The organism is Microbacterium ureisolvens, from assembly GCF_015278315.1.
Lineage (GTDB): Bacteria > Actinomycetota > Actinomycetes > Actinomycetales > Microbacteriaceae > Microbacterium > Microbacterium ureisolvens.
Window position 1 is genome coordinate 1 of sequence record NZ_JADIJE010000002.1, and the last position, 111625, is coordinate 111625.

A 111625-nucleotide genomic window follows, 5' to 3' on the forward strand; every position below is an offset into this window, starting at 1 on the left:
TGGTACAACCACGACCGCATCTCAGAACGACTCGAGGGCCTGAGCCCGGTGCAATACCGGACCCAGACCCTCGCGGCCTAGGCTTCGACTAAACCAGTCCAACAAACGGGGACCAGTTCAGCATCCGTCCGCCCCTCTTGCGTGCCCAGCGCGTTTCGACAGGCTCTACGGCCGGCGCCGCGGCGGGCCGGTCCCAGATCTTGTCGAAGGGCGTGCAGCAGGTGGGCGCTCCGAGAGACAGGCTCAGGCGGCAGGGTCCGCGCAACAGGCTCAGCGGCCCGGTCGGGGCCGCTTCTCGCCGCGCGATGCTCCGGGCCGCGTTCCTGCCGCGCGTTCCGGATTCAGGAGATGAGACGTACGCAGGTCGTTCCGGCGCGGATCGTCCTGTTTTCGCCGATTCACCTGATCCGGAGACGGATGCCGCGGCCCGGGCGCACCGAGAGCCGCGGCCCGCTCGCCGGTTCGCGCCGCGCCGCGTTCCCGCCGTGCGTCACGGATTCAGGCGATGAGACGTACGCAGGTCGTTTCTGGTGCGGATCGTCCTGTTTTCGCCGATTCACCTGATCCGGAGACGGATGCCGCGGCTCGCGCCGCGCGCCTACTCCATGCCGTGGAGGACCTCGACGATGCCCGAGAGATGGGCGCGGGTCGCGGCCTCGGCGGCGTCGGGATCCTTCGCGAGGATCGCGTCGATGATCGCGATGTGCTCGGGGGCGGAGGTGGCGGCGCGGCCGGGGTGGAATGCGAGCCGGAACTGGTGCCGAGCCGACTGGGCCCGCAGGCGCTCGAGCAGCTGCGTGGCGGTGCCGTGGCGACTGAGGTCGCGGATGCGGCGGTCGAGCTCCTGGTTGAGGCGCGAGTAGGCCATGAGGTCGCCCGACCCGATGGCCGCCTCGATGTCGGCGCGCAGCGCCCGCAGCTCGTCGGCGTCGGCGGGGGAGAGGTTCTCGGCAGCCTTGCGCGCGCACAGCGTCTCGAGGCCGATGCGCACCTCGACGATCTCGATCGCCTCGTCCACGGTGATCGCGCGCACGCGCGCGCCCCGGTTGGGCAGGCGCTCGACGAGTCCCTCGCCCGCGAGGTTCAGCAGGGCCGTGCGCACGGACGCGCGCGAGGCTCCGTAGCGCTCGCTGAGGTCCGCCTCGATGAGCCGCTGGTGAGGTGCGAACTGCGCGTCGAGGATCGCCTCGCGGATCAGCTGCGTGAGGTCGGGACGGTCGAGCGCTTCGTCCTCGCCCAGCACCGCGGCATCCGTCATCTCGGTCTTCCCCTTCGGCCTCATCGTCCGTGCACTGACACTATCTCGCGACCGCAGGGACGGTGCGAAGCATTTCATACGAAATCTTCGCGAAAATCGTCGACAATCTTGATTCCCGCACCGGGGGAGGGGCACGCTGGATGAGGTGCCGATCCGCACCGACCCGAGGCGGATCGACGGTGAGCAACGGAGAGGTGGACGTTTCATGGGCGAGACGGCGATGGGGACTGCGGTCCGGACCGGCCTGTACATCGGGGGTGAGGAGCGGTTCACCGACGACGTGCTGACCATCGCGGATCCCGGCAAGGCGGGCGCGGTCGTCGGCGAGGCGGCTGCGGCGTCCGCGTCGGACGTGACGGATGCCGTCGCCGCGGCGAAGGCGGCCTTCCCGGGGTGGGCGGCGCTCACGCCGCAGGAGCGCGCCGCGAAGATGGCCGAGGCCATCGCCGGGATCGCGGACGACCGCGACGAGGACGCCGCGATCCTGTCGCAGGAGAACGGCAAGGTCCGCATGGAGGCGTGGATCGACGCACTCGTGTTCGAGATCCGCTGGAATCTGGCGCTCATGCTCGCCGACGAGGTCGACGCGACCAAGACGCTGCCGCCGGTGCCGGGCGCGATCCCGGTGTCGACCGAGGTGGCCTACCAGCCGCTCGGCGTCGTGACGGTGATCGTGCCGTTCAACTGGCCGATCGCGATCCTCGGCGCGGCACTCCCGCACGCGCTGCTGGCCGGCAACACCGCGATCGTGAAGCCGCCGCCCTCGGCGCCGCTGGCCACGACGCGCGTGGTCCAGCGCGTGGCCGAGAAGCTCCCGCCGGGCGTGCTGAACGTGGTCACCGGGCGCGACCAGGACATGGCGGGGCTCATCCAGAACCCCGACATCGCGAAGGTGTGCTTCACCGGCAGCGTCAACGGCGGCAAGCGGATCATGGAGATGGCGTCGAAGACCCTCACCCGCGTGACGCTCGAGCTCGGCGGCAACGACGCCGCGGTCTTCCTCGACGACGCGATCCTCGACGACGCCCACCTCGACCGGCTGTACGCGGCGGTCTACGACACGACCGGCCAGATCTGCATGAACGCCAAGCGGGTCTTCGTGCACCGCTCGCGCCTGGACGAGCTGGTGGCGGGGCTCACCGCACGGCTGGAGGCCGCTCGACTCGGCTACGGCCTCGACGAGGGCACGACGATGGGGCCGCTGCATCAGCCCGCGCAGAAGGCGTTCGTCGACGAGATCATCCAGGAGGCGAAGGATGCCGGAGCCGACGTCCGCGAGTTCGGCGCGCTGCCCGAGGGCGACCTGGCCGGCGGCAACTTCGTGCGCCCGGCGATCGTCGTCGACCCGGCGCTCGACCTGCGCGTGGTCACGCAGGAGCAGTTCGGGCCGGTGATCCCGCTGATCCCGTTCGACGACGAGGCAGAGGCGGTGCGCCTCGCGAACGACACGTGGGGCGGGCTCTGCGGCTCGGTGTGGACCGCCTCGCCCGAGGCGGCGCAGCGCGTCGGCTCGCAGCTGGAGTGCGGCTACGTCTGGGTCAACGACCACGGCGCCACCCGCCTCGACCTGCGCGCGCCGTTCGGCGGCATGAAGCAGTCCGGGTTCGGCCGGGAGCAGGGCATCGAGGGCGTGCGCGCCTTCCAGGACACCCGTTCGATCGCGACCCTCGACCCGGAGGTGCTCGCCTCGATGGCGCACTGACCGGCATCTCGACGAAGGGTGGGTCTCCGCGCCTGGCGTGCGGAGGCCCACCCTTTTTCGCGCCGCCGCGGGCCGCAGGGGGCCGCCGCCACGCCGCATCGCAGGAGGCACTGCTTCAGCGCGGCAGATTGTGGTCGAAATTGATAGTTGAGAAATTCAACCATCAACTTTTATGATGTTATTGCGTCGCCACGAGGCGGCGCCCTTCTGCACAACGATGTGGAGTTCCCATGCGTACCAGCACTGCCGCCGCCATCGCCGTCCCCCTCGTCGCCGCAGCCCTCCTCGTCGGCTGCTCGGCGTCGCCGTCGCCCGAGGCCGAGCCGGAGGAGACCGCCGCCGCGGCCGAGGCGCCCCTCTACGATCAGCTTCCCGATGCGATCAAGGACGCCGGGGTCATCAAGATCGCCGGCGACACCCACCCGCCCTACCGGACCATCGAGGAGGGCGGCGAGATCACCGGCATCGACCCCGATCTGCAGGCCGCGCTGTCGGAGCAGCTGGGCGTGCCATTCGAGATCATCACCTCGTCAGGCCTCGACGCCATGCTGACCGGCATGCTGTCGGGCCGCTACGACGCCTTCAACGGCCCCGTGCGCACGACACCCGAGCGCGAGGCCGACTTCGACGCCGTGGTCTGGATGACCACGCGCACCTCCTACGTCTTCCTCGAGGAGCGCGCCGACGAGCTCGACGACCCGGAGGCGCTGTGCGGCGCCCGGGTCGCCGGCGTGACCGGCTCGGTCACCGAGAGCCAGCTCCAGCGCTACAACGAGTGGTGCGACGCGGAGGGTCTCGACCCGGCGGAGTTCATCGGCCTCGAGGACAGCAACGCCACGTTCCTCGCCGTCAACTCCGACCGCGCCGACTACGCCGGCACCACGCAGTCCGCCGCGATCGACCTGCAGGCCTCCGACCCCGACCGTTACGGCTACCTCATCCAGTCCGATGAGCAGGGCGCGGGCATCGACCAGCTGGCCCTGTTCATGCCGAAGGGCAACGGGCTCGCCGAGCCGATGCTCGCGGCGTTCGAGGCCATCTTCGAGAACGGCGAGTACGAGCGCATCATGTCGGAGTGGGGCATCGAGGATGCCGCCGTCGACGCGCCGGCGCTCAACCCGATGACGAGCGAGTGAGACCATGACCGATCTCACGACCCAGCCCGTGCGCAACCCGTTCGCGGACCGCACGGTGGACGTCGCCCACGCGCGACGCCGGATCCACCCCTGGCGCGTGGTCGTCGGCGCCCTGCTCGTGCTGATCACGGTGCAGATCGTGATGTTCCTCGTCACGAACGAGCGGTTCGACTGGCCCGTCGTCGCGGAGTACCTCTTCAACCCCACGGTGCTCATGGGGCTCGGCATGTCGCTCATGCTCACGGCCGTCGGCATGGTGCTCGGGTCGATCCTCGGCACGGGACTGGCAGCCGGACAGCTGAGCGACTTCGCGCCGCTGCGCTGGGCGTGCATCGTCTTCGTCGGTGTGTTCCGCGGCGTCCCCCCGCTCGTGCAGCTGATCTTCTGGTACAACCTCGCCTATCTGCTGCCCCGGCTCGCAGTCGGCGTGCCGTTCGGCCCCGAGCTCTTCAGCTGGTCGACGAACGAGCTCATCACGCCGCTGACCGCGGCGATCATCGGGCTGTCGCTCCACGAAGCGGCGTACATGGCCGAGATCATCCGCGCCGGCATCCTCTCGGTCGACTCGGGCCAGCGCGATGCGGCCGCCGCGATGGGCTTCAGCCGCTGGCACTCGTTCACGCGGGTGGTGCTGCCGCAGGCGATGCGCGTCATCATCCCGCCCACCGGCTCGCAGGTGATCGCGCTCATGAAGGGCACGTCGCTCGTGAGCGTGATCGCGATGGGCGACCTCCTGCACTCGGTGCAGGTGATCTACAACCGCACCTACGAGGTGGTGCCGATGCTGATCGTCGCCGTCATCTGGTACCTGGTCGTGGTGACCGCGCTGACGCTGGTGCAGCGTCGCGTGGAGCGGCATTTCAGCAGGGGGATGTCGCGGGCCGCGGTCGCCCGGCGAACCGTCGAGCGAACGGAGACGACGGCATGAACGTCCACGACAGCGAGTCGCTGACGCCGGTGCTGCAGGTCGTGGGGCTGCGCAAGTCCTACGGCGACCACCTCGCCCTCGACGGCGTCGACTTCGAGGTCCACGCGCGCGAGGTCGTGGCGGTGCTGGGTCCTTCGGGCTCGGGCAAGTCGACCCTCGTGCGGTGCATCGATCAGCTGGAGTCCATCCAGGGCGGCGCGATGTACCTCGACGGCGAGCTCCTCGGCTACGAACGGCATCGCGACGGCATCCGTCCGCTGACCGATGCCGATGTGCAGCGGCAGCGCCGCCGCATGGGCATGGTATTCCAGCAGTTCAACCTCTTCCCGCACTGGACCGTGCTGCGCAACATCACCGAGGCCCCCGTCAAGGTGCACGGGGTGTCGCCTGCGGAGGCGAAGGAGCGGGCCATGGAGCTCCTGGCGCGCGTCGGGCTGGCCGACAAGGCGAACGCCCACCCGCGTCAGCTGTCCGGGGGTCAGCAGCAGCGCGTCGCGATCGCCCGCGCCGTCGCGACGCGGCCGCGCATCCTCCTGTTCGACGAGCCCACCAGCTCGCTCGATCCGGAGCTCGTCGACGAGGTGCTGCAGGTGATGAAGGACCTCGCCGAGACCGGGATGACGATGATCGTGGTCACCCACGAGCTGGAGTTCGCCCGGCACGTGGCCGACCGCTGCGTGTTCATGGCCGACGGCCAGGTGATCGAGGACCGGCCCTCGGCGGACTTCTTCGACCGCCCCGAGTCCACGCGCCTGCGCACGTTCCTGACCCGCACCTCGGCGGCGCCCGCGGGCGGGCCGGCGTGATCACCATCCACGCGGTGGGCGACCTCGTCCTCGAGCGCGACGACGCGCGGCCCCTCCTCGACCCCGCCGCCGACACGCTGCGCGCGGCCGACCTCGTGATCGGACACCTCGAGATCCCCCACGTCGCATCCGGCGTGGTGCAGACGACGGACGTTCCGGCCCTCCCCGGACCCCCGTCGGCGCTGGACGCGCTCGCGGAGGCGGGGTTCGGCATCCTCACCCTCGCGGGCAACCACGTGTACGACTTCGGACCCGAGGGCATGCGCGAGACCGCCCGCCACTGCGCGGACCGGGGCCTGCGCACAGTGGGCGTCGGAGAGACGATCGACGAGGCGTTCGAGCCGGTCGTCGTCGAGGTCGACGGCACCCGGATCGCGGTGCTGAGCGTCAACTGCGTCGGGCCGCGCGAGAGCCGGGCGACGACCCTCAAGCCCGGGGCCGCCTACATCGACGTCATCACGCACTACGAGCCCCGCAACGCGAACCCCGGCGGGCCGCCGCGCGTGGACACGTTCGCAGAGCCCGCGAGTCTGCGCCGGTTCGAGGCGGCGGTGACGGATGCCGCGACCCGCGCCGACGTCGTCATCGTGGCGCTGCACAAAGGGCTCGTCCACGTGCCGGTCGAGATCGCCGCGTACGAGATCGAGATCGCGCATGCCGCGGTCGACGCCGGGGCCGCGGCCGTGGTCGGTCACCACGCCCACATCTTCAAGGGCGTCGAGCTCTATCGGGGGAGGCCCGTCTTCCACGGGCTCGGCAATTTCGCGACCGTGACGAAGGCGCTCTCTGCGGCCCCCGGCGACGCGCCCGAGCGCGAGGCCTGGGCGCGCCAGCGGCGCCGGCTGTTCGGCTTCACCCCCGACCCGGCGATGCCCGAGTACCCGTTCCACCCCGAGAGCCGCCACACCGCGATCGCCGTGCTCACCCTCGACGGGGACCGCGTCGAGGGCGGTCTCATCCCGTGCTGGATCGACGGCGACGCCCGCCCGGTGCCCGTGGGCGGCACCGAGCGGGGCGACGCGGTCGCCGCCTATCTGCGGGGAATCACCGGCGAGGCCGGATTCGACACGGAACTCCACTGGGTCGGCGACCGACTCGTCGCCCGCACGAAGGAAGACTGACATGAGCACCATCGACGGCCCCCTCGCGGGCAAGACCGTGATCGACCTCACGACGGCCCTCGCAGGTCCCTACGCCACCCTGCTGCTGGCGAGCCTCGGCGCGCGGGTGATCAAGGTCGAGAACCCCACCCGCGGCGGCGACTCTTCGCGCAACAACTCTCCGTATGTCACGGCGGACGGCCTGCAGATGCGGCGCACCGGTCCCGACGACATGTCGGTGTCGATGATGGCGCGCGGCCGCGGCAAGGAGAGCGTCACCCTCAACCTCAAGCACCCCGAGAGCCGCGGCGTCTTCTTCGACCTCGTGCGCCACGCCGACATCGTCGTCGAGAACTACAGCGCCGGCGTCACCCGGCGGCTCGGCATCGACTACGCCGCCGTCCAGCAGGTGAACCCGCGCATCGTCTACACCTCCATCAGCGGGTTCGGCGCGCAGGGCGTCGCCGGCGAGGGCAAGGCGATGGACACGATCATCCAGGCGCTGAGCGGGGTCATGATGACCGCCGGCGAGCCGGGCGACGCGCCGATCCGGTTCGGCCTTCCCATCGGCGACCTCGTCGCGCCGCTGTTCGCCGTGATCGGAACGCTCGCCGCGGTGATGGACGCCGAGGCGACCGGCGAGGGACAGCACGTCGACGTCTCGATGCTCGGCAGCCTCACGTCGCTCGTGGCGTGCGAGCCGTTCGACGCGCTCGAGTCGGTCGGATTCCCGCTGCGCACCGGCTCGGTCGTGCCGCGGCTCGCGCCGTTCGGCACCTTCCAGTCCGCCGACGGCTGGTTCGCGATCTGCGCGCCCACCGACCAGTTCGCCGAGGGCACCCTCGCCGCCATGGACAACGGGCACCTCGCCGAAGACCCGCGCTTCTCGTCGCGCGATGCGCGCGTCACCCACGCCGACGAGCTCCACGGCATGATCGCCGAGTGGGCCGCCACGCGGTCGTCGGCCGAGGTGCTGTCGGCGCTCGAGCGCAACGGCGTGCCGGCGGCCCCCGTCCGCGACACGGCGACCGCCGTCCGCGACGACATCGTGACCAGCCGACGCGAGGTCGTGCCGCTCGTGCACCCGCGCTTCGGGCACTTCGAAGGGCTCTACGGCAGCGGCCTGCCGGTCGTCTTCTCGCGCAGCTCCGCCGACCTGTCGCGGCCGGCGCCGGCGCTCGGCGAGCACACCGGCGACGTGCTCGAGGGGCTGCTCGGCTACGACCAGGAGCGGGTCGAGGGGCTGCGCCGGGACGGCGTGCTGTGAGCAGCCCCTCGGTCGGGATCGTCGGGAACGACGTGCCCCGTCAGCTCGTGCTCGCCGCCGGCGCCGTTCCGCGGCGCCTCACCGGATCGTGGCTGGGGGCGATTGACCCCGCCGCCGCACAGCTGCTGGGGGCGGCGGACGCGCCCGCCGCGCGGATCCTCGGCGAGCTGACCGCCGGGGCAGTCCAGTGCGACGCGCTCATCGTGTGCGCCGACAGCCAGGCGCACGTGCGCCTCTTCTACGTGCTCCGCGCGGTCGCGCCCCAGCTGCCGCTGCACCTCCTCGATCTGCCGCGCGCGGACTCGCTCGCCGCGCGCCGGTTCGGGCGCGTGCAGCTCGAGAGCCTCGTGGCCTTCCTCGCCGATGTGACCGGCCGTCCCACCGACGTCGGTGCGCTGGCGGCGGCGGCGCAGGCGGAGCGGCAACTGGGGCGTGCGATCGACCGCCTGCGCGACCGCCGCCGCAGCGTCCCGCCACGCTGTGACGGCACCCTGGCGCTCGACGCGATGCTCTCGGCCGCCCAGCTTCCGCCGTCCGACGCGGTCGCGCGGATCGAGCAGGCGCAGGCGGACGTGCCGGCGTCGGCCACGCGCGTCCACGTCACGGGATCGAATCACCCGGATGCCGCGTTCTACCGTGAGCTCGAGGAGCACGGGTACGTCGTGGTCAGCGAAGACCACGACACCGGCGACGGCGCGTGGCTCGGCGCCGCCGCCGACGGCGCCGACGTCGGAGAGGTGCTCGACGCGCTGCTCGATCAGCACTTCACCCGCGTCGGCGGTTCGCCCACAGCCTCGAGCGCCGCCCGCGCAGGTCTCACGCGCGACACGGTCGTGGAGAGCGCGGCGGACCTGGTCGTCGCAGCGATCCGCGACCTCGATGAGGCACCGGCCTGGGATGTCGCCGACCAGGCGGCGCTCCTCGCCGAGATGGGAGTCCCTTTCCGCGTGCGCACCCGCGTGGCTCCCGGCGGCGAGATCGAGGCCGCCCACGAGCTCGCCCGTCAACCGGCGGGGGAGGTGGTGTCGGCATGAGCACGCGAGCCGTCGCCGCCGAGCGGCTGCCGAGCGCCGCTGCGGCCACCGCCTACCAGCGCGAGTGGTTCGCCGGCCTGGCCGAGCGGGTCCGCGGCGGCGAGGCGCTCGCGCTGGCGAATGCCGACGCGCCGCACGAGGTCCTTCGTGCGCTGGACGTGCCGTACGTGGTCAATCAGTGGTGGTCGTCGATCATCTCGGCCAAGCGCGCGGGACCGGCGAGTCTTCGCGCCGTCGCCGCGGCAGGACTCCCCGACGACAGCCGCCAGTACGACGTGCTGCCGCTGGGCGCTCAGGACCTGCCCGAGGAGGAGGCACCCTGGGGTGGGCTGCCCGAGCCGCGCTTCGCCATCGCCGAGCGCGGGGGCGACGTCACGCACAAGATCTTCGAGCAGTGGGGTCGCCGCTCCGGCACCGAGACCTTCCTGCTCTCGCGCACGGCGGCCGACCCGGCGCCGGCGGGCTGGTGGGACCTGGTCGCGCACCGGTGGGACGAGGTGTTCGGGGCAGCGCGCATCGACCTCCTCCAGGGCGAGATCGAGGATCTCATCGGCTGGCTCGAGACCCGGCTGGACCGGCGGCTGGACCGCGACCGCCTGACCGGGGTGATGGCACTGGCCAACGAGCAGGCGGAGTGGAACCGCCGCACCCGCGATCTGCTGGCCGCGGCACGACCTCTGCCCGTACCGGTCACCGACATCATCCCGAGCGTCATGGTGCCGCAGTGGCACCGGGGGACGCGCTGGGCGGTGGAGGCGGCACAGCGGCTGCACGACGACGTCGCCCGCCGGATCGACGACGGAGCGGCGGTCGCCCCGCGCGAGCGGCGCCGGCTGATGTGGATCGGGCGCGGGCTGTGGTCGGACCTCGACATGTACCGGTCCTTCCAGGAGGACTTCGACGCGGTGTTCGTCTGGTCGATGTACCTGGCCATCGCCGCTGACGGGTACGCGCGGTACGGCGACGATCCCGTTCGCACGCTGGCGGCGCGCTTCGTCGGCCTGACCGACCTGCTCTACGTGCCGCCGATGTCGTCGTCCTGGTACGTCAAGGAGGCCGTGTCCCACGGCGTCGACGGCGTCGTGCATCTCGTCGCCGACGACACGCCGGGCGGAGCCCTGATCTCGGCGGCACTCGAGGAACGCGGCATCCCGGTCCTCGAGATCCGCGGCAGCAACGCCGACAGCCGCGCGACGGCCTCGGTGCGCGAGCGCATCGCGACCTTCCTGCGCGACCGCGTGCCCGCGAGCGCGTGATCAGGTGACCGCGGGCAGAGTCTTCCAGCCGTTCGCGAACGGCCGCTTCTCGCTCTACTTCACCGGCCAGGTCGTCTCGAACACCGGCACGTGGTTCCAGAACCTCGCCCTCTCGCTCGTGGTCCTGGACGCGACGGGAAGCGCCCGCGCCCTCAGCGGGGTGACGGTGGCGCAGTTCCTGCCGCTGCTGCTCCTCAGCGTCCCGGCCGGCCGGGTGGCGGACCGCGTGCGACCGCGCACCATTTTGCTGATCACCTCGCTGCTCTCGGCGGTGATCGTGGGCGGGCTGGCGCTCGTGACGCTCGTGCCGGACGCCCCGGTCGGCGTGCTCTACGGGCTCGTCGCGGCGCTCGGCACCGTGCACACCTTCGACCGCGTCGCGGCTCAGGCGATCATCTTCGAGCTCGTCGGCCCGGGTGAGCTCAGCCGGGCGGTGTCGCTGAGCACCATCGCGCTCGCCTCCGCCCGGTCGATCGGTCCGGGGCTCGCCGGCGTCGCCTTCCAGGGGCTGGGTGCCACGGCATGCATGCTCATCAACGCGCTGTCGTTCGTCCTCGTGTTCGTGTCGATCGCCCTCATCCGCCCGTCCGCGCTGCACCCGCGCGAGGTCCGCGACCGGAGGGCCGGTGACGACGGGTTCCGGGTGCGCGAGGATCGCCCCCTCGTCACGCTGCTCGTCGTCAACGCCGTCGTGGCGCTGCTGGCCCTCAACCTGATGCTGGTGCTCACCTCGACCGTGGCGCTGACCTTCGACGGCGACGCCGCTGCGGTCGGCTTCGTGCACACCCTCAACGCGGTCGGCGCGATCCTCGGCGGCATCCTGGCCGCGTCTCGGACCAAGGTGGCAGTGCGCTCGCTCACCGCCGCCTGCGCGGGGCTCGGACTCGCACTGCTGGCCAACGCCGCGGCACCGATGCTGCCCGTCTTCCTCGCCCTCGGACCCTTGCTCGGCCTCGGCGTGGGGTATTACCAGGGCATCCTCAACGCGGCGGCGCAGGTCAGCGTGCCGCCACAGCACATCGGGCGCACCATGTCGCTCGTGACACTCGGCAACTACGGCATGGTGCCGTTCGGGGCGCTCCTGATGGGCTGGGTGATCGACGAGGCCGGCGGGCGCGCTGCGCTGGCGATCGGCGGCACGGCGGCTCTCGCCTGCTCGGCGTTCGTCGTCCTGCGGCTCGGCAGCGGCCGGAAGATGTAGGGCCCGCCAGGGGTCCCGGGGCGCTCAGGCGGGCGTCATGCCGGCGCCGTTGCTCGGCCGGCGTCGCCGGGCGACCGCTTCGGCCTCGGCATCCTTGTCCCCGAAGTAGCCGCCCGCGAGCACGTCGGCGGCGTGCTCGAGGATCTCCGCCAGCGAATCGCCGAGTTCGGGTCCGATCGCCTCGGCGAGGCGCTCCTCACGCTCCCGGATCTCGCGCTCGCAATCCGCCAGCCTGGCCCAGCCGGCCTCGCTCAGCCGCACCAGCCTCACCCGCCGATTGGTCGGGTGCTCCACGCGCTCGATGAGTTCCGCCGCGAGCAGTTCGCCCGACACCACGTGGGCGGCCTGCGAGCTCACGAACGTGCGACGGGCGACCTGGGCGTTCGAGAGGGGCACGCCCTCCCCGAGCACCTGCAGGATCAGCAGCTGGGGGAGGGTGATGCCGTACGCCAGCGCGCTGTTCTCGGCCGCGCGGTTGAGGGCCCGCGCGAGCCGGTAGGCCGTGTAGTTGAGCCGATCGGTCGCAGGGGTTCCGCGTGGGTCTCGACTGGTGTCCGGCACGTCTTCAGCCTAGAACCGTCGCGGAGCTCCGCCGGTCCGGGCGCGACGAGCCCGGGCGCCGGCGATCGCGCGCTGAAGAGAGCCCGCAGACGTGGAGAGGGTGGGCCCCGCCTGACGGGGCCCACCCTCTTCGATCCGATCCGATCCGATCCGGGATCAGCGCTTGCCGTAGGCCAGGCCCGGGTGCGGGTCCTCGCAGGCGAAGCTCGCCGCGTTCTCGGGGTCTCCCGAGATGTACTGCGCGACCTGCGGATACACGCAGAGCGGACGCGAGCGGGTCGGCGACCAGTCGGCCGGCACCTCGGGGTTCGCCGGGTTGACCGAGGCGACGAGCTGGGCGGGCGCCGTGCCCTGCTCGACCCACGCGACGAGGGCGGCGAGGCCGGCGTGCTGGTCGGTGGCGGGGCCCCCGGCGACGTGTCCCATGCCGGGGACCTCGAAGTAGCGCGCGAACGCCTCGGCGTCGCCGCGGTAGTTGCGGTCGAGCTCGTCGAACCACGCGGCCGTGTCGTCCGGAGAGAACACGCCGTCCGACGCGCCGTGCATGACGATCATCTTCGCGCCGCGCTCGCGCAGCGTGTCGAGGTGCGTCGGGTCGGGCGGCGTCATGAACGACATCGAGCTCTCGGTGTAGATGCCGGAGGTGGCGTAGATCTTCTCCGCCTCGGTGTCGACGTCGAAGCCCAGCGCGTAGCCCTGCAGATCCGCGAGGATGCCGGGGTCCTCGGGCGGCGTCATGAAGATGAAGCCGACCGCCGGTGCGTCCCGCGTGTACGGTGAGCCGAACTTCCAGCCCGCCCATCCGGCCTGGGTGAGACCCGGGTCGAACGGGAACGAGGAGTAGATCTCCTTGTTGTTGCTGGTCCGGGCGCCGGCGAAGACCTCCTCGATCACGGCCTGCTGCTCCTTCGTCAGGCACGTGCCGTCGCGGTCGCCGTCGCACCGCGGCACGTCGCGCTTGACCGAGAAGGCCCGCTGGCAGATCGTGCTGTCCTGCACCATGCCGTCGACGAGACCGTCGAGGCCGTCGCAGCGTGTGAGGATGGCGTTCGCGACGAGCGTGCGCTCCTGCGGGGTGAACGCCGTGTTGAGGTCGGCCGTGTTCGTGGCGACGCGGGCCCACTGCTGGGCCTGCCACAGCTGCGCGACGGCCGCCTGCGGCAGGTTGAAGCCCGGGGCGATGGCGAGGAACCCGTCGTACTGGTCGGCGTAGCGCGCGGCGGCGACCATCGTGTGGCGGCCGCCGTTGGACCCGCCGGTGATGTACGAGCGGTCGGGCGCGCGGTCGTAGGCCGCCGTGATGAGCGCCTCGGCCATCGGGGTGAGCGTGCCCACGGCCTGGTAGCCGTAGTCCAGGCGCGCCTGCGGCTCGCGGCCGAACAGCGGGTTCTGCGCGCCGCTGTGGCCGGCGTCGGAGCTCAGCACCGCGAAGCCCATCTGCAGTCCGCTCTCGCCGCCGCGCGTGAGGCCGAGGGCGGGGGTCACCGAGCCGTCGAGCCCGCCGTTCCCCTGGTACAGGTACCGGCCGGCCCAAGCCACCGGGAGCCGCATCTCGAACCCGATCGCGTAGGTCTGGCCGTCGAACGCGCTGACGCGCTCGTTCATGGTGCCGCGCACGAGGCAGTGCTCGCCGATCGGCTGGCCCCCGTTGCTGACGGTGCCCGCCGCGACGCGCGACACCGAGGCGATCTTGGTGGCAGGGTAAGCGAAGCCGGTGAGGGTCTCGCACTCCTGCAGCGTGCCCGGCTGTGCGGCCGACAGCTGGGGGAGCGGGTCCCGGCCGCCGGGAGGAGCGGCAGAGGCGGGGCCGGCGAGGCCGGCCGTGAGGAGGACGGATGCCGCGACCGCCGCCATCGTCGTCGAGAGTGTTCTGCGCCGCCTCCGGCCGGCGGCCGGTTCGCCGCGTGGAATGCCCTGGGGTGATCCGTAGAAGAAGCGTGACATGGGGGTCCTCTTCCGGTTCCGGTCCGCGAGGTCGTTCTCGCCGGACGATTCGGGCGCACGGCGTCGTTGCCGAGCGTTCTGACAAGCTACGTAAACTAGTTGCACATTGCAACTGTTTTCTCAGTGACCGGGTACCGCCGGGGCTAGACTGCGGAGCGGCATGGCCGGGAACGGAACGGGGATTCGCTTGGCAGAGGCGAGCAGTCAGCGCGCGGCGGGACGCCTCGGCGACAACCCCGGCTTCCTCGCGGCCCGCTTCACCTCCCTCGCCGCCACCGTGTCGAACCGGGCACTCGCCCCGTTCGGACTGCGTGCGCGCAGCTATTCGCTCGTCGAGCTCGCCGCGTCGTCGGGCGGCATGTCGCAGCGCGACATCGGACAGATCCTGTGCCTCGACAAGGCGCACGTCGTGCGTCTGGTGGACCAGGTCGTGGCCGGCGGGCTGGTGGTGCGCACCAGGGATCCCCACGACGGCCGTGCGTGGCTGATCCGCGTCACTCCCGAGGGCGCGTCGGTCGCCGAGGCGGCCGGCCGGGCGCTCGACGAGGCCTATGCCCGCATGCTCGGCTCACTCGGCGACGACGAGCTCGACACCGCGATGACCTCCCTGCGCCGGCTGGCCTTCGGCCTCGACGCCGAGGCCTGACCGCGCGCCCACCGGGGTGAGGTCAGGTGCCGGTCGCCGAGGTCACGGCGACGCCGTCGAGCCGGTCCACGAGGTCCAGGCCCCGGCGGGCCCAGGCGATCTCGCCCTGGGCGCGCTCCACCAGACCCTCGTAGGCGAAGCGCTTGTAGGCGATGGTGCGCTCGCGATCGGCGTCCGCCGTCACCGCGAGGCGACGCACGAGCATCGGGTTGGCGACGGCGTCGATGCGCTCCAGCTCACCCTCCCACTGTGCGAGCTCGCCCTCCCACTGCGCGATGTGGCGCTCGAGGAAGGTCCGGGCGGCCTCGGGCGTCGCCGCCTCCAGGTAGGCGGCGCGCAGGTGTGCGGGGTCGCGCACGCGCTGATAGTCCAGCGGAGACCCCATCCAGTCGAGGAACGCCCGGTTTCCGGCATCCGTCACGTGGTACATCCGGCGCGTGCCGCGCTCGCCGCGGGCCTGCTCCTCGCCCTCGATGAGCCCCTGCTCCTCCATCTTCCGCAGCTCGGGGTAGATCTGCGAGTCGGGGGCATGCCACACGTGTCCCACGGACTGGTGGAACTGCTTCTGCAGGTCGTACCCCGACAGCGGGCCGACGCGCAGGATCGCCAGCAGTGCGTAACGCAGACTCATCGAACGCTCTCCTCTCTCGCCCGAGGGTAGCGGCCCGCACATCCCCGACCGCGGCGACGGCCCGACGCCCGGGTGTCACGACATGCGGCTTCGGTGGAGAAGCTGCCCCACTTCGTGCCGCCCGAACCCGACAGCCCGGCGCTCGGGTGTCACGACACGCGGCCTCGGTGGTGCTGATGCCGCGTGTCGTGCCACCCGGACGACAGGAGTGAGGGCGCGCCGGGCGCGATCACCCGCGAAATGTCAGGCGGACTCCTGGTACCCGGTGCGCCAGCCGCCGTGGTACGTCTGACGGGCGACCGTCGAGTACGGCACCGGGCTGACGACCGCGCGCACCTCCAGCTGGCGGTGCGGCTCGACCGAGGCCTTCGTGGTGCCGCCGTCGGGCTCGCCCCACACGACCGTGACCTCGGCGCCCTCGGGCACGTCGGGGTTGACCGTCGCGAGCGACAGCGCCCGCTTCTCGTTGGCGCTGTACCCGGTGAACATCGAGAAGCCGACGACGTTGCCGTCGGCATCCGTCACCGAGTCGTAGTTGGCGGACCCGTAGTTGGCCAGCGGAAGGTCGAAGAACTTGTAGCTCTCGTTCTCGGTGTCCAAGAGCGACGCGAAGATCTTGGTGACGTCCTCGGCGTTCCAGGCGAGCGTGACCTTGCGGCGCTGGGTCTCCGGGTCGATCTTCTCGAGCGCGTCGCGCCCGATGAAGTCGTGGTCGAACTTCACGAACGAGCCGTAGCCGAGCTCCCACGGGGTCAGGTAGTAGTCCGAGATGTCCTGCGACACGAAGGAACCCGCCAGGGTGCCGGTGGCCTCGTAGCTGTCGACGCCGAGCCACTCGCGGTAGCCCCGCTCCTCCTCGCCGGAGTAGATCGCCGGGAGCGGCGACGGGATCCAGCCCGACTCCAGCGTGTTCGACGGGTAGGCGCGTGAGCCCACGGGCACGAGGCCGAACTCCTGGCCGGCCTCGACGATGATGTCGCGCACGCGGTGGTGGTCCTCGTACGGTCCCCAGATCTCGAGGCCGGGTGCACCCGCCATGCCGTGGCGGAGGGTGCGGACGTTGGCACCGCCCACCTGCATCTCCGACATGCTGAAGAACTTCAGCTGCTCGAGCGGGCCGCCGTTGAGCTTCTCGATGACCTGCCACGCCGCCGGGCCCTGGATCTGGAACCGGTAGTAGCGCCGGCTCACCGCGTCGCCATAGGGGCGCGACGGCGAGCGCCGGTCGACCGTCACATCGAGGTTCGAGTAGCCGCCGGTCTCACCGTGGTACAGCAGCCAGTTCGACGCCGGCGCGCGGCCGACGTAGACGTACTCGTCCTCGGCCTCGTGGAACAGGATGCCGTCGCCGATGACGTGGCCCGACGCGGTCGTCGGCACATACTGCTTGGCGCGGTTGACCGGGAAGGTCGCGACCGAGTTGATCGCCGTGTCGGAGATCAGCCGGATGGCGTCGGAGCCCTTCAGGAACACATTGTCCATGTGGTGCGACTGGTCGTAGAGCACGGCCGAGTCGCGCCAGGCCTTCTGCTCCTTGATCCAGTTCTGGAAGTCCGCGGGGACCACCGGGTAGATGTACGAGCCGATCTGCGAGTTGCGCAGCATCTCGACGGCGTTCTGGCCGTCGAGCAGCTCCTGCAGATTCTTCGCCATGGGGAACCTCTCTGTTCATGGGATTTCGGTCGGGTGATGACGGATGCCGCGGCCCGCGGCATCCGCTCTCTGTCGGGTCAGGTGAAGACGATGGTGTGGTTGCCGTGCCGGATGACGCGGTCCTGCGCGTGCCACTGCACGGCGCGGGAGAGCACGGCGCGCTCGACGTACGCGCCGCGGGCCTGCAGGTCGCCGGCGGTCATCGCGTGCGTGACGCGCGCCACGTCCTGCTCGATGATCGGGCCCTCGTCGAGGTCTTCGGTGACGTAGTGACTGGTCGCCCCGATGAGCTTCACGCCGCGCTCCTTCGCCTTGCGGTAGGGCGCCGCACCGATGAAGGCGGGGAGGAACGAGTGGTGGATGTTGATCACCGGCACCCCCACGTCGTCGAGGAACGAGTCGGAGAGGATCTGCATGTAGCGGGCGAGGACGACGAAGTCGACGTTGTCCTTGAGCAGCTCGACGATCTTCGCCTCGGCGGCGGACTTGTCAGGCCCCTGCGAGGGGACGTGGAAGAACGGGATGCCGAAGCTGCGGACGTCCTCGGCGGTGTTGGTGTGATTGGAGATCACCATCGGGATGGTCACCGGCAGCTCGCCGCGGCGGTGGCGCCACAAGAGCTCGAGCAGGCAGTGGTCGCTGGTGGAGACGAGGATCGCCATGCGCTTGGGGATGGACTGGTCGGTCAGGCGCCACTCCATGCCGAGCGGGCTCAGCGTCTCGTCCAGGTCGGCCTCGATCTCGGGGAGCGCTGCCTGCAGATCGGGCCGGTGGAAGACCACGCGCTGGAAGAACTCACCGCCCTCGGGGTTGTCGGAGTACTGGTCGAGGGTGACGATGTTGCCGCCCACGCGGGTGACGAGCGCGGTCACTGCCGCGACGATGCCCGGCCGGTCGGGGCCGTGCACGATGAGGCAGGCGTGGTCGCGCAGCGCTTCGAGGTGCGCCGTCATCGGCGCGCCCCCGAGGACTGCGCGGCGACGAACTCCCGCGCCCACTGCGAGGTCGCGAGGAGGCCCCCGAACGTGTAGAAGTGCAGCTTCACGTCGCCGTAACCGTGTGCGGCCGCGCCCGCCGGCGGCTCGGACAGGAGCGCCGCGAGATCCGAGACGAACCGGTCGGGCCCGGCGGTGCCCATCAGGTTGGTGAGCGAGAAGCCGTACTTCTTCACGATCATCGCGTTCGCGCCGATGCCGAAACGGCGGGCGAAGCCGAGCAGCCGCTTGATGCCGGCGGGGCCGGGGGTGCCGATGCGGATCTGCGCGTCGATGCCACGGTCGCGGACAGCCTGGATCCACGTCATGACGGGATCGGTGTCGAAGGCGAACTGCGTCAGGACGACGGCATCCAATCCCTGCTGGGCAAGGGTGAGCGCCTTCTCGTCGAGGTGCCGCCACAGCACGTCGTCGGCGATGTCGGGGTGTCCCTCGGGGTAGCCGGCGATCGAGACCTCGCGGACGCCGTACTTCTGCAGCACGCCCGAGCGGATCACCGTGAGCGCGTCCGGGTACGGACCCTCGGGCTCGGCGGGGTCGCCGCCGACGGCGAAGACGTGCTCGGTGGCGCCGACCTCCTGCAGGCGGCCGAGGAACTCCTCGAGCTCGTCCTGCGACCGCAGCCGCCGCGCCGAGAGGTGCGGCACCGGGACGAAGCCCAGCTCCCGCACGGCCTTCGCGGCCGCGACCCGCATCTCGAGGTCCTCGTTGCCGAGGAACGTGACATTGATCTTCGTGCCCTGCGGAATCATGTCCCGGGCCTCTTCGAGCCCCGCGATGTCCTTGCCGGTCATCTCCAGCGAGAAGCCGTCGACGAGCGCTGCCGCCTGGGGGGACACGGGTGTCGGGTGAGCCACTGTCGAGGTCCTTTCCTCTTCCGGGTGCGTCGCTGCACCGCGGTGTTCCGAGAATACCTATCGCCATAGGTAATGGCAATAGGCACGTGTGAACGTGCGGCTCCATCCTGTGCCGCGCGCGGGGTGGCTCGGCGGCGGGTTTCCGTTGAGCGGATGCCGGCACGCCGGCTCGCGGATAGTTCAAGCAATTCGTGACGGGCGTCACAAAACCATTGACAATGCATCGGCGGAGGCGCACGATGGCACTGTCCGGCACACTGCGGTGAGGACTCCGACTCCTCGTTGCACGCGAACCCGGCCGCCGGCACCCCCGCACCATCACGAGAGGCCCGTCAATGAAGAAGAGTCTTGCCACCCTCGGCGTGCTCGCCGCCGCCGCGCTCGCCCTGAGCGGCTGCACCGATTCCGCCGCCGATCCCGAGTCGACCGCCACGTCCACCGGCGATGCCGGCGGGTCGGGCGAACTCACCACCGTCCGCGTCGCCGCGCTGCCGATCGCCGAGACCGGGGCGCTGTGGGCCGCGATCGACGAGGGCATCTTCGAGGAGCACGGCCTCGAGATCGAGGTCGTCCCCGCGCAGGGCGGCGCCAACGCCATCCCGGCCCTGCTCAGCGGCGACATCCAGTTCGCGATCGGACAGCCGTTCGGCCCGATCCGCGCCGACGCGCAGGACCTCGGTGTCGTCATCGTCGGCAACTACGCCAACAGCCTCGCCGAGGGGGACGACGTCAACGCCGTCGTCGCGCTCGGCGACGCGGGCATCACGCGGCCCGCCGACCTCGCCGGCAAGAAGGTGTCGGTCAACACGATCGGCGCCGCCGGCGACCTGACGATCCGCAAGGCCGTGCAGGACGACGGCGGCGACCCCTCGACCATCGAGTTCGTCGAGGTCGCCTTCCCCGACGTCCCGGCGCAGCTCGAGGCCGGCACGATGGACGCCGCGTGGGCGCCCGACCCGTTCCGCGGCATGATCGTGGGCGAGGGCGGCGTCTCGGTCGTGCAGCCGTACCAGGCGACGATCCCTGGCCTGTCGGTGCTCACCAACATCACGACGCAGGCGCTCATCGATGAGGACCCCGACCTCGTCGCCGCGTACTCCGAGGCGATGGCGGAGGCGCTCGAGTGGGCCTCCGGCAACGAAGAGGCGGTGCGCGCCGCGATCGCCACCAACCTCGACATCCCCGAGGAGGCGGCCGCGGGCATCACCCTCCCCACCTTCACGTGGGACCTCGCCGACGCGGGCATCGAAGACCTCGGCGCGCTCGCCGTCGAGTTCGCGTACATCGACGCCGAGCCCGACTACGACCGGCTGCTCCAGCAGCAGTAGTCGCACGACGAGAGGGTGACGGATGCCGCGGGCCGCGGCATCCGTCCCCTCCCGCGTACCTTCGCTCCCCGCCGCCTCGACCAGATCGGATCCGCCGATGGCCACCGCCGACGCTCCCATGATCGTCGCCACGCCGCCGCGCCCGCGCAGTGCGCGGAGGACGCGCACACTGCGCAAGCTCGCGCTCGGCGTCGCCGGCATCCTGGGATTCCTCGTCACCTGGCAGCTGCTTCCCACGCTGGGGCTCGTCGACCCGCGGTACTTCCCGAGCGCGACGGTCACCCTCGGTGCGCTCGGCCAGGAGATGCGCGACCTCGAGTTCTGGCGCAACGTCGGCCGCACGATGACCGCGTGGGGCCTCGGGCTCGTCATCGCGACCGTGCTCGCCACGGTCCTCGGGACTGTCATCGGGCTCGTGCCGTTCCTGCGCCGTGCGACGCACACCACCGTCGAGTTCCTCCGGCCGATCCCGTCGGTCGCCCTCATCCCGCTGGCGATCCTCATGTTCGGCCTGCGGATCGAGGCGGCGCTGGTCATCATCGTCTACGCCAGCTTCTGGCAGGTGTTCATCCAGGTGCTCTATGGCGTCGCCGACGTCGACACCGTCGCCCGCGACACGGCGCGCAGCTTCGGGCTCTCGCGCGGATCGCGCATCGTGAACCTGGTGTTCCCGACGGCGCTCCCCTACCTCATGACCGGGCTGCGCCTGGCCGCGGCCGTGGCGCTGATCCTCGCGATCACGGCCGAGATGTTCATCGGCAACCCGGGCCTCGGCCGCGAGATCGTCTTCGCGCAGTCGGCGGGCAACTGGCCCAAGGTCTACGCGCTCGTCATCGTGACCGGGCTCCTCGGCCTCCTCATCAACCTGGTGTTCCGCGCGATCGAGCGGCGCTCGCTGGCGTGGCACCAGTCGGTGCGAGGGGAGGAAGTGCTGTGACGCTGTACACCAGCACGGTCGTGACGCCCCGGCGGCGCTCACGGGTGTGGGCGAAGATCGGCGAGAGCACGCTCTACGCGATCGGCCTGCCGCTCCTGCTGCTGCTGATCTGGGGCGTGTGGGCGACCATCAGCCCGGCGCTCTTCTTCCCGCCGCCGCTGGAGATCCTCCAGGCCTTCGTCGACACGTGGATCGGGCCCGCCTTCATCACCGACGTGCTGCCGAGCCTCGGCCGCCTCGCCATCGGCATCACCGTGTCGATCGTGGTCGGGATCGTCGCCGGCACCCTCATCGGCCTCAACCGGTGGCTGCGCGAGCTGCTCGAGCCGATGCTCGAGTTCTTCCGCGCGGTGCCGCCGCCCGTGCTGCTGCCGATCGTGGTGGTGCTCATGGGCCCGACCGACGCCATGAAGATCGTGGTCATCGTGGTGGGGTCGGTGTGGCCGATCCTGCTCAACACGATCGAGGGCGTCCGCTCCACCGACTCGGTCATGACCGAGACGGCCCGCTCGTTCGCGGTGACGCCGGGGGAGCGGCTGCGCTACCTCGTGCTGCCGGCGGCGAGCCCGCGCATCATGGCCGGTGTGCGGCAGTCGCTGTCGATCGCGCTCATCCTGATGGTGATCTCGGAGCTGGCGTACTCGTCGTCCGGGCTCGGCTATCAGATCGTCTACTTCCAGCGGAACTATCTCATCGCCGAGATGTGGAGCGGCATCCTGCTGCTCGGTCTCATCGGTATCCTGCTCGCGGCGATCTTCGGTTTCGTCGAGCGACGCGTGCTGCGCTGGTATCACGGAATCAAGGAGGTGGAGCGTGCCTGAGACGCTCTTGAACGTCGAGCACCTGCGCAAGGTGTACGAGTCGTCGACGGGGAACGTCGAAGCGATCGGCGACATCGGATTCCGGATGGATGCCGGCGAGCTGGTGTGCATCGTCGGCCCGTCCGGATGCGGCAAGACGACCCTGCTGAAGTGCATCGCCGGACTCCTCAAGCCCACCTCGGGCGTGGTCGAGCTGGGCGGACGGAAGGTGACCGCCCCGCCGCCGAACATGGCGCTCGTCTTCCAGGAGTACGGACGCAGCCTGTACCCGTGGCTCACCGTGCGCGGGAACGTCGAGCTTCCGCTCAAGCACAAGAAGCTCACGCGCGCGGAGCGCGACCGGCTCGTCGACGACGCCCTGGCCGCGGTCGGCCTCGACCACGCGTCGGGAAGCTATCCGTGGCAGCTGTCGGGGGGCATGCAGCAGCGCGTGGCGATCGCCCGGGCCGTCGCGTACGAGCCCGAGGTGCTCATCATGGACGAGCCCTTCGCGGCCGTCGACGCGCAGACGCGGGCCGACCTCGAGGATCTGGTGCGCAAGCTCCACCGCGAGCGCGGGATGTCGATCCTCTTCGTGACGCACGACATCGACGAGTCCGTCTACCTGGGCGAGCGCGTGATCGTGCTGTCGAAGTCGCCGACGTGGGTGCAGGAGGACCTCGCGATCGACCTCGCACCCGAGCGCGACCAGATCACGACGCGGGCGCTGCCCCGATTCACCGAGCTGCGCACGCACGTGTACGAGCAGATCCAGCGCGCCAAGCGCGGTGAGGCCGTGCGCCCGGAGGCGGCGTGAGCGTCGCCACCGCCGCCGATGCGTCGATCCTCACGCGCAAGCCGCGCCAGCTGCTGCTGGCGTTCTTCGGCGAGTTCGTGTGCGACCGGTACTTCGCACCGCTGCGCGCCAGCGTGCTGATCGGCACCCTCGAGAGCGCGGGGGTCGCGGCATCCGCCGTCCGCACGAACCTCGACCGCATGGTCGACAGCGGCATGCTCGAGCGCCGGCGCCTCGGCCGCGAGATCGGGTTCGAGCTCACCGGGCACGGCAGCGAGGTGCTGCGCGAGGCATCCGGCCGCGTCAACGGGCCCGCCCCGTTCGAGCCCCAGGGCGAGGGATGGACGCTCGTCACCTTCAGCGTTCCCGAGCACCTGCGGGATCTCCGCCACCGCCTGCGGGCGGCGCTGACCTGGTCGGGCTTCGCGTTGCTGCGCGACGGCCTCTGGATCGCTCCGGGCGCCGTCGACCTCGCCGCGGCGCTCGGGGCCATCATCCCCGACCTGCCGCCGGCCTCGGTGAACGCCTTCTCGGCGTCCGAGCTCGACGGGTTCCCGATGGGCGAGGCGGTGCGGGACGCCTGGGACGTCGAGCGCATCCGCGCCGCGCACGACGAGTTCATCGCGCACTGGGAGCGTGAGGATGCGGCATCCGATCTCCCGCCGGTCACCGCGCGCACACTCCTCGTGGCCGACTGGCTCGCGCTGCTGCGCACCGACCCGCGCCTGCCCCGCCAGTACATGGGCGAGGACTGGCCCGCCGACCGGTCGTTCGAGCTCTTCACCCGCCGCCACCGCGAGTTCGCCTTCCCCGCCGTCAGGGACTTCGCGGGTCTCGTCGACTGACTTTTCGGTCCTGCCCCTGGCCCTGCCGAACCCACACGTCTCACGCGAGCCCACATCATCGTGAGCGTCCTCGGGTGTGGGTTGGCGGGATGGGTGTGGGTTGGGGATGAATGTGGGTTGGCGTTGGGTGGGGGGCTGGTGCGACGGGTGTGGGTTGGCGCGGCGCGCGGGGCGGGGGTCGAGGCTTCGCGCGGTCCGGCCCCGTGTTCCTGCCGAACCCACACGTCTCACGCGAGCCCACATCATGGTGGGCGTCCTCAGGTGTGGGTTGGCGGGATGGGTGTGGGTTGGGGGAGCGGATGCGCGTCGGCTCGGCGGTCCGGCGCGCGAGTCAGGTGAGGCGGTACGCGACGTAGCGCACGCGGTGCGCCTCGCGGATGTACGACGCGACGTAGACCGACCGCTCGAACTCGGGGTGGGCGGCGGACTCGAGCGTCAGCGCCGCGCGGAAGTAATAGGAGTGCGGGTCGACCTCTTCGCCCGCCAGGAGCGCCTCCAGCAGGGCCGGGTCGCCGCTGCGGATGCCGCGAGCGCGGATGTAGAGGAGCGAACCGTCGTCGCCGCGGGCGCTGTAGCGCCCGTCGATCTCGATGGACCCGTCGGCGCGCACGGTCTGCCAATCCGCTCCGCTGGGGAGGATGGTCCCGGTGAAGCCGCCGGTCACCGTGCCGCCGACGACCGGGATGATCCGCCGGTGGCCGGCGCGGGTCATCCCGTGGTCCTCGAGGGCACCGAGCTCGGCGACGACCTCGAACGCCCGCTCGAGCGAGGGGACCGGCGGCTGCGGCGCCGAGCTCGGCGGCTCGGGCGTCACGGTCACGTTCCCCGCCCGTAGCGCTCGCGCAGGTCGGCCTTGCGCACCTTGCCGGAGGCGGTGCGGGGGAGATCCTCGACCACGACCACGTTCTTGGGCAGCTTGTACCGGGCGAGCAGGCCGTCGAGGTGGGAGCGCACGGTCTCGGTGTCGACCTCGGCGCCCGGCTGCAGCGTCACCACCGCCCAGGGCACCTCGCCCCACCGGTCGTCGGGCACTCCGACGACGGCGACACCTGAAATTCCCTCGATGTCGGAGATGAGGTTCTCCACCTCCGCGGGGTAGATGTTCTCGCCGCCCGAGATGATCATGTCCTTCAGCCGGTCGGCGATGTAGAGGTAGCCGTCGGGGTCGAGGTACCCGAGGTCGCCCGAGCGGAACCAGCCGTCGTCGGTGAAGGCGGCGGCGCTCGCCTCGGGCTGCCCGTGGTAGCCGAGGAAGACGTTGGGACCCGCGATCTCGATCTCGCCGACGGTGCCCCGTGGCACCACGTCACCGCGCTCGTCGGTGATGCGGACGTCTGTGAAGAAGTGCGGGAGCCCGACGCTGCCCTGCTTCTCGCGGGTCATGGCGGGGGCCAGCGACGTCGCTCCCGGCGAGGTCTCGGTCATGCCGTAGCCCTGCGAGAACGACAGGCCGCGCTCCTCGTAGGCGTTGAGGATGCGGGTCGGCACGGCCGAGCCGCCGCATGTCAGCTTGTGGAGCGTCGACAGGTCGGTCGTCGCCCACGCGGGGTGATCGGCCATCATCTGGTAGGTCGTGGGCACGCCGCTGAGCATGGTGACGCCGCGCTCCTGGATGAGCGCGAGCGCCCGGCCCGGCTCGAAGCCCTTCTCGAGCACGAGCGTCGCGCCCTTGAGCAGCACCGGCAGCGCGCCCATGCCGAGCGACGCGACGTGGAACAGCGGCGAGATCATGAGCGACACGTCGTCCGACACGACGTCGTAGTCGACGACGCAGTTGAGGGCCACCCACGTGAGGTTGCCGTGACTCAGCACGGCGCCCTTGGGGCGGCCGGTCGTGCCGGACGTGTAGATGATCGCCGCAGGATCGTCGAGGTCCACATCGGCCACCGTGTGGCCGCCGGGCGCCTCGGCGATGAGTCGCGCGAGCCCGGGATGCTCGGGCAGCCCGTCACCGGTCACGATCACGTGCGCGATGCGCCCGGCCTCGACGCCCGCCATCGCGCGGTCGAGGAACTCGGCGTCGAGCACGACCGCGCGCGCTCCGGAGTCGACGAGCACATGCCGCATCTCGGGCCCCGCCAGGCGGGTGTTCACGGGCACGAAGACCGCTCCGAGCTGCGCGGCCCCGAACATCACCTGCAGGAACTGCGGGCTGTTCTCGCCGATGTACGCCACCGCGTCGCCGCGCCGGAGGCCGCGGTGCCACAGCACGGCGGCGACCCGGTCTGCGGCATCCGCCAGCTCACGATAGGTCAGCTGCTCGCCGCCGAAGATCACGGCGGGCTTGTCGGGGTTCTTCAGCCGCCGCTTGGCCAGCCAGAACCCGATTCCCCTGTGCATCGTTGCGGTGTCCTCTCCTTCGAGGAGTCTCCTCCGGTGCGGGTCAGGCGTAGAAGCGGTACAGGCCGCGCGCGGCGACGGCCGGCTTGTCGGAGCCCTCGATCTCGATGGTCTGGTCGACGGCGAACTGGTAGCCGCCGCGCACCTCGGTGACCTCGGCGATGACGGCGTTCATGCGCACCCGCGCGCCCACCTTCACCGGCGAGACGAAGCGCACCTTGTCGAGGCCGTAGTTGACGCGCGTGGTGACACCGGTCACATCGAACAACTCCGACCAGAACTTCACCGTCAGCGAAAGCGACAGGAAGCCGTGCGCGATCGGCGCGCCGAACGGGCCCTCGGCGGCCCGCTCCGGGTCGACGTGGATCCACTGGTGGTCGTCGGTGGCGTCGGCGAAGAGGTTCACGCGGTCCTGCGTGACCTCGAGCCACTCGGTCCAGCCGAGGTCGGTGCCGGCGAGTCCTGCGACGTCGGCGTAGTCGACGGTGGTGGTCATGGGATCTCCTTGCGTGTGGGGTGGAAGCGTGTGGCGATGACGGATGCCGCGTCCCGGCCGGTCAGCCGAGGCCGAGCAGTCGTGCGGCGTTGGCCTTGAGGATGCCGGGCATGACCTCGGGCTTGAACATCCCGGTCCCTGAGCCTGCCGAAGGGTCCGCGTCGCGGAGCCAGCGGTCGGGGGTGAGGAGCGGGAAGTCGGAGCCGAAGAGCACGCGGTTCTTGAGGTAGGAGTTCGCCGCTCGCACGAGCGACTCGGGGAAGTACTTCGGGCTCCAGCCCGACAGGTCGATCCAGGTGTTGTGCTTGTGCGTGGCGACAGACAGGGCCTCGTCCTGCCAGGGCACGGAGGGGTGCGCCATGATGATCTGCAGGTCGGCGAACCGGGCGGCGACCGGATCGAGGAGGATCGGGTTCGACAGGCCGAGCAGCAGCCCCCGGCCGCCGGGGAGGCCCGCGCCGATCCCCGTCTGGCCGGTGTGGAACAGCGCCACCATGCCCTCGGCCTGCAGCAGCTCGTACAGCGCGAAGTGCGCCTCGTCGGAGGGGTCGAACCCCTGGACCGTCGGGTGGAACTTGAAGCCGCGCACACCGGCGTCGTCGATGAGGCGGCGGGCGCGGTCGACGGCGTCCGGCCGGCGGGGGTCCACCGACCCGAACGGGATGAGCACGTCGTTGTTGCGTGCGGCGCCCTCGGCGACCTCTTCGCTCGAGACGGGCGCGTGGCCGAGCTGCGTCTCGGCGTCGACGGTGAAGACGACTGCGGCCATCGACCGCTCGCGGTAGTACTCGGCCACCGAGTCGAGGTCGGGGCGAGGGCCGTCCGCGCTGAAGTACTTCGACGCGGCGTCGCGCAGGTCGTCGGGCAGCGAAGCGTGACCGTGTCCGTCGATCTCGATGTGCACGTGGACGTCGATCGCGGTGATCGCGTCGAGGTCGATCGCGGATTCGTAGCGGGTCATGACGTGTCTTTCGGTCGTTGAGCGAGCGAAGCGAGACGAAACGGTCAGCGGGTCACGAGCGCTGCAGCTCCTCGGGAAGGGGCGGGAACTTCTCGCCCACAGACTGGAGCGGGCCCGCCGCGTCGGCGAAGCCGGCGGCGAGGTCCTCGTACGACCAGCCGCCGTCGCTGTACGCGGTCGCCACCGCCTCGGGGTGCGACCACAGCTGCAGCCTGTCGCCGCCGATGCCGATGGCCTGGCCGGTGACGGCGGCTGCGGCATCCGATGCGAGGAAGGCGATGAGTCCCGCGACGTCGTCCGACGTGCCGAACCCGAGGTCGTGGCGGAAGAACGTGGGCATGGGCTCGCCCGCCGCGTCGGCCTCGACGGCCGCGGCGAAGTAGGGGACGGTCGCGGTCATCGCGGTCGCGGCGACCGGGATGACGGCGTTCGCGGTGATGCCGGCGCGCTTGAGCTCGAGTGCCCACGTGCGCACCATGCCGACGACGCCCGCCTTGGCGGCGGCGTAGTTGGTCTGGCCGAAGTTGCCGCGCTGACCGGTGGGCGAGCCGATGCAGATGATGCGCCCGGCCACGTCGTTCTCGCGCATCCAGCTGGCGGCCTCGCGCACGCAGGTGAAGGTGCCGCGCAGGTGGACGTTGACGACGGTGTCGAAGTCGTCGTCGCTCATCTTCCACAGCACCGTGTCGCGCAGCACGCCGGCGTTCGTGACGAGGATGTCGAGCCGGCCGAAGGTGTCGACGGCGGTCTTCACGAGCTGCTGCGCGGTCTCGGTGGGGCCGACCGGGGCGACGACCGCGACCGCGCGGCCGCCGTCGGACTCGATCGTGGCGACGGCCTCGGCGGCGGTGGCGTCGTCGACGTCGTTGATCACGACGGCGGCGCCCTGCCGGGCGAGCTCCTGGGCGTAGGCGAGGCCGAGGCCGCGGCCCGAACCGGTGACGATGGCGACCTTGCCGTCGAGGGGGCGGAGGTCGGGGGAAGCGCCGTCGAGTGACATACGTGAGACTCCTTCGTGTCGGCATCCATTGAATAGCCAACTGTTGAGAAAGTCAATCATTCCGTTCATCCATGAACTGGGCTACGATCGTGGCCATGCCGAAAGCCGCCGATGCCGTCGCCCCCGCGGACCTGCGCTCGTCGGCGCTGACCGATGACCTGAGCTTCCTGCTCGCGCGCGCCAACGCGATCGCGCTGGCCGCCGGCAACGCCGCGCTCGCCGAGCACGGCTTGAAGGCGCGGTCGTACTCGGTGCTGGTCCTCGCGGCGGGCGACGCCCGGCCGTCGCAGCGCGAGCTCGCCGAGTTCCTGCGCCTCGACCCGAGCCAGGTCGTGAGCCTCGTCGACGAGCTGCAGTCGCGCAAGCTGGTCGAGCGCCGGCCCGACCCCTCGGACCGCCGCGCGAACGTGGTCGTGGCGACCGACGCCGGGCGCGAGCTCGTCGCGACCGCGCGCGACGCCGCGCGCGCCGCCGAGGAGCGCGTGCACGCCCAGCTGACCGAGGCCGACCGCGAGGCGCTCGCGACCCTTCTCCGCACGCTCGCCTTCCCCGAGGACTGACGCCGGCGGCCCTCGGGGCACCCGCGCGCGGCGCGCAGGTGGTCTGGTGGAGGCGCGGAGGATCGCGCGGACGATGTGCGAACGGATGCCGGGGGCCGCGGCATCCGTCGTCGTCAGCGACGTTCGAGGACGAACCTGTCGCGACCGGCGAACACGCCGACCACCGTCAGCCCCGCGAGCACGGCGAGGACGAGCGAGAGCGATGCAGCCCAGCCTCCGGTGAGGCTGTGGAGTCCGCCGAAGGCCACCGGCCCGACCGCCGCGATGACATAACCGACCGATTGTGACATGCCCGACAGGGCTGCCGAGGTGTCGTGGTCGCGGGCGCGCTGCGCCATCAGCGTGAGCGACATGGCGAGGGTCGCGCCGCCGGTGAGGCCGATGAGTGAGGCCCACACCAGCACCGCATCAGGGGCGACGAGCAGCCCTGCGACGCCGACGATCGCGAGCGACGGGATGAGGGCCGGCGCCCAGCGCTCGAGCGCGCCGCGGAGGACGAGTGGCAGCAGCAGGCATCCGGCGAGCGAGAACAGCTGGTAGACCATGACGTCGACGCCGGCGACGACCTCGGAGCGGCCGATCGACATCGACAGCGGCGCCAGCCACGTCACGAACATGTAGAACATGGATGCCTGGAGCCCCATGTAGACGGCGACCTGCCACGCGACGGGATCGGTCCAGATGCCGGTGCGACCACGCGGCGCCGCGGAGCGGTCGTGTGCGCGTGCGGCTCCGCGGTGTGCCCACCACCACGCCGCGATCGCGAACGGCAGCAGCGCTGCGCCGGTGACGAGGAGCGCGAAGCGCCATCCGGCCGGGTCGCCGCCGATCTCGATGTGCGAGATCGGCACGACGATGCCCGACGAGACCGCGCCCATTCCGGCCAGCAGCGCGGTGTAGACCGCCGTCACCGCGGGGATGTGGCGCGAGAACTCGCGCTTGACCACCGCCGGCATCAGCACGTTGATGATCGCGATGCCGATGCCGATGATCGCGGTGCCGATCCACAGGCTCGCGACCGGGCCGGGGATCGACCGCACCAGCGTGCCGGCCAGCAGCACCAGCAGCGACCACAGCAGCACGCGCGGCTGGCCGAAGCGCCGGCTGAGCTCGTGCGCGAGCGGCGAGAACAGCGCCCACGCGACGAGCGGCACCGCCGCCAGCGCCCCGAGCGCCGTGAGCGACATCCCGGTGTCGGCGCCGATCTGATCCAGCAGCGGCCCGAGCCCCGTGATCGCGGGCCGCATGTTCGCCGCGACGAGGCACACCGCGGCGAGCAGCATCGCCACGGATGCCCCGCGCGACGGACGCGGCCGCGCGGTCCGCGACGGTGAGGCCATAGGGCTGGGACTATAGCCGACGCGGCGGCTGCGGCATCCGCTCATTCCCGTTGAGCGGCAGTCTTGCCGTGCCGCCCTACCTCTGCGGTGCCGAAAGCCTGGCGCGCGACGCGACTCGCCGGTCGGAGGGCGACGCCGACGGCGTGTCGACGTGACCGGCCAGGTTTTCGGGACGGGTCCGGGAGGCCGTGCCGACGATGCGGCGAGGCGCCGCGCAGCGTCAGGTGAGGCCCTCCAGCGGCCACCCCGTGTATGCCTCGGCGAGGACGCGGCGGCCGGCCTCGGACTCGACCACGGACTGCAGCTCGCCGAGCTGGCGGAGGCGATCGAAGTCCGACGCGTCGGGGGCGACGTGGAGCATGTTGGTCATCCACCAGGAGAAGTGCTGCGCCTTCCAGATGCGGTGCAGCGCCTTCTCCGGGAAGGTCTCGATGAGCCGCGTGTCGTTCTCGAGCAGCAGGGCGCGGAGCGCCCGCTCGAGCACCAGCACGTCGGCGACGGCGAGGTTCATGCCCTTGGCGCCGGTCGGCGGCACGGTGTGGGCGGCGTCGCCGATGAGCGCGACCCGCCCGCGGAGCAGTTCGTGCGCCACGAAGCTGCGGAAGCGCAGGACATCGCGCTGGAAGATCGGACCCTCCTTCAGCGTCGTGCCGGGCACGCGCGACTGGAGCTCCTCCCACAGCTGCTCCTCGCTGAGCGCATTCGGGTCGGCCTCGGGGTCGCACTGGAAGTACATCCGCTGCACCGTGGCGCTGCGCTGGCTGATGAGCGCGAAGCCGTTCGGCGAGTTGCTGTAGATGAGCTCGTCGGCGCTCGGCGGGGCCTCGCAGAGGATCCCGAACCATGCGAACGGGTACTCGCGGAAGTAGCCGCCGGTGTGCGAACCGGTGACCGCTTCGCGCACGACACTTCGCGACCCGTCCGAGCCCACCACGAAGTCGGCCTCGATCTCGAGGGGCGAGCCGTCGGCGTCGGTGGCGATCACACGGGGACGATCGGATGCCGCGTCCTCGACCCGCACGGCCGTCACGCCGAAGCGGAGGTCCTGGCCCTTGTCGAGCCGCACGGCGATGAGGTCCTTCAGGGCTTCGTGCTGCGGGTACAGCCACACGCCCCGGCCGACGAGCTCGGCGAAGTCGATGCGGTGGCCCGCCCCGGCGAAGCGGAGCTCGATCCCGTCGTGACGGTTGCCGACGGTGCGCACGCGGCTCGAGGCGCCCGACGAGTCGAGCACCTCCACGGTGCCCTGCTCGAGGATGCCGGCGCGGATCGTCGTCTCGATCTCCTCGCGGGAGCGCTGGTCGATCACGACCGACTCGATCCCGGCGATGCCGAGCAGGTGCGACAGCAGCAGCCCTGCCGGGCCGGCGCCGACGATGGCAACGCGGGTGCGGATCGTTGACATGAGCGTCTCCTTCGACGTTCGGGAACGGATGCCTCGGCCCAGTGTCACGCCGCCGGCCCTCGGAGCGCTGAGATTCCCGTTGAACGGGAGGACTCTTCCCACCTGGTCGATCGCGTCCTCGCGTGCCACGTCACAGAATCGGATCCGCGGGTGCGGGGCCTCGGGGGACACGCCGCTCCTGTCGCCGGTGGCCCGGCGTGTCTGTGCCGGCGTCCGTAGGTGCGGATCCGATGTTGCGCGCGCAAGCGGGCCGGGTCAGCGGCGGTCGGCGCGCAGCGCCGCCTCGATCCCCGCGGAGGCCTCGCGCAGCGCCTCGACCGCGGCATCCGGGTCGCTCTCGCGCGGCAGCACGACCGAGAGCGCGGCCACCACCTCGCCGGCGTCGCGGATCGGCACGGCCACACCGGTCGAGACGGCCTCGATCGAGCCGGGGGCCACCACCACTCCGGTGCGGCGGACCTCGGCGATCAGGCGGCGCAGGCGTGCGGCATCCGTCACCGTCTCGGGAGCCAGCGCGCGCAGCGGACCGGCGAGCACGCGCTCGCGCAGGGCCGCCGGGGCGTGGGCGAGCAGCACGAGGCCCGACGACGAGGCGTGCAGCGGCAGGCGGCCGGCGATGCGGGTGATGTTCGCGCCGGCATCAGGGTGCGAGAGGCGCTCGAGGAAGAGGGCCTCGTCCTGCTCGAGCACGGCGAGCTGGGTGTGCTCGCGGATGCGGGCCTGCACGCGCTCCATGTGGGGGAGCGCGGCCTGACGCAGCCGGAGGGCGGTCGAGCCGCGCAGCGCGAGTTCCCACAGGCGCAGGCCGAGGTGCACGCGCCGGTCCTCGTCGCGCTCGAGCAGGCCGGCGTCGACGAGCTCGTCGACGATCCGGTGCGCCGTGGACGACGGCAGCCCCGCGCGCCGGCCGATCTCGGACGCGGACTGCATCGACCGCTCGGCCGTGAAGGTCTCGAGCACCCGCACGATGCGGTCGGTCATCGAGTCGCCGGACGGCGAGTTGGCCATGCGCCCACTCTCGCACAGCTGCGACCTGCAGAACTCCACGCGATCCGGGGCACCGAGGCCCCACGCCGCCGGTTTTCGCCTGCCCCCGCGACGGTTCCGTGGAGTTATGCATGCGGCGTGCGGGTAACGTCGCTCGGGGAGGATCCGATGGCGGACGGCGAGGGCGTGCTCGAGCGCACGCTGCGCGTGCTCGGCTGCTTCACCGACGACGAGCCGGCGGTCACCGCGACGACCCTGGCCGCGCGCACCGGGCTGGCGACCTCGACCCTCCACCGGCTGCTCGCGACGCTCGTGGCCGAGGGCCTCCTCACCCGCGGTCCCGGCCACACGTACGCGATCGGGCCGCGGCTGTGGGAGCTCGGCGAGCTCTCGCCGCTGTCGCTGCGGCTGCGCGAGGCGGCGCTGCCGCACATGGTGAGGCTGTACGAGGCGACCGGCGAGAACGTGCACCTCGCCGTGCTCGACGGCGCGACTCCCGAGACGTCGACCGCCCTCTACGTCGGGCGCCTCACCGGGCGCCAGTCCATCGCGACCCTCAGCCGCATGGGCGGGCGCGGGCCGCTGCACACGACCGGCGTCGGCAAGGCTCTGCTCGCGACGCGCGACGAGGGGTGGCTGGCTCAGTACTTCCGCGCGCCGCTCGAGCGCGAGACGGTGAACTCGATCACGACCGAGCAGGAGCTCCGCGCCGACATCGCCCGCACGCGTGCCCTCGGCTACGCCACCACCCGCGAGGAGATGACGCTCGGGAACGTCTCGGTCGCTGCCGCCCTGCCCCGGGTCGAGGGCCTCCCGCCGAGCGCCCTCGGCCTCGTCGTGCACCTCGAGCGCGCCGACGAGCGCCGCCTCGGCCCGCTCGTCGTGCAGGCCGCGAAGGACCTCCACCACGACCTCCGGCGCCCCTGAACGAGCGCGAGCCCACACGTTCCGTGCGAACCCACCCGCAACGGGCTGCGCGTTCGTGTGGGTTCGGTGCGACGGTGTGGGCTCGGTGCGAAGGTGTGGGCTCGGCGGAGAACAGAGCGACGGATGCCTCGGCCCGCGGCATCCGCTATTCCCACTGGGTGGGAATCCGGGAAGAGTCGTTCGCCGGGCAGTGCGACCCTGGGACGACCCGAGTCGTCGAAGGAGACCTTGATGAGTGCGACGCAGCCCGATCCCCGGGGCGAAGAGGCGTTCTCGTCGTCGGTGGTGCTGGAGCAGACCGTGGCGGCACCCGAGTCGCTGCTGGCCTCGCCCGACCAGCTGACGCAGAACGAGATCACGCAGGAGATCGTCGACTACCACGCCGCCGCCGCGCGGCGTGAAGCGGCCGGCGAGAGGCTCAACATGAGCCTGCACGACTTTCCGCCGTACCGGTCGAGCCTGCTGCGCCACCCGACCAAGAACCCGAAGCTCGTCGACCCCGAGACGATCGAGCTGTGGTCGCCGGCGTTCGGGCAGCGCGATGTCGCGGCGATCGAGTCCGATCTGACGCTGCAGCACATCGGCGAGCCGCAGGGCGAGCGCATGACGGTCGAGGGCCGCGTGCTCGACTCGTGGGGGCGTCCGGTCGCCAACCAGCTCGTCGAGATCTGGCAGGCGAATGCCGCGGGCCGCTACATCCACCAGCGGGACCAGCATCCGGCCCCGCTCGACCCGAACTTCACCGGGGCCGGCCGTATCGTCACCGACGACGACGGGTTCTACAAGTTCACGACGATCAAGCCCGGCGCCTATCCGTGGAAGAACCACGTCAACGCGTGGCGTCCCGCGCACATCCACTTCTCGATCTTCGGCACGGGCTTCACCCAGCGCCTCGTGACGCAGATGTACTTCCCGGGCGACCCGCTGTTCCCGCTCGACCCGATCTACAACACCATCTGGCGCCAGAAGGACCGCGACCGCCTCATCGGCCAGTACGACCACGACCTGTCGGTGCCCGAGTTCTCGATGGGCTACCGCTTCGACATCGTGGTCGACGGCCCCGACGCGACCTGGTTCGAGCCGGAAGAAGGAGAGCACTGATGGTTTCGACGAGCTCGGCCACCGGTGGTGGTCGCACCAAGCGCGACCTGGGACCGAAGACCCACGAGGCCACCGGCGGCCAGACGGTCGGCCCGTTCTTCGCCTTCGGCCTGGATTACGAGAAGAAGCACCAGGTCGTCTTTCCGCACAGCCCGGGCTCGATCGTGCTGGGGGGCACTGTCTTCGACGGCGCCGGGGCCCCGATCCCCGACTCGGTCATCGAGATCTGGAGCGCCGACGAGAACGGCGAGATCCCGCGCGCCCACGGCGCCTTCCGCCGTGACGACCATTCGTTCACCGGCTTCGGGCGTGCGGCGACGACGGATGTCGGCCGCTACGAGTTCTGGACCCGCAACCCCGGTCCGGTCGACGGCGGCGCGCCGTTCTACTCGGTCATCGTGTTCGCGCGCGGGCTTCCCGACAAGCTCGTGACCCGCATCTACCTCCCCGAGCACGAGGAGCTCCTCGCGGCCGATCCGCTGCTGTCCTCGCTCGACGAGGACGAGCGCGCTACGCTCATCGCGACGCGCCTGCCCGACGGCAACCTGCACCACGACATCCACCTGCAGGGCGAGAAGGAGACCGTGTTCCTTGCCTTCTGACCGTGACCGGCCCGCACTCGATGAGGGCCTGCTCTCGCCGGTGACCGTCGGTCACGACGAGACGGTGACGGATGCCGCGTACCTCGACGCCCTCGTGACCGCCGAGGTCGCGCTCGCGCGCGCCTGGGTCGAGGTCGGCGTCGCATCCGCGGAGGCGGTCGACGAGCTCGAGACGGAGTTCGGCTGGCAGGGCGCACTGCGCGGATGCCGCGACCACGGCGTCGACCTCGCGGCCCTGGCATCCGCATCCGTCGCCGGTGGCAATCCGGTGATCCCGCTCGTCGGGCGGCTCAAGGAGCGCGTCGGGGAGGACGCCCGCGTGTGGGTGCATCGCGGAGCGACCAGCCAGGACATCGTCGACACCGCGGCGATGCTGGTGGCGCGGTCGGCGACCAGCCGTATCGCAGGGGCGCTCGCGCACGCCGAGATCTCGCTGCGGTCGCTGGCGCGCTCGCGGCGCGACGACGTCGCGGTGGCCCGCACGCTGACCCAGCACGCCGTACCGACGACCGTGGGCCTGCGGGCGGCCGGGTGGCTCCGCGGTGTCGTGCGCGCCAAGGAGCGCGTCGAAGAGGTGGAGCGCCGGCTGCCCGCCCAGCTCGGCGGCGCCGCCGGGACGCTCGCCTCGTTCGCCCAGATCGCGGACCCGGAGGCGGCGGCCGCCCTTCCGGCCGCGTTCGCGCACGAGCTGGGGCTCGCCGCCCCCGACGCGCCGTGGCACACCACGCGCTGGCCTGTCACCGAGCTCGGCGACGCGCTCGTCCAGGCGATCGACGCCGTCGGCCGGATCGCGACCGACGTGGCGACTCTCAGCCGCACCGAGATCGGCGAACTGGCCGAGGGCTCGGGAGGCGGCTCGTCGGCGATGCCGCAGAAGCGCAACCCCGCGGCATCCGTTCTCATCCGTTCGGCGGCCCTCCGCGCGCCGCAGCTCGGCGCGACGCTGCATCTCGCCTCGGCCCTCGCCGGCGACGAGCGCCCCGACGGCGCATGGCACGCCGAGTGGCAGACGCTGCGCGAACTGCTGCGCCTCGCGCTCGGCGCGACGGCGCACGCCGCCTCGCTCGTGGAGGGCCTGCACGTCGACACCGACGCCGTCGAGCGCAACCTCGCCGCCACCGGCGGCCTCATCGTCGCCGAGCGCCTGTCGCTCGTGCTCGGGCCGCTCGTGGGTGCGGCCCGGGTCTCGAAGCTCGTGACGGATGCCGCGGGCGGCGCAGATCTCGCCGACGCCCTCGTCGCACTTCCCGAGGTCGCCGCGCTGGCGGCCGAGCGCGGGGTGGAGCCCGACGCCTTCGTCGGAGAGATGCTCGATCCCGCCCGCTACACGGGCCTCGCCGGACGCCTCGTCGATGAGGCCGTCGCCCCGGCATCCCGGAGCACCCGATCCCGGAGCACCCGCCTCGACGAGGAGGAGAACACGTGACCGTCCCCGCCATCTCGCTCACCACCCCGGTCGGGCCTTCGACGGGCTCAGGGGCCGAAAGTGCTCCGCTGCTCGTGCTCGGGCCGTCGCTGGGCACCTCCACGCTGCTGTGGGACCGCGTGATCCCGGCGCTCGCCGAGCACTACCGGGTCGTGGCATGGGACCTGCCCGGACACGGCGCCGCCCCGGCGGCGACCGCGCCGTTCACGATCGCCGAGCTCGCCGACGCCGTCGCGGCGGCGGTCGGCGAGCCGTTCCTCTACGCCGGGGTGTCGCTGGGCGGCTGCGTGGGGCTCGAGCTGCTGCTCCGCCATGGCGATCGGGTCGACGCCGCCGCGATCATCTGCTCCGGCGCGGCGATCGGCGCGGCCGCCGGCTGGCACGAACGGGCGGCGCAGGTGCGCGCCCAGAGCACGTCGAGCCTCATCATCGGCTCGGCCCAGCGCTGGTTCGCGCCGAGTTCGATCGAGCGTGACCCCGACCTCACGGGCCGGCTCCTCCACGTCCTGCAGAACACCGACGACGAGAGCTACGCGCTGTGCTGCGAGGCGCTCGCCGACTTCGACGTGCGCGCGCGCCTGGGCGAGATCGACACCCCGGTGCTCGCCGTGTGGGGCGATCACGACGGCGTCACGCCCGAGGCATCCGCTCGCGAGATCGCCGACGGCGTGCAGAACGGGGGTTCCGTCGGGATCCCGGATGCCTCGCACCTGGCCCCTGCCGACGCGCCGGCGGCGACGGCGGCCGCACTGCAGGAGTTCTTCGACCGCGTCACGGCGGAGCGTGCGGCATGACGCGCCCGGACGGCGAGGGCCTCGCCGACGAGGAGCGCTACGACCAGGGCATGGTCGTGCGCCGCGAGGTGCTGTCGGACGAGCACGTCGATCGCGCGATCGCGGGCACGACCGAGCTGACCGCCGACTTCCAGGACTTCATCACCCGCGTCGCATGGGGCGACATCTGGTCGCGCCCCGGGCTCGACCGCAGGTCGCGGTCGGTCGCGGTGCTCACGGCCCTCATCGCACTCGGCCACCACGAGGAGCTCGCGATGCACCTGCGCGCGGCGCTTCGCAACGGGCTCACGGTCGATGAGATCAAGGAAGTGATCCTGCAGGCCGGCCTGTACTGCGGCGTACCCGCCGCGAACACCGCCTTCCGCATCGCCAAGGACGTGTTCGCCGAAGAGGCCTGACCCCCGCCCGCTGCGTCGGCCCGCGGTGCCGTCCCGGCGTAGTGAGCCCGGTCGTTTCGGGGCGGGCCGTGCGCCTTCGGGGCGTGCGGGTTCGCCCCGGGTGTCTCCCGCGCCGCCCCGAACCGGAGGGTGACGGCTGCCGCGGGCCGCGGTCAGCCGCGCAAGCCGGGCCTGAAGGGGGCTGGGCTTCCCGTCCGCGCCGACCAGGAGTTACACTGGATCGCAGAGCGTACAGATGTTCGCAGAGCGAACAGCAAGGAGGCGAGTACGTGATCGACAAGACCGTGGGCTCCGTCGAAGAGGCCGTCGCCGGCATCCGCGACGGCGCGACCATCATGATCGGCGGCTTCGGCCGGGCCGGGCAGCCCGTCGAGCTGATCGACGCGCTCATCGCGCAGGGGGCGGGCGACCTCACGATCATCAACAACAACGCCGGCAACGGCGACGTCGGCCTGGCCGCGCTCCTGGCGAACAAGCGCGTGCGCAAGATCCTCTGCTCGTTCCCGCGCCAGCATGACTCGTGGGTGTTCGACGGTCTCTACCGCGCCGGCGAGATCGAGCTCGAGCTCGTGCCGCAGGGCAATCTGGCCGAGCGCATCCGTGCCGCGGGCGCCGGCATCGGCGCCTTCTTCTCGCCCACGGGTGTGGGCACGCAGCTGGCCGAGGGCAAGGAGATCCGCGAGATCGACGGGCGCACGTACGCCCTCGAGTACCCCATCAGGGCCGATGTCGCTCTCGTCAGCGCCTACCGCGCCGATCGCTGGGGCAACCTCGTCTACCGCGAGACCGCCCGCAACTTCGGCCCGATCATGGCGTCGGCCGCGACAACCACGATCGTTCAGGTCGACGAGATCGTGCCGCTCGGAGCCCTCGAACCCGAGACGGTGGTGACCCCCGGCATCTTCGTCGACCGCGTCGTCGCCGTGGGGGAGCGCCGCTGGCTCGACGACGGCCGCTTCGTCGGGGGAGTGGACATCGAAGGGCGCCCGCTCGAGGGAGCTTCGACCGGCTCAGCGACCGCAGAGGGGACAGACCAGTGAGCACGGAGACCGCATCGCAGGCCACCCGGATCACCCGCGAGCAGCTCGCGGCGCGCATCGCGCAGGACATCCCCGAGGGCTCGTACGTCAACCTCGGCATCGGTGCGCCCACGCTCGTCGCCGACTACCTGCCCGCCGACCAGGAGATCATCCTCCACACCGAGAACGGCATGCTCGGCATGGGTCCGTCGCCCGAGCGCGGACAGGTCGACCCCGACCTCATCAACGCCGGCAAGCAGCCGGTTACCGCGCTCGCCGGCGCCGCGTACTTCCACCACGCCGACTCGTTCGGCATGATGCGCGGCGGCCACCTCGACGTCTGCGTGCTCGGCGCCTTCCAGGTGTCGCAGCGCGGCGACCTCGCCAACTGGTCGACGGGTGCCCCGGGCGCGATCCCCGCGGTCGGCGGCGCGATGGACCTCGCCATCGGCGCCAAGAACGTGTACGTGATGACCGACCTCCTGACCAAGACGGGGGAGTCCAAGCTCGTCGAGGCGTGCACCTACCCGCTCACCGGCGTCGGCTGCGTCACGCGCGTCTACACCGATCACGCCGTCTTCGACGTCACGCCCGACGGCTTCGCGGTGCGCGAGGCGTTCGGCGACAACACCCTCGAGCTTCTCGCGGAGCTCACGGGCCTGGAATTGACGGATGCCGGTGGCCCCGGCATCCGGGAAGGTGAATGACATGGTGACCTACGTCTACGACGCCGTCCGCACGCCGTTCGGCCGCGCCGGCGGGGCGCTCTCGGGAGTCCGGCCGGACGACCTCGCCGCCGTCGTCATGAAGGCGACGATCGAGCGGACCGGCCTCGACCCCGCGCGCATCGACGATGTCATCTTCGGTGACGCGAACCAGGCGGGGGAGGACAACCGCAACGTCGCGCGCATGGGCGCGCTGCTGGCGGGGTTCCCGACGTCGGTGACGGGCGTCACGGTCAACCGCCTGTGTGCGTCATCGGTGGAGGCAGTGATCCAGGGATCGCGTGCCATCGACGCCGGCGATGTGGACGTCGTGCTCGCGGGCGGCGTGGAGTCGATGAGCCGCGCGCCCTTCGTCGTCGAGAAGTCGCCGCGGCCGTGGCCGAGCGTCGGCAACCAGACGCTGTGGAACACCTCGATCGGGTGGCGCATGACCAACCCGAAGCTGCCGAAGCACTGGACGATCTCGAACGGCGAGTCCGCCGAGCAGATCGCCCGGGAGTGGGGCATCTCGCGCGACGCGCAGGACGAGTTCGCGGTGCGCTCGCACCGCCTCGCCGCCGAGGCGTGGGCGGCGGGCGTCTACGACGCCGAGACGGTGCAGGTTCCCGGTGCGGAGCTCACGCGCGACGAGGGCATCCGCGACGACACCTCGGTCGAGAAGCTCGCGGGCCTGAAGGCCCTCTTCGCCGCCGACGGCGACGGCACCGTGACCGCCGGCAACTCCTCGCCGATCAACGACGGCGCCTCGGCCGTGCTGCTCGGCCGCGAGGGCGCGCTGCCGGGTGAGCCGCTCGCGCGCATCACCGGGCGCGGGGCCCACGGCGTCGATCCCGACCAGTTCCCGATCGCGCCGATCGAGGCCGCGAACAAGGCGCTCGCGCGCGCCGACCGCACGTGGGCCGACGTCGACCTCGTCGAGCTCAACGAGGCGTTCGCGTCGCAGTCCCTCGCGTGCCTGGCCGGCTGGCCGGAGCTCGACCCCGACAAGCTCAACATCCACGGCGGCGCGCTGGCGATAGGTCACCCGCTCGGTGCGTCGGGCGGCCGCATCATCGGCCACGCCGCGCACGAGCTCGCGCGCCGCGGCGGAGGCGTCGCGGTCGCCGCGATCTGCATCGGCGTGGGGCAGGGCCTCGCCGTCGTCCTCGAGCGCTGAAGTGAGGGCGCGGTGGTGAGGGGAACGAACGCGCCACTTTCCTGCGAGCGCGGCGTCGCGCGACGCCGCGCTCGCAGGGAACTGCAGCGCTGGCGCTGGCGCTGGCGCCCTCGGCGAAGCCGGGAGCGTGCCGTAGGCGCTATCGGCGCTGTCGGAGCACGGCGGGTCGGTAGGGTGAGCCGGTGACCGACGACGCGCGACGTGACGACGACGGCGTCGTGGTGAAGGGCAACGACACCGTGCAGTCCCTGGCACGCGGGCTCGCCGTGATCCGGGCGTTCGACGCGGAGCATCCCGAGCTCACGCTGAGCGAGGTCGCCCGGCGCGCCGACATCACCCGCGCCGCGGCCGGCCGCTTCCTCCGCACGCTCGAGGAGCTGGGCTATGTGCGCCCTTCGGCAGACTCGGGGATTGGAAGAACGTTCGCGCTGACCCCGCGCGTGCTCGAGCTGGGGTTCAGCTACCTCTCCGCGCTGTCGATCCCCGAGATCGTGCAGCCGCACCTCGAGCGGCTGTCGCGCGAGGTCGATGAGAGCGTCTCGGCGGCCGTCCTCGACGGCGGCGACATCGTCTACATCGCCCGCGTCCCGACGCGGCGCATCATGAGCGTCCGCATCACCATCGGCACGCGGTTCCCGGCGTTCGCGACGTCGATGGGTCGTGTGCTGCTGGCCGGGATGCCGGATGCCGCGCGCGACGCGGTGCTCGCGGCATCCGCTCTCCCGTCCCTCACCCAGCGCACCGTCACCGATCGGGGCGAGCTGCGGGCGGAGCTGGCGCGTGTGGAGGAGCGGGGGTGGGCGCTCGTCGACGGCGAGCTCGAGCCCGGGCTGCGGTCGGTCGCTGTGCCGCTGCACGACCGCCGCGGTGAGGTCGTGGCCGCGGTGAACGTGTCGACGAGCGCGACGCGCGACTCCGTCGACCACGTGGTGGAGCGGTACCTGCCGCCGCTGCAGCGCACCGCGGCGGCGATCGACGCGGAGCTGCGCCTCGTCTAGCGGGCGGTCTTGTCGGGGTAGCCGGGTACCGCCGTGCGACCGGTGCCGGCGAGGGGGCCGGTGCCGAGACGCAGCATTCGCTGCACGCCGCTGAGGACGACGGCTCCGGTGAACGCGGCCGCGGCGATCGCGACCAGCAGGCGGACCCACCCCTCGATCGAGGCCACCCCGGCGACATCGTAGGTCTCGTTGTCGACGAGCTGCCACGTGACCACGGTCAGCATGAAGGCGATCACCAGCGACAGCCCGCCGGTCGCCCAGAGGGCGACCGCCCAGGGATTGCGCGTCATGCGCTCATCCTGGCAGGCGCCGCCGCCTCAGAAGACGATCGTGTGGTTGCCGTGGCGGATGACGCGGTCCTGGGCGTGCCACAGCACCGCGCGCGAGAGCACCTGGCGCTCGACGTCGGCGCCCCGACGAGCGAGCTCCGCGGCGGAGTCGGCGTGGGTGACCCGGACGGTGTCCTGCTCGATGATCGGGCCCTCGTCGAGGTCGTCGGTGACGTAGTGCGAGGTGGCGCCGATCAGCTTGACGCCGCGCTGCTTGGCCTTCTTGTACGGCTCGGCGCCGATGAAGGCCGGCAGGAACGAGTGGTGGATGTTGATCACCGGCACCCCCAGCTGCGCGAGGAAGTCGCCGGAGAGGATCTGCATGTAGCGGGCGAGGACGACGAAGTCGACGTTGCCCTTCAGCAGCTCGAGGATCTTCGCCTCGGAGACCGACTTGTCGGGGCCGGGCACACCGGGCACGTGGAAGAACGGCACGCCGAACGAGCGGACGTCCTCGGCCGAGGTGGTGTGGTTCGAGATCACCATGGGAACCGTCACCGGCAGGTCGCCCCGGCGGTGGCGCCACAGCAGGTCGAGCAGGCAGTGATCCTGCTGGGACGAGAGGATCGCCATGCGCTTCGGGGTCGACTGGTCGGTGAGCGACCACTCGAGCTCGAAGCCCGTGAGGGTCTCGGCGATCTCGTCCTCGATGTGCGGGCGGTCGGCTGCGAAGCCGGGGCGATGGAACACGACCCGCTGGAAGTACGCCCCACCGGTCGGGTCGTCGGAGTACTGGTCGAAGGCCACGATGTTCCCGCCGATGCGCGTGATCATCGCCGAGACGGCGGCGACGATGCCCGGGCGGTCGCTCCCGTGGACGATGAGGCAGGCGTGATCGGGGTTCAGCTGGGGCGCGGCCATTGTTCGATTCTGCCCTGTCGGCGAGGGGCCGGAATGACGGATGCCGTCACGCGGAGTCCGCGACGCGCACCAGGTCGCCGTTGCGCGTGAGGTCGAGATACCGCGCCACCGCATCGCGGCTCTTGGTGAGGCACGCGAGCCGGTCGTCGAGCGCGGAGAGCTCTGTGGCCAGCATCTCGGCGAGTTCGCGCGAGCATGTCGGCCGCTCCATCGCACACTGGCGCTCGACGTCGAGCACCACTTTCGCGAGGCGGGTCGACAGCCCCGCCTGCACGAGGCCGCGGGCGCGCGCGGCGCGATCCACGTCGGCCTCGTCGTACGCGCGATAGCCGTTCGCCGACCGCTCGGAGGCCAGCAGCCCCTGCTCCTCGTAGTAGCGCAGCATGCGCGCCGGGATGCCGGTGCGCTGGGAGAGTTCGCCGATCTTCATGCCGTTCCGTCCTCCGTGTCGATGTGTGTCGCGCCGAAGCTTGACATTGACATTGATGTCAAAGTTTAGCCTCGCTCCATGACCTCGTCCACGGCATCCGTCACCCTCCCCGATTCCTCCGTCGCGCGCTTCCCGCTCGGCGCGCTCCTGCTGCTCTCGCTCGGCGTCTTCGTCACCGTCACGGCCGAATCCCTGCCGGCCGGACTCATGCCCGAGATGGCCGCCGACCTCGGGGTCGATCCGCTGCGCATCGGCCTGCTCGTCTCGGTGTGGGCGATCGTGGTGATCGCCTCGAGCATCCCGCTCACCCGGGCGACGCGGCGGATCGACCGCCGCGTCGTCGTCGCGGTCTCGCTCGCGTTGTTCGCCGTCGCCAACATCGCGACGGCGTTCGCGCCGAGCTACGAGGTGGCCTTCGCCACGCGGGTCGTGGCGGCTCTCGCGCACGGCGTCTTCTGGGCGATCGTCATCGTCTACGCCACCTCGCTGCTCTCGGGCGCGCAGCTCGGCCGCGGTCTCGCGCTGGTCACCGGTGGTGGCACGGCGGCCACGGTGCTCGGTCTTCCGACGGCCACGGCGCTGGCGCAGCTCACCAGCTGGCGCGTCTCGTTCGCGGTGATGGGGATCGGGATGCTGGTGCTCGCGGCCGTCGTCTTCCGCCGGCTTCCGCGCTCGGTCGTGGTGCCGCTCCCCGCCGGGGAGCGGGCACCGCTCCGGCACGATCGGAGCATCCCGCCGCTCCTCGCCTACGGCTTCGCGGGCCTGCTCATCGGCCTGGCGCAGTTCCTCGCCTTCGTCTACATCCGCCCCTACCTCGCCGAGTCCGCCGGCATCGCCGACGGCTGGGCGAGTGCGCTGCTGTTCGTCTACGGCGCCGCCGGCATCCTCGGCGTCGTCGTGGCGGGCCCGCTCGCCGACCGGTTCCCCCGGACGGCGCTGACCGCATCGCTGCTGGTGTTCGTCGCCGCCTACGCCGCCCTCGCCGTGCTCCCTCACGTCACGCCCGTCGTCATCGTCGCACTGGCACTGTGGGGAGCCGGCACGGGGGCGATGTTCCCGCTGATCCAGACGGCGCTCATGCGCGCGGCATCCGATCGCCTCCGCGACCTCGCGAGCGCATCGATCGTGGTGCTCTTCAACGTCGGGATCGCCGGCGGATCGTGGGCGGGCGGCCAGCTCACCGCGACCTACGGGCCGACGGCGAACATGGCGGTCGCCGCGGTCGTGGTGCTGGTCGCGGCGGTCCTGACGGCCCTCGGCGCGGGGCTCAGCGCGCGGCGGGCGGGCTGAGTGGGGCGACGCCGCGTCGGTCCACCCCGACCGCCGCTCGAGGCGCATGACTTTCGACGGGATCGATGAGCTCGTCGGCGTCGTCGGGCGCGTGGGGCCGGCGCCCGAGCTCCTGCCCGCGCAGCAGGAACCGCACGCGCCTGGGCACCGAGTCGTAGCCTGAGGACCATGGTCTACACGCGCGACTCGATCCCCGACCTGCACGGCCGCGTGGCCGTCGTCACGGGTGCGAACGGGGGACTCGGACTCGAGACCGCGAAGGCGTTCGCCGCCAAGGGCGCGCACGTCGTGTCGGCCGTCCGCGACCTGGAGAAGGGTGCCGAAGCGCTCGAGCAGATACGCGCCGAGACACCGGGCCCCTCGCTCGAGCTGGTCGAGCTCGACCTCGGATCCCAGGCATCGGTCAAGCGGGCTGCGGAGCACATCGCGGCGACGCATCCGTCGATCGACATCCTCGTGAACAACGCCGGTGTCATGGCGATGCCCGAGCGCACGACGGAGGACGGCTACGAGATGCAGCTGGGCATCGACCATCTCGGCCACTGGACCTTGACCGCGCTGCTGCTCCCGTCGATCCTCGCGGCTCCCGCGGCCCGGGTCGTGACGGTGACCTCGACAGCACATCACTTCGGGCGCGCGATCGACCTCGACAATCCCTATCGCCGAGGCAAGTATCAGCCGTGGCTCGTCTACGGCAACGCCAAGCTCGCCAATTACCACTTCGGACTGGGCCTCGACGCACGATTCCGCGACGCGGGGGTCCGCGCGCAGAGCCTCATCGCCCACCCCGGCCTCTCGCACACCGACCTTCAGACCCGCACGGTCCGCGAGGGGGGCGGTGGACGGATGGCGGCCTTCTTCGCGGGCACGGCGGCGCGACGGGGCATGCCCGCGAGCGAGGGCGCGATGCCGCAGATCCGAGCCGCGACCGACCCCTCCGCCCGCGGCGGCCAGTTCTACGGACCGCGGTGGATGAACACGGGCCGAGCTGTACGGGTGCCGGTGCTGCGGCTCGGCCGCCGCCGGGCGATAGAGAAGCTGTGGGCGTTCTCCGAGGCCGAGACGAGCGTGCCGATCTCACTTTGATTGTTCATCCACTGAAGGCCGGCTGGAATCGACAGTGACGTTGTGGCCACTTCGGCCCCTTCCCTGCGGCGATCCCTTGGTTCGATGGCGGATGCCGCGGGCCGCGGCATCCGCCATCCCTATCGCACGCCCCGCATGAGCTTCAGCACCGGCTTCACGGACGCGAGCAGCGCGAGTCCCAGCACGATCGCGATGCCGCCGAGGATCGTGAAGTACGGGATCTCGTCCTCGGGGTTGTAGAACTGCGCGAGCCAGCCGGCGATCGCCGTGCCGAGGGCGATGGAGAGGAAGTACAGCGCCACCATCTGGGTGTGGAACCGCTGCGGTGCGAGCTTCGTCGTGACCGAGAGGCCCGGCGGGGAGATGAAGAGCTCGGCGATCGTGAAGACGAACAGGATCATGACGATCGCCAGCAGCGGCGTCGAGTTCGGGGCGCCGTTGGCCCAGGGGAGGAACAGCAGGAATGCGACGCCCATGATCATCGCGCCGAGCGCGAACTTGACGGGCGCCGACGGCGCACGATCGCCGAGCTTGGTCCAGATCGCGGCGAACACGCCGGAGAGGATGATGACGAAGATCGGGTTGATCGAGTTCACCCACGACACCGGCATCTCCCAGCCGAAGATCGTGCGGTCGAGCTGCTTGTCGGAGTAGATCGTGAGCACCGTGAACTGCTGCTGGTAGAGCGACCAGAACCCCACGTTCACGATGAACAGCGGGATGAAGCCGATCACCCGCGAGCGGTCGTCGCCGGTGATCGCGCGCGACGAGATGATCACCGAGAAGTAGGCGATCGCCGCGCCGAGCGTCACGAGGATCACGATGCCCGCGAGATTGTCGGCGCGGATCACGCCGGTGAGCACGAGCACGACGATGAGCAGCAGGCCGGCGATGCCGATCCCGATCATCATCCCGCGGCGGTTCGCCGGGAGCGGGTTCGCGACGACGCGGGATGAGGCGGGCAGCTGCTTGCGGCCGAACGAGTACTGGGTGAGGCCGATCGCCATGCCGATCGCCGCCGCGCCGAAGCCCCAGTGGAAGCCGACGTTGCTCTGCAGGAAGCCGGTCACGATCGGTCCGAGGAACGCACCGAGGTTGATGCCGAGGTAGAAGAGCGAGAACCCGGCGTCGCGGCGCGGGTCCTTCGCGGAGTACAGCGTCCCGACGACGGCCGTGGCGTTGGCTTTCAGCCCGCCCGAACCGACGGCGACGAGGACGAGCCCGACCCCCAGCCCCCACACGCTGGGGAGCAGGGCCAGGGCGATGTGCCCGGCCATGATGACCCAGGCGCTGTAGAAGAGCACGCGCTCCGAGCCGAGCAGGCGGTCGGCCACCCAGGCGCCGAGGATGGTCGACAGGTAGACGGTGCCGCCGTAGGCGCCGACGATGCCGGTCGCGGTCGCCTCCGGGATCCCGAGGCCGCCCTCCGACACGGAGTAGTACATGTAGATGAGCAGGATGCCCTGCATGCCGTAGAAGCTGAACCGCTCCCACATCTCCACCCCGAAGATGTGCGCGAGCGCCCAGGGCTGCCCGAAGAACCTCGCGTCGTGGTCGGCGCCGTCGTCGGGGGCCGTCGTGCCGGCGGCGTCGGTGCCGCTGCGGGCGGCCAGCGTGCCCGTCCTCGTGGCGTCGGCCGCGGCGGTGGCGCCGTCCGGCGGACCGACCGGCACCTGCTCCGGCCTGTTCTCGCCCCGCGTCGGATCGCTCCCCTGATCGCCTTGTTCCCGCCCGTCCATGGCCAGCCTCCGTCGCCCCCGGTGTGTGGTCAGGCTAGCGACGGGCTCGCGGGCGCGATAGCCCCCCGCGCTCGGGCGTTAGTGTGAGCCAGGGGCTCACAGGACGGCGCACACATGCGGATCGGCATCATCGGCGGCGGCGCCGCGGGGCTCGCGAGCGCCTGGCTGCTGGAGCGGGATCACGAGGTCACGCTGTTCGAGAGGGACGACCGCCTCGGCGGCCACGCGCACACCGTCGACGTCGAGGTCGACGGCCGGGCGCTCCGAGTGGACGCCGGCTTCCAGTTCTTCGCCCGCAGCGCCGCCTACGCGACGTTCAACCGGCTCCTCGACGAACTCGGCGTTCCGCGCACGACCTATCCGGCGACGCTCACCGTCTCGCGCATCGACGGCACGCGTCCGGTGGCGATGCCGCCGTTCCGGCGCGGCCGGCTGGTATGGGCCTCTCTCACACCTCGGGCGATCGCCCACCTGCTGCGTTTCCGCGCGTTCCTGTCGCGTCTGCCGGCGTTCCTCGCCCAGCACGACACGACAGTGACGATCGCCGAGTACGTCGAGCGCGAGGGGCTGCCCAAGGCGTTCGTCGACGACTTCCTCTTCCCTCTGCTGCTCGCGTTCTGGTGCGTCGACCTCGACGAGTTCCGGCGGTTCGCGGCCTACAACGCCCTGTACTACCTGGGTGCGAATCTGCCTCGCGGCCTGCGGCCGCCCGACCAGTGCGAGATCCCGGGCGGACTCCGCGCCTACGTGGACGCCCTCGTCGCCTCGCTGGGGCGGACGACGCTGCACACGGGCTCCGGCGTCGACGCCGTCACCCGGGATGCCGACGGCACGCTGCTGGTCGAGGCCGCCGGGTCGCGGCATCCGTTCGACCATCTCGTGCTGGCGTGCAACGCGCGCCAGGCGCACGACCTGCTGGCACCGCTGCCGGAGCTCGCAGAGACGACGCGACAGCTGAGGCGATTCCGGTACTTCGACACCACGATCGCGATCCACGGGGATCGACGCCTCATGCCGCGAGATCGGTCCGCGTGGTCGGTCGTGAACGTGCGGACGGATGCCGCGCACAGCGCGCTGTCGGTCTGGAACCCGTCGCGCGGGGCAGATGTGTTCAAGAGCTGGGTGACCTACGACGAGGACCTGCCGCGGCCGCTGTACGCCACGGCGACCTACGAGCACGGACTCATCGACACCGACTACTTCGATGCGCAACGACGGCTGCGCCCGCTGCAGGGGCAGCACGGCGTGTCGCTCGCGGGGCTGTACACCGCCGACGCGGACTCCCACGAGAGCGCGATCCGCTCGGCCGTCGCGGTCGCCGAGCGCCTCGGCCCGGACTCACCGCGCCTCGCGTCGCTGCGTGCGCCCGGCGGCTGAACCCCGGCCGCTGAACCGGCCGGCCGCTGACGTCCCTCACACGACGGACGCACCCTCCAGCACCCGCGCCCGCTGCAGAGTGGCGAGTGCGCTGATCGTCGACTCGGCACCGCGATTGTCGTTTCGGCCCGTCGGGGTCAGTCCGTCGTAGCCGGCGCCGGTGACCGGATCGAACAGCGCGACGCCGACGTCGTTGTCGCCTTCGAACCACGCCCACGCGCGGCGGACCTCGCGCTGCCAGCGCTCTTGACCGGTGACCGTGCGCGCGCGCAGCGCGGCGTCGGCGATCGCGGCGGCCTCGAGCGGCTGCTGGTCGAATGCCGGAGCGGCGTCGAAGGGCCCGCGGCCGCCGACGGGCGTCGGTGAGAGGTGGCCGTCGCGCGTTTCGCGTGCGAGAAGAAAGTCGAGGAGTTCCAGTCCGCGCCGGATGAGGTCGCGCTCGCCACGTGCGGTCCCCGCCGCGAGCAGGGCGTCAGGAAGGGAGCCGTTCGCGTAGTGCAGGCGGTCCTCGGGCCAGCACCAGCCGGGGTGCGCCGGCGCGGTGAGCACCGGCCTGGCGTCATCGAGCACACGACGGGCGGCGGCCGAACGCGGGTCGGCCTCGAGCACTGCCGCCGCGCCGAGCGCGGCGAACGCGGCGGTGCGCAGCGACAGCCCGGGTCCGGAGGCTCGTGCCGCCCGCTCGAACACCGCGTGCGCGCGCCGGCGCACGTGCTCGTCGCCGGACATGGTCGCCGCGACGGCGAGTCCGTGCAGGGCGCGCCCCCACCAGTCACCGCGCGCGGGCGCATCGCGCCAGCGTCCGTCGATGTCCATCCGGTTCCGCGCGCGTCCGTCGGGGACGACGGCGTGGTCGACGAAGGTCAGATACGTCTCGGTGAGCCGGCCTGCGATGGTCGAGCCGTCTTCGCGCACGGTCACGATCAGGGCACGCGCGGCGTCGTCCAGGCAGTAGCCGTGTTCGCGTCGCGGGGACGCTCTCGACGCGTGCTCGAAGATCCCGCGGTCGTCGGTGAGGGCTGCGAGATGCGCGAGCGGCAGCGGTGCGCTCACGCGGCCCGCTCGGCGCGCAGCCGGGCCGCAAGGGCCGCGTAGCGCGCGGCCACCTCCGGCCAGGGCAGGCCGAGTCCTCCGGCGGCGGCCGGCCGCGTCATCCGCCGCGGCCCGCGAGCGGCGTCCAGGGTGCGCCGCAGCGCCGCGGCCATGGCCGCGAGATCGTCGTGCGGGACCGCGATGCCCGAGCGTCCGTCGAGCAGCTCGACGGCGTGCGGGAACGCGGTCGCGACGACCGGCACGCCCGAGGCGACGGCCTCGACGAGCACTCCCGACGTCGCCTGCTCCTGCGACTCGTACGGCAGCAGTACGACGTCCGCCGAGCCGCGCAGCTCGTCCAGCTCGGCGTCGTCCAGGTAGCGGTCGACGAAGTGCACGTCCGACTCGACGCCGAGCGCCCGCGACAGTCCCTGCAGCGAGTCGCGGTAGCGCTCGCCGTCGTGCGCGAGCACCTTCGGGTGCGTCTGGCCGGCGATGACGTACTCGGCACGCAACCCCTGTTCGCGCAGCAGGGACAGGGCGCGGATGCCGCGATCGAGCCCCTTCCCGGGAGAGATCAGGCCCCACGTGGCGATGCGCGGCAGGGCGCCCGCGTGGGGGGCGGCGCCCGCCTGCGGCACCGGCACGCCGTGCGGGATGAGCGCCACGCGACGCGGATCGACGTCGTACTCGCGCAGGAGCGTGTCGCGCGCGTGCGTGGTCATCACCACCAGCACCGATGCGAGGGCACCCAGTCGCACGATGATGTCGCGCTGCGGCCCGCTGGGGGCGGGAAGCACGGTGTGCAGCACCACGATCACCGCGGATCGCAGTCGTGCGATGGTCTCGAGCACGTCGATGCCGTCGGGACCGCCGTAGATGCCGTACTCGTGCTGTGCGATCACGACGTCGCAGCCGGCGAGGGCCTCGGCCGCGGCGGCGGGGTCGTCCCGCGGAACGGCGGCGTCGACGGGCGGTGTGATGCGCGGGTCATCGGCCGCGTCCCCGTCCTGGAGCACGCGCACGATCACCGCCGGGTCCTGCGGTCCGCACATCGCCGCGGCCAGCGAGCGGCTGAAGGTGGCCAGCCCGCAGCGCGTGGGCGGGTAGGTGGAAAGGAAGCCGAACCGGGTCATCTCGTCATCTCCTTCGCGAAGCCGGTGTCGTGGCGGGTTCGGCGAGGGTCGGATGCCGCGGCCAGCAGCCCGCGGTACAGCTCGAGGTAGGCGTCGACCATGCGGTCGGCACTGAAGCGGTCGCGTGCGCGATCGCGTACGGTCCGGCGGTCGAGGGCGATCGCACGCCCCACGGCGGCGACGGCTCCTGCGATGCCGTCGGCGGGCGGGACGAGGCATCCGGTGACGCCCTCGTCGACCACTTCCGGAAGCGCGCCGCGCGCGTAGGCGACCACCGGCGTGCCGCAGGCCATGGCCTCGATCACGGACAGGCCGAACGGCTCGTCGAAGTGGATCGGGTGCAGCAGCGCCGCCACCGAGCCGAGGACGCCCGGGCGATCCACGGCGCCGACCGGGCCGAGGTGGACCACCCGCTCGCCGTCGATGTGGGGCTCCACCCGCTGCCGGAAGTACTCCTCGTCATGGACGATGCCGGCGATGAGGAGACGTCGACCCGCACGGCGGGCGATCTCGATGGCGTCGGCGACGCCCTTGTCGGGATGGATGCGGCCGAAGACGAGCAGGTCGTCGCCGCCCGGTCCTGCGGGGAACGCGTCGAGGTCGAGGCCGTGCCCGATGGTGGCGGCGTAGGGCAGGTCGGGCGAGCGGTCCGCGGCCGAGATCGCGACCAGCGCCGACGATGCGCGACGGTACGCCGGCAGGATGCCGGGACCCGAGAATCCGTGCACCGTGGTGACCAGCGGCGCGCGCCACAGCTCGCCGAAGGCGAGAGGCAGCCAGTCGAGGTGGCTGTGGACGAGGTCGAAGTCGCCGGACCGCGCCAGCACGTGCGCCACGTGCAGCGCCTCCCAGACGCGCCCGTCCATCGCGGGATCCTCCGCGTAGCCGTGGGGCGCGACCGCGTCCAGCCGCGCCGTCGTCACCGAATCGGCGGTCGCGAACAGCGTCACGTCGACGCCGCGGGCGACCAGGCCCTCGGCCAGCGTCGAGGCCACCTGCTCCCACGGTCCGTAGTGCACGGGCGGCGTCCGCCACGCGATCGGCGCCATCATCGCGACTCGCAGCGGCGCCGCGCGGGCGTCGTCGATCGGGTCGGGTGTGGTCATGCGGGTCCTGCTTCCGGGAGAACCACACCGTAGGCGCGCCCGACGCTTCCCGGACCGGGGTTGACAACCGCGCTTCCCCCGCGCAAGGCGTGCGGCGCCGGATCACTCCCGGAGGGACGGATGCCGCTCCTGCGGCGCGTGGTGTCGCGGGATGAACAGCGCCACCACGAGGGCGATCACGGCCGCCCCGCCGCCGAGCAGGAACGAGACCTGGAACGCGGCCGGCTCGGGGACCGACACCCCGTCCAGGTCGATCGCGAAGGTGGCCAGCACCGCGCCGACCACGGCGGCGGCGGTGCTCGTGCCGAGCGAGCGGAAGAGGGCGTTGAGGCCGTTCGAGGCGCCGGTCTCGGACTGCGGCACCGAGCGCATGATGAGCATCGGCATGGCCGCGTAGCCGAAGCCGATGCCGAAGCCGATCCCGATGTTGGCGACGAGGATCTGCCACACCTCGCTCGAGAACAGGAGGGTGAAGCCGTAGGTGACCACGAGCGCCATCGCGCCCAGCACCAGCAGCAGCTTCGGGCCCACCGTGCGGGCGAGCTGGCCCGAGAACGGCGAGAGCACCATCATCACCAGGCCCGCCGGCATGACGACGAGGCTCGCGGCCACGAGCGACAGGCCGAAGCCGCCCACCGCCGCGGGCAGCTCCAGCATCTGCGGGTAGACGACGTTCGAGGCGAAGAGCGAGAACCCGAAGGCGATCGAGGCGAGGTTCGTCAGCAGCACCGGGCGCCGTGCGGCGACCCGCAGATCCAGCAGCGGGTCGTCGGTGCGCAGCTCATACCAGCCCCACAGGAGCAGTACCGCGAGACCGCCGAGGCCGCAGACGAGCACGGCGGGGGAGGTCCAGCCCCACTCGTTGCCCCGCGAGACCGCGAGCAGCACCCCGACGAGGCCGACCGCCAGGCCGAGGGTGCCGAGGTAGTCGAAGCGCCCGCCGGTGCGCAGCGCGCTCACGGGCACGATCCACAGCACGAGGGCGAACACGATCGCGCCGAGCCCGGCGGCGACCCAGAAGAGCACGTGCCAGTCGCTGCGCTCGGTGATGAGGGCGCTGATCGGCAGTCCGAGCGCGCCGCCCACGCCGAGCGTCGCGCTGATCAGGGCGATCGCGGCATCCACCCGGTCCTCGTGGAGCACGTCGCGCAGGATCGAGATGCCGAGCGGGATGACGCCGGTGACCGCACCCTGCAGCGTGCGGCCGATGATCACCCCGACGATGCCGGGGGATGCCGCCGCGATGACCGAGCCCAGCACCAACAGCGCGAGCAGCACCAGCACGATGCGGCGCTTCCCGTACATGTCGCCGAGCCGGCCGGCGATCGGCGTCATCACCGCGGCGGCGAGGAGCGTCGAGGTCACGACCCACGCGGTGTCTTCGCGGCTGGCGTTCAGCAGCTCGGGGAGCTTGGACTGGATCGGCACGACCAGCGTGAACATGAACGACGACGCGAGCCCCGCGATCGCCAGGACCGCGACGATCGCGCCCTGGCGAGGCATCCGGGTGAGTCTTCTTCTCGCGTCCTCGTCACCCGTACCCATCGCTTCAGGCTATCGGGGCCCGCAGGCACCAGGCTCTGCCGACCGTCGAGCGAGCGGGGAACGCGCGAGACGAAAGGCGCGAGCGGCGGAGTACCGTGAACGCATGGCCGAGACCCCGACCCCGCCCGGCATCGACATCCGCTTCCTCGACACGGTCGAGGAGGTGCATCGCGCGTCGGCCGTGCTCGCCGAGGTCTGGGGCGGCGACAGGGGCGGCATGCCGCCGAACCTGCTGCGCGCACTCGCCCACGCCGGCAACTACGCGGTCGGCCTGTACGACGAGGAGCGCATGGTCGGGGCATCCGTCGCGTTCTTCGCCGAGCCGTCGGCCCGCTCGATGCACAGCCACATCACCGGTGTGCTCGCCGACCAGCGGTCGCAGGGGCTCGGCCGGGTGCTGAAGCGCCACCAGCAGGAGTGGGCGCTCGCCCGCGGCGTGGGCCACATCACCTGGACCTTCGACCCGCTCGTCGCCCGCAACGCCCACTTCAACCTGCGGGTGCTCGGCACGCGTGTGACCGAGTACCTCGTCAACCACTACGGACCCATGGACGACGGCGTCAACCGCGGCGACGAGACCGACCGCATCATGGTGTCGTGGGCGCTCGCCGCTCCGCCCGCGCCGACGCCCGACGACGATCGCGTCGTGGCGTCGGTCGAGATCCCGCACGACATCGAGACGATGCGTCGCGAAGCGCCGACGGATGCCGCGGCCTGGCGCCTCCGGGTGCGCGATGCCGTTCTCGGCCACGTGGCCGACGGCCTCGCGATCGGCGGCTTCGACGACGCGCGTGGGTACCTTTTCGTCCGGCCCTGACGGGTTTCGTCTCGCTCGTTCCCCGCTCGCTCAACGACCGGCCACCCCGCACCGCCCGCGAGCTCCGGCGACCCCATCCCGCACCCGCCGGTGACGACGCTGGCCCGGCCCCGGTCGGCGAGCGCCGGCGACCCCGGGCCCGGTCGTTGAGCGCCGGCGAGCGAGACGAAACGCGCCCCACCCCGCCGATACCTGGGGCGCGCCGGCCCCTACTCCTGCGGATCCTTCGTGGGGTCGCCCGGCCGGACGTCCGCGTCGTCTCGGATGTCGATGCGGGTGACGCCGTCGCGGTGCGTGACGTCGATGCGGGGATCGGCGTCGGACTCGACGGCGTCGGGCGCCGAGGTCAGCTGGTCGCGCCGCTTCTCCTCGTCGGTCATGCCTGTGCCGTCGGTGGTGTCGTCGTGGCTCATCGTCATCCCTTCCGCCAGTCGTCGCTCTTGAGGTGCGAGCCCGCCTGCGGGCCCATCTGCAGCATGCCGCCGTCGACGCTCCAGCTGGCGCCGGTCACGTAGCTCGACGCCGGCGACGCGAGGAACGCCACGACCGCTGCGATCTCATCCGGCTTGCCCGGTCGCCCGAGGGGGATGCCCGGGCGGCGCGTGCGCTCGGCATCCTCGGGATCCTGGTCGGTCAGGGGCGTGGCGATCTCGCCCGGGGCGACCGCGTTCACGGTGATCGCGTGCTCGCCGAGCTCCTGCGCCATCGTCTGGATGAGACCGCCGAGCCCGTGCTTCGCCGCGACGTAGGCGGCCGAGCCGACGCGGGGCTGTGTCTCGTGCACGCTCGTGATCGCGATGAGACGGCCACCCTTGCCGGCACGCACCAGGTGCCGCGCGGCAGCCTGCAGTCCCGCGAACGCGCCGTCGAGGTTGAGCGCGACGATCTGGCGCCAGTCCTCGAGCGAGACCTCGAGGAACGGCCCGCCGGATCCGCCGCCGGCGTTGTTGACGAAGACGTCGAGGCCGCCCAGGCGCTCGACGAGCTCATCGATCGTGCCGGCGACGCTCTCGAGGTCGGTGGCGTCGAATCGCGTCACCTCGGCCCGGCGGCCGCGCTCGCGCACGGCGGCCGCCGTCTTCTCGGCGCCTTCCTCATCGCTGTGCCACGTGATGCCGACGTCGAGGCCCGCCTCGGCGAGGGCGATCGCCGTCGCCTGTCCGATGCCCGAGTCGGAAGCTGTCACGATCGCGGTTCGTGGGGCGAAGTCGAAGGTGTCCATGCCTCGACGCTAGGAGCGCGGCGGGCCGGCGGGGACGGGGTTGCGCTCGCACCCTGCGATTCGGAGAATGCCCGGGCCGAAGCATTCCTGCCGCTTCCCCCGGATCGCCTGCCATTGTCGTCATCCGGTCGGGCGGGACGGATGCCGCCCCCTAGGCTGACCGGCATGCCCGAGTACCGCGCCCACTTCGACTTCGACATGCGCTTCGCCAACGGGGGAGGGCTGTCGGGTACGGGCTTCCGCCTCGACCTGCCCTCTGCCGATGCCTCGGAGGACGAGATCGCGCGCCTGCTGATCACCCACCTCGGCCTCGCTCTCGTGGACGAGGTCGAGCTGCGCGGCCTGCGCATCGTCGAAGAGGCACACCGCGGCAGTCGGGGCGTAGACGTGCCGGCGGGCTCTGACGCGGGGGGTCGGGTCGTCGACCTCAGCCACCCGATCCGAGCGGGTCTCGTGACTTACCCGGGGCTGCCCGCCCCCACCATCACGCCGCACCTCACGCGCGAGGACTCGCGTGCGCGCTACGCGCGGGGCACCGAGTTCGCGATGGACGTCATCACGATGATCGGCAACACCGGCACCTACCTCGATTCGCCCTTCCACCGCTACGCCGAGGGCAGCGACCTGGCAGGACTCGACCTGGCCACGCTCGTCGGACTCCGCGCCGAGGTGTTCCACCTCGAGGACGCGTGGGACGCCTCGCGTCGCGGCATCCGTCCCAAGACGCTCGCCGATCGCGACGTGCGCGGCGCCGCCGTCCTGCTGCACACCGGATGGGACCGCTGGTTCGGGCAGCCGGAGTACGGCACGGGGGCGCCGTTCCTCACCGGCGACGCCGCGCAGTGGCTCATCGACGGGGGAGCGGTCCTGGTCGGCATCGATTCGGTGAACATCGACGACACGGAGTCGGGCGGCGAGCGGCCCGCCCACACGCTGCTGCTCGGCGCCGGTGTGCACGTCGTCGAGCACCTCACGAACCTCGGGCAGCTACCGCCGCGCGGCGCGCGGTTCACCTCGGCACCGCCCGCGGTCGAGGGGTTCGGCACGTTCCCCGTGCGCGCCTTCGCCGAGCTCCCCGCCTGACCCGGCCCGGCCGCGCGTGCGGGTGTGAAGGCCCCGGGCCGACCCATTCCCGGCGACGCTCGCGGGCACGCAGACAGGCGTCCCGCTCCGGTTCTCGCATGGGGCCTGCGGTGTCGGGATCTCCGCGTCTCGCCGGCCCTGCCCGGGGCCGGAATGTCGGAACCCCCGCGTACCGTGAGCGGCAGATAGACGGACGTATCAGCGCACACGCCCGCCGCTCTTCTCAAGGGAACGAGGAGGAGCCATGCGCGAGCACATCGAGACTCTGATCGTCGCCATGGGCGACGCCATGCGGGGGACAGCGACCCACAGCGCGCCCGCCGAGCCGCGCCGCCGCCGGCCGCGCCGCGCGCGGTCGACGTACGTGCCCGTGCGTCGAGACCTCGCCACGGCGCGCTTCGCCCACTGACCCAGCCCGAGCGCGGATCGCCGCTGCTCACGGCGGACCCGACTCGGTCGCTCGACGCGACCCGCCGACCGCTCGCCCGGCCGCCCACCCGGTGCCGAAAACCTGGCCGGTGACGCGGCGCGCCGGGGCGCGGCATCCGTTTCCGGCGTGTTGTGGTGACGGGCCAGGTTTTCGGTCGTCGACCCCTGGCTCCCGCCGACCGCGCCGACGGGCCCCGGGCTCCCGCCGACTGGCGCGCGGCTCGCCACGGCGCGCACCGACCTCCGGCTCGCGGCGCACAACCTCGGGCGTACGCTGAGCGCATGCCCATCGCCCGGCCCGCCGCGCCCGTCGCTCTCGAAGGCTTCGAGCTGCGCGTGCTGCATCTGCCCCTCGTCGCCCCGTTCACGACGTCGTTCGGCACCGAGACGGTGCGCGAGGTCATCGCCGTCCGGGCGCTGACCTCGGACGGCGAGGGCTGGGGCGAGGTCGTCACGCAGGCCGACCCGCTGTACTCCAGCGAGTACACGCAGGGCGCGTGGGACGTGGCGCTGCGGTTCCTCGCGCCCGCCCTCCTCGACCGGCAACGCCTCGCGCCCGAGGAGGTCGCCGGCGTGCTCGAGCCGTTCAAGGGGCACCGCATGGCCAAGGCCGGACTCGAGCTCGCGGTGCTCGACGCCGCCCTCCGCGCGGAGGGCCGAAGCTTCGGCGAGTACGCCGGCGCGGTGCGCGACCGGGTGCCGAGCGGCGTGTCGGTGGGCATCCAGCGCGACCCCGCCGCTCTCGTCGACGCCGCGCGCGGATACCTCGACGAGGGCTACGTGCGCATCAAGATCAAGATCAAGCCCGGTCGCGACGTCGACGACACGGCCGCCGTGCGCGACGCCTTCGGCGGCATCCCGCTGCAGGTCGACGCGAACTCGGCGTTCACGATGGCGGATGCCGACACCCTGGCCGAGCTCGACCGCTTCGACCTGCTCCTCATCGAGCAGCCGCTCCAGGAGGACGACCTCGTCGATCACGCCACCCTCGCCCGGCGCCTGCGGACACCGGTGTGCCTGGACGAATCCATCGTGTCGGACAAGGCGGCTGCCGACGCGCTCGCGCTGGGCTCGGCATCCGTCATCAACATCAAGGCCGGGCGGGTCGGCGGCTACCTCGAGGCGGTGCGCATCCACGACCGCTGCCTCGCGGCCGGCGTGCCGGTGTGGTGCGGCGGCATGCTCGAGACCGGGATCGGACGCGCGGCCAACGCCGCGCTCGCCGCACTCCCCGGATTCACGCTGCCCGGCGACGTGTCGGCGTCCAGCCGCTTCTACACGCGCGACATCGTGACCGAGCCCGCAGTGCTCGAGGACGGCCACGTGCGCGTGCCGCTCGGCCACGGCCTCGGCGTCGAGATCGACCCCGTCGCGCTCGAGGACTTCACCGTCGCCCGCGAGACGCTGACGCGGTAGCGATGCACCGGCGCGCGGAACTCCACCGAAACGGAGGGCGGATGCCGCGCCACGCCGCTCTGCGGCCGGCCCCGGCACTCGGTCCGTGGAGTTCGGGGGTGCCGCGACGGCACGCAACGGTCGCCACTGCGACGGTGCTCGCCGGCGTGCTGCTGCTCGCCGGGTGCGCTGCGGCGACGCCCGCGCCCGAACCCACGCCGACCCTGCCCGCGGGTGTCACCGTCGCCGTCGCCCAGCTGCGGGCCGACGTGGCGCCGCGTCAGGCGCAGCTGCGGGTGACCAACGGATCCGACGAGCCCATCACGGTCGGGGACGTGCGCGTCGAGGATCCACGGTTCGACGGCCCGGCGACCCGGGTGTTCGCCGATCGCGTGAGCACCATCCCCGCTGGTGTGACGGTCGACATCCGCATCCAGCTGCCCGCTGCGGACTGTTCCGCACCCGACGACGGCGAGGGTACGGCGGTTCTCGAGCTCGTCTCCGATTCCGGCAGCGCCGAGGTGACGGCATCCGCTCCCGACCTGCTCGGCTTCGTCGCCGACATGCACGTCCGCGACTGCGTGCTGGAGCGGGTGACGGATGCCGCGACCCTCGCGTTCACCGGGTTCGAGCCGTCCGCACCGGGGCAGCCCGCGACGCTCGAGCTCACCGTCACGCCGACCGGCGAGGGCACGGTCACCGTGATCGGGGTGGAGGGCACCAACCTGCTGTCGTTCGCGGGGGTGCCTCCGGAGGAGGATCTGTACCCGCTCGGCCTCGCGGTGCGGCCCGGCGACACCGATGCCGCGGTCGTCGACCTCCCGCTCGTCCCCTTCCGGTGCGATCCCCATGCGGTGCAGGAGGACAAGCGCGGCACGCTCTTCGACGTGCGGGTGGAGCTCGACGGAGAGGAAGGCGAGTTCGAGCTGTTCGTGGGGGAGGAGATGCGCGGCGACATGCTGACGTGGGTCGCCGAGTGGTGCGGCTTCGGCACCTGACCCCGGTGGGCTCGGCACGCCCGTGCTCCTGCGTAGGCTGGGCCGCATGGCCCAGAGCAGCGTCGCTCCCGAAGACCCCGCCGCCGCATCGCGCGGCATCTCCCGCCGGACCCAGTCCGAGATCTACCGCGCCGGCATCAGCGGCACCCGGCCGCGCGTGCCCGTCGACGTCGACGAGCTCGAATCCGTCGCGCGCAAGGCGCTCAGCGCGGAGGCGTTCGCGTACATCGCCGGCGGCGCCGGTGCCGAGCGCACGACAGCCGCGAACCGCGCGGCGTTCGGTCGATTGCAGATCTGGCCCCGCCCCCTCCGCGACGTGTCGTCTCGCGACCTGTCGATCGACTTCCTCGGCGTGCGTCGCGCGACGCCGCTGCTGCTCGCCCCTCTCGGGGTGATGGAGATGGCGCACGGCGACGCCGATCTCGCGGTGGCGCGGGCTGCGGCATCGCTCGGCGTCCCCTACACGCTCTCGAACCAGGCGTCCTTCCCGATGGAGGCCGTCGCCGAGGCCGCGCCCGGCGGGTCTCGGCTCTTCCAGCTCTACTGGTCGGCCTCCGACGAGCTGAACGCCTCGCTGCTGCGCCGGGCCGAGGCATCCGGGTGCGAAGCCGTCGTCGTCACCCTCGACACGCACCTGCTCGGCTGGCGCACACGGGATCTCGACCTGGCGTATCTGCCGTTCACCCGCGCGATGGGCATCGCGCAGTACACCAGCGATCCCGTCTTCCAGCAGCTCGTGCGCGAGCGTGCGTCGGCACGCTCGGAAGGTGGGGAGGGGACGGATGCCGCGGCCGCCCCCGCACCGCCGGTCAAGGTCACCCCGAAGGCGGTGCGCGCGGGGCTCGGCATCGCGCGGAAGGGCGCAGCGCTCACCGGCTCGAAGAGCGTGCGCGACAACCTGCGCTCGCCGCTGCCGCGCGCGGCGGTGGAGACGTTCCTCGACGTGTTCTCGACGCCGGCGCTGACGTGGGACGACCTCGCCAAGGCCCGTCAGTGGACGTCGCTGCCGATCCTGCTGAAGGGCATCGTGCACCCCGACGACGCCATCCGCGCGCTGGATGCGGGCGTCGACGGCATCTGGATCTCGAACCACGGCGGCCGGCAGATCGACCAGTCGGTGCCGACGCTCGACGTGCTGCCCACGATCGCCGAGCGGGTCGCGGGCCGTGTGCCGATCGTGTTCGACTCGGGCGTGCGTCAGGGGGCCGACGTGCTCATCGCGCTCGCGCTGGGCGCGACCGCCGTCGCGCTGGGCCGCCCGTACGCGTACGGTCTCGGCATCGCCGGCGAGGCGGGGGTGCGCGAGGTGGTGCGCAACGTGCTGGCCGAGTTCGACATCACCCTCGGGCTCTCGGGTCACACGTCCGTCGCGGAGGTCGGCCGGGAGGCACTCCGCCCGGTGTGATCCGGAGGGCCGGGGACTTACTCTGGACCCATGGTCCCTCGCCCCCTGCGACCGTCCACCCGCTCCTCGCTGTCGATGCCGACCCCGAGCGGTCGCCGGGCCGCGCGCGCGGCGGCTGCCGGCGCCATGCTGACTTCTGCGATCCTCGCCCTGACCGGCTGCTTCGGAGCGACCTCCGACGGAGGCGGTGACTCCGCCGACGGCGACTTCGCGGACGACGGCTGCACGAGCGTCGTCGTGGCGACCTCGTCGGAGAAGGTCAACATGCTCGACGCCCTGGCGGACGCGTTCAAGGAGTCGTCCCAGCACGAGCAGCTCGAGGAATGCGCGACCGTGCACCCCATCAATGTCTCGTCGGGGGACGCCACGCGGTTCCTGACCGCCGGCGGCGACTGGCCCGACGACGACACGCGCCGCTGGCCCACCATGTGGTCACCTGCCTCGACGGTGTGGACCGATCGGGTCGCGGCGGCGGCGTCGGCGTCCCTCGTCGGCGAGCCCGAGTCCTTCACCCACACGCCCGTCGTGTTCGGCGTGCCGGAGACCATGGCGGAGGCCCTCGGGTGGCCCGACTCGGAGATCGGCATCGCCGACTTCGAGGCGCTGTGCCAGGATCCGCAGGGCTGGGCGAGTGTCGGCAAACCGCTGTGGGGGTCGTTCAAGATCTCGAAGACCAATCCCAACACGTCGACCACCGGACTCTCGGCGATCCTGATGCAGTCGTACGAGGCATCCGGCAAGACCGCCGATCTCACCGCCGACGACGTGGCCGCCGCCGCCGAGTTCTCCCGCGTGTTCGAGGAGTGCGTGATCCACTACGGCGACACCACCGGAAAGGTGCTGACGCGCCTGTATGACGAGACGCAGAACGGCGCGGGCGGCTCGGGCTACGTGTCGGCGGTCGCGCTCGAAGAGACCTCGCTCCTCAACTACAACCAGGGCAACCCCGACTCGCACACCGTGCAGCCGGGCGAGACGCTCACGCCGCCGAAGGAGAAGCTCGTCGCGGTGTACCCGTCGGGCGGCTCGATGTGGTCCGACAACCCGATCACCGTGCTCGGCGTCGATTGGGTGACGCCCGAGCAGGCCGACGCGGGCGCCGCGTTCGCCGCCTTCCTGCAGACGGATGCGGCGCAGGAGATCCTGCCGGAGTACGGCTTCCGTCCCCTGGACGCGTCGGTGCCGCTGGGCGACCTCTTCACGGCCGAGTACGGCGTCGATCCCGCGGGTCCCGCTGTCACGCTGCCGAAGCCCGCCGTCGAGGTCGTCTCGGCCGCGATCGACCAGTGGACGCAGATCCGCAAGCCGTCGTCGGTGCTCGAGGTCATCGACATCTCGGGCTCGATGGACGAGGCGATCGGCGATGGGCGCTCCAAGCTCGACGGCGCCATCGAGGGGGCGCAGGCGACGCTCGGCCACTTCCGCTCCTCCGACGAGGTCGGCGTGTGGGCGTTCACCACCGGGGTGGAGTCCGAGGCGGGCGAGAACATCGTCGTCCTGCGCAACGTCGAGCCCCTCGCGTCGGACCGCGAATCGGTGGATGCGTCGCTCGAGGACCTGCGCTTCGCCCACCGCGACGGCACGCCCCTCTACGACGCGATCGCCGCGGCGTACGACGAGATGCTCGAGCGCGCAGAGCCCGGGCGCATCAACGCGATCGTGCTGCTGTCGGACGGTCAGGACACCGACTCGACGATCTCGCTCGACTCGCTCATCGCGAAGATCGGCGGGTCCGCCCGCGAGGGCGGCGACGAGGCGCCGGTGCGCATCTTCCCCATCGCCTACGGCGAGGGCGCCGATGCCGGCGCCCTGCAGCGGATCGCCGAGGCCACCGGCGGGCAGTGGTTCGACGCGTCCGACGCCGCGAAGATCGACCTCGTCTTCGCGTCCGTGATCAACAACTTCTGAGCGGCGGGAGCGTGATGTACGCGGCGGATGGGCAGGGTTACGTCGACGACGCGATCGACGGCATCGAGGTCGACAACATCTACGTCTCACCCGAGGTGCCGGACGCCGACGCGCTCGAGGCGACCCTGGCGCAGCAGGTCGGCGACGCCTCGATCGGCATCGCGGTGCTGTCGGACAACGCCTTGCTGGAGGCATCCGGGCCAGACATCGTGCGCGAGATCGCGACGGCGCATCCGGACTGCGAGACGGTGATCGTCGCGGTCGGCGACGACCTGTGGGCCGGCTCCCACGCATTGGGGCAGGGTGAGGCGATGGGCATCGCCAACCAGGCCGAGCAGTCGACCGACTCGCTCGAGGCTGCGCTCACCGAGACGGTCCAGGGCGTGATCGCGGCGTCCGATGCCGCCGGCGCCGGCGACGACGGCGTAGGCGGCGGGCCGATCATCGGCGGGGTGCTCACCGTTGCCGTCGTCCTGGCCGCCGGCGTGGCGGTCTGGGGCGTCAGCCGCTCGCGCCGCAGGAGCCGCGGCGAGAACCGGCACGCCCCGCTGCCCGACACCGTTCGCCCGCTCGTCGCGCGGCTGCGTGCGCTGAGCGGTGAGTACGCGGCGGCCGCGGCATCCGGGAATCCCGTCGCAGGTGAGGTGAGCGCCGAGGTCTCGCTCGTCGCGGAGAACGCCACCGAGCTCTTCGACCGTCTGGACCGCAAGGGCGACGAGGGCCAGCGCGCGACGGCCGCCGTGGAATACGGCGAGACGCTGCGCAAGCTCACCGCCGCGCTCGACCGGGACTATCTGCTCGACATCCTGGAGCATCCCGACCTGTGGGACGAGCCGGGCGACCGGGTGCGCGAGGTGCGCACGGCACTGTCGTCGTTCTCCTCCGAGCTGGTCGAGAACATCAAGCAGGTCAACGCCCGGCGCGGGCTGCACTTCCAGGTGTCGCTGGACGGCCTCATCGGCCGGCGCAAGGAGCTGCAGGAGTGGGACCGCGCCTTCGAGCGCGCGGACGGCGAGACCGGCCCCATCCCGCGCGCCGACTAGACTCTACGGATGCCGAGATCCGCGGCATCCCGCACCCTCGTGCATCCCCCTCCCGACCATTGGAGCCACCGTGGCCGAGCAGTCTCGCCTCGACAAAGTCATCGCCCTCGCCCGTCACCGCGGGTTCGTGTTCCAGGCCGGTGAGATCTACGGCGGATCCCGGTCGGCGTGGGACTACGGTCCCCTCGGCACTGAGCTCAAGGAGAACATCCGCCGGCAGTGGTGGCAGACGTTCGTGCGCGGCCGCGGCGACATGGTCGGCCTCGACTCCTCGATCATCCTGCCCAAGCGCGTGTGGGAGGCATCCGGTCACGTCGCCACGTTCACCGACCCGCTCGTGGAGTGCCTCCACTGCCACAAGCGCTTCCGCGCCGACAACCTCGTCGAGGACTTCGAGGCGCGCAAGGGCCGGGCGCCCGAGGGCGGGCTCGCCGGCGTGCCGTGCCCGAACTGCGGCACGAAGGGGCAGTACACCGAGCCCAAGGCCTTCTCCGGTCTGGTGAAGACCTACCTCGGCGTCGTCGACGACGAGTCGGGCCTGCACTACCTGCGTCCCGAGACCGCGCAGGGCATCTTCGTGAACTTCTCGAACGTGCTCACCGCGAGCCGCAAGAAGCCGCCGTTTGGCATCGGCCAGGTGGGCAAGGCGTTCCGCAACGAGATCACCCCCGGAAACTTCATCTTCCGCACGCGCGAGTTCGAGCAGATGGAGATCGAGTACTTCGTGCCGCCCGCCGAGGCGCAGGAGTGGTTCGAGCACTGGGTCGACGAGTGCTGGGACTGGTTCGTCGGCCTCGGCATCGACCCCGACAACATGCGCCGGTTCGACGTGCCGGAAGACGAGCGCGCGCACTACTCCGACGGCACGATCGACGTCGAGTACCGCTTCGGCTTCGCCGGCAAGGAGTGGGGTGAGCTCATGGGCGTCGCCAACCGCACCGACTACGACCTGGGCTCGCACTCGGAGGCGTCGGGTCAGTCGCTGTCGTATTTCGACCAGGCCTCGGGCGAGAAGTACATCCCGTACGTCATCGAGCCGTCGTTCGGCCTCACCCGCGCGATGATGGCGTTCCTCGTCGACGCGTACCACGAGGAGGAGGCGCCGAACGCCAAGGGGGGCACCGACACCCGCACCGTGCTGAAGCTCGACCCGCGCCTGGCGCCGGTGAAGGTGGCTGTGCTCCCGCTGTCGCGCAACGAGCAGCTCTCGCCGATCGCTCGGGAGGTCGCGGAGCAGCTCCGCGGCGACTGGAACATCGACTTCGACGACGCCGGCGCCATCGGCCGCCGCTACCGCCGTCAGGACGAGATCGGCACGCCCTTCTGCGTCACCGTCGACTTCGACTCCCTCGACGACCGCGCCGTCACGGTGCGCGACCGCGACACGATGGGTCAGGAGCGCGTCCCGCTCGAGGGGCTGCACGACTACCTCGCCGAGCGCCTGCGCGGAGCCTGACCTCCGGTTCGGTCCGCCTGCCCCCGGGCCTGGGTTGGTCGAGGGGGCGCCTTCTCCGTCGTGTCGGCGGCACCGCCTAGGGTCGGTGACGAACGGTGAGAAGGGTAACGCCCATGCCCGAACCGCGCACATACCCCGCCGGCGTCCCCTGCTGGGTCGACGTCACCGCTCCCGACCTCGAGGCGGCGACGCGCTTCTACGGTGGGCTCTTCGGCTGGGAGTTCCACGACGCGATGCCGTCGGGCGCTCCGGGCGCCTATCTCATCGCAACGCTCGACGGCGAGGATGCGGCGGCGCTCGCCGCGGGTGATCGCGCGGAGTGGATGAGCTATATCGCCACCGAGGATGCCGACGCGACTGCGACGGCCGTGGCGGACGCCGGCGGGCGTGTGCTCGAGGCACCGGAGGACGCAGGCCCCGGAGGCCGCATGGCGACGTGCGCCGACCCGCAGGGTGCGGTCTTTCGGCTGTGGCAGCCGCGGCGCCGGCCGGGCGCGCAGGTCGCGAACGTACCGGGGGCATGGAGTTTCAGCGACCTGCACGCCCCGGATCCCGCGGCGGCGCAGCGCTTCTACCGTGACGTCTTCGGCTGGGAGGTCTCCGCCGATCTCGGTGCCGGAATGTTCCGCCTGCCCGGCTACGGCGATCACCTCGCGTCGACGATCGACCCGGGCATCCATGAGCGCCAAGCCTCAGCGCCGCCGGGCTTCGCCGATGTCGTCGCCGGCTTCACCCCGAGCGACGAGAGTGCGCGGTGGTGGATCATCTTCACCGTGGCGGATCGCGATGATGCGGTGGCGCAGGTAGAGGCACTGGGCGGCCGGGTCCACTCCGCCACCGACACTGCCTGGACGCGCGAAGCGGTCGTCGCGGATCCCGCGGGCGGGAAGTTCATCGTCAGCCAGTTCACTCCGCCCGAGTGAAGCGGACGCCTTGCGGCCAGGTTGTCAACCCCGCACCCGATGTCGCACGACCGGACTAGCGTCGCACATATGTCCGATTCCAATGACGCAGAAGAAGTCCTCGGCGCCCGCCGGACGGGCGACAACCCGGCCGAGAAGGACCCGTCGGAGTGGGTGACCGGTGATGAGCCGATCACGGCCGCGCAGCGCAGCTACCTCGACACGCTGGCGCGCGAGGCGGGCGAGGAGATCCCGGCCGGCATCACCAAGGCCGAGGCCTCGGAGCACATCGAGCGATTGCAGCAGAAGACCGGCCGAGGCGTGCAGTAGACCGCCCGCCGCCCGCACGCACGCGGGGCGGCACGCCCGGCGCTTGAAGGCCCGAGGCGCCCGCTGGGCCCCGCGGGCTCTCGCACCGTGAAGCGCCGGCCCCGTAGAGACCGCGCGTGCGCGAACATGGCGAAGCGCCCGGCCCACGTGGACCGGGCGCTTCGTGCGACGAGCTCAGCCGGCGGAGCCGCCGGCTTTCACGACACCCTTGGCCGCGGTCTTCGCGACGTCGCGGGCGTCGTCGGCGGCGGCGAGGGCGTCCGCACCGGCCGTCTTCAGCGCGAACGACTGCAGCAGCGTGTTGAGGTCGAGCCCGGTGAGGCCCTTGACGACCTCGGTTCCCTCGCCGAGCACCTTGCCGACCGTCTTGGTCATCTCGGACGCACCGTCGGTCGAGACGACGGTGAGCTTGTCGATCGACGCGATCGGCTCGGCCGCGGCGCGCACGATGTCGGGCAGGCGCGAGATGATCTCCTGCGCCAGGGCCGCCTCGCCGTACTTCTGAAGCGCGAGCGCCTTGGCGTCGGTCGACGCGGCCTCTGCGAGACCCTCGGCCTGGATCGCGGACGCGCGGGCCTCACCCTCGGCGCGGATACCGGCGGCCAGCGCGACCTGCTTGTCGCGCTCGGCCTCACCCGAGAAGCGCACCGCGGTCGCGGCGGCTTCGGCGTCCTGCACGGCGGCGACCTTGTTCGCCTCGGCGATCTTCGTCCGCTTGAAGGCGTCGGCCTCGGTGGCCGCGTTCGCGGCGTCGCGGAGGGCGGTCGCCCGCTGCACCTCGGCGTATGCCTGCGCCTCGGCCGGCTTGCGGATCTCGATGTCGAGGCGCTCCTGCGTCACGAGCGCCTGCTCGGTGAGCGCCTCACGTTCCTGCACGGCGACGAGCTTGTCCTGCTCGGCGGTCGCGAGCTGTCCGGCCGCCTGTGCCTCTGCGTTAGCGCGGTCGGTCTCGGCCTTGATGGTCGCCTGCTTGAGGGCCAGCGCCTTCTGGCGCTCAGCGATCTGCTCGGAGGCCTCGATGCGGGCGAACTCGCTGGCGCGCGACGCCTCGGCCTCGCTGATCTCGGCGACCTGGCGGGCGCGTGCCGCCTCCGCGCGGCCAAGGTTGGCGAGATAGTCACTGCCCGGCGTGGAGATGTCGCTGATGTTGAGCAGGTCGACCTGCAGGCCCTGCTCGACCAGGTCGGCCTTGGTCTCGGCGACGACTCGGTCCGAGAGGCTCTTGCGGTCCGAGATGATCTGCTCGATCGTCATGTCGCCGACGATGGAGCGCAGCGAGCCCTCCAGCGATTCCTTGATGATCTCGGTCAGGAGGTCCTGCTGCGAAAGGAAGCGCTGGGCCGCGCGGCGCACGCCGTCCTCGGTGCCCGAGACCTTGAAGTTGATCGAGGCCTTGATCGCGATCTTGATCCGGTTCTTGTCGACGCCCTCGACGGTGATGCCGATCTGGCGCTGCTCGAGCGAGATCGAGAAGCCCTGCTGGAGGATCGGCCACACGAACGTGCGGCCTCCGATCACGACGCGCTGCCCGCTGCCGGTCTCACCGGCAGCCGGCCGCCCGGCTCCGCGTCCGACGATGACGAGAGCCTCGTTCGGGGGCACGCGGCGGATGCGCCGCGCGATGAAGGTGATCAGCCCGAGCACTGCCACGACGAGGGCGATGACCGCGATGATCTGGATGAGCTCGTTCGTCATGGACGACCTTTCTCGAGGGATGCCGCGGCCCGGGGCTTCCCGGCCCTGACCGCGGGGGGATCTACTCCGCGACGACCTTGACGCGGGTGCCGGAGTGCTCGACGACGCGTACGCGCACGCCCTCGGCGATGGTCTCGTCGGCGTACGCCAGGCGACGCTCGACCTCGTGCGGGCCGTCGAGGCTCACCTCGCCTCCGGCGGGGGAGATCGTCGAGCGGGTGACGCCGGAGAGGCCCAGAGCCGAGGCCGGCACGCCGTCGGAGCTCTTCGTCAGACGCTTCACGAACACCACCGCGATGACGTACGCGACGATGGCGAGCACCGCCGCCAGCACGTAGGCCCAGATGGTGTCGAGCCCGTTGGTGGTGATGAGTGCGCCGGATGCCCCGAATACGACCGCCGCGATGCCCAGCGCCGTGCCCGAGATGGCGCCGTCCCCGATGTCGAAGTGGTCGAAGATGTCGCCGACGATGAGCGAGATCAGCAGGACGGCGAGGCCGACGCCTCCGACGATGAGGAAGGGCAGCACGGTGTCTCCATGGCGAGTGGGCGGATCCGGGCGGGTTCCCCCACCCTAGCCAGTTGTTGGGACCGGGTGTCCAATCGGGCGCAGGATGTGGAGAACCTGCTCCGAAGCGTCCCGATATGGGCGGTGGAGGATGGGCGCGGAGTGCGGATGACGCGCGCCGGCCGTGGAGGTGAGGCATCCGTCGCATCGATCCGGTGATTGACTGGCGGAGTGCGTCTCGAGCGATGCGGTCCGGGCGATGTCGCGGCCGTTGCGGCGTTCCTGAGCGAAGTCGATCTCACCTCTAGTGGGCTGGACGCTCCGGGAGTACGGCTGTGGTTCGCGCGGGATGAGCAGGGTGCCGTCGTCGGCAGCACCGGCTACGAGGTGAGCGGTGACGGCCGACATGCCCTGATCCGCAGCGTCGCCGTCAACCCTGCGCAGCGTTCGAGGGGAAGGGGAAGCGCGCTCGCGCGGTTCGCGCTGTATCGCGCAGCCGCGGAAGGGGCGACGACGGCCTGGCTCTTCAGCCGCCGGTCGGGCCCGTTCTGGCAGAGCCTCGCGTTCGAGCCAGCCGACCGCCACGACCTCGCTCACGTGCTGGGTGAGACCCACCAGGTGCGGCTCTTCCGGTCGAGCGGTCAGCTCGACCGTGAGACCGCCTGGAGGCGGACGCTGACGGACGATGGAGTGCGCTGAAACGCTTGCCAGATTCGAACTTATGTTCTAGAATGAGGGCAGAGATCGAACTCGTGCCCACTTCGTTCGGTCTTCCGTCGCACCCTGCGTGGTGCTGTTCTGCGGGAGCATCATGGGCAAACGAGCCGACAACGACGACGCCGGCCGAACTGCGCTCGAGCGGGTCGTCGCCGACGTGCAGACGACTCGCTCACGGATCGCGCGTCTGCAGGCGAAAGAGGCGCGACTTCTCACGGATGCCGCCGACATCGTTCGCGCGCGCGAGCAGGCCCGGCGGGATGCAGGGCGCAAGACGCCCCACGATCTGCCGCTTCGTGAGATCTCCGCAGAGCTCGGCGCGGCCATGCGGCTGAGCGACCGCACCGTCCAGGCGCGCATGTCGGCGGCGAGCACGCTGCGTGAGTCGTTCGCCGCGACGCTCGCGCAGCTGCGCGAAGGGCGCATCGATCTTGCCCACGCTTCGGCCATCGTCGATGCCGGAGCTTCGATCGGCGATCCCACGATGCGCGAGCAGTACGAGCGCATCATGCTGGAGGCGGCCGGGTTCGAGACTCCGCCCCGGCTTCGAGCCATCGCTAGAGTCGTTGCGGCGCGCATCGACCCCGATCTGGCGGAGGAGCTTCGGAGCCGAGCCGTCGGGCTGCGTCGCATCCGGCTGATCGATCTCGAAGACGGTATGGCGCGGCTGCTCGCCGACCTCCCCGCCGTTCTGGCGCACGCGATCTTCGACCGACTCACTCGAATGGCTGAGAAGGAGCGTGACGCCGAACGGGCCGTGGTTGTGAGCGACGGCGAGGAACGGGAATCGACGGCCCTCCAGGTGGTCGGCGACGCTGAGCCGTCTCGCCCCGCGGTACCGATTGAGGGCGAGCGAGAGGGTCCGTCGCTGATCATTCTCGAAGCCGGCGTCGCGGAGTCGTCTCGCCCTGGTGAGCGATCCGCGGGTGATCGACAAGCGCCGCGGCTGACCACCCGGCCACGATCTGAGGAGCGAGCGCTGGACGAGCTCCGCGCCGACATCTTCGCGGATCTGGTGCTCACCGGCGCGCCGACAGGTCACGGCGACGTACTGGCTTCCATCCGCGCGGAGGTGCAGATCACGGTTCCGGTGCTCACTGCGGCGGGTAAGAGCAACGAGCCTGCGCTGCTCGCCGGTTACGGTCCGATCGATCGCGCGACAGCCTGCGAACTCGCGGCCGGAGCGCCCGGCTGGGATCGCGTGATGTTCCACCCGCACAGCGGGCTCCCGATGGCGGTCGATCGCTATCGTCCCACCGCGGCGCTGCGCAGATTCCTCCGCGCCCGCGATCAGCGGTGCCGGTTCCCCGGATGCCCGCACCGGCCGAAGCGCGCAGACATCGACCACACGATCGACCGCGCGAAGGGCGGAGCGACCAGCGACGACAATCTCGCTCACATCTGTCGCCGACATCACACCGTCAAGCACGCGACCGCGTGGCGAGTGCGTCAGCTGGGCGGGGGAGTCCTCGAGTGGATCAGTCCCACGCGGCGCCGCTATGTCGACAAGCCGACGTCGGCCGTGCAGTTCGTCCCATCGAGCGTCTTCGCGCGACTTCTGGCGGCACCGTACGACGGAGCCGCCCCGTTCTGATCCCAGGTGCGCCCGCTCCGCTCAAGGCGCACTCGCTAGGGTGCCCGGTGCCGCGAGCCCGAATCAGCCCGACGGCGGGTGCGACCGCCCTCCGCGTCTTCGCGTCCTCCGCACCTTCGGTCAGTCGGTGACGGTGTAGCGCACGTCGCCGGTCTCGCCCGCGAGCACGCGGCGGTAGTCCTCCGCGACGATGTCGCGCAGCACGTCGGCGTCGACCGCCTCGAGATCCTTGATGTAGAGGCAGCTGACGCCGGTCTCGTGCGGCCCCAGCTTCGACAGCAGCTCCCCGTGCGCCTCGGTTCGCAGCGTGTACACCGTGGTGGACTCTCGCCGCGGTGCGAACGCGGCGATGGGCGCGTCTCCTTCTGTGCCGGACGGAGAGCGGTAGCGGCAGGATCCGAAGCCGACGATCGTGCCCCACAGCTCGGGCTCGCGTCCGGTGACCTCGCGCAGCAGCTCGATCATGGCGACCGCATCCCGCTGCCGCTTCGCCGGCTTCACGCCGGCGACGAACTCGTCGACGTCGCCTCCGGTCTTGCGCATCAGACCCCGCCCCCTCCGCTCTTCGCCTCGGCCTTCATGGCGCGTTTGTACTCGCGCACCTTCGTCAGCGACTCGGGCGAGACGATGTCGGCGACGCTGCGGAACGAACCCTCTTCCCCGTACGCGCCGGCGGCCTCGCGCCAGCCCTCGCCGGCGTAGCCGTACTGCTTGCCCAGCAGCGCGAGGAAGATCTTCGCCTTCTGCTCGCCGAACCCCGGCAGCGCCTTGAGGCGCTTCAGCACCGTCGCGCCGTCCGGAGCTTCGCCGGACGCCCCCGGCCGGGTCCAGATGGCCGACGCGTCGCCGCCCCAGTCCTGATCGACCGCGGCGCACAGCGCCTGCACGCGGGCCGCCATCGAGCCCGGGAACCGGTGCACGGCGGGCGTCGCCTTGAACAGCTCGGTGAACGCCTCCGGGTCGAACGTCGACAGGGCCGCAGCATCCAGCGTCCCCGCCCGCTCCGAGATCTTGAGCGGTCCGGCGAACGCCGTCTCCATCGCGACCTGCTGGTCGAGGAGCATCCCGATGAGGAGCGCGAGCGGGTCGTCGGTCAGCAGCTGATCGGCGGCGGCGTCGCCCGTGATGTGGAGCGTCATGGCCCCAGTCTCCCACCGTCCGTCCCGCGGCGGCACGGAGGGCGGATGGGAGGATGGATGCCGTGACCGACGCGGCTGAACCCCTCCAGGACCTCGTCGACCACGCCCGTCACACGCGCGTGGTCGTGATCGGCGGCGGCATCGCCGGACTCGTCGCCGCCTGGGAGTGCGCGAAGGTCGGCATGGCGGTGACGGTGGTGGAGGCATCCGCTCGCCTCGGCGGCACGATCGCGTCGACTCAGCTGGGCGGCCGAGCGGTCGAGGTCGGCGCGACCTGCTGGTCCACGCGCGGCGGAGCGGTGCGGCGGCTGGTGGACGAGGTGCTGCCGGATGCCGCGATCGTGCGTCCGCGCGACGACAGCGACTGGATCGGGGGCCTCGCCAAGGGGGCTGCGGCGCCCCTGCCGGTCGAGCAGGTGCTGGGCATCCCCGCGAATCCGTGGGACGAGAGCGTCCGCCGGATCATCGGCTGGGGCGGCACGTGGCGCGCGTATCTCGATCGACTGCGTCCGCCGCTCACCATCGGCACTCAGCGCAGTCTCGGCCGACTCGTGCGCGGACGCATGGGCGACAAGGTGCGCGACCGGCTCGTCGCTCCGCTCACGGTGGACCGCTTCGGTCTTCTTCCCGAAGACGTCGACGTCGAGGTCGCAGCCCCCGGGCTGAGCACCGCGCTGACTCGCACCGGCTGGCTCGGCGGTGCGGTCGCCGACGTGCGCGTCGACGGCGGCGGTCCCACGATCGAAGGACTCGAAGGCGGGATGCCGCTCCTCGTCGCCGCTCTTCGTGAGCGGCTCGCCGAGCGCGTGGTCGAGATCCGCACCGGGGCGCGGGCGACGAGGCTCGCACGCTCGGATGGCGGGTGGATCGTCGAGCTCGACGGGGGAGCGGGCGCGAACGCGGCCGCCGACGTCGTCCCGGCCGCCGCGGCTGGTGGCGCGGACAGCGAGACGCCCGGCCCGCTGGCGGCCGATGCGCTGGTGATCGCGACCGACGAGGCGGCGGCGCGGAGTCTGCTCGGCCCGGTGCTCGGAGATCCCGCATTCGCGCAGGCATCTCCGGCGGGCGTCGCCCGCGAGGTCGTCACGCTCCTGGTGGAGGCGCGCGCGCTCGACGGGGGCCCCCGCGGCGTGCACCTGCACGCCGTGCCGGGTTCCTCGCGGGCGACAGGCCTCGTGCACGAGACGGCCCGCTGGGAGTGGCTCGCCCGCGACCTCGGACCCGGCCGCCACCTGCTGCGGGTCGCCTTCGGCGGCTCCAGCCCAAGCGACGGCCCCGCACCGGCGACCGCGGGTCTCAGCGACGCCGAGGCGGCGAGGATCGCCGCAGCCGAGGCATCCGCTCTCCTCGGAGTCCGGCTCGGCGAAGACCGGGTCATCGACGCGCACTGCGCCTCATACACGCTCGTGCCGCCCGCGTCGAAGATCGGCCATCGCGAACGGACCGCTGAGGTCCGCACCGCCATCGGCCGGGCGCCGGGCATCGCGGCGGTCGGCGCGTGGCTGTCGGGGAGCGGGCTCGCGCAGGTGGTCGCCGACGCGCACGAGGAGACAGACCGACTGCGGCGAGCCGTGCTGTGGGGCGGTTCCGCGGCTCGGTGAGCACGCGGCGGCGACCGGTGTCAAGGGTGGATGCCGGAATCGGCATACAGGGCTAACCTGGGATGGTCGTCAGGGGCAACACCGAGCGTGAGGAGACCTCATGAAGGGCAAGGCAGGACTCGTCGTCGGGATCGCGATCGGGTACGTGCTCGGCAGTCGTGCCGGCCGCGAGCGCTACGAGCAGATCAAGGCGCAGTGGCTGAAGGTCTGGAACGCCGAGCCGGTGCAGACGCAGGTCGACAAGGTGAAGGACTTCGCGAAGTCTCAGGCGATGGCTCTGCCGTCGCAGCTGTGGGAGTCGGCCGTCAAGGTGACGCAGGCCGCGGGATCCAAGGGCACGCCCGGGCAGCGACTCGACGCCGCGATCAAGGTCGGCAAGGACTCGGCCGATGACGTGGAGACGGCGGCGCAGACCTCGGCCAAGGCGGTGAAGGACGCGGTCGACGACGCGATCGACGACGACGCCTCCCAGAACGGCCGCGGCGGGGCCTGACGTCATGACGACTCCTCGTGGCTTCCGCGACCGCGCGGACGACAGCCTGCTCACCCTGCTGGGTGAGATCCCGGAGTTGGTCCGCAACCTCGTCATCGCGGAGATCGAAGCGGCCAAGGCCTGGCTCGCCCGCACCGCGAAGGACGGCGGCTGGGGTGCGCTCTGGGTCTTCCTCGCGCTGTTCGTGCTCTTCTGGTCGGTGCCGGCGCTGGGAACCGTCTTCATCGCCCTGCTGGCACTGTGGATGCCGGTGTGGGCCGCCGCTCTCATCGTCTTCGTCGCTGCGCTGCTGCTCGCGGCGGTGTTCGCGTTCATCGGCTACCGCCGGTTCCAGAAGATCGGTGAGAGGCAGAACCCCGTGCAGTCGATCGCCCTGGACGTGAAGGAGGTGCGCGATGAGCTCTGACGCGCCCGTGCCGCTGTCGAAGTCCCGCGTGGTGCTGCCGCGCACCGCCGTCCCCTTCGGCATCGACGACCCCGTCGAGCAGGCGAGGACCGAGCTGAAGGCGGCGCTGGCCGCCATCGAAGAGAAGGCCAACGTGCCGCGACGCGTCGGCATCGCCGTGGACGACGGAATCGACAAGGCGCGCGCCTTCCAGCGCCGCAATCCTGCGCTGACGGCCGTTGCGGTCATCGCGGGCGCCGTCGCCGTGGGCGCTGCCGTGTGGGGCTTCGTCCGTCTCTACACCCGCTGACGGCCCGCCCCCGCGCTCTGCACAGGGCGCGGGTCGCACCCGCTGCGATCAGGGGTATGCTCGTGAAGCAAGGCAGTGCAATGGTGCGTATGCTGCCGATCGCGCGAACCCGATTCGAATCGCGCATCGGCTGCCTCATCGTCTAGGGCGGCCGACTGAGCACCATCGAGAGTCGACCCCCTTATGAACACCGCCGCAGCACAGCAGCAGTCCGTCAAACCACTGACCGGCTGGCGCGTCCTCGTGCCCCGCGGCGGACCCTGGGGCGACGGCGTCGCTGCGACCCTCCGCCGCCAGGGCGCCACCCCGGTCATCGCCCCCCTCATCAACTTCGCGCCCACGAACGATCAAGCGGCGCTGGAAGAGTCCCTCGCCGACCTCGCCGCCGGCAAGTTCGACTGGCTCACCGTGACGAGCGCCACCACCGTCGACGTGCTCTACGCGTACCGGGCCGTCGTGCCGGCATCCACCAAGGTGGCCGCCGTCGGCGAGACGACCGCCGCCGCGCTCCTCGCGGTCGGCTACCGCGTCGACCTGGTGCCCGAACGCGACAACTCCGCCGCCGGCATGGCCGAGCAGCTCATCGCGCTCGAGCCGCAGGCCCGCGACATCCTCACCCTCCGCAGCGAGATCGCGAAGCCCGTCCTCACCCGGATGCTCACCGCCGCCGGTCACCGCGTCCGCAGCGTCGTCGCGTACCGCACGGTCGGGGTCCCCGTCACGGAGCGCATCGCCGAGGACGTGCAGTCCGGCCGCATCAACGCGATCCTCGTGACCAGCGGCTCGGTCGCCCAGCAGGTGCACGAGCAGTTCCCCGACATCCCCGAGACCACCCTCATCGCCGCGATCGGCCCGCGCACCGCCAAAGATGCGCGCCGTGCCGGCCTCGACGTCGACGTGATCGCCGACGCGCAGACCGTCGACGCGCTCATCGACGCCGTGGCGAAGTTCTCGCTGCCGCACGCCGCCGACGAATTCGCCCCCAAGACCGGCGTGCTGCCGCAGCTGCGCGCCGACCGCCGAGGCTGACGCCCACGTGACCGGCACGCCCCGAATCGTCGTGCTCGCGGGCGGAGTCGGCGGCTCCCGCTTCGTCCTCGGCGTCCGCGCCGCCCTCCGCGCCCGCGGAATCGACGACACCGCCGCCGCGCTGACCGTCGTCGTCAACACCGGAGACGACCTGTGGCTGTCGGGCGTCCGGCTCCAGCCCGACGTCGACTCGATCACGTACGCGCTCGCCGGCGTCAACGACACCGAGCGCGGCTGGGGCCGGCAGGGCGACAGCGAGCGCGTCAACCACGAGCTGCAGGAGTGGGGCGCGGGCTGGCCCTGGTTCACGCTCGGCGACCTCGACCTCGGCACCCATCTCGCGCGCACCGGCTGGCTGGGCGACGGCCTCGCCCCGACGCAGGTGCTGGAGCGGATGTCGCTCCGCTGGGACCTCGGGGCCCGGCTGCTGCCGATGACCGACGCCGAGGTCGACACGGTCGTCGTCCTCCAGGACGGATCGCGCCTGCACTTCCAGGAGTGGTGGACGCGCTACCGCGCCACGCTCGCTCCGGCGCGCTTCGAGAACCCCGGGATCGAGGCGGCGGCGCCCGCGCCCGGAGTGGCCGAGGCGATCGCCGAGGCCGACACCGTGCTGATCGCACCCTCGAACCCTGTCGTGTCGATCGGTCCGATCCTCGCCGTGCCGCGCATGCGCGAGGCGCTGCGTGCGACGGACGCATCGATCGTCGGCGTCTCGCCGATCATCGGCGGCAAGGTCGTGCGAGGCATGGCCGACGTCTGCCTCACCGCCATCGGCGTCGAGACCTCCGCATCGGCCGTCGCCGCGCTGTACGGCGCCCGCGAGCGTGAGGGGCTGCTCGACTCCTGGCTGCTCGCCGAGGAGGACGAGGCCGCTGCCGACGAGGTGTCCGGGCTCGGCATCCGTCCGCTCGTCCGTCCGCTGTGGATGACGGATGCCGCGCGCAGCGCCGCTCTCGGAGCGGCGGCGCTCGACGCCGCCGGAGTGTGACGTGCCGGAACTCGCGTGGTGGGCGTGGGCGCTCCTGGCCGTCGGCGCCGTCGTCGTCGGACTGTCGAAGACCGCCGTGCCGGGTGCCGGGACGATCGCCGTGGCGATCTTCGCCGCCGTGCTGCCGGCGAAGCAGTCGACAGGCGTCCTGCTGCTCCTGCTGATCGTCGCCGACATCTTCGCCGTGACGATGTACCGCCGGCATGCCGATTGGCGGACGCTTCTCCGGCTCGCGCCCGCGGTGGTGGTGGGCGTGCTGCTGGGGGTGGTGTTCCTGTGGTTCACCGACGACGTGTGGGTCAAGAAGTCGATCGGGGTCATCCTGCTCGCCGTCATCGCGATCACTCTGCTGCGCCGGCGGTTCGCCTCGGGCGTCGAGAGCGGCGGCTCGCACCGCGTCGCTGCCGCGACCTACGGCTCGCTCGGCGGCTTCACCACCATGGTGGCGAACGCCGCCGGTCCGGTGATGTCGATGTACTTCCTCGCGGCGCGCTTCGAGGTGAAGGCCTTCCTCGGCACCGCCGCGTGGTTCTTCGCCATCGTGAACCTGTTCAAGGTGCCGTTCTCGATCGGCATCGGGATCATCACGGTGCCGGGCCTGCTCATCAACCTCGTGCTCGTGCCGTTGGTCGTCGCCGCGGCCTTTCTCGGCCGCTGGCTCGCCGACCGCATGCCGCAGAGCCTGTTCGAGAGGCTCGTGATCGTCTTCACGATCGTCGGCGCGGTCTACCTGCTGATCGTCTGACCCCGGTCATCGGGAGCGGGCGCGGTCGCGGCATCCGTCACCGGATCCGGTGATGTCGCGGGCGCAGGAGGTTTCGGCGCCGATCGTCCTACCACGGTGACATCACCTGATCTCGTCACAGCGAGAGGGTGACGGATGCCGCGTCCCGCGCGGTCTCACGCCCACGGGGACGGGCGCTCGGGCGCACGCCGGCTGTCGTCGGGGAACTCCGGAAGCTCCTGACCGCCCGCGCGAAGGCACAGCCAGCGCAGCTGTTCCGGGCTGTCGGGCAGTGCGCGCCACGTGCGGAAGACGCCCTGACCGACGCGCACGACGGTGCCGGGACCGACGTCGACGAGGTCGTCGTCAAGGGCCATCTGCCCGCGGCCGGCGAGGAACACGTAGACCTCCTCGATGCGCTCGTGCACGTGCCAGTAGCCCGCTTCCTCACCGGGCTCGAACGCGTTCGCGCTCATGCCGATGTACTGCATCGTGAGCTCGTGGTCGACGATGCGCCGGCCATCACGCGACCTCTCCGGTGTGAACCCGCCGTAGTGTGCCCGCCACTGGTCGAGCCCACCCATCTCCAGCACCTCGTAGTCGCTCATCAGGTCAGGCTATCCGGGAGGGAGGCCAGCAGCGCGGCCGTGCGCGGACCCAGACCCAGGGCGCGCGCAGCCTCGAGCTGATCGGCCGTGTCGACGTCGCGACGCAGGGTCGAGGCATCCGTCACCGCCAGCGCCTCGCAGCCGAGCGCCACATGCCGGGCGAACGAGCCGTCGCCGAACGACGACCTCCACTCCACGCCGGGGGCGGCGGTCACGAGCGTCGAGCCGGTGCCTTCGGCGTCGGCCACGACGGCGCGGTCGACGGATGCCGCGGCCCGCAGCGCGTCGGCGAGATCACCGGGCCGCAGCGACGGGAGGTCGCCGAGGAGCGCGGCGCGCGGCATCCGCCCCTGCGGATCGAGCGCCGCCACGCCCGTCGCGACCGCCGCGTCGAGGCCGCGGGGCTCGCCCTCGGGAACGAAACGGAGCGCGGGGATCATCGCCGCCTCCCGCGCGAGCGCGGGATCGTCCGACACGACGACGACCTGCAGCACGAGCTCGCACCGAGCCGCCGCCTCGATCGTGTCGAGCGCGATCGCGTGGGCGAGCGCGGCGCGGTCCGCGCCGGGCACGTCGAGCCGCGACTTGCCGCGGGCCGCCCGTTTCACCGGAACGACGACGATCCACCGTGCTCGGCGGAACTCCACGGATGCGGCGGTTTCCGCCGCCGGGGCGCCCGCAACGGGCCGGACGGCATGCGGATCCGTGGAGTTCCGCCGCCGCCTGCCGAACAGCGGCGTCACGCGCCGTACTTCGCGCGCAGGCGCGGCAGGATCTCTTCGCCGTACATGCGCAGGAACGTGCCCTGGTCGTGGCCGGGGTCGTGGAAGACGAGGTGCCGGAAGCCGAGGTCGATGTACCAGCCGATGCGCTCGACGTGCTCGTCGGGATCGTCCGACACGATGAAGCGCGACGCAGCCCGCTCGATCGGCAGGGCCTCGCCGAGCCGCTGCATCTCGATGGGGTCGTCGACGCCCATCTTCTCCTCCGGGGTGAGGGCCAACGGCGCCCAGAAACGGGTCTTCTCGCGCGCTTCGTCGAGGGTCTGCGCGAGCGACACCTTGATCTCCATCAGCGTGTCGATCGCATCGGGCGCGCGACCGGCCTTCTCGAGACCCTCGTGGAGCGCCGGCAGCAGCGTGTCGGTGTAGAGCTCGCGCTTCTTGCCGCTCGTCGTGATGAAGCCGTCGGCGATGCGTCCCGCCAGCCGCGTCGCGGCGGGGCCTGCGGCGCCGATGTAGATCGGCACGGGCTCGGGCAGCTTGTCGTAGATCGTGATGTTGTGCGCGTGATAGTACGTGCCGTCGAAGTTGACGCGGTCCTCCGACCACAGGCGGCGGATGAGGCCGATCGCCTCCTTGAGCCGCTGGAACCGCTCGGGCGGCTCGGGCCACGTGATGCCGAGGTTCGCCTCGTTGAGCGCTTCGCCGGTGCCGACGCCGAGGATCACCCGCCCCGGGTACATCACGCCGAGCGTCGCGAAGTCCTGCGCGACGACGGTCGGGTTGTAGCGGAACGTCGGAGTCAGCACCGACGTGCCGATGAGCACGCGCGAGGTCTTCGCGCCGAGCGCGCCGAGCCACGGAACGGATGCAGGAGCGTGGCCGCCGTCGTGCAGCCAGGGCTGCAGGTGGTCCGAGATGAAGACCGAGTCGAACCCGGCCTCCTCGGCCTGGATCGCGTAGTCCAGCAGCTCGGCCGGGCCGAACTGCTCGGCCGAGGCCTTGTAGCCGAAGCGCAGGGGGACAGTCATGCGGTGCTCCCTTCCAGAGCGGGGGCGGGCAGGAACTCCGAGCCGTCGGCGCGGGCGAGCCGTTCACGGAACGCGTCGACCGTGCCCGGCCACAGCAAGGCGAGCCGGCCCGAGCGCTCGTCGACGTACCAGTTGCGGCATCCGCCGGTCATCCAGCGGGTGGATGCCGCCGCCCGCGCAATCTCGTCGGTGTAGGTCCGCTCGGCGGCGGGATCGACGCGCAGCACCCGGCCCGCCCGGCGGTCGAGCACGCGCGTGACGTAACCGGCCTGCTCCTCGATCATGAGCACCGACGAGGAGTGGCCGAGCGAGGCGTTCGGGCCGTTGAGCACGAAGAGGTTGGGGAAGCCGGCGACGACCGTCGAGGCGAACGCCGTCATGCCTGCTGACCAGTGGTCGGCGAGCGTCACGCCGCCCTCGCCCGTGACGAGCTGGGCGTACGGCTGGCGGGTCGAGGCGAAGCCGGTCGCCAGGACGAGAGCGTCGACCTCGTGGCGCGATCCGTCGGAGGCGATGAGCGCGGAGCCTTCGACCGCGGCCAGCGCCTCCGGCACGAGGGTCACAGCGTCGGAGGCGACCGCCGGGTAGAACTCGTCCGAGAGCAGCACCCTCTTGCAGCCGAAGGCGTAGTCCGGCGTGAGCGCGGCGCGGAGTGCGGGGTCGGCGACCTGCCGGGCGAGGTGGGCACAGGCGACGGCCTCGGCCTCCGCCGCGGCCGCGGAGTCGCCCGAGCGCGATGCGAAGCGCGCCTCCCCCTCGGCGTAGAGCTCAACGCGGAGCGCTTCCAGCGCCTGCGGGGTCGCCGCGAACCGGGCCCGGTCGGCGTCGGAGTACGCATCGCCGCCGCGCGGGACGATCCACGCCGGGGTCCGCTGGAACAGCGTCACGTGCGCGGCCGTGCGCGCGAGCTCGGGCACGATCTGCACCGCGCTGGCCCCCGTGCCGACGACGCCGACACGTGCTCCGGCGAGGTCGGCGTCGTGGTCCCACCGCGCGGAGTGGAACAGCGGCCCCGGGAACTGCTCGAGGCCCGAGATCCGCGGAATGGTGGGCTCCGTCAGCCTCCCGCACGCGAGCACGAGCACGTCGGCGACGATGGTGTCGGCGTCAGGCGCCGACCCGGTGCTGATGCGCCACACGTCGTGCGCGGCATCCCACTGCGCCGTCCGCATCGGGGTATTCAGGCGCAGCCGATCCCGCAGGCCCTCGGCGTCGACGACGCGGTCGAGGTACCGATGGATCTCGGCGCCCTTCGCGTACGTGCCCGACCACGACGGGTTCGGGTGCGCCGCGAACCCGTACAGGTGCGAGGGCACGTCGCACGCGACGCCCGGGTAGGTGTTGTCGCGCCACGTGCCGCCGACGGATGCCGCGCGCTCGAGCACGACGAAGTCCTCGCGGCCCGCGCGGCGCAGAGCGGAGGCCACGCCGATGCCGGCGAATCCGGCCCCGACGATCGCGACCTCGACGCGGATCATGCTTCCGGGCCCCGCGGCTCGATGGGCTCACCGACCGGGTGCGGTGTGCCATACGTGGTGGTGCGGAGGCGGAACGGCCGGAACAGCCGCGCGACCATGGCCGCGGCATCCGTCACCGGCAGTTCGAGTCCCTGCTCGATGCCCGCCTCGGGCTTCACCCGGCCGTCGAGAAGCGTGCCGCCGAGGTCGTCGCCGCCGGACTGGAGCAGGACGACGGATGCCTCGCGCCCGAGGCGCGTCCACGGGATCTGCACGTGCGGAATGCTGCCCGACAGCAGCAGGCGCGACACCGCCACCATCGCGCGGTGCTCGTCGATCGGCGCGCGACCCGGGACGAGCGGGACTCCGCCCGCGGGCCCGGGGAGCGGGATCGGCACGAACTCGCTGAAGCCGCCGCCGGTCGCTGAGTCCGTCGACACCGCCTGGATGGCGATGAGCCGGCGCAGGTGCGCGACGCGCTCGGCCGCGGTCTCGACGTGACCGTAGAACAGCACGCTCGTCGACCGGAAGCCGCCCCGATGGGCTGCCGTGATGCCCTCGATCCAGCGGTCGATCTCGAGGTCGGCCGGAGCGACGAGCTGACGCACGCGCTCGCTCAGCACCTTGACGCCCGTGCCCGGCACGGTGTCGACGCCGGCCTCGCGCAGCGCGGCGAGTGCGCCCTCGAGCCCGAGGCCGCCGCGGTCGGCGAGGTCGCGCACGTCCTGCGGGCGGTAGGCGTGGAGGTGGATGCCGGGGGTCGCCGCCTTGACGGCGCGCGCGATCTCGAGGTAGCCCGCCGGCTCATCGTCGGCGGGGAGCAGGCCCTGGACGCAGAGCTCCGTGGCGCCGAGTTCCCACGCGTCGGCGGCGATGGCGCCGACGTCGTCGAGCGTGAAGGTCGTCGGGTCGTCGGTCGCCCTGGTGCGCAGGCCGCTCGAGGTGAGGTTGCGGTTCACCACCAGGGTGACCGCCTCGCCCACGGTGTAGCGGCGCACGTCGTCGGCGGTCGCCGCCAGCGCGTCGAGGTCGTCGCCGGTCGCCTCGAGGAGTGCGACCCACTCCGCGTCGTCGAGCGCGGCCGGGTCGGCCGCCGCGGCCTCGGCAAGCCGCCGGACCCCTCGCCCTTGTCGAGAACTCAGGAGATCAGGGCCCGAAGGGACGCCGGAGGCGTCGTCGACCGGCGTGCCTCCTGGATGCTCGACAGCATCGCGTGGGTTCTCGACGCCGACCGCCGCGAGGCCGGTCTCCGGGTCCGCGAGCGCGGCCACGGCGGGCCGCAGGCCGGGGTCGATCCACGTCTCGGCGTCGAGCACGAACTCGGGCTGGGCCGTCAGGCGCTCGCGCAGCTCGAACCCGAGCTCCCCGGTCATGCGGGCGAGGTCATCGAGGTGCGGCCAGGGGCGCTCGGGATTCACGTGGTCGGCCGTCAGGGGCGATACCCCGCCCCAGTCGTCGGCGCCGGCTCGCACGAGCAGGCCGAACTCGGCAGGGTCGGAGAGGTTGGGCGGCACCTGGATCCGCATCCGCGGGCCCATCACGAGCCGGGCGACGGCGACCGCCGCGACGTACTGGAGCAGGTCGGCGTCTGGCGCGGACTGCATCGCGGTGCGGGGCTTCGCGCGGAAGTTCTGCACGATCACCTCCTGCACGTGACCCTGCGCGCCACGCCCGGAGGCGCCCTCGACCCGGTGGCGCTCGTGCGCGTCGCGGATCGCGATGAGCGAGTCGGCGCGGTCGCGGATCGTCTCGCCGATCCCGACGAGGATGCCGGTGGTGAAGGGCACGCGCTCACGACCGGCGTCGTCGATCACGGCGAGCCGCACCGCGGGATCCTTGTCGGGCGAGCCGAAATGCACCTGCCCCGGCTCTTCGAACAGCCGGCGCGAGGTCGTCTCGAGCATCATCCCCATCGACGGCGCCACGGGCCGCAGCATCCGCAGCTCTTCCGCGCTCATGACGCCGGGGTTGGCGTGCGCGAGCAGGCCGGTCTCGGCGGTGACCAGGCGCGCGATGTGCGCGACGTACTCGATCGTCGAGGCGAACCCGTGCTCGTCGAGCCATGCGCGCGCCTCCGGCCAGCGATCCTCCGGCCGGTCGCCGAGGGTGAGCAGCACCTCCTTGCAGCCCATCGCCTGTCCCTGCCGCACGACGGCGAGCACCTGCTCGGGCGACATGTACGCGGGCTTGTGCTTCTTGAGCAGCTGCCCCGGCGTGTCGACGAAGACGCAGTAGTGGCAGCGATCGCGGCACAGTGTGGTGAGCGGCACGAACACCTTGCGGGAGTACGTGATCACGCCGGGACGACCGGATGCCGCGAGCCCGGCATCCCGCATCTCCGCGGCGATCTCGAGCAGCCGCTCGAACCGCTCCCCGGTCGCACCGAGCAGCGTCTCGGCGTCGCCGGCGTCGAGGCGCTCGCCGGCTGCGGCGCGTGCGAGCGCGGCGTCGACGGCGGCGGGGGTGGCGGCGGCGACGGGCTCGGTGACGGAGGGGGACACGACGGTCACCGATCCAGTCTTGCACCGCGCGCGGGCGGCGGGGTCGCGGATCGTTGCCCTCCCGTAAGCAAATGAGGCCGGTTCCGGGCGCCCGCGCTGGCAGACTGGGCACATGGTGACGCTGCTGCTCGACTCGACGCAGCTCGAGGTCGTGCTGTCGCTGTCGGAGCGAGCGCTGTCATTCCGCAAGGGGAATGTCGTCATCGAGCGCTCGGCGATCACGAAGGTGCAGCTCACCGACGACGCGTGGACCTGGCTCCGCGGCATCCCCAGCCCCGGCACGCTCGTGCGCGGAGTGATCGCGATGGGCACCTGGCGTTCCGCGGGCGGCGACGACTTCGCGCTGGTCCGCCGGCGACGGCCGAGCGTCGTGATCGACCTCGACGGTCACCCCGAGTACCACCGCATCATCCTCACGACCCGCCACGGTCTCGCGCTCGTGCAGGCGCTGCGCGTCGAGGTCGCCGAGGAGGCGGTCGACGTGGTCGACATCGCCGCCGAGACCGGCACGATCCCGGTCGTTCCGGAGAAGAAGCTGCGCAAGCGCAAGACCCCTGCTCCGGCTCCGGCCCCCGCCACCTGACGGCGCCGGCCTGCCCCGGACCGGTCAGCTCACGTCGCGACGCCAGCTCGCCAGCTGCCCGAGCACGACGAAGACCACGGCGTAGCCGAGGAGCACGAGCCCGCCGACCCACCACTCGAGTTCGTCCGACGAGCCCTGCGGCATCGACGCCGAGAAGACGCTCGCCCCGACGAGCGCGTCGCTCGCCGCGCCCGGGAGAAAGCGCGTGACATCCGACAGGCCCTCGACGAACGCGGCGGCGGTGCGCCCGATCGGCTCGACGAACTGCGTGAACACCAGCACCCCCACGATGGCGGCCACCTGGTTGCGCACGAGCGCTCCGACCCCGACGCCGATGAGCGTCCACAGGACGTAGGCGAGCAGCATCCGTCCGAGCATCGCCCACGTGTCGGGCGACGTGAGCTCGGTCCCCAGGCCGAAGCCCGCGAGGAACGCCGCGGACGTGCCGACCGCGGCGATTATGCCGATGATCCCGAGGATGACGCCGATCAGGATGCCGACGGCGAGCTTCGCGGCGAGCACGCGCCCGCGGCGCGGCGTCGCGAGGAAGGTCGGGGTCAGGGTCTTGTGCCGGAACTCCGCCGTCACCATGAGCGTGCCGACGAGCAGCGGGAACACGTAGCCGACGGTCGTGGCTGTGCTGTACAGCGTCGCGGCGAGGCCCTCCTCGGGCAGCGGCGGCGCGTCGCCCGGCAGCGATCCGGTCGCCGCGGCCGCGAACACGAAGCCGAGCGCCGCGGCCGTGAACGCGACGTAGGCGAAGAGGACGATCGCGAGGATCCACCAGATGCTCGTCGAGAACAGCTTCGTGGTCTCGGCCCGTGTCGCCGCGGTGAGGCTCATCGGTCGCCTCCTTCGTCGTCGCGGGATTCGGGGGAGTCGGCGGCGGTGACGTCCGCCAGGACGGCCGGGTCGTCGTCGGCGACGGATGCCTCGTCCGCGGGCGTGCCGCCGGCTTCCGGTGTGCCCGGGCCGTCGTGGGCGTCGTCGCCGGGATCGGCCTCGGGCGGCACCCATGCCTCGGGCTGCGCCTCGGGAGCGGGGTCTGCGTCCGACGCAGTGCCGGGGTCGGAGTCGGTGTCGGGGGCGCTGTCGGGTGCGGAGTCGCGGTCGGTGTTGGGCTCGGAGTCGGTGGCAGCGCCGGGGCCGGGTGCGGTGTCGGGGGCGCTGTGGGCGTCGGGCTCGGTGTCGGGGGCGCTGTCGCCGTCGGGCTCGGTCTCGGGGGCGGTGCCGGCGCCGACGTTCGCGGTGTGGTCGAAGGCGGCGAAGAAGGCGTCGGCCTCGCGGTCGGACTCCGTCTTCTCGTAATGCTCCCAGGGACGATCGTCGTCCGCGTCGACCGGCTCCGGCGTCGAGAGCTCATCGTCGATCTCGCCGATGGCATCGACGTCCGGGTCGGAATCCTCGGGCGCCCACGGGTCGAAGGCGGCGGCGGGCTGTGGCACGACGTCGATCACTCCGGTGCTCGCCACCGCCCAGGTGGGGGAGGAGGGCGCACCGGACTCGTCCGCGTCCGGCGAGGCCTCGGCGTCGTGATCGGAAGGGGGTTCGGATGCCGTCGGCTCGACGGACCCGGAATCCGCCGGCGCGTCCGGCTGTGAGTCGGATTGCGGCCCTGCGACGGCACCGTGGGTCGCGGCAGGATCGGGGGTGTCAGGCCCGGCGGGTTCGGCATCCGCCGCCGCGTCCGGCTCGGAGACGGGCTCCGACTGGTCGACATCGTCGGCAGCTGCGGCCGGCACAGCGGCCCCGGACTCCGCGGGTGCGGCCACAGGCGCAGTCGGCGCGGTGGGCTCGGCATCCGCCGCGGCTACCTGCTCCGCGGCTACAGGCTCTGCGGCTACAGGCTCCTCGGCCACAGGCTCCGCGGCCAGAGGCTCCGCCGACACAGCGAGTACGGGTTCGGACTCAGCGGATTCCGCCGCTCCCGGCTCGGCCACGTCGGAGCGGCGGATGTCTTCGTCCGCCCGCCTCTCGTCCGCCCAGGCGGCACCGGCAGCGGCTGCCAGCGATGCCGCAGCGCCGGGCGCTCCGGTCGCCTCGGCGTCGAGTGCGGCGGCGCTGAGCGCCGACTCCTCGGCCTCCTCGGCCTCCGCGTCCTCGTCCGTCGGCGCCTCGACGTCTGCTCCGGCGCCCGCCGCAACCGCAGCGCCCGCTGCGACGCCCGCCGCGCCGCCGGCCACCGCTGCCGCCGAGGCATCCGACTCGGCCGGGGCTGCGGCATCCGTCGCTCCGACCGGCGACAGCGCGCCCACACCGGCGCTCGCGTGCACCCGGGTGCCGTTCACCAGGTCGAGGAAGACCTCCTCGAGCGCGGGGCCCCGCCGGTGCAGCGACGACAGCGCGACTCCGGCCGCCGCCGCGGCGGCGCCGACGGTCGTCGGGTCCACGCCGCGCACGGTGAGCCCCGAGCGGAGCACCTCGAAGGGCACCCCGGCCGCCTGCAGCGCCGCCGTCAGCGCGGCGCGGTCGGGGGCGTCGACCACGGTGGCCGACTCGTCGGAGTCGGTGAGCTCGTCGACCTCGCCCTGGAACACCAGCCGCCCGCGCGAGATGATCAGCAGCGCGTCGACGGTCTGCTGCACCTCGGCCAGCAGGTGCGACGACACCAGCACCGTGCGCCCCTCGGCGGCGAGCTGGCGGAGGAAGCCGCGCATCCACCGGATGCCCTCGGGATCGAGGCCGTTCGACGGCTCATCGAGCACGAGCACGCCCGGATCGCCGATCAGGGCATACGCGAGGCCGAGCCGCTGGCGCATGCCGAGCGAGAAGCCGCCGACCTTGCGGCCCGCGGCATCAGTCAGCCCCACGAGATCGAGCACCTCGCCGACGCGCGCCTTCGAGATGCCCGCCGCCTGCGCGTAGATCGTGAGATGGGCGGCGGCGGTGCGGCCGGGATGGAAGCTGGATGCCTCGAGCACGGCGCCCACGGTCTGCAGCGGGCTGTCGAGCTCGGCGTAGCGCCGGCCGCCGATCGTGGCGGTCCCCTCGGTCGCGCGGACCAGCCCGAGCAGGATCCGCAGCGTCGTCGTCTTGCCGGCGCCGTTCGGCCCGAGGAATCCGGTCACCCTCCCCGGTTCGACGCGGGCTGAAAGCCCTGAGACCGCCGTGACGGCGCCGAAGCGCTTGGTGACACCTGAGAACTCCAGCGACTGGCCGTGGGGCATGCCGAACCCTCTCGTAGGTCGTGAGCTGACACCCCGCGGGGGCTATGGGACGGGGCCGCTTCGTTGCGGAACTGAGTCCCATCCTGGCGGAAATCCCGGTCCAGCGTGGGAGAACTTCGCTCGCCCGGTAACGTTGCGCTCGTGACCGACCTCGCCGAGCCCACCGCCGAGCCCGCCGCAGAGCCAGCTGCCGAGCCCACCGTCCTCGCCCGCACAGGCGGCGGCCTCGGACGCCTCACGCTCAACCGCCCGCGGGCGATCAATGCGCTCGATCTCGGCATGATCCACCTGCTGCACGAGGCGCTGGATTCGTGGGAGCAGGACACCGAGGTCGACGTGGTGCTCCTCGACGGGGCAGGCCAGCGCGGGCTGTGCGCGGGCGGCGATGTCCGCGGGCTCGCCGAGCGGGTGACGGGCGGCAAGGCCGACGAGTCGGCGCTGTTCTTCCGCGACGAGTACGCGCTCAACGCCCGCATCGCCGAGTACCCGAAGCCGTTCGTCGCGCTCGCCGACGGCATCACGATGGGCGGCGGCATCGGCCTGGCCGGACACGCCGCCATCCGCATCGTCACCGAGCGCTCGCAGCTGGCGATGCCCGAGACGCGCATCGGCTTCACGCCCGACGTCGGCGGCACATGGCTGCTGGCGCACGCTCCCGGCCGTCTCGGCGAATACCTCGGGCTCACGGGCGCGGTCATGGATGCCTCCGATGCGATCTACGCCGGCTTCGCCGATCACTTCGTGCCCCACGACCGCCTCGACGCCGTCCGCGACGCGCTCGAGACGCGCGCCGATCCGTCGACGCCGACCGAGCTGGTGCTGCTGTTCGACGAGACCCCGGCGCCGGCGGGGCTCGAGCGCGCCCGGCCGTGGATCGACGACGCGTTCGCAGCCGACACCGTGTCCGAGATCGTCGAGCGGCTTCGCGCGCGACCCGAGCTCGAGGCATCCGCCACCGCCGACCTCCTCGGCGAGCTCTCACCCACCGGCCTCGCCGTGACGCTCGCAGCCGTGCGCCGCGCGCGCGAGCTCCCGGACCTGCGTGCCGCGCTCGAGCAGGAGTACGGCCTCGTCATGTGGTTCGCGACCACCCAGCCCGACCTCGCCGAGGGCATCCGCGCGCAGGTGATCGACAAGGACCGCACCCCGCGCTGGCAGCCGGCGACGCTCGCCGACCTGCCGCCGGATGTCGCGGCATCCGCCCTCGCCCACCGGCCCCACGTCCCCCTCTGGGACTGACACCGCACCGCACGGGGACGCGACGATGAGCAGCCGGCGACGCAGCTACTCGATCGGCGTCGCGATCGACTGGTTCTTCTTCGTCTTCGCCGGCGCGGCGGCGCTGTGGCTCGCCTACCTCAGCCTCACCGAGACCTTCCACGTGGGGTGGTGGGGCATCCCGTTCTTCCTCGCGTTCTGGGTGCTGCTGGCCTACCTCGTGCTGCCGCGGCTGCACCGGATCCTCACGACCATCTACGTGCCGGACTACTTCATCGGGCGGACCAGGACGAGCGACGGGCTGCTCGGCGACCCGGTCAACCTCGCGTTCCTCGGGACCGGGGAGCAGATCCAGACGGCCATAGAGGAGGCGGGCTGGACGCCGGCCGACCCCGTCACCCTCGGCTCGTCGTGGCGCATCGTGACCTCGACGCTGACGCGGCGCAGCTACGACGAGGCCCCGGTGAGCCCGCTGTTCCTCTTCGGCCGTCAGCAGGACTTCGCGTACCAGCAGGAGGTCGACGGCAACCCCGCGCAGCGTCATCACGTGAGGTTCTGGCGGTGTCCCGACGACTGGCTCCTTCCGGGCGGCCGCCGCGTCGACTGGCTCGCCGCCGGCACGTTCGACACGAGCGTCGGCCTGTCGCTGTTCACGCTCCAGGTCACCCACCGCATCGACGCCGACACCGACGTCGAGCGCGACCACATCGTCCAGACCGTGACGGATGCCGACCCCCGCGTGGTCGTGGACGTCATCGCCGACTTCGCCACCGGCTATCACGCGCGCAACGGCGGCGGCGACAGCATCCGCACCGACGGCGACCTGCCGATCGTCGACGTGCGGGGCGTCGAGCCGCGGGTGGCCGAGGCGGGGGAGGTGACCGCGTGAGCGTGGCCCGCGAGCCCCAGAAGAGGCCCGAGCAGCCGGCACCGCAGAAGCGACCGGCCTACGAGCCGCCGGCGCGGCTGCTGCGGCCGACCGTCTACGACCCGCACATGCGCCGCCCCACCACGACCGTGGCCGGGGTGTGCCTCATCCTGCTGCGCGTGCTGGCGGGCGTGGTGGTGCTCGTGGGCATCGCCGCCGGATGGGAGGACCTGCTGGCCGACCCCGACTCGGTGCTCGAAGGCTTCGACCCTTCGCCCGAGGGCGCGCAGGCCGCGCTGTGGGTCGTGCTCGCCGCGGGCGCAGCGGTGCTGCTCGCCGATCTGCTGCTGGCGGTCTTCGTCTTCCTCGGGCACAACTGGGCGCGCGTGATCGTGATGCTCATCGCGCTCGGCTCCATCAGCACGTCGTTCGTCGCGTGGTGGGCGCAGGGGCAGGAGATCCAGATCGACACCACCTACGTGTCGCTGAGCCTCGACATCCTGCTGCTGCTGGCGCTGTCCAGCCGCAGCGCGGCGGCCTACGCCCGCCGCAACGAACGGCGCTGACAGCCGGCCCCTCGCCACGTGTCGTAACCTGACTCTCGCCGCGACCGCGGCATGACCGCTCGGGAGGGTGCGTGTTCGACAGTCCGCTCTCGGCGTCGGCCTACGAGGTGCTCGCCGTCGACCCCGGCGTCGACGACGAGACCCTCCGCAAGGCCTACCGCCTGCGGCTGCGGCAGACGCACCCCGACACCGGCGGTGACGCCGCGGTGTTCATCCAGGTGCAGCGCGCGTGGGAGCTCGTCGGCACCCCCGACGCCCGTGCTGCGTACGACCGCGGGCACGGCTTCGGCGAGGCGGCAGCTCCGGAGTGGTCGGGCTGGCGCCCGCCGGCGGCCCGCACCGACACGCGCCCTCGTGCGCGCTCCTACGGTCACCCGGGCGGCTGGCGCCGCGAGCGCTATCTCACGCTGATCCGCGAGTGGGCAGGCCGCGGCGTGACGCTCGATGACCCCTACGACCCCGCCCTGGTCCGCTCGGCCCCTGTGGCGCTGCGGCGGCTCCTGGCGGACGCGCTCGCCGAGGAGGCGACCGCCCGCGTCGTCGCCGACCTCGGCATGGGCTACACCGTGTGGCACGACGTCGACGCGTCCGGCAGGGGCGTCGACCCCGATGCGAAGATCGATCACATCGTGCTGGGCCCCAGCGGGCTGTACGCGATCCTGTCCGAGGACTTCGGCGGCCCCGTGCGGCTGCGCCGCGGCGAGTTCGTGGGCGACGGCGTGCCCGGTGCGCCGATCGCCGAGCTGCTCGCGCGGATGCGGGTCATCGCCCGCGCGGCGGGGGTCCGCTTCAGCGGCGCGATCGTCGTGCTCCCCGACGAGGACGTGGTCACCCCCATCGACGAGATCGGCAAGGTGCGGGGTGTGCGGGTCGCCATCGTCTCGCGCAGCGCCCTCGCGACGGTGCTGCGCCGCGGCATCACCGGTGCGCGCGACGTCGGCGGCAACGAGGTCTTCGACTACCGCACGCGCCTGCAGCAGACCGTCCGCTTCGCCTGACCCGCGCGCGGCGTCGGGTCGCACTCGGGGCCAGCGGCGCCCGCGCGCGGCCGGGGGTCAGGCGTCGCGGGCCTGGCGCAGCCAGCGCTCGATGCCGGCGATGTGCACCTGGGCGGTCGCGGTGGCCAGCTCGACGTCGTGGTCGGCGATCGCCTCGAGGATCGCCCGGTGCTCCGCGAGCGTGCGCTCGACGGCGCCGGCCTGCGTGAGCCCGCGCCACACGCGTGCGCGGACGGTCTGGCTGGTGAGGCTCTCGAGCAGGCTCGCGAGGTAGTCGTTGCCGGCGAGCCGCGCGATCGCGCCGTGGAAGCGCACGTCGTGCTCGACCAGCGTCTCGGGATCGGTGTCGGCGGCGACACCGCGGATCTCGGCATCCAATCCCGCCACGTCGTCGTCGTCGGCACGCTGCGCCGCCAGCCCCGTCGCGTGCGACTCGAGCACACGCCGCACGGCGAAGATCTCGAGGAGGGAGTCGTCGTCGTGCAGGTCGATCACGAACGAGATCGCCTCGAGCAGCAGCTTGGGCTCGAGGCTGGTCACGTAGGTGCCGTCGCCGCGCCGCACATCGAGCACGCGGATGACCTCGAGCGCCTTCACGGCCTCGCGCATCGAGCTGCGCGACAGGCCGAGCCGCTCGGCGAGATCCTTCTCCGGCGGCAGGCGGGAGCCGGGGGTCAGGTCGCCGCGCACGATCATGTCCTTGATCTTCTCGATCGCTTCGTCGGTGACGGCCACGAGCCCATCCTAGACATCGGATGTCCACAGAAACGGATGCCGCCACCGCCGCCCGCCGCGCCACAATGGTGGCATGCGAGTCGTGGACGCACACCTCCATCTGTGGGACACCGACGTCTTGACGTACGACTGGCTCGACGGGCCGCTGCTCCGATCTTTCGGCCCTGACGAGTTGGACGTCGCGCTGCAGGACGCACCCGACGACGACTGCGGCTTCGTCTTCGTGCAGGCCGAGTGCGCACCCGAGCAAGCCGTCGCCGAGGTCGACTGGGTCTCGTCGCTCGCGGACCGCGTGCCGCTGCGCGGCATCGTGGCCCGTGCTCCGCTCGAGGATCCCGCCGCGACCGACCGGCATCTGGCCGCTTTCGCCGAGAGGCCCCTCGTCGTCGGCGTGCGCCGGCTGCTGCAGTCCGAGCCCGAGGGCTTCTGCGTGCGGCCGGGATTCCTCCGCTCCGCGGAGGCCGTCGCGTCAGCCGGGCTGTCCTTCGACGCGTGCGTGCGGTGGACGCAGCTCCCCGACGTCGTGGCGTTCGCCGACGCGCTGCCCGACCTCGCCATCGTGCTCGATCACCTGGGCAAGCCCGAGCTGGGGTCGCCGCAGGCCGCCGATCCCGCCGACGGCACGCCGTGGGCGGAATCGCTGCGGGATCTCGCCCGGCGCCCCAACGTCACGTGCAAGGTCTCGGGCCTGCCGGCGGAGTCGGCGGGCGAGTGGACCGACGCCCAGGTGCGGCCGTTCCTCGACATCGCCCTGGACGCGTTCGGGCCGGACCGTCTGCTGTTCGGCAGCGACTGGCCGGTGTCGGGCCCGTTCGGGCGCTGGATCGACACCGTGACCTCGTGGCTCGACGACCGCGTCGGCACTCGCGGCCACCACGCCGTGCTCCGCGAGAACGCCGAGCGCGTCTATCGTCTTCGCTGAGCAGGGCAGGGTGCCCGAAAACCTGGCCGGTCGGCGCGGCACGCCGGGAGGAGGCATCCGTTCGCGGCGCGTCGGGTCACCGACCAGGGATTCGGCGCGCGCAGGCGATCATGAGCCGGCGGGGCGGAGGCGCAGCGCCGACATGCCCCCGTCGACCTCGATGTACGTGCCGGTCGTCGAGCCCGACGCCGGGCTCACGAGGTAGAGCACGGCGCCGGCGACCTCGTCGGCCGACACCAGGCGCCCGTGGGGCTGGCGCGCCTCGAGCGCGGCGCGCTCGGCCTCGGGATCGGCGGCGCTCGACAGCAGGCGCCCGACCCACGGGGTGTCTGCGGTGCCGGGGTTGACCGCGTTGACGCGGATGCCCTCGCGCAGGTGGTCGGCGGCCATGGCCCTGGTCAGCGACAGCACGGCACCCTTCGACGCGCTGTAGAGGGCGCGCTGCGGCAGGCCGGCGGTGGCGGCGATCGACGACGTGTTGCAGATGGCCGCAGCCGGCGAGCGCCGCAGCCACGGCAGCGCCGCCGCGGTGACGCGCGCGATGCCAGTCACGTTGATCGACAGCACGCGCGCCCACTCGTCGTCGTCGTTCGCGGCGACGTCGCCCTGCGCGCCGATGCCGGCGTTGTTGACGAGGATGTCGATGCGACCGAAGCGCTCGCCGACCTGGGCGATCGCCCGGTCGACCCCGGCGCGGTCGGACACGTCGGCGGTGAACGCGGCGAACCGCGGGTCCGCGCCCGACGGGTCGAGGTCGAGCACCGCGACCTGCGCGCCCTGTTCGGCCAGGGCATCCGCGATCGCCGCGCCGATGCCCGACGCGCCGCCGGTCACGACGGCGACGAGGCCCTCGAGCGACTGTCCGCTCACTCCGCCCATGCCACGAACTCCTGACGCTGGGCGCCGAGACCTTCGATCTCGATGTCGACGACGTCTCCGGGGGCGAGGTAGGGGAAGCGCCCCGACAGCGCGACGCCCTGCGGGGTGCCGGTCAGCACCAGATCGCCCGGCTCGAGCGTCAGGAACTGCGACAGGTGCCACACGATGTGGTCGACGGGGAAGATCATGTCGGCCGTCGAGGAGTCCTGGCGCGGCTCGCCGTTCACGCGGCTCTGCAGCCGCAGCGCCTGCGGGTCGACCTCGTCGGGCGTCACGAGCCACGGTCCGGTCGGGTTGAAGCCTGGTGCGCACTTGCCCTTGGACCACTGTCCGCCCGACACCTCGAGCTGGAACGTGCGCTCCGAGACGTCGTTGGCGGTGACGAAGCCCGCGATGTGCGCGGCCGCGTCGGCGGGCGAGTCGAGGTAGGCGGCCCGGTGCCCGATCACGATGCCGAGCTCGACCTCCCAGTCGGTCTTCTCGCTGCCGCGCGGGATCGTCACCGCATCGTTCGGGCCGACCACGGTGTTGGGCGTCTTGAGGAACATCACCGGAACGCTCGGCGGCTGCGCGCCGGATTCGGCGGCGTGCGCGGCGTAGTTCATGCCGATGCACACGACGGCGCTCGGGCGGGCGATCGGAGCGCCGATCCGCAGGCCATCGGCGCCTTCCAGCTCGGGCAGCTGCCCGGCGGCGACGGCGGCGGTCGTGCGGCCGACCGGGTCGTCGGCGAGGAACCCGCCGTCGACATCGGATGTGAGCGGGCGCAGATCGAGAAAGCGGTCGCCGTCGAGGACGACGGGGATCTCGCTTCCGGACTCGCCGAGGCGCGCGAACTTCATGGCTCTCCTGGATTCTCGGTGCGGGCCGGCGACGGCGCCGGTCGTTCCGCGGGCGTGATTGACAGTATAGACATCGGATGTTTAACTGCGTGTGCTTCGCCACCCGCACCCAACGCCGCAGGAGATCCGCAACCGTGAGCCGCATCGTCGCCTTCGAGACGACAGACATCCGATTCCCGACCTCGCTGAGCCTCGACGGCTCCGACGCGATGAACCCCGATCCCGACTATTCCGCCGCCTACCTGCGGATCGTCACCGACGCTCCGGCCCCTTCGTCGCTCGGCGCAAGCGCCGCTTCCGACGGCCTCTCGGGCCATGCCTTCGTCTTCACGATCGGCCGCGGCAACGACGTCCAGGTCGCGGCCCTCGACGCGCTCGCCGGTCATCTCGTCGGGCGTGAGCTGGAGCCCCTCCTCGACGACATGGGCGCCACCAACCGCGAGCTCATCGGCGACTCGCAGCTGCGCTGGCTCGGTCCCGAGAAGGGCGTCATGCACATGGCGATCGGCGCCGTCGTGAACGCGCTGTGGGACATCAAGGCCAAGCGCGCCGGGCTCCCGCTGTGGCAGCTGCTCTCGCGCCTGACCTCCGAGGAGATCGTCGATCTCGTCGACTTCCGCTACCTCGGCAACGCCCTCACCCGCGAGGAGGCGCTCCACATCCTCCGCGCGGCGGAGCCCGGCCGCGCGCAGCGCGAGACGGAGCTCCTCGCAACCGGCTACCCCGCTTACACGACGAGCCCCGGCTGGCTCGGCTACTCCGACGAGAAGCTCGCACGGCTGTGCCGCGAGGCGATCGCCGACGGCTTCGGCCAGATCAAGCTGAAGGTCGGCGCCGACTTGCAGGACGACATCCGCCGTCTGCGCATCGCGCGTGAGGTGTGCGGCGACGGGTTCCCCATCGCGATCGACGCGAACCAGCGCTGGGAGGTGCCGGAGGCGATCGCGTGGGTGAACGCGCTGGCCGAGTTCGAGCCGGCGTGGATCGAGGAGCCGACGAGCCCCGACGACGTCCTCGGGCACGCCGAGATCGCCCGCGGCGTGGCACCGGTGCGCGTGGCGACGGGGGAGCACGCGCAGAATCGCGTGATCTTCAAGCAGCTGCTGCAGGCGGGCGCCATCTCGGTGATGCAGATCGACGCCGTCAGGGTCGGCGGCGTCAACGAGAACATCGCCAACCTGCTGCTGGCGGCCAAGTTCGGCGTCCCGGTGTGCCCGCATGCCGGCGGGGTCGGCCTCTGCGAGGCGGTGCAGCACCTGTCGATGTTCGATTTCGTGGCCGTCGCCGGCACGCGCGAGGGCCGCATGATCGAGTACGTCGACCACCTGCACGAGCACTTCGTCGTGCCCACCGACGTCCGCGGCGGCGCCTACCACGCGCCGCTCGCACCGGGGGCGGGCATGGAGATGAAGCCCGAGAGCCGCGCGCAGTACGAGTACGGGACGACGGATGCCGCGGCCTGAGCCCCTCGCGCTCCCGCGTCTCGGGTACGGCGCCGCCAACGTCGGCAATCTCTTCCGCGAGCTCACCGACGACGAGGCTTGGGCGATCCTCGACGCGGCGTGGGAGAGCGGCATCCGTCACTACGACACCGCGCCGCACTACGGCCTCGGGCTGTCGGAGCGACGCCTGGGGGCGTTCCTTCGGACCAAACCGCGCGACGAGTACGTGATCTCGACGAAGGCCGGACGCCTGCTGCGACCGAACCCGGATCACGCCGGCGAGCTCGACCTCGCCGCCGACTTCCACGTGCCGGCGACCCTGCGACGGGAGTGGGACTTCTCGGAGCGAGGGATCCGCGCGAGCCTCGACGAGTCGCTCGAGCGCCTGGGCCTGGACCGCGTCGACCTGCTGTACCTCCACGATCCGGAGCGTCACGACCTCGACCTGGCGCTGAGCCAGGCCTTCCCCGCGCTCGAGCAGCTGCGGGCCGAGGGGGCGGTGCAGGCGATCGGCATCGGCTCGATGGCGACGGAGGCGCTCGCCGCGGCCGTCCACAGCGCCGACCTCGATCTGATCATGGTCGCGGGCCGCTACACGCTGCTCGAGCAGCCTGCCGCGGACGACGTGCTGCCCGAGTGCCGAGCGCAGGGCACGGGCGTGGTCGCCGCATCCGTCTTCAACTCGGGCCTGCTTGCGAAGGACGTGCCGGAGCGATCCGACAGGTACGAGTACGGACGGATGCCGGAGGCCCTGTGGGTGCGGCTGCAGCGGCTGGTCGCGGTGTGCCGCGCGCACGGGGTGCCGCTGCCGGCCGCCGCCGTGCAGTTCCCGCTGCGGGACGACACCGTGCGCTCGGTGGTCGTCGGCGGCAGCCGGCCCGACCAGCTGCGCCGCAACGCGGAACTCATGGAGATCAGCATCCCGGAGGCGCTGTGGGAGGAACTGGCCGCCGAGGGCCTCGTGCCTTGAGCCGCCTGCGTAAGGCGCGGGGCGTCAGCCGTTCAGGCCGAAGAGGTCGAGCGGATGCGTGAGTCGCCACCAGGGCGACGGATCGCTGACGTCGGTGGCGAGCCGCAGCTCGACGCTGGTGTCGTCGAGCGGCCCGGCGACGGTGAGCGAGCCGATCACGTCGCCGGCCTCGCGGCTCTCGCCGAGGTCGTACGTGGTGTCGACCGTTCCGCTGCCGCCGTTCCACAGGATCACGGAGGCGTCGCCGGCGGTGACGACCTCGACCTTGTCGCCCCACAGGGTCTCGACGAAGCCCGTCACCGTGCCCGCGGTCACCGACGGCTTGAGCTGGAGCTCCTGCTCGAGCTGCGCGTAGAGCGCGCGTGAGGCGGCCAGGCGGCTCTCATCGTCGGGCTGGCCGAGCACCGAGGCGTAGAGGCGCACCGTGGTGTCGCCGATGGCGACGTCCTTGGCCGACAGCAGGTTCCAGGCGTCGAGCGTGCCGGTCTTGATGCCCACCACCCCGGGGTCGGCCAGCAGCCCGTTGGTGTTCTCGACGTGGCCGGCGCCGGGCAGGTCGATCGACTGCTTCGCGACGATCTCGGCGATCACCGGATTCGCGAGCGCCTTCTGAGCGAGGGTCACCAGCGCCTCGTTGGTGGCGGTGTTGCGCGGGTCCATGCCCGTCGGCTCGTACACGGTGATCCCGGGCACGCCGTGTGTCGCGAGCCAGGCCGAGGCCGCGGCCGCGAACACGGCGTCGGACGGCCAGATGCTCTGCGCGAGGCGGTCGGCGTAGTTGTTCGCCGAGCCGATGAGGATGCCCTCGAGCATCTGATACTCGGTGAGCGTCCCGCCGACGGGTACGTCCAGCGCCGACTCGCCGCCTCGGCGGTACTGCCAGTAGCGGGAGTTGTCGGCCGAGGTGAACCGGTACTCGGGGCCCTGCTCGCCCGGGGCGAGTGGGAGCTCGTCCAGGACCACGAGCGCCGTGACGACCTTGGTGATGCTGGCGATCGAGTCGGGGTCGGCCGTCGATGCCAGCGTGCCGGGGATGCCTCCGACGGCCTCCGCCGCGCTGCCCTGGGCGGGCCATGCGGGAACGGCGGCCGGGGCCGCGATCGGCTGCACCTCCATCGCGGTGACGGTCGGCGCGACCGCGTGCAGCGGCCAGAGCAGTGTCGTGCCCGCGTAGCCGGCGAGCACGGCGGCGATCGCGAGCGTCGGCACGACGACGCCGGCGCGCAGCGGCGAGCGTCGCGGGGCGTCGGAGAGCAGATCGGCATCGACGGTCACGTAGGGGGTCGCGGCGGCCGACAGGTCGCCGGGAGCCGTGGGGCTGGCGACGGCGGTCTCGTCCACCCAGGCCAGAGCGGTGCGGCTGCCGGCGGCGGGGCGTTCGGCGGCGAGAGCGGCGGTCTCGGTGGGATCGACCGACTCGAAGGGATTCCACGTGGCGACGGGGGCGGTCGGCTCGGAGGCGAGGCCCGGCATGCCCGGTATGGTGTCCGGCGCCTGCTCGAACACGGGAACAGTGGGCGCTGCCGCGGCCGGAGCAGCTGCCAGCGGAACGGTCGCGATGCTGGACGGCACGGCCGCGACGTCCTCCGGGGCGGTGCTGGTGCCCGGGTGGCCCGACTCGGTGCCCGCGGTCGGGGCGGTCAGGATGCCCCGGGCGATCGCGGCGTCGTCGGGCGTCGTCGGGACGGCACCGGTCCGCGCCCGGCGCGCACGGCGCGTGGGCACAGGGGTGTCGTCCGAGGTCATCCCCCCAAAATACCCGTCATCGCGGCGGTATACTTGCGCCACAACCACGGGAGTCCGGTGAGCCGGGCTGAGAGGAAGCGACCCACGCTTCGACCGTCGAACCTGATCCGGATCATGCCGGCGCAGGGAGGAGCTCATATGCACGCGTCCACGTCCGCATCCACCCCCGTTGCGGCGAAGAACCCGCAGCCCGCGCGCAGCCCCCGGTGGCGCGTGGTCGACATCGTCGTCGCCGCCGTGCTCGGCGTCGCGATCGGCCTCGTCTTCTGGGCCTGGAACACCGTCGGCTACGCCTGGTTCATCGCGATGGACGGCCTGACCCCCGGCCTCGGGGGCCTCGCGGTGGGCATCTGGCTGATCGGCGGCGTCATCGGCGGGCTGGTGATCCGCAAGCCCGGCGCCGCCCTGCTCGTCGAGGTGATCGCGGCCATCGTCTCGATGCTCATCGGCAACGTGTGGGGCGTCTCGACCCTGCTGTCGGGGCTCGTGCAGGGGCTCGGGGCCGAGCTGATCTTCGCCCTCTTCCTGTACCGCCGGTTCACGCTGCCCGTCGCCATGCTCGCCGGCGTGGGCGCGGCCGTCGGCGCCTGGGTGTTCGAGCTGTTCTACGGCAGCTCGCCCAACATCCTCAAGACCCTCGAGTTCAACGTCATCTACCTCGTGTCGCTCGTCGTGTCGGGCGCCCTGCTCGCAGGCCTCGTCGGCTGGCTCGCGGTGCGTGCGCTCGCCGCCACCGGCGCACTCAACCGCTTCGCGGCCGGACGCGAAGCGCGCCGCGAGGTCTGACGGTGGCGGCCACCCGTCCCGCCCGCATCACGGCGGCGGGCTGGGGCTGGCGCTACGCCGGGCGCCGCGCGCCCGCGGTGCGCGACGTCTCGTTCACGATCGAACCCGGCGAGCGCGTGCTGCTGCTGGGCGCCTCGGGCGCCGGCAAGTCGACGCTGCTCGCGGGCATGGCGGGACTCCTCGGCGGCGCCGACGAGGGCGACGAGACGGGCTCGCTCCTCATCGACGGAGAGCGTGCGGAAGCCCACCGGGGACGCGTCGGACTCGTGCTGCAGGACCCCGACTCGGGCGTCGTGCTGTCGAAGGTCGGCGACGACGTCGCCTTCGGGTGCGAGAACCTCGGGGTGGCGGCATCCGAGATCCCCGCGCGCGTCGCCGAGGCGCTCGCCGCAGTCGGGCTCGACGTGCCCCTCACGCGGCCGACGAAGGCGCTCTCGGGCGGGCAGAAGCAGCGGCTGGCGCTGGCGGGCGTCCTCGCGATGCGGCCCGGGGTGCTGCTGCTCGACGAGCCCACGGCCAACCTCGATCCGGAGGGCGTCCGCGAGGTGCGCGCGAGCATCGAGCGGGCGCTCGCCGAGACGGGCGCCACGCTGGTCGTCATCGAGCACCGCACCGCCGTGTGGGCGGACCTCATGGACCGCGTCATCGTCGTCGCCGCCGACGGCGGGCTCCTCGCCGACGGACGACCTTCCGACGTGTTCGCCCGCCACGGCGCAGAGCTCGCGGCCGCCGGGGTGTGGGTGCCGGGTCGCCCGGTCGAGCTGCCGGTGCTGCCGGCCGCTCCGGTCGACGCGCAGGCGGCGGTGGCGGCATCCGCTCTCTCGATCTCGCGCGACGGACGCACCATCGTGCGCGCGGGACTCGACGTGCGCGTGCCGCGGGGCGCCGCGACGATCGTCACCGGCGCGAACGGCGCCGGCAAGTCCACGCTGGCGCTGACGCTCGCGGGCCTGCTGCCCGAGGCGGCCGGCGAGGTCGTCGCGGCCTCCGAGCTCGCCGGCCGCTCCGGTCGCCGCCCCTCGCGGTGGACGTCGCGCGAGCTGCTCACCCGCATCGGCACGGTGTTTCAGGAACCCGAGCACCAGTTCCTCGCGTCGACGGTGCGCGACGAGCTCGCCATCGGCCCGCGCTCACGAGGCGTCGATCCCGCCGCGGTCGGCGAGGTCGTCGACGAGCTGCTCGAGCGGCTGCACCTGGCACCGCTGGCCGCGGCGAACCCGTTCACGCTCTCTGGAGGCCAGAAGCGCCGGCTCTCGGTCGCCACCGTGCTCGCCGACGCGCCGCCGGTCATCGTGCTCGACGAGCCGACGTTCGGGCAGGACCGCCGTGGCTGGATCGAGCTCGTGCAGCTGCTGCAGTCCGAGATCGCCGCGGGCACGACCGTCGTCGCGGTCAGCCATGACGAAGAGGTGCTGCGTCACCTCGGCGGCCATCGGATCGACCTCGGCGCGCCAGTGCCCGCGGGGGTGGGCGCATGACCGCCGTCGACGCGCCGGCGATGCACGACGGCACCTACGACACACGGCGGGCGTGGCTCGACGGCGTCAACCCGGTCACCAAGATCGTGCTGGCCCTGCTGCTCTCCGTGCCGCTGTTCGCCTCGATCGACGTCACCAGTGCGCTCGTGGCCATCGCGCTGCAGCTCGCGTGCATCCCGCTGACCGGGTTGGGCGCCCTGACGGTGCTGAAGCGGATGCTGCCGATCATCGTGTTCGCGCCGGTCGCGGGCGTCAGCATGCTGCTGTACGCCGAGCCCGGCGGCACCGTCTACTGGTCGTTCTGGTACGCGACGATCAGCGACGAGTCGATCGCCCTCGCTGTCGCGGTGTGCCTGCGCGTCATCGCGCTCGGCCTGCCGACGATCCTGCTCTTCGGCCGCACCGACCCCACCGAGCTCGCCGACGCGCTGGCGCAGGTCGCGAAGCTGCCGTCGCGGTTCGTGCTCGGCGTCCTCGCCGGCACGCGCACGCTCGGGCTGTTCCTCGACGACTGGCGCAGCATGCAGCTGGCGCGGCGCGCGCGGGGGGTCGGCGACACCGGCGCCGTGCGGCGGTTCTTCTCGATGGCGTTCGTGCTGCTCGTGTTCGCCGTCCGTCGCGGCACGAAGCTCGCGATGGCGATGGAGGCGCGCGGGTTCGGGTCCGGCATCCCGCGGACGTGGGCTCGCCCGTCCCGCCTGCACCCCCGCGATGCGTTGGCCCTTCTCGGGGGCATCGCGATCATGGCGCTCGCGATCGGCGCGGCCGTAGCCGTCGGCACCTTCCGGTTCGTGTGGTCCTGACCGGGCGGGCCGGGATCAGTCCGCGGCGACGAGCCGCTCGTAGCCGGGCTGCAGCGCGGGGAAGTAGTCGTCCCAGTTCACCGTCGCGACGTCGACGCCCGCCTGCGCGGCGACGAGCCGGTCGAGGTAGTACTCCCAGCCCGGGCCGATCGAGCCGACGTCCTCGCCGGGGTTGAGGCGCTGGCCGAAGGTGAGCACGGTGTCGCCGGGCGAGTCCTCCGCCAGCTCGAACCACAGGTGCCACGCTCCGCCGCCCTGCGACGTGTCGCCGGCGAACCGCCGCGGCCGGTCGCACTCCAGGATCGTGTACTCCTCGGGCTCGGGATCCTGTCCTTCCGCGGTCATGTAGAAGGTGACGTGCCCGCTCGCCGGGTCGCCCTCCCAGCGGCCGATCCAGCGCTCGAGCAGGTCGGACTCGGTCAGGTGCCGCCACACCTCGTCGGCCGTCGCCCGGAAGCGCCGCAGGATGACGAGGTTCGGTGCGCCGTCGATCTTCGCCACGGTGCCGGTGATGTCGGTCATGTCGCGTTCCACAGCTCCCGGTAGTACGAGAGGCGCTCGCGATCGGGTGCGATCCCGTACGCCTCGATGAGGGCGTCCTCCCATCCCTCGCCATAGTTCCACGCCGTCGACATCGACGCCACGGCGATGTCGGCCCACCGGTCGGCGATCCCGAGCGTGCCGAAGTCCACGTGACCGCTCCACCGCCCGTCGTCGCCGATCAGCGTGTTGGGGCAGCAGGCGTCGCCGTGGCAGACCACGAGCCGGTCGACGGGCGGCGGCTCGCGCAGCGCATCGGGAACACGGATGCCACGTCCCGCCGCGTTCTCGACGCGCGCGGGCACGCCCCAGTCGAAGGGGCAGTCGGCCACCGGCAGCGCGTCGTGCAGCGCGCGCAGACCCTCGCCGACCGCGCGGACGGCGGTGGCGGCATCCGATATCCATCGCGGATCCACCGCCGAGCGACCCGGGACCGCGACCGTCACCATCCACTCGTGCGTGTCGTCGCCACCCTCCTCCAGCACGCGAGGCGCCGTGACGTGCGCACCCGCCCACCGCAGTCGCGCGGCTTCGCCGGCGAACGAGGACTCCGCGTTGCGCGGCCCGTGCTTGACGTACCTGCCGTCGTCGGTGCGGAAGGTCACCCCGCCGTAGTCGTTGCGCCAGACCGGGGTGAGGGCGGCGCCGCGCGCGAGCGCGCGCACCTGCGGCGGGACCTCGATGTCGTCGACGGGGATCGTCACCCTCCCATCCTGCCGGGGTCGGCGGGGCGGGTGCGGGGGTGAGGATCAGGACTCGAGCGCCTCGCGGAGGATCAGCGCGTGGTTGCGGGTGTCGTCGTGCACGGCGTGCAGCAGCGTCACGACGGGATGCGGGGCGAGTTCAGCCCGCAGCGACGCGACGGCCGTGCGGGCCGGTCCGTCGAGCTCGGCGCGGTAGGCGGTCTCGAACTCGGCCCATGCCATCGCGCCGTGATGGAAGGCCTTGCGCAGCTCGGTCGACGGAGCGACCTCCTTCGCCCAGAGATCCAGGGCGGCGCGCTCCTTCGACAGCCCTCGCGGCCAGAGCCGGTCGACGAGCACCCGGAACCCGTCGTCGGGCGCCGGATCGTCGTACACGCGCTTCAACCGGATCTCCATTCGCCCATCAAACACCCGGGCCGGGGCACCGGGCCATGCGTCCCACGTGATGGGATGGGTGCATGGCCACCGTGCGCGCGACCCGCAGGCGGGGTCCGATGACGGCGCTGGAAGGCGACGCGCCGGCCCTCGCGATCGGCGACACCGCCGTACGCCACATCCGGCTCACCACCGACGGCCTGACGCTGTGGCTGGGCGACCGGACCGGCCCGCTCATTCCGTGGGACGGCGTGCGTGCCGTGACCCTCGAGCCGCAGACGACCCGCTGGGTGCACCCGGTGATCGCCGACTCGGTCGGGCCGCTGCTGGAGGGACTGCTCGGCGGAGGGCTCACCGACAAGCCCGAGTCCGCGCCGACGTTCCCGGTGCGGATCGCCGCGAACGACGGCGGCCTCGTGGTGTGGGACGTCACCCAGCACTACCTCTCCGGCTACCGCCCGCGAGAAGTTCGCGCCACCCAGGGCCTTCTCGAGTACCTCGTCGCCCGGACCGAGGCGCGCGTGCTGCTCGGCCGCCCCACGGAGCTGCTCGACCGCATCTCCGCGCTGGTCAGGGTGAGACCGATCATCGCGGAGTGACCCTTCGCGGGCGCGCGGCTAGCCTGGTGATGCGGGTGCCGACACGCCTGGGACTCAGTCCCGCGTATGCTGATACGCGGTTCCGCAGAATCCGGACTTCGAAGGAGAATCCATGGACCTCACGGGTGCCTCCGCGCTCGTCACCGGCGGTGCGAGCGGACTCGGGCTCGCCACCGCCCGTCGCCTGGCTGCGGCCGGCGCCGCCGTCACGATCGTCGACCTGCCGTCCTCGCCGGGCGCCGACGTCGCCGCCGAGCTCGGCGGATCGTTCGCTCCGGCCGACGTCACAGACCCGGAACAGGTGGCGGCCGCCGTCGCCGCGGCTGCGGCATCCGGTCCCCTCCGCGTCGTCGTGAACTGCGCCGGGATCGCCCCGCCCGCCAAAGTGCTGGATCGCGAGGGGAACCCGACGCCGCTCGACGGGTTCGAGCGGATCATCCGCGTCAACCTCATCGGCACGTACAACGTCATCTCGCAGGCATCGGCGGCCATCGCCAAGACGGAGCCCGCCGAAGGCGGCGACCGCGGCGTCATCGTCAACACCGCGAGCGTCGCGGCCTTCGACGGCCAGATCGGGCAGCCCGCCTACTCGGCATCCAAGGGCGGCGTGCACGCCATGACGCTGCCCATCGCCCGCGAGCTCGCGCGCTACGGCATCCGCGTCGTGACGATCGCGCCCGGCATCATGGAGACCCCGATGCTCGCGTCGCTGCCGCAGGCCGCGCAGGACTCCCTCGGCGAGCAGGTGCCCTACCCGCAGCGCCTCGGCAGGCCCGACGAGTACGCGCGCCTGGTGATGTCGATCGTCGACAACGGCTACCTCAACGGCGAGACCATCCGCCTCGACGGCGCCATCCGCATGGCGCCGAAGTAAGGAGAAACGTGAGCGACTCGATCCTCGTCACCCGCGACGGCGCTCTCGCGCGCGTGACCTTCAACCGGCCGGCGTTCCTCAACGCGATGGGCTTCGAGATGGGCGCGCGCTGGCAGGCCGTCGCCCACGAGCTCACGTCCGACGCGTCGGTCGGGGCGATCATCCTGGATGCCGCAGGCCCGGCGTTCTGCGCCGGCGGCGACGTCTTCGAGATGGCGACCTCGGGCGCTTCGGGTGCCGACGTCACCGGTGCGGCGCACACGATCCACGACGGCATCCGCACGTTCGTGGAGTCCGACAAGCCGATCGTCGCGGCAGTCCAGGGCGCCGTCGCGGGCGGGGGACTGGGCCTGATGCTCACCGCCGACTACATCGTCGCGTCGGATCAGGCGAAGTTCGTCAGCAAGTACGCCAACATCGGCCTCACGCCCGACCTCGGCGTCTCGACGCTGCTGCCGGCGGCGGTCGGTCAGCGCCGCGCGCTCCAGCTGCTGCTGCAGGACCTCACCATCGACGCCGAGACCGCGCTCGACTGGGGGCTCGTCACCGAGGTCGTGGCGGCGGACGACGTGGCGTCCCGCGCCGAGGCGGTCGCGCGCTTCTGGATCGACAACGCCACCGCCGCCTTCGGACAGGCCAAGCGCCTGGTCCGCACCGGCGCCCACCGCTCGTTCGCCGACAATCTCGACGACGAGGCCGCCTCGATCGGCGCCCGCTTCGACACCGACGAGGCCAAGGCGCGCGTCGCCGCCTTCGCCGCGGCATCCGCCAAGTCCCGTTCCTGATTCCCGAGCATTCATCGACCAACCGCGTTCTCGCCGAGCGACCACACTCCCGGCGCCGACGACACGGTGCCTCGGCGAGAAACCACGATCTCGACGCCGGGCATCACCCGAAAGGACCATGACATGAGCGACAAGCCCCTCGCCGGCAAGACCATCCTGATGTCGGGCGGCAGCCGCGGCATCGGCCTCGCGATCGCGCTGCGCGCGGCGCGCGACGGCGCGAACATCGCGCTGCTGGCGAAGACCGACACGCCCCATCCCAAGCTCGAGGGCACCGTGCACTCGGCGGCTGAAGAGATCCGCGCCGCCGGCGGCCAGGCGCTCCCCATCGTCGGCGACGTGCGCAACGACGACGACGTCACCGAGGCCGTGCTGAAGACCCAGGGCGAGTTCGGGGGCATCGACATCATCGTGAACAACGCCTCGGTGATCGACCTGTCGCGCTCGCTCGACCTCGACGCCAAGAAGTACGACCTCATGCAGGACGTCAACGTGCGGGGCACCTTCATGCTCTCCCGCGCCGCGGTGCCGATGCTGCAGGATGCCGAGAACCCGCACATCCTGTCGCTGTCGCCGCCGCTCAACCTGTCGCCGAAGTGGCTGGGCGCACACACCGGCTACACGCTGGCGAAGTACGGCATGACGATGGCGACGCTCGGTCTGGCGGCGGAGTTCGCCGAGGCGGGCATCGCTGCCAACACCCTGTGGCCGCGGACCACTATCGCCACGGCCGCGGTGCAGTTCGCCCTCGGTGGCGACCGCATGATGAAGGTGAGCCGCACGCCCGAGATCTACGCCGACGCCGCGTACGAGATCTTCACGAAGCCGTCGCGCGAGTACACCGGGCAGACGCTCATCGTCGAGGACGTGCTCGAGGCCGCCGGTGTGAGCGACTTCTCCGGCTACGCGGCCGTGCCGGGTACGCCGGACTCGGCGCTGTTCCCCGACATCTTCTTGGACTGAGCCCGACCTTCCTGGACGGAGGCCTCCGGCGTACGGTGGGGCGCATGGGTGTCCGCTCGCTGTTCCCCATCCTCTCCACGCCTGACCTCCCTCGGCTCGTGGCCTTCTACGAGGCCGCGCTCGCCGGGACGGTCGTCTACCGGTTCCGCGACGACCAGGCCGGCGCCGACGTGTACGTCTCGCTCGAACTGGGCGGTGAGGCCCTCGGCATCGGGGTGGATCACGAGGTCGCCCCGCCGGCGGCTCACGACCGCGTCGCGCTGTGGTTCTACGTCGACGACGTCGATGCGAGCTTCCGCGCTGCCCTCGACGCCGGAGCGACGGCCGAGCGGGAGCCCACCGACATGCCGTGGGGTGAGCGCGTCGCGCAGGTGCGCGACCCCGACGGCAATCTCGTGAACCTCGGTGCACAGGCGTCGCCCTCGAGCTGACGGCGGGCCCGTGACGGCCGGGAGCAGCCCGCGACGCGGGTGCTCGCCCATGCCCGTCCCGCCGCGCCCCGCTGAGGGCAGGTCAGGCGCGGCTCAGATCAGGCCGAGGCGCTGGAAGGCGTTGGCGATGCCGTCGTCGAGCACGTCGGTGGTGACGAAGTCCGCGAGCTCCTTGAGCTCCGGGTGGGCGTTGCCCATCGCCACCGCGACCCCGCACACCTGGAACATCTCGATGTCGTTCCAGCTGTCGCCGATCGCGACGGCGTCCGCGGCCTCCAGGCCCAGGTGCTCCAGCAGCAGCTCGATCGCCGACCCCTTGGTCGTGTCGCGCTCGTTGATCTCGCCGTTCGAGCCGCCGGGCAGCGGCATGCTCCCCGGCACGATGAGGAACTCGTCGCCGAGGTCGGCCCGCAGCTCCTCGAGACCTTCCTCGTGGTCGCTCACGAAGACCGCCTTGTCGATGCGGCTGAGGTCGGCGTCATCGGCCCGCGGGAACGTGCGCTCGGCGAGCCCGACGAGCGAGTCCTCGGGCCGCACCTCTTCGCCGGCCGCCGCGCGGGCCTCCAGTGCGGCGGCGTAGTCGCGCATCAGCTCGGCCATGTCGTCGCTCGCGTAGACGCCGTCACGCGTCTGCAGGAAGTAACGGATGCCGCGGCTGCGCATCGCGGTCAGCATGCGGTCCGTCGCCTCCGGCGAGAGCGGCCGGTCCACCACCACCTCGTCGCCCGACACCACGAGCGCGCCGGAGTTCGTCACCGCTCCGTCGAACCCGATCTCGGCGACGCGCGGGTGGATGTCGGAGGCCGAACGGCCCGTGCTGAGGTACACCAGATGCCCGGCGGCACGCGCCGCGCGGACGGCGCGGGCCGTCGAGGGCGCGACGTGCGAGCCGTGCTCGAGGATCGTGCCGTCGACGTCCAGGAAGATGATGCGGCGGCGGGCCGGATCGCGACCGTCCCCGGTCGCTGAGCCCGTGCCCCCGGTCGCTGAGCCTGTCGAAGCGCGCATCAGTGCTTGTTCCCGGTGAAGAGGAGGATGCCGCCGAGCCCGATCATGAGGCCGCCGCCCGTGGCGGACAGGGTCGCGATGCGCTTGGGCGACCGGCCGAACCACGTGCGGGCGCTCGCGGCGACCAGCGCCCAGATCCCGTCCGAGATCAGCGCGATGACGAAGAACACCAGGCCGAGCTCGATCATCTGCAGCGGCACCATGCCGGCGGAGAGGTCGACGAACTGGGGGAGCACGGCGACGAAGAACGCGATGGTCTTCGGGGTTGGTGAGGCCGACGATGAAGCCTTCGCCGAGCTGGCGCCACGCCGAGCGGGGGAGTGCCCCGCCGTTCGCCTCGGCGGCTGCCCGGTGCCGGTGGCGGATCGCCTGCACGCCGAGGTACATGAGGTAAAGCGCGCCGGCGACCTTCACGATCGTGAACAGCACGACGGACTGCGCGACGATGCCGCCGACACCGAGAGCCACCAGTCCGATGACCGGCAGCAGGCCGAGCGCGTTGCCGAGCACGCTGAGGAGCCCGCCGGTGCGACCGAGGGCGAGCGCGCGCCCGATCGTGAAGAGCACGCTCGGACCCGGGATCACGATCAGGACGACTGCGGCGAGCGTGAACGCGAGGAGGTTCTCGACGGGGACCACACGGTGAGCCTAGTCCCGGCGGTCGACGTCCAATCGCTTGCGCATGTAGACCTCTTCGATGCCGTCGTCGCCCGGCACGCGCTGGCTCTCGGCGTAGCCCTCGCGCTGGTAGAGGCGCAGGTTCGCCTCGCTGAGCGATCCGGTGAACAGCTCGGCCTCCGTCGCTCCCGCCTCGACCCCACGGCGCTCGACCGCGGCGAGGAGGCGGGTGCCGATGCCTTGCCCCTGCTGGTCGGGGGCGATGCTCAGGCGCCCGACGAGCAGCAGGTCGCCGTCACGGCGCGCGCGCACCGCGCCCACCATGCGGGTGCCGTCCAGAGCGACGCAGCCGAGGTTGTCGATGAGCTCGGCCGCCACCTCGTCGAGCGTCTGCGTGAGCGGCGGCATGTCGGGCGTGCCGTAGATGAGTGCTTCGGAGACGAACGCGGCGCGCTGGAGCGTCATGACCTCGCCGGCGTCGTCCGGGCGTATGGGGCGTACCGTCACGTCGTCGTTCACGCGGCCACGCTAACCGAGCCCGGCAGGCGCAGAACGGGGCTTGACCTGCGCAGCGGAGAGCTGCTCGGCGCGGGCGGGCGGCCGCATCGGCATCCGTCCAGGCACGTCGCCTACCCTGGAAACCATGACCGATTCGCCTGTCCGCACCACCAAACCCCGCCAGGTGCGTCCGGCGACCGAGGGCTGGACGCAGAAGAAGGATGCCGAGGGTCGTCCCCTCCTCCAGTTCGCCAGCCCCAAGCGCGGCAAGCCGCCCGTGCACATGGCCGACTTCACCCCCGAGCAGCGCGTCGAGAAGGTCAAGGAACTCGGGCTTCCGGGCTTCCGCGCGAAGCAGCTCGAGAAGCACTACTTCCAGCACTGGACGCACAATCCCGCCGACATGACGGACCTCCCCGCCGAGGGACGCGAGGATTTCGTGCACGGCATGCTGCCGCCTCTCCTGACCGAGGTGCGCCGCCTCGAGACCGATCGCGGCGACACGATCAAGTTCCTGTGGAAGCTGCACGACGGCGCGCTCGTCGAGTCCGTGCTCATGCGCTATCCCGGCCGCATCACGCTGTGCGTGTCGTCGCAGGCCGGCTGCGGCATGAACTGCCCGTTCTGCGCGACCGGCCAGGCGGGGCTGACCCGCAACATGTCGGCCGCCGAGATCGTCGAGCAGGTGGTGCGCGCCAACCGCCTCATCGCCGAGGGCGGCCTCGGCGGCAAGAAGAAGGGCGATCACTCCGCCGAGCGGGTGTCGAACATCGTCTTCATGGGCATGGGCGAGCCGCTCGCGAACTACGCGCGCGTGATGCAGGCGGTCCGCGTGATGACCGACAAGCAGCACGGCCTCGGCATGAGCGCGCGTGGCATCACCGTCTCGACCGTCGGCCTCGTGCCGGCGATCACGAAGCTCGCGGCGGAGGACATCCCGGTCACGTTCGCGCTGTCGCTCCACGCCCCCGACGACAAGTTGCGCGACGAGCTCATCCCGGTGAACTCGAGGTGGAAGGTCGACGAGGCCCTCGACGCGGCTCGCGCGTACTTCGACAAGACGGGCCGTCGCGTCTCGATCGAGTACGCCCTCATCAAGGACATGAACGACCACGGCTGGCGCGCCGACCTCCTCGCCGAGAAGCTCAACGCCCGCGGCCGCGGCTGGGTGCACGTCAACCCCATCCCGCTGAACCCGACGCCCGGCTCGATCTGGACCGCGTCCGAGATCGGCGTGCAGAACGAGTTCGTCCGCCGCCTCAACGACGCCGGCATCCCCACGACCCTCCGCGACACCCGCGGCAAGGAGATCGACGGCGCCTGCGGCCAGCTCGTCGCCACCGAGGAGGACGAGGCGGTCGCGGCCGTCACCCCGCTCGAGGACTGACTTCTCCGGGAGCCGGCGGGGGAGACGGATGCCTCGGCCCGCGGCATCCGTCATCTCATGCGCCTCTAATACACCTGCCGCACAGGTAGCCCGCTCTATGGTGTGCGGATGTCTTCTTACTCCGCGCACCGGCCGGGCCGGTTCGGCTCCGACGGCCGGATCGAGTTCGAGACAGACGGCGAACAGGCCGAAGATCTGTATCTCGACGACGTGCGCGCTCAGCAGGCCGCCGGCGAGCCAGTGGACGAGCGCGCCGACGCCGACGGCCCGGAAGACCCGTTCCCCGTGACCCAGGACCTCCTCGACGACGCGCTGGCTATGAACCCGACGCAGCCCGTCGCGGTGACCCGGCCGGCGGCCGAGCAGCAGGCCACGATCGGCGAGTGGGGTGCGATCGACGAGCCCCGCGCAGCCGAGCCGGTTGTCGACGAGCCTGTCGCCGACGAGGAGCCGGATGTGGCGGCATCCGTTCCTCCCATCCGGGCCAAGCGCGCGAACCG

The 111625-nt window shown here is 71.9% G+C and carries 113 protein-coding genes, 1 pseudogene and 1 riboswitch (1 of these 115 cut by a window edge); of the genes and pseudogenes, 68 read left to right on the forward strand and 46 right to left on the reverse strand.

Annotated elements, in window-relative coordinates; all coding sequences use genetic code 11:
• The coding region (locus tag IM767_RS02315; protein WP_194398810.1) for an IS3 family transposase at positions 1-81 on the forward strand (81 nt) is incomplete at its 5' end.
• Between the two features lie 517 nt (positions 82-598).
• Here the strand turns inward: IM767_RS02315 and IM767_RS02320 are convergent.
• Positions 599-1282 (reverse strand): GntR family transcriptional regulator, encoded by a 684-nt coding sequence (locus IM767_RS02320; protein ID WP_239453121.1) that lies wholly within the window; start codon positions 1280-1282, stop codon positions 599-601.
• A gap of 181 nt (positions 1283-1463) precedes the next feature.
• Here IM767_RS02320 and IM767_RS02325 point away from each other — a divergent pair, with 181 nt between their 5' ends.
• The 9 genes from IM767_RS02325 (at position 1464) to IM767_RS02365 (ending at position 11688) form a co-directional block, all read left to right on the forward strand.
• Entirely contained in the window at positions 1464-2960 is a 1497-nt protein-coding gene (locus tag IM767_RS02325; RefSeq protein WP_194398788.1) for an aldehyde dehydrogenase family protein, read from the forward strand.
• Positions 2961-3190: 230 nt separating this feature from the next.
• Positions 3191-4096, forward strand: a complete 906-nt coding sequence (locus tag IM767_RS02330) for a transporter substrate-binding domain-containing protein (protein ID WP_109208860.1) — start codon at positions 3191-3193, stop codon at positions 4094-4096.
• A 4-nt stretch (positions 4097-4100) separates the two neighbouring features.
• Complete coding sequence (locus IM767_RS02335) at positions 4101-5024, forward strand: amino acid ABC transporter permease (protein ID WP_109208861.1); 924 nt, start codon at positions 4101-4103, stop codon at positions 5022-5024.
• Positions 5021-5830, forward strand: coding sequence for an amino acid ABC transporter ATP-binding protein (locus IM767_RS02340; RefSeq protein WP_109208862.1), 810 nt, complete (start codon positions 5021-5023; stop codon positions 5828-5830). The genes IM767_RS02335 and IM767_RS02340 overlap by 4 nt, the downstream gene beginning before the upstream one ends.
• Positions 5827-6951 carry a CapA family protein gene (locus IM767_RS02345; RefSeq protein ID WP_109208863.1) on the forward strand — a complete coding sequence of 375 codons (1125 nt, stop codon included), beginning with the start codon at positions 5827-5829 and terminating at the stop codon, positions 6949-6951. Before IM767_RS02340 ends, IM767_RS02345 begins: the two co-directional genes overlap by 4 nt.
• Position 6952: 1 nt before the next feature.
• Positions 6953-8197 (forward strand): CaiB/BaiF CoA transferase family protein, encoded by a 1245-nt coding sequence (locus IM767_RS02350; RefSeq protein ID WP_109208864.1) that lies wholly within the window; start codon positions 6953-6955, stop codon positions 8195-8197.
• Positions 8194-9231: a 2-hydroxyacyl-CoA dehydratase family protein gene (locus tag IM767_RS02355; protein ID WP_109208865.1), complete on the forward strand. Its 1038-nt coding sequence runs from the start codon at positions 8194-8196 to the stop codon at positions 9229-9231. Before IM767_RS02350 ends, IM767_RS02355 begins: the two co-directional genes overlap by 4 nt.
• Entirely contained in the window at positions 9228-10487 is a 1260-nt protein-coding gene (locus IM767_RS02360; RefSeq protein ID WP_109208866.1) for a 2-hydroxyacyl-CoA dehydratase family protein, read from the forward strand. The genes IM767_RS02355 and IM767_RS02360 overlap by 4 nt, the downstream gene beginning before the upstream one ends.
• A gap of 4 nt (positions 10488-10491) precedes the next feature.
• Positions 10492-11688, forward strand: coding sequence for an MFS transporter (locus IM767_RS02365; protein ID WP_109208867.1), 1197 nt, complete (start codon positions 10492-10494; stop codon positions 11686-11688).
• 24 nt (positions 11689-11712) lie between these two features.
• Here the strand turns inward: IM767_RS02365 and IM767_RS02370 are convergent, their stop codons facing one another.
• The gene (locus tag IM767_RS02370) at positions 11713-12249 is read right to left on the reverse strand and encodes a MarR family winged helix-turn-helix transcriptional regulator (protein ID WP_109208868.1); all 537 of its coding nucleotides are present in this window, start codon (positions 12247-12249) and stop codon (positions 11713-11715) included.
• A 156-nt stretch (positions 12250-12405) separates the two neighbouring features.
• A complete protein-coding gene (locus IM767_RS02375) occupies positions 12406-14193 on the reverse strand; it encodes a tannase/feruloyl esterase family alpha/beta hydrolase (protein WP_198425631.1) in 1788 nt (595 codons plus the stop codon).
• Between the two features lie 187 nt (positions 14194-14380).
• Here IM767_RS02375 and IM767_RS02380 point away from each other — a divergent pair, with 187 nt between their 5' ends.
• Positions 14381-14839 carry a MarR family winged helix-turn-helix transcriptional regulator gene (locus tag IM767_RS02380; RefSeq protein WP_162564197.1) on the forward strand — a complete coding sequence of 153 codons (459 nt, stop codon included), beginning with the start codon at positions 14381-14383 and terminating at the stop codon, positions 14837-14839.
• A gap of 22 nt (positions 14840-14861) precedes the next feature.
• On the opposite strand, the gene IM767_RS02385 is transcribed toward IM767_RS02380, so the two are convergent.
• From IM767_RS02385 to IM767_RS02400, 4 genes are all read right to left on the reverse strand, one after another.
• Positions 14862-15470, reverse strand: coding sequence for a PadR family transcriptional regulator (locus tag IM767_RS02385; protein WP_109208871.1), 609 nt, complete (start codon positions 15468-15470; stop codon positions 14862-14864).
• A 243-nt stretch (positions 15471-15713) separates the two neighbouring features.
• Positions 15714-17123, reverse strand: coding sequence for a vanillate/3-O-methylgallate O-demethylase (gene ligM / locus IM767_RS02390; protein WP_109208872.1), 1410 nt, complete (start codon positions 17121-17123; stop codon positions 15714-15716).
• A gap of 77 nt (positions 17124-17200) precedes the next feature.
• Positions 17201-18076, reverse strand: a complete 876-nt coding sequence (gene purU, locus IM767_RS02395; RefSeq protein WP_109209154.1) for a formyltetrahydrofolate deformylase — start codon at positions 18074-18076, stop codon at positions 17201-17203.
• On the reverse strand, positions 18073-18975 hold the full coding sequence (locus tag IM767_RS02400; RefSeq protein WP_109208873.1) for a methylenetetrahydrofolate reductase: 903 nt from the start codon (positions 18973-18975) through the stop codon (positions 18073-18075). Before IM767_RS02400 ends, purU (IM767_RS02395) begins: the two co-directional genes overlap by 4 nt.
• Positions 18976-19310: 335 nt before the next feature.
• Here IM767_RS02400 and IM767_RS02405 point away from each other — a divergent pair, with 335 nt between their 5' ends.
• The 5 genes from IM767_RS02405 to IM767_RS02425 all read left to right on the forward strand — a co-directional run bounded on the left by IM767_RS02405 (position 19311) and on the right by IM767_RS02425 (position 23681).
• Complete coding sequence (locus tag IM767_RS02405; protein ID WP_109208874.1) at positions 19311-20303, forward strand: ABC transporter substrate-binding protein; 993 nt, start codon at positions 19311-19313, stop codon at positions 20301-20303.
• Positions 20304-20400: 97 nt separating this feature from the next.
• Positions 20401-21240, forward strand: coding sequence for an ABC transporter permease (locus IM767_RS02410; protein WP_109208875.1), 840 nt, complete (start codon positions 20401-20403; stop codon positions 21238-21240).
• Positions 21237-22061 carry an ABC transporter permease gene (locus IM767_RS02415; RefSeq protein WP_109208876.1) on the forward strand — a complete coding sequence of 275 codons (825 nt, stop codon included), beginning with the start codon at positions 21237-21239 and terminating at the stop codon, positions 22059-22061. Before IM767_RS02410 ends, IM767_RS02415 begins: the two co-directional genes overlap by 4 nt.
• Positions 22054-22857 carry an ABC transporter ATP-binding protein gene (locus IM767_RS02420; RefSeq protein ID WP_109208877.1) on the forward strand — a complete coding sequence of 268 codons (804 nt, stop codon included), beginning with the start codon at positions 22054-22056 and terminating at the stop codon, positions 22855-22857. Before IM767_RS02415 ends, IM767_RS02420 begins: the two co-directional genes overlap by 8 nt.
• Positions 22854-23681: a PaaX family transcriptional regulator gene (locus IM767_RS02425; protein WP_109208878.1), complete on the forward strand. Its 828-nt coding sequence runs from the start codon at positions 22854-22856 to the stop codon at positions 23679-23681. Before IM767_RS02420 ends, IM767_RS02425 begins: the two co-directional genes overlap by 4 nt.
• 331 nt (positions 23682-24012) lie before the next feature.
• Here the strand turns inward: IM767_RS02425 and IM767_RS02430 are convergent, their stop codons facing one another.
• The 5 genes from IM767_RS02430 to IM767_RS02450 all read right to left on the reverse strand — a co-directional run bounded on the left by IM767_RS02430 (position 24013) and on the right by IM767_RS02450 (position 28478).
• Entirely contained in the window at positions 24013-24501 is a 489-nt protein-coding gene (locus tag IM767_RS02430) for a DUF3237 family protein (RefSeq protein WP_239453123.1), read from the reverse strand.
• Positions 24498-26021, reverse strand: coding sequence for an acyl-CoA synthetase (locus tag IM767_RS02435; RefSeq protein ID WP_109208880.1), 1524 nt, complete (start codon positions 26019-26021; stop codon positions 24498-24500). Before IM767_RS02435 ends, IM767_RS02430 begins: the two co-directional genes overlap by 4 nt.
• Positions 26022-26064: 43 nt before the next feature.
• Entirely contained in the window at positions 26065-26517 is a 453-nt protein-coding gene (locus IM767_RS02440; protein ID WP_109208881.1) for a MaoC family dehydratase, read from the reverse strand.
• Positions 26518-26578: 61 nt separating this feature from the next.
• The gene (locus IM767_RS02445; protein ID WP_109208882.1) at positions 26579-27478 is read right to left on the reverse strand and encodes an amidohydrolase family protein; all 900 of its coding nucleotides are present in this window, start codon (positions 27476-27478) and stop codon (positions 26579-26581) included.
• Positions 27479-27530: 52 nt separating this feature from the next.
• Positions 27531-28478, reverse strand: coding sequence for an SDR family NAD(P)-dependent oxidoreductase (locus tag IM767_RS02450; RefSeq protein ID WP_109208883.1), 948 nt, complete (start codon positions 28476-28478; stop codon positions 27531-27533).
• Between the two features lie 95 nt (positions 28479-28573).
• On the opposite strand from IM767_RS02450, the gene IM767_RS02455 reads away from it, so the two are divergent.
• Entirely contained in the window at positions 28574-29038 is a 465-nt protein-coding gene (locus tag IM767_RS02455) for a MarR family winged helix-turn-helix transcriptional regulator (protein ID WP_109208884.1), read from the forward strand.
• Positions 29039-29151: 113 nt separating this feature from the next.
• On the opposite strand, the gene IM767_RS02460 is transcribed toward IM767_RS02455, so the two are convergent.
• The 3 genes from IM767_RS02460 to IM767_RS02470 form a co-directional block, all read right to left on the reverse strand.
• Positions 29152-30378 carry an MFS transporter gene (locus IM767_RS02460; protein ID WP_239453124.1) on the reverse strand — a complete coding sequence of 409 codons (1227 nt, stop codon included), beginning with the start codon at positions 30376-30378 and terminating at the stop codon, positions 29152-29154.
• A 220-nt stretch (positions 30379-30598) separates the two neighbouring features.
• Positions 30599-31783, reverse strand: a complete 1185-nt coding sequence (locus tag IM767_RS02465; RefSeq protein ID WP_109208885.1) for a 4-hydroxybenzoate 3-monooxygenase — start codon at positions 31781-31783, stop codon at positions 30599-30601.
• A gap of 255 nt (positions 31784-32038) precedes the next feature.
• Positions 32039-32791 carry an IclR family transcriptional regulator gene (locus IM767_RS02470; RefSeq protein WP_109208886.1) on the reverse strand — a complete coding sequence of 251 codons (753 nt, stop codon included), beginning with the start codon at positions 32789-32791 and terminating at the stop codon, positions 32039-32041.
• A gap of 147 nt (positions 32792-32938) precedes the next feature.
• On the opposite strand from IM767_RS02470, the gene IM767_RS02475 reads away from it, so the two are divergent.
• The 10 genes from IM767_RS02475 (at position 32939) to IM767_RS02520 (ending at position 41916) form a co-directional block, all read left to right on the forward strand.
• Positions 32939-33697 carry an IclR family transcriptional regulator gene (locus IM767_RS02475; RefSeq protein WP_109208887.1) on the forward strand — a complete coding sequence of 253 codons (759 nt, stop codon included), beginning with the start codon at positions 32939-32941 and terminating at the stop codon, positions 33695-33697.
• A 231-nt stretch (positions 33698-33928) separates the two neighbouring features.
• On the forward strand, positions 33929-34798 hold the full coding sequence (gene pcaH / locus IM767_RS02480) for a protocatechuate 3,4-dioxygenase subunit beta (RefSeq protein ID WP_109208888.1): 870 nt from the start codon (positions 33929-33931) through the stop codon (positions 34796-34798).
• Entirely contained in the window at positions 34798-35400 is a 603-nt protein-coding gene (pcaG, locus tag IM767_RS02485; RefSeq protein WP_109208889.1) for a protocatechuate 3,4-dioxygenase subunit alpha, read from the forward strand. Before pcaH ends, pcaG begins: the two co-directional genes overlap by 1 nt.
• Positions 35390-36826: a lyase family protein gene (locus tag IM767_RS02490; protein ID WP_198425632.1), complete on the forward strand. Its 1437-nt coding sequence runs from the start codon at positions 35390-35392 to the stop codon at positions 36824-36826. Before pcaG ends, IM767_RS02490 begins: the two co-directional genes overlap by 11 nt.
• Positions 36823-37620, forward strand: coding sequence for an alpha/beta fold hydrolase (locus IM767_RS02495; RefSeq protein ID WP_109208890.1), 798 nt, complete (start codon positions 36823-36825; stop codon positions 37618-37620). Before IM767_RS02490 ends, IM767_RS02495 begins: the two co-directional genes overlap by 4 nt.
• A complete protein-coding gene (gene pcaC, locus IM767_RS02500; protein ID WP_109208891.1) occupies positions 37617-38018 on the forward strand; it encodes a 4-carboxymuconolactone decarboxylase in 402 nt (133 codons plus the stop codon). The genes IM767_RS02495 and pcaC overlap by 4 nt, the downstream gene beginning before the upstream one ends.
• Positions 38019-38287: 269 nt before the next feature.
• On the forward strand, positions 38288-39058 hold the full coding sequence (locus tag IM767_RS02505) for a 3-oxoacid CoA-transferase subunit A (RefSeq protein ID WP_109208892.1): 771 nt from the start codon (positions 38288-38290) through the stop codon (positions 39056-39058).
• Entirely contained in the window at positions 39055-39744 is a 690-nt protein-coding gene (locus IM767_RS02510; RefSeq protein WP_109208893.1) for a 3-oxoacid CoA-transferase subunit B, read from the forward strand. Before IM767_RS02505 ends, IM767_RS02510 begins: the two co-directional genes overlap by 4 nt.
• A gap of 1 nt (position 39745) precedes the next feature.
• Entirely contained in the window at positions 39746-40918 is a 1173-nt protein-coding gene (locus tag IM767_RS02515; RefSeq protein ID WP_194398789.1) for a thiolase family protein, read from the forward strand.
• A 182-nt stretch (positions 40919-41100) separates the two neighbouring features.
• Entirely contained in the window at positions 41101-41916 is an 816-nt protein-coding gene (locus IM767_RS02520) for an IclR family transcriptional regulator domain-containing protein (protein WP_239453126.1), read from the forward strand.
• Here the strand turns inward: IM767_RS02520 and IM767_RS02525 are convergent.
• Genes IM767_RS02525 through IM767_RS02535 form a run of 3 tightly spaced genes read right to left on the reverse strand, consistent with a single transcriptional unit; the run spans position 41913 to position 43536 of the window.
• Positions 41913-42206, reverse strand: coding sequence for a hypothetical protein (locus IM767_RS02525; RefSeq protein WP_109208895.1), 294 nt, complete (start codon positions 42204-42206; stop codon positions 41913-41915). The two genes, IM767_RS02520 and IM767_RS02525, sit on opposite strands and share 4 nt — an antisense overlap.
• Before the next feature lie 27 nt (positions 42207-42233).
• A complete protein-coding gene (purU, locus tag IM767_RS02530; RefSeq protein WP_109208896.1) occupies positions 42234-43106 on the reverse strand; it encodes a formyltetrahydrofolate deformylase in 873 nt (290 codons plus the stop codon).
• A gap of 46 nt (positions 43107-43152) precedes the next feature.
• Positions 43153-43536, reverse strand: coding sequence for a MerR family transcriptional regulator (locus IM767_RS02535; protein WP_109208897.1), 384 nt, complete (start codon positions 43534-43536; stop codon positions 43153-43155).
• A gap of 78 nt (positions 43537-43614) precedes the next feature.
• Between IM767_RS02535 and IM767_RS02540 the strand changes: the two genes are divergently transcribed.
• Both IM767_RS02540 and IM767_RS02545 read left to right on the forward strand, forming a co-directional pair.
• Entirely contained in the window at positions 43615-44826 is a 1212-nt protein-coding gene (locus IM767_RS02540; protein WP_109208898.1) for an MFS transporter, read from the forward strand.
• A gap of 168 nt (positions 44827-44994) precedes the next feature.
• A complete protein-coding gene (locus IM767_RS02545; RefSeq protein ID WP_109208899.1) occupies positions 44995-45912 on the forward strand; it encodes an oxidoreductase in 918 nt (305 codons plus the stop codon).
• A gap of 119 nt (positions 45913-46031) precedes the next feature.
• Here the strand turns inward: IM767_RS02545 and IM767_RS02550 are convergent, their stop codons facing one another.
• Positions 46032-47651, reverse strand: coding sequence for a peptide MFS transporter (locus IM767_RS02550; RefSeq protein ID WP_275426012.1), 1620 nt, complete (start codon positions 47649-47651; stop codon positions 46032-46034).
• A gap of 114 nt (positions 47652-47765) precedes the next feature.
• Here IM767_RS02550 and IM767_RS02555 point away from each other — a divergent pair, with 114 nt between their 5' ends.
• Positions 47766-49028 (forward strand): FAD-dependent oxidoreductase, encoded by a 1263-nt coding sequence (locus IM767_RS02555; protein WP_109208900.1) that lies wholly within the window; start codon positions 47766-47768, stop codon positions 49026-49028.
• A 36-nt stretch (positions 49029-49064) separates the two neighbouring features.
• Here the strand turns inward: IM767_RS02555 and IM767_RS02560 are convergent, their stop codons facing one another.
• The 4 genes from IM767_RS02560 to IM767_RS02575 form a co-directional block, all read right to left on the reverse strand.
• Positions 49065-50081, reverse strand: coding sequence for a glycosyltransferase (locus tag IM767_RS02560; RefSeq protein WP_109208901.1), 1017 nt, complete (start codon positions 50079-50081; stop codon positions 49065-49067).
• Positions 50078-51196 (reverse strand): glycosyltransferase, encoded by a 1119-nt coding sequence (locus IM767_RS02565; RefSeq protein ID WP_109208902.1) that lies wholly within the window; start codon positions 51194-51196, stop codon positions 50078-50080. Before IM767_RS02565 ends, IM767_RS02560 begins: the two co-directional genes overlap by 4 nt.
• Complete coding sequence (locus IM767_RS02570; RefSeq protein ID WP_239453128.1) at positions 51193-52302, reverse strand: glycosyltransferase family 4 protein; 1110 nt, start codon at positions 52300-52302, stop codon at positions 51193-51195. Before IM767_RS02570 ends, IM767_RS02565 begins: the two co-directional genes overlap by 4 nt.
• Before the next feature lie 102 nt (positions 52303-52404).
• Positions 52405-53805, reverse strand: coding sequence for an MFS transporter (locus IM767_RS02575; protein ID WP_109208903.1), 1401 nt, complete (start codon positions 53803-53805; stop codon positions 52405-52407).
• A 145-nt stretch (positions 53806-53950) separates the two neighbouring features.
• Here IM767_RS02575 and IM767_RS02580 point away from each other — a divergent pair, with 145 nt between their 5' ends.
• Positions 53951-54664 (forward strand): GNAT family N-acetyltransferase, encoded by a 714-nt coding sequence (locus tag IM767_RS02580; protein ID WP_109208904.1) that lies wholly within the window; start codon positions 53951-53953, stop codon positions 54662-54664.
• Between the two features lie 209 nt (positions 54665-54873).
• On the opposite strand, the gene IM767_RS02585 is transcribed toward IM767_RS02580, so the two are convergent.
• The gene (locus IM767_RS02585) at positions 54874-55077 is read right to left on the reverse strand and encodes a hypothetical protein (RefSeq protein ID WP_239453130.1); all 204 of its coding nucleotides are present in this window, start codon (positions 55075-55077) and stop codon (positions 54874-54876) included.
• Between the two features lie 2 nt (positions 55078-55079).
• Positions 55080-55886 carry an SDR family oxidoreductase gene (locus tag IM767_RS02590; RefSeq protein ID WP_109208906.1) on the reverse strand — a complete coding sequence of 269 codons (807 nt, stop codon included), beginning with the start codon at positions 55884-55886 and terminating at the stop codon, positions 55080-55082.
• A gap of 165 nt (positions 55887-56051) precedes the next feature.
• Here IM767_RS02590 and IM767_RS02595 point away from each other — a divergent pair, with 165 nt between their 5' ends.
• The 10 genes from IM767_RS02595 to IM767_RS02640 all read left to right on the forward strand — a co-directional run bounded on the left by IM767_RS02595 (position 56052) and on the right by IM767_RS02640 (position 66835).
• Positions 56052-56969 carry a cyclase family protein gene (locus IM767_RS02595; protein WP_109208907.1) on the forward strand — a complete coding sequence of 306 codons (918 nt, stop codon included), beginning with the start codon at positions 56052-56054 and terminating at the stop codon, positions 56967-56969.
• 244 nt (positions 56970-57213) lie between these two features.
• Positions 57214-57378 carry a hypothetical protein gene (locus tag IM767_RS02600; RefSeq protein ID WP_162564198.1) on the forward strand — a complete coding sequence of 55 codons (165 nt, stop codon included), beginning with the start codon at positions 57214-57216 and terminating at the stop codon, positions 57376-57378.
• A gap of 302 nt (positions 57379-57680) precedes the next feature.
• Positions 57681-58814: an o-succinylbenzoate synthase gene (gene menC, locus IM767_RS02605; protein ID WP_109208908.1), complete on the forward strand. Its 1134-nt coding sequence runs from the start codon at positions 57681-57683 to the stop codon at positions 58812-58814.
• Between the two features lie 98 nt (positions 58815-58912).
• Positions 58913-59791, forward strand: coding sequence for a putative periplasmic lipoprotein (locus IM767_RS02610; protein WP_239453132.1), 879 nt, complete (start codon positions 58913-58915; stop codon positions 59789-59791).
• A gap of 46 nt (positions 59792-59837) precedes the next feature.
• Positions 59838-61196: an alpha-hydroxy-acid oxidizing protein gene (locus IM767_RS02615; protein ID WP_109208909.1), complete on the forward strand. Its 1359-nt coding sequence runs from the start codon at positions 59838-59840 to the stop codon at positions 61194-61196.
• 30 nt (positions 61197-61226) lie between these two features.
• Complete coding sequence (locus tag IM767_RS02620) at positions 61227-63104, forward strand: vWA domain-containing protein (protein WP_239453134.1); 1878 nt, start codon at positions 61227-61229, stop codon at positions 63102-63104.
• 11 nt (positions 63105-63115) lie between these two features.
• Positions 63116-64147, forward strand: coding sequence for a hypothetical protein (locus IM767_RS02625; RefSeq protein ID WP_162564199.1), 1032 nt, complete (start codon positions 63116-63118; stop codon positions 64145-64147).
• 70 nt (positions 64148-64217) lie between these two features.
• Positions 64218-65603: a glycine--tRNA ligase gene (locus IM767_RS02630; RefSeq protein WP_109208912.1), complete on the forward strand. Its 1386-nt coding sequence runs from the start codon at positions 64218-64220 to the stop codon at positions 65601-65603.
• Between the two features lie 113 nt (positions 65604-65716).
• Positions 65717-66526, forward strand: coding sequence for a VOC family protein (locus tag IM767_RS02635; RefSeq protein ID WP_109208913.1), 810 nt, complete (start codon positions 65717-65719; stop codon positions 66524-66526).
• A gap of 69 nt (positions 66527-66595) precedes the next feature.
• A complete protein-coding gene (locus tag IM767_RS02640; RefSeq protein WP_109208914.1) occupies positions 66596-66835 on the forward strand; it encodes a DUF3072 domain-containing protein in 240 nt (79 codons plus the stop codon).
• A gap of 174 nt (positions 66836-67009) precedes the next feature.
• On the opposite strand, the gene IM767_RS02645 is transcribed toward IM767_RS02640, so the two are convergent.
• Positions 67010-68530 (reverse strand): flotillin family protein, encoded by a 1521-nt coding sequence (locus tag IM767_RS02645; RefSeq protein WP_109208915.1) that lies wholly within the window; start codon positions 68528-68530, stop codon positions 67010-67012.
• Positions 68531-68591: 61 nt separating this feature from the next.
• Positions 68592-69059, reverse strand: a complete 468-nt coding sequence (locus IM767_RS02650) for an NfeD family protein (RefSeq protein WP_109208916.1) — start codon at positions 69057-69059, stop codon at positions 68592-68594.
• Positions 69060-69269: 210 nt separating this feature from the next.
• Between IM767_RS02650 and IM767_RS02655 the strand changes: the two genes are divergently transcribed.
• Positions 69270-69737, forward strand: coding sequence for a GNAT family N-acetyltransferase (locus IM767_RS02655; RefSeq protein WP_194398790.1), 468 nt, complete (start codon positions 69270-69272; stop codon positions 69735-69737).
• Positions 69738-69849: 112 nt separating this feature from the next.
• The gene (locus IM767_RS02660) at positions 69850-71349 is read left to right on the forward strand and encodes an HNH endonuclease (RefSeq protein ID WP_162564200.1); all 1500 of its coding nucleotides are present in this window, start codon (positions 69850-69852) and stop codon (positions 71347-71349) included.
• Positions 71350-71469: 120 nt separating this feature from the next.
• On the opposite strand, the gene IM767_RS02665 is transcribed toward IM767_RS02660, so the two are convergent.
• Together IM767_RS02665 and IM767_RS02670 are read right to left on the reverse strand one after the other, a co-directional pair.
• Positions 71470-71892 carry a DUF1801 domain-containing protein gene (locus IM767_RS02665; protein WP_109208919.1) on the reverse strand — a complete coding sequence of 141 codons (423 nt, stop codon included), beginning with the start codon at positions 71890-71892 and terminating at the stop codon, positions 71470-71472.
• A complete protein-coding gene (locus tag IM767_RS02670; RefSeq protein ID WP_109208920.1) occupies positions 71892-72488 on the reverse strand; it encodes an HhH-GPD-type base excision DNA repair protein in 597 nt (198 codons plus the stop codon). Before IM767_RS02670 ends, IM767_RS02665 begins: the two co-directional genes overlap by 1 nt.
• A 53-nt stretch (positions 72489-72541) precedes the next feature.
• Between IM767_RS02670 and IM767_RS02675 the strand changes: the two genes are divergently transcribed.
• The 7 genes from IM767_RS02675 to IM767_RS02705 all read left to right on the forward strand — a co-directional run bounded on the left by IM767_RS02675 (position 72542) and on the right by IM767_RS02705 (position 78042).
• Positions 72542-74089, forward strand: a complete 1548-nt coding sequence (locus IM767_RS02675) for a protoporphyrinogen/coproporphyrinogen oxidase (protein ID WP_109208921.1) — start codon at positions 72542-72544, stop codon at positions 74087-74089.
• A 100-nt stretch (positions 74090-74189) separates the two neighbouring features.
• Positions 74190-74582, forward strand: coding sequence for a hypothetical protein (locus IM767_RS02680; protein ID WP_109208922.1), 393 nt, complete (start codon positions 74190-74192; stop codon positions 74580-74582).
• 4 nt (positions 74583-74586) lie between these two features.
• Positions 74587-74988, forward strand: coding sequence for a phage holin family protein (locus IM767_RS02685; RefSeq protein WP_109208923.1), 402 nt, complete (start codon positions 74587-74589; stop codon positions 74986-74988).
• A complete protein-coding gene (locus tag IM767_RS02690) occupies positions 74978-75277 on the forward strand; it encodes a hypothetical protein (protein ID WP_109208924.1) in 300 nt (99 codons plus the stop codon). Before IM767_RS02685 ends, IM767_RS02690 begins: the two co-directional genes overlap by 11 nt.
• A gap of 183 nt (positions 75278-75460) precedes the next feature.
• Complete coding sequence (locus IM767_RS02695) at positions 75461-76306, forward strand: uroporphyrinogen-III synthase (protein WP_109208925.1); 846 nt, start codon at positions 75461-75463, stop codon at positions 76304-76306.
• A 7-nt stretch (positions 76307-76313) separates the two neighbouring features.
• Complete coding sequence (cofD, locus tag IM767_RS02700; RefSeq protein WP_109208926.1) at positions 76314-77297, forward strand: 2-phospho-L-lactate transferase; 984 nt, start codon at positions 76314-76316, stop codon at positions 77295-77297.
• Between the two features lies 1 nt (position 77298).
• Complete coding sequence (locus IM767_RS02705) at positions 77299-78042, forward strand: sulfite exporter TauE/SafE family protein (RefSeq protein WP_239453136.1); 744 nt, start codon at positions 77299-77301, stop codon at positions 78040-78042.
• A 155-nt stretch (positions 78043-78197) separates the two neighbouring features.
• Here IM767_RS02705 and IM767_RS02710 read toward each other — a convergent pair whose 3' ends face one another.
• From IM767_RS02710 to cofG, 5 genes are all read right to left on the reverse strand, one after another.
• On the reverse strand, positions 78198-78629 hold the full coding sequence (locus IM767_RS02710) for a cupin domain-containing protein (RefSeq protein ID WP_109208928.1): 432 nt from the start codon (positions 78627-78629) through the stop codon (positions 78198-78200).
• Positions 78629-79276, reverse strand: coding sequence for a 2-phospho-L-lactate guanylyltransferase (cofC, locus tag IM767_RS02715; protein WP_239453137.1), 648 nt, complete (start codon positions 79274-79276; stop codon positions 78629-78631). Before cofC ends, IM767_RS02710 begins: the two co-directional genes overlap by 1 nt.
• Before the next feature lie 92 nt (positions 79277-79368).
• On the reverse strand, positions 79369-80382 hold the full coding sequence (fgd, locus tag IM767_RS02720; RefSeq protein ID WP_109208930.1) for a glucose-6-phosphate dehydrogenase (coenzyme-F420): 1014 nt from the start codon (positions 80380-80382) through the stop codon (positions 79369-79371).
• Positions 80379-81860, reverse strand: a complete 1482-nt coding sequence (locus tag IM767_RS02725; protein WP_109208931.1) for a flavin-containing monooxygenase — start codon at positions 81858-81860, stop codon at positions 80379-80381. The genes fgd and IM767_RS02725 overlap by 4 nt, the downstream gene beginning before the upstream one ends.
• Positions 81857-84349, reverse strand: coding sequence for a 7,8-didemethyl-8-hydroxy-5-deazariboflavin synthase CofG (gene cofG / locus IM767_RS02730; protein WP_239453139.1), 2493 nt, complete (start codon positions 84347-84349; stop codon positions 81857-81859). The genes IM767_RS02725 and cofG overlap by 4 nt, the downstream gene beginning before the upstream one ends.
• A 103-nt stretch (positions 84350-84452) precedes the next feature.
• Between cofG and IM767_RS02735 the strand changes: the two genes are divergently transcribed.
• Positions 84453-84923, forward strand: coding sequence for a hypothetical protein (locus tag IM767_RS02735; RefSeq protein ID WP_109208933.1), 471 nt, complete (start codon positions 84453-84455; stop codon positions 84921-84923).
• Positions 84924-84947: 24 nt separating this feature from the next.
• Here the strand turns inward: IM767_RS02735 and IM767_RS02740 are convergent, their stop codons facing one another.
• Positions 84948-85766 (reverse strand): ABC transporter permease subunit, encoded by an 819-nt coding sequence (locus IM767_RS02740; RefSeq protein WP_109208934.1) that lies wholly within the window; start codon positions 85764-85766, stop codon positions 84948-84950.
• Entirely contained in the window at positions 85763-88090 is a 2328-nt protein-coding gene (locus IM767_RS21125; RefSeq protein ID WP_109208935.1) for an ATP-binding cassette domain-containing protein, read from the reverse strand. The genes IM767_RS02740 and IM767_RS21125 overlap by 4 nt, the downstream gene beginning before the upstream one ends.
• Positions 88091-88231: 141 nt before the next feature.
• On the opposite strand from IM767_RS21125, the gene IM767_RS02750 reads away from it, so the two are divergent.
• The 4 genes from IM767_RS02750 to IM767_RS02765 all read left to right on the forward strand — a co-directional run bounded on the left by IM767_RS02750 (position 88232) and on the right by IM767_RS02765 (position 91740).
• A complete protein-coding gene (locus IM767_RS02750; protein WP_109208936.1) occupies positions 88232-89329 on the forward strand; it encodes an enoyl-CoA hydratase/isomerase family protein in 1098 nt (365 codons plus the stop codon).
• Positions 89330-89354: 25 nt separating this feature from the next.
• Positions 89355-90197, forward strand: a complete 843-nt coding sequence (locus IM767_RS02755) for an LssY C-terminal domain-containing protein (protein WP_109208937.1) — start codon at positions 89355-89357, stop codon at positions 90195-90197.
• Positions 90194-90742, forward strand: coding sequence for a hypothetical protein (locus IM767_RS02760; RefSeq protein WP_109208938.1), 549 nt, complete (start codon positions 90194-90196; stop codon positions 90740-90742). The genes IM767_RS02755 and IM767_RS02760 overlap by 4 nt, the downstream gene beginning before the upstream one ends.
• Positions 90743-90813: 71 nt before the next feature.
• Complete coding sequence (locus IM767_RS02765) at positions 90814-91740, forward strand: J domain-containing protein (RefSeq protein ID WP_109208939.1); 927 nt, start codon at positions 90814-90816, stop codon at positions 91738-91740.
• 57 nt (positions 91741-91797) lie between these two features.
• Here IM767_RS02765 and IM767_RS02770 read toward each other — a convergent pair whose 3' ends face one another.
• A complete protein-coding gene (locus IM767_RS02770; RefSeq protein ID WP_109208940.1) occupies positions 91798-92475 on the reverse strand; it encodes a FadR/GntR family transcriptional regulator in 678 nt (225 codons plus the stop codon).
• A 73-nt stretch (positions 92476-92548) separates the two neighbouring features.
• Between IM767_RS02770 and IM767_RS02775 the strand changes: the two genes are divergently transcribed.
• Entirely contained in the window at positions 92549-93397 is an 849-nt protein-coding gene (locus IM767_RS02775) for an amidohydrolase family protein (protein ID WP_109208941.1), read from the forward strand.
• A 108-nt stretch (positions 93398-93505) separates the two neighbouring features.
• Here the strand turns inward: IM767_RS02775 and IM767_RS02780 are convergent, their stop codons facing one another.
• Entirely contained in the window at positions 93506-94276 is a 771-nt protein-coding gene (locus IM767_RS02780) for an SDR family NAD(P)-dependent oxidoreductase (RefSeq protein ID WP_109208942.1), read from the reverse strand.
• Positions 94264-95118: a fumarylacetoacetate hydrolase family protein gene (locus IM767_RS02785; RefSeq protein WP_109208943.1), complete on the reverse strand. Its 855-nt coding sequence runs from the start codon at positions 95116-95118 to the stop codon at positions 94264-94266. Before IM767_RS02785 ends, IM767_RS02780 begins: the two co-directional genes overlap by 13 nt.
• Positions 95119-95252: 134 nt before the next feature.
• Between IM767_RS02785 and IM767_RS02790 the strand changes: the two genes are divergently transcribed.
• Both IM767_RS02790 and IM767_RS02795 read left to right on the forward strand, forming a co-directional pair.
• The gene (locus tag IM767_RS02790) at positions 95253-96581 is read left to right on the forward strand and encodes an enolase C-terminal domain-like protein (RefSeq protein ID WP_109208944.1); all 1329 of its coding nucleotides are present in this window, start codon (positions 95253-95255) and stop codon (positions 96579-96581) included.
• Complete coding sequence (locus tag IM767_RS02795) at positions 96568-97530, forward strand: aldo/keto reductase (RefSeq protein ID WP_109208945.1); 963 nt, start codon at positions 96568-96570, stop codon at positions 97528-97530. Before IM767_RS02790 ends, IM767_RS02795 begins: the two co-directional genes overlap by 14 nt.
• 24 nt (positions 97531-97554) lie before the next feature.
• Here the strand turns inward: IM767_RS02795 and IM767_RS02800 are convergent, their stop codons facing one another.
• On the reverse strand, positions 97555-99276 hold the full coding sequence (locus IM767_RS02800) for a D-alanyl-D-alanine carboxypeptidase family protein (protein ID WP_109208946.1): 1722 nt from the start codon (positions 99274-99276) through the stop codon (positions 97555-97557).
• A gap of 36 nt (positions 99277-99312) precedes the next feature.
• Positions 99313-99422: riboswitch (TPP riboswitch) on the forward strand.
• On the opposite strand from IM767_RS02800, the gene IM767_RS02805 reads away from it, so the two are divergent.
• The 3 genes from IM767_RS02805 to IM767_RS02815 all read left to right on the forward strand — a co-directional run bounded on the left by IM767_RS02805 (position 99415) and on the right by IM767_RS02815 (position 102343).
• A complete protein-coding gene (locus IM767_RS02805) occupies positions 99415-100062 on the forward strand; it encodes an ECF transporter S component (protein ID WP_109208947.1) in 648 nt (215 codons plus the stop codon). (Overlaps the previous riboswitch by 8 nt.)
• Before the next feature lie 2 nt (positions 100063-100064).
• Positions 100065-101540 carry an ABC transporter ATP-binding protein gene (locus tag IM767_RS02810; protein ID WP_339327380.1) on the forward strand — a complete coding sequence of 492 codons (1476 nt, stop codon included), beginning with the start codon at positions 100065-100067 and terminating at the stop codon, positions 101538-101540.
• Complete coding sequence (locus IM767_RS02815; RefSeq protein ID WP_194398791.1) at positions 101537-102343, forward strand: energy-coupling factor transporter transmembrane component T family protein; 807 nt, start codon at positions 101537-101539, stop codon at positions 102341-102343. Before IM767_RS02810 ends, IM767_RS02815 begins: the two co-directional genes overlap by 4 nt.
• A gap of 15 nt (positions 102344-102358) precedes the next feature.
• Here IM767_RS02815 and IM767_RS02820 read toward each other — a convergent pair whose 3' ends face one another.
• Genes IM767_RS02820 through IM767_RS02830 form a run of 3 tightly spaced genes read right to left on the reverse strand, consistent with a single transcriptional unit; the run spans position 102359 to position 103983 of the window.
• Positions 102359-102865, reverse strand: a complete 507-nt coding sequence (locus tag IM767_RS02820) for an SRPBCC domain-containing protein (protein ID WP_109208948.1) — start codon at positions 102863-102865, stop codon at positions 102359-102361.
• A complete protein-coding gene (locus IM767_RS02825) occupies positions 102862-103587 on the reverse strand; it encodes an aminoglycoside 3'-phosphotransferase (protein WP_109208949.1) in 726 nt (241 codons plus the stop codon). Before IM767_RS02825 ends, IM767_RS02820 begins: the two co-directional genes overlap by 4 nt.
• Positions 103588-103632: 45 nt before the next feature.
• Positions 103633-103983, reverse strand: coding sequence for a DUF488 domain-containing protein (locus tag IM767_RS02830; RefSeq protein WP_109208950.1), 351 nt, complete (start codon positions 103981-103983; stop codon positions 103633-103635).
• A 62-nt stretch (positions 103984-104045) separates the two neighbouring features.
• Here IM767_RS02830 and IM767_RS02835 point away from each other — a divergent pair, with 62 nt between their 5' ends.
• From IM767_RS02835 to IM767_RS02855, 5 genes are all read left to right on the forward strand, one after another.
• Positions 104046-104561, forward strand: a complete 516-nt coding sequence (locus tag IM767_RS02835) for a hypothetical protein (protein WP_162564201.1) — start codon at positions 104046-104048, stop codon at positions 104559-104561.
• A gap of 112 nt (positions 104562-104673) precedes the next feature.
• Entirely contained in the window at positions 104674-105435 is a 762-nt protein-coding gene (locus tag IM767_RS02840; RefSeq protein WP_109208952.1) for an SDR family NAD(P)-dependent oxidoreductase, read from the forward strand.
• 8 nt (positions 105436-105443) lie between these two features.
• Positions 105444-106220 (forward strand): enoyl-CoA hydratase/isomerase family protein, encoded by a 777-nt coding sequence (locus tag IM767_RS02845; RefSeq protein ID WP_109208953.1) that lies wholly within the window; start codon positions 105444-105446, stop codon positions 106218-106220.
• A 123-nt stretch (positions 106221-106343) separates the two neighbouring features.
• The gene (locus IM767_RS02850; protein ID WP_109208954.1) at positions 106344-107183 is read left to right on the forward strand and encodes an SDR family oxidoreductase; all 840 of its coding nucleotides are present in this window, start codon (positions 106344-106346) and stop codon (positions 107181-107183) included.
• Between the two features lie 44 nt (positions 107184-107227).
• Positions 107228-107614: a VOC family protein gene (locus IM767_RS02855; protein ID WP_109208955.1), complete on the forward strand. Its 387-nt coding sequence runs from the start codon at positions 107228-107230 to the stop codon at positions 107612-107614.
• A 93-nt stretch (positions 107615-107707) separates the two neighbouring features.
• On the opposite strand, the gene IM767_RS02860 is transcribed toward IM767_RS02855, so the two are convergent.
• The 3 genes and pseudogenes from IM767_RS02860 to IM767_RS02870 all read right to left on the reverse strand — a co-directional run bounded on the left by IM767_RS02860 (position 107708) and on the right by IM767_RS02870 (position 109705).
• The gene (locus tag IM767_RS02860) at positions 107708-108622 is read right to left on the reverse strand and encodes a Cof-type HAD-IIB family hydrolase (RefSeq protein ID WP_109208956.1); all 915 of its coding nucleotides are present in this window, start codon (positions 108620-108622) and stop codon (positions 107708-107710) included.
• Positions 108622-109261 (reverse strand): annotated as a pseudogene (locus IM767_RS02865) (LysE family translocator). Before IM767_RS02865 ends, IM767_RS02860 begins: the two are co-directional and overlap by 1 nt.
• Before the next feature lie 9 nt (positions 109262-109270).
• A complete protein-coding gene (locus IM767_RS02870; protein ID WP_109209163.1) occupies positions 109271-109705 on the reverse strand; it encodes a GNAT family N-acetyltransferase in 435 nt (144 codons plus the stop codon).
• 178 nt (positions 109706-109883) lie between these two features.
• On the opposite strand from IM767_RS02870, the gene rlmN reads away from it, so the two are divergent.
• Together rlmN and IM767_RS02880 are read left to right on the forward strand one after the other, a co-directional pair.
• Entirely contained in the window at positions 109884-111125 is a 1242-nt protein-coding gene (gene rlmN, locus IM767_RS02875; RefSeq protein WP_109208957.1) for a dual-specificity RNA methyltransferase RlmN, read from the forward strand.
• 108 nt (positions 111126-111233) lie between these two features.
• A protein-coding gene (locus IM767_RS02880) for a DUF4407 domain-containing protein (protein ID WP_109208958.1) crosses the window boundary here: on the forward strand, positions 111234-111625 show its 5' portion. It continues 1219 nt past the right edge of the window; only the first 392 of its 1611 coding nucleotides appear in the window; the start codon lies at positions 111234-111236; its stop codon lies off the right edge, out of view.

What these genes read in the sequence shown, in the direction of transcription:
- IM767_RS02350 (WP_109208864.1), top strand. Translation starts at nt 6,953, where the DNA reads ATGAGCACCATCGACGGCCCCCTCGCGGGCAAGACCGTGATCGACCTC.
- IM767_RS02670 (WP_109208920.1), bottom strand. Translation starts at nt 72,488, where the DNA reads ATGACGCTCCACATCACGGGCGACGCCGCCGCCGATCAGCTGCTGACC.
- pcaG (WP_109208889.1), top strand. Translation starts at nt 34,798, where the DNA reads ATGGTTTCGACGAGCTCGGCCACCGGTGGTGGTCGCACCAAGCGCGAC.
- IM767_RS02600 (WP_162564198.1), top strand. Translation starts at nt 57,214, where the DNA reads ATGCGCGAGCACATCGAGACTCTGATCGTCGCCATGGGCGACGCCATG.
- IM767_RS02815 (WP_194398791.1), top strand. Translation starts at nt 101,537, where the DNA reads ATGACCGCCGTCGACGCGCCGGCGATGCACGACGGCACCTACGACACA.
- IM767_RS02340 (WP_109208862.1), top strand. Translation starts at nt 5,021, where the DNA reads ATGAACGTCCACGACAGCGAGTCGCTGACGCCGGTGCTGCAGGTCGTG.
- IM767_RS02555 (WP_109208900.1), top strand. Translation starts at nt 47,766, where the DNA reads ATGCGGATCGGCATCATCGGCGGCGGCGCCGCGGGGCTCGCGAGCGCC.
- IM767_RS02545 (WP_109208899.1), top strand. Translation starts at nt 44,995, where the DNA reads ATGGTCTACACGCGCGACTCGATCCCCGACCTGCACGGCCGCGTGGCC.
- IM767_RS02870 (WP_109209163.1), bottom strand. Translation starts at nt 109,705, where the DNA reads ATGACGCTCCAGCGCGCCGCGTTCGTCTCCGAAGCACTCATCTACGGC.
- IM767_RS02685 (WP_109208923.1), top strand. Translation starts at nt 74,587, where the DNA reads ATGACGACTCCTCGTGGCTTCCGCGACCGCGCGGACGACAGCCTGCTC.
- IM767_RS02725 (WP_109208931.1), bottom strand. Translation starts at nt 81,860, where the DNA reads ATGATCCGCGTCGAGGTCGCGATCGTCGGGGCCGGATTCGCCGGCATC.
- rlmN (WP_109208957.1), top strand. Translation starts at nt 109,884, where the DNA reads ATGACCGATTCGCCTGTCCGCACCACCAAACCCCGCCAGGTGCGTCCG.
- IM767_RS02665 (WP_109208919.1), bottom strand. Translation starts at nt 71,892, where the DNA reads ATGCGCAAGACCGGAGGCGACGTCGACGAGTTCGTCGCCGGCGTGAAG.
- IM767_RS02690 (WP_109208924.1), top strand. Translation starts at nt 74,978, where the DNA reads ATGAGCTCTGACGCGCCCGTGCCGCTGTCGAAGTCCCGCGTGGTGCTG.
- IM767_RS02525 (WP_109208895.1), bottom strand. Translation starts at nt 42,206, where the DNA reads ATGACGCGCAATCCCTGGGCGGTCGCCCTCTGGGCGACCGGCGGGCTG.
- IM767_RS02635 (WP_109208913.1), top strand. Translation starts at nt 65,717, where the DNA reads ATGCCCGAACCGCGCACATACCCCGCCGGCGTCCCCTGCTGGGTCGAC.
- IM767_RS02460 (WP_239453124.1), bottom strand. Translation starts at nt 30,378, where the DNA reads ATGGCCTCACCGTCGCGGACCGCGCGGCCGCGTCCGTCGCGCGGGGCA.
- IM767_RS02465 (WP_109208885.1), bottom strand. Translation starts at nt 31,783, where the DNA reads ATGTCAACGATCCGCACCCGCGTTGCCATCGTCGGCGCCGGCCCGGCA.
- IM767_RS02440 (WP_109208881.1), bottom strand. Translation starts at nt 26,517, where the DNA reads ATGACCACCACCGTCGACTACGCCGACGTCGCAGGACTCGCCGGCACC.
- IM767_RS02535 (WP_109208897.1), bottom strand. Translation starts at nt 43,536, where the DNA reads ATGAAGATCGGCGAACTCTCCCAGCGCACCGGCATCCCGGCGCGCATG.
- IM767_RS02780 (WP_109208942.1), bottom strand. Translation starts at nt 94,276, where the DNA reads ATGGGCGGAGTGAGCGGACAGTCGCTCGAGGGCCTCGTCGCCGTCGTG.
- IM767_RS02385 (WP_109208871.1), bottom strand. Translation starts at nt 15,470, where the DNA reads ATGAGTCTGCGTTACGCACTGCTGGCGATCCTGCGCGTCGGCCCGCTG.
- IM767_RS02850 (WP_109208954.1), top strand. Translation starts at nt 106,344, where the DNA reads ATGAGCGACAAGCCCCTCGCCGGCAAGACCATCCTGATGTCGGGCGGC.
- IM767_RS02755 (WP_109208937.1), top strand. Translation starts at nt 89,355, where the DNA reads ATGAGCAGCCGGCGACGCAGCTACTCGATCGGCGTCGCGATCGACTGG.
- IM767_RS02595 (WP_109208907.1), top strand. Translation starts at nt 56,052, where the DNA reads ATGCCCGAGTACCGCGCCCACTTCGACTTCGACATGCGCTTCGCCAAC.
- IM767_RS02645 (WP_109208915.1), bottom strand. Translation starts at nt 68,530, where the DNA reads ATGACGAACGAGCTCATCCAGATCATCGCGGTCATCGCCCTCGTCGTG.
- IM767_RS02620 (WP_239453134.1), top strand. Translation starts at nt 61,227, where the DNA reads ATGGTCCCTCGCCCCCTGCGACCGTCCACCCGCTCCTCGCTGTCGATG.
- IM767_RS02455 (WP_109208884.1), top strand. Translation starts at nt 28,574, where the DNA reads ATGCCGAAAGCCGCCGATGCCGTCGCCCCCGCGGACCTGCGCTCGTCG.
- IM767_RS02575 (WP_109208903.1), bottom strand. Translation starts at nt 53,805, where the DNA reads ATGCCTCGCCAGGGCGCGATCGTCGCGGTCCTGGCGATCGCGGGGCTC.
- IM767_RS02585 (WP_239453130.1), bottom strand. Translation starts at nt 55,077, where the DNA reads ATGAGCCACGACGACACCACCGACGGCACAGGCATGACCGACGAGGAG.
- IM767_RS02325 (WP_194398788.1), top strand. Translation starts at nt 1,464, where the DNA reads ATGGGCGAGACGGCGATGGGGACTGCGGTCCGGACCGGCCTGTACATC.
- IM767_RS02840 (WP_109208952.1), top strand. Translation starts at nt 104,674, where the DNA reads ATGGACCTCACGGGTGCCTCCGCGCTCGTCACCGGCGGTGCGAGCGGA.
- IM767_RS02515 (WP_194398789.1), top strand. Translation starts at nt 39,746, where the DNA reads ATGGTGACCTACGTCTACGACGCCGTCCGCACGCCGTTCGGCCGCGCC.
- IM767_RS02475 (WP_109208887.1), top strand. Translation starts at nt 32,939, where the DNA reads ATGGCGGACGGCGAGGGCGTGCTCGAGCGCACGCTGCGCGTGCTCGGC.
- pcaC (WP_109208891.1), top strand. Translation starts at nt 37,617, where the DNA reads ATGACGCGCCCGGACGGCGAGGGCCTCGCCGACGAGGAGCGCTACGAC.
- IM767_RS02680 (WP_109208922.1), top strand. Translation starts at nt 74,190, where the DNA reads ATGAAGGGCAAGGCAGGACTCGTCGTCGGGATCGCGATCGGGTACGTG.
- IM767_RS02740 (WP_109208934.1), bottom strand. Translation starts at nt 85,766, where the DNA reads ATGAGCCTCACCGCGGCGACACGGGCCGAGACCACGAAGCTGTTCTCG.
- menC (WP_109208908.1), top strand. Translation starts at nt 57,681, where the DNA reads ATGCCCATCGCCCGGCCCGCCGCGCCCGTCGCTCTCGAAGGCTTCGAG.
- IM767_RS02615 (WP_109208909.1), top strand. Translation starts at nt 59,838, where the DNA reads ATGGCCCAGAGCAGCGTCGCTCCCGAAGACCCCGCCGCCGCATCGCGC.
- IM767_RS02775 (WP_109208941.1), top strand. Translation starts at nt 92,549, where the DNA reads ATGCGAGTCGTGGACGCACACCTCCATCTGTGGGACACCGACGTCTTG.
- purU (WP_109208896.1), bottom strand. Translation starts at nt 43,106, where the DNA reads ATGGCCGCGCCCCAGCTGAACCCCGATCACGCCTGCCTCATCGTCCAC.
- IM767_RS02450 (WP_109208883.1), bottom strand. Translation starts at nt 28,478, where the DNA reads ATGTCACTCGACGGCGCTTCCCCCGACCTCCGCCCCCTCGACGGCAAG.
- IM767_RS02570 (WP_239453128.1), bottom strand. Translation starts at nt 52,302, where the DNA reads ATGACCACACCCGACCCGATCGACGACGCCCGCGCGGCGCCGCTGCGA.
- IM767_RS02580 (WP_109208904.1), top strand. Translation starts at nt 53,951, where the DNA reads ATGGCCGAGACCCCGACCCCGCCCGGCATCGACATCCGCTTCCTCGAC.
- IM767_RS02410 (WP_109208875.1), top strand. Translation starts at nt 20,401, where the DNA reads ATGGCCACCGCCGACGCTCCCATGATCGTCGCCACGCCGCCGCGCCCG.
- IM767_RS02335 (WP_109208861.1), top strand. Translation starts at nt 4,101, where the DNA reads ATGACCGATCTCACGACCCAGCCCGTGCGCAACCCGTTCGCGGACCGC.
- IM767_RS02860 (WP_109208956.1), bottom strand. Translation starts at nt 108,622, where the DNA reads ATGCGCGCTTCGACAGGCTCAGCGACCGGGGGCACGGGCTCAGCGACC.
- IM767_RS02835 (WP_162564201.1), top strand. Translation starts at nt 104,046, where the DNA reads ATGGCCACCGTGCGCGCGACCCGCAGGCGGGGTCCGATGACGGCGCTG.
- pcaH (WP_109208888.1), top strand. Translation starts at nt 33,929, where the DNA reads ATGAGTGCGACGCAGCCCGATCCCCGGGGCGAAGAGGCGTTCTCGTCG.
- IM767_RS02405 (WP_109208874.1), top strand. Translation starts at nt 19,311, where the DNA reads ATGAAGAAGAGTCTTGCCACCCTCGGCGTGCTCGCCGCCGCCGCGCTC.
- IM767_RS02375 (WP_198425631.1), bottom strand. Translation starts at nt 14,193, where the DNA reads ATGTCACGCTTCTTCTACGGATCACCCCAGGGCATTCCACGCGGCGAA.
- IM767_RS02735 (WP_109208933.1), top strand. Translation starts at nt 84,453, where the DNA reads ATGGTGACGCTGCTGCTCGACTCGACGCAGCTCGAGGTCGTGCTGTCG.
- IM767_RS02445 (WP_109208882.1), bottom strand. Translation starts at nt 27,478, where the DNA reads ATGACCCGCTACGAATCCGCGATCGACCTCGACGCGATCACCGCGATC.
- IM767_RS02660 (WP_162564200.1), top strand. Translation starts at nt 69,850, where the DNA reads ATGGGCAAACGAGCCGACAACGACGACGCCGGCCGAACTGCGCTCGAG.
- IM767_RS02590 (WP_109208906.1), bottom strand. Translation starts at nt 55,886, where the DNA reads ATGGACACCTTCGACTTCGCCCCACGAACCGCGATCGTGACAGCTTCC.
- IM767_RS02565 (WP_109208902.1), bottom strand. Translation starts at nt 51,196, where the DNA reads ATGACCCGGTTCGGCTTCCTTTCCACCTACCCGCCCACGCGCTGCGGG.
- IM767_RS02695 (WP_109208925.1), top strand. Translation starts at nt 75,461, where the DNA reads ATGAACACCGCCGCAGCACAGCAGCAGTCCGTCAAACCACTGACCGGC.
- IM767_RS02330 (WP_109208860.1), top strand. Translation starts at nt 3,191, where the DNA reads ATGCGTACCAGCACTGCCGCCGCCATCGCCGTCCCCCTCGTCGCCGCA.
- IM767_RS02540 (WP_109208898.1), top strand. Translation starts at nt 43,615, where the DNA reads ATGACCTCGTCCACGGCATCCGTCACCCTCCCCGATTCCTCCGTCGCG.
- IM767_RS02805 (WP_109208947.1), top strand. Translation starts at nt 99,415, where the DNA reads ATGCACGCGTCCACGTCCGCATCCACCCCCGTTGCGGCGAAGAACCCG.
- IM767_RS02800 (WP_109208946.1), bottom strand. Translation starts at nt 99,276, where the DNA reads ATGACCTCGGACGACACCCCTGTGCCCACGCGCCGTGCGCGCCGGGCG.
- IM767_RS02785 (WP_109208943.1), bottom strand. Translation starts at nt 95,118, where the DNA reads ATGAAGTTCGCGCGCCTCGGCGAGTCCGGAAGCGAGATCCCCGTCGTC.
- IM767_RS02795 (WP_109208945.1), top strand. Translation starts at nt 96,568, where the DNA reads ATGCCGCGGCCTGAGCCCCTCGCGCTCCCGCGTCTCGGGTACGGCGCC.
- IM767_RS02830 (WP_109208950.1), bottom strand. Translation starts at nt 103,983, where the DNA reads ATGGAGATCCGGTTGAAGCGCGTGTACGACGATCCGGCGCCCGACGAC.
- fgd (WP_109208930.1), bottom strand. Translation starts at nt 80,382, where the DNA reads ATGACTGTCCCCCTGCGCTTCGGCTACAAGGCCTCGGCCGAGCAGTTC.
- purU (WP_109209154.1), bottom strand. Translation starts at nt 18,076, where the DNA reads ATGACGGCGCACCTCGAAGCGCTGCGCGACCACGCCTGCCTCATCGTG.
- IM767_RS02550 (WP_275426012.1), bottom strand. Translation starts at nt 47,651, where the DNA reads ATGGACGGGCGGGAACAAGGCGATCAGGGGAGCGATCCGACGCGGGGC.
- IM767_RS02675 (WP_109208921.1), top strand. Translation starts at nt 72,542, where the DNA reads ATGGATGCCGTGACCGACGCGGCTGAACCCCTCCAGGACCTCGTCGAC.
- IM767_RS02360 (WP_109208866.1), top strand. Translation starts at nt 9,228, where the DNA reads ATGAGCACGCGAGCCGTCGCCGCCGAGCGGCTGCCGAGCGCCGCTGCG.
- IM767_RS02435 (WP_109208880.1), bottom strand. Translation starts at nt 26,021, where the DNA reads ATGCACAGGGGAATCGGGTTCTGGCTGGCCAAGCGGCGGCTGAAGAAC.
- IM767_RS02320 (WP_239453121.1), bottom strand. Translation starts at nt 1,282, where the DNA reads ATGAGGCCGAAGGGGAAGACCGAGATGACGGATGCCGCGGTGCTGGGC.
- IM767_RS21125 (WP_109208935.1), bottom strand. Translation starts at nt 88,090, where the DNA reads ATGCCCCACGGCCAGTCGCTGGAGTTCTCAGGTGTCACCAAGCGCTTC.
- IM767_RS02710 (WP_109208928.1), bottom strand. Translation starts at nt 78,629, where the DNA reads ATGAGCGACTACGAGGTGCTGGAGATGGGTGGGCTCGACCAGTGGCGG.
- IM767_RS02820 (WP_109208948.1), bottom strand. Translation starts at nt 102,865, where the DNA reads ATGACCGACATCACCGGCACCGTGGCGAAGATCGACGGCGCACCGAAC.
- ligM (WP_109208872.1), bottom strand. Translation starts at nt 17,123, where the DNA reads ATGGCGAAGAATCTGCAGGAGCTGCTCGACGGCCAGAACGCCGTCGAG.
- IM767_RS02640 (WP_109208914.1), top strand. Translation starts at nt 66,596, where the DNA reads ATGTCCGATTCCAATGACGCAGAAGAAGTCCTCGGCGCCCGCCGGACG.
- IM767_RS02855 (WP_109208955.1), top strand. Translation starts at nt 107,228, where the DNA reads ATGGGTGTCCGCTCGCTGTTCCCCATCCTCTCCACGCCTGACCTCCCT.
- IM767_RS02470 (WP_109208886.1), bottom strand. Translation starts at nt 32,791, where the DNA reads ATGGCCAACTCGCCGTCCGGCGACTCGATGACCGACCGCATCGTGCGG.